The organism is Rhodobacteraceae bacterium S2214 (genome assembly GCA_025141675.1).
Lineage (GTDB): Bacteria > Pseudomonadota > Alphaproteobacteria > Rhodobacterales > Rhodobacteraceae > Yoonia.
The window spans coordinates 3,362,467-3,477,809 of sequence record CP081161.1; the positions used below are offsets into that span (position 1 = coordinate 3,362,467).

General features: G+C 54.3%; 109 protein-coding genes, 1 tRNA gene and 5 pseudogenes (2 of these 115 only partly in view). 53 read left to right on the plus strand and 62 right to left on the minus strand.

Translation table 11 applies throughout. The annotated features are described in order from the left end of the window. The 7 genes from sdhA to K3729_16660 form a co-directional block, all read right to left on the minus strand. Positions 1-401 carry the beginning of a succinate dehydrogenase flavoprotein subunit gene (sdhA, locus tag K3729_16630; GenBank protein ID UWQ99013.1) on the minus strand. It extends 1,405 nt beyond the left edge of the window, so the window shows 401 of its 1,806 coding nt (coding positions 1-401); the start codon lies at positions 399-401; its stop codon lies off the left edge, out of view. Positions 402-419: 18 nt separating this feature from the next. Continuing rightward, entirely contained in the window at positions 420-791 is a 372-nt protein-coding gene (sdhD, locus tag K3729_16635; protein ID UWQ99014.1) for a succinate dehydrogenase, hydrophobic membrane anchor protein, read from the minus strand. Between the two features lie 12 nt (positions 792-803). Continuing rightward, positions 804-1,187 (minus strand): succinate dehydrogenase, cytochrome b556 subunit, encoded by a 384-nt coding sequence (gene sdhC, locus K3729_16640; protein ID UWQ99015.1) that lies wholly within the window; start codon positions 1,185-1,187, stop codon positions 804-806. 219 nt (positions 1,188-1,406) lie between these two features. Then, on the minus strand, positions 1,407-2,435 hold the full coding sequence (locus K3729_16645; GenBank protein ID UWQ99016.1) for a MaoC family dehydratase: 1,029 nt from the start codon (positions 2,433-2,435) through the stop codon (positions 1,407-1,409). Beyond that, entirely contained in the window at positions 2,435-2,638 is a 204-nt protein-coding gene (locus K3729_16650) for a DUF1737 domain-containing protein (protein UWQ99017.1), read from the minus strand. The genes K3729_16645 and K3729_16650 overlap by 1 nt, the downstream gene beginning before the upstream one ends. A gap of 3 nt (positions 2,639-2,641) precedes the next feature. Further along, a complete protein-coding gene (locus K3729_16655; GenBank protein UWQ99018.1) occupies positions 2,642-3,187 on the minus strand; it encodes an NnrU family protein in 546 nt (181 codons plus the stop codon). After that, positions 3,184-4,026: a CoA ester lyase gene (locus K3729_16660; GenBank protein ID UWQ99019.1), complete on the minus strand. Its 843-nt coding sequence runs from the start codon at positions 4,024-4,026 to the stop codon at positions 3,184-3,186. The genes K3729_16655 and K3729_16660 overlap by 4 nt, the downstream gene beginning before the upstream one ends. 204 nt (positions 4,027-4,230) lie before the next feature. Here K3729_16660 and K3729_16665 point away from each other — a divergent pair, with 204 nt between their 5' ends. Continuing rightward, positions 4,231-4,542 carry a hypothetical protein gene (locus tag K3729_16665; GenBank protein ID UWQ99020.1) on the plus strand — a complete coding sequence of 104 codons (312 nt, stop codon included), beginning with the start codon at positions 4,231-4,233 and terminating at the stop codon, positions 4,540-4,542. On the opposite strand, the gene K3729_16670 is transcribed toward K3729_16665, so the two are convergent. Continuing rightward, entirely contained in the window at positions 4,539-5,285 is a 747-nt protein-coding gene (locus tag K3729_16670) for a sulfite exporter TauE/SafE family protein (protein UWQ99021.1), read from the minus strand. The genes K3729_16665 and K3729_16670 overlap by 4 nt on opposite strands. A gap of 99 nt (positions 5,286-5,384) precedes the next feature. Between K3729_16670 and mdh the strand changes: the two genes are divergently transcribed. The 12 genes from mdh to lpdA all read left to right on the plus strand — a co-directional run bounded on the left by mdh (position 5,385) and on the right by lpdA (position 17,150). Then, complete coding sequence (gene mdh / locus K3729_16675) at positions 5,385-6,347, plus strand: malate dehydrogenase (GenBank protein ID UWQ99022.1); 963 nt, start codon at positions 5,385-5,387, stop codon at positions 6,345-6,347. Between the two features lie 226 nt (positions 6,348-6,573). Beyond that, a complete protein-coding gene (gene sucC / locus K3729_16680) occupies positions 6,574-7,767 on the plus strand; it encodes an ADP-forming succinate--CoA ligase subunit beta (protein UWQ99023.1) in 1,194 nt (397 codons plus the stop codon). Between the two features lie 115 nt (positions 7,768-7,882). Then, positions 7,883-8,086 (plus strand): hypothetical protein, encoded by a 204-nt coding sequence (locus K3729_16685; GenBank protein ID UWQ99024.1) that lies wholly within the window; start codon positions 7,883-7,885, stop codon positions 8,084-8,086. Between the two features lie 155 nt (positions 8,087-8,241). Beyond that, positions 8,242-8,448, plus strand: coding sequence for a hypothetical protein (locus K3729_16690; protein ID UWQ99025.1), 207 nt, complete (start codon positions 8,242-8,244; stop codon positions 8,446-8,448). 434 nt (positions 8,449-8,882) lie between these two features. Then, positions 8,883-9,074 carry a hypothetical protein gene (locus K3729_16695; protein UWQ99026.1) on the plus strand — a complete coding sequence of 64 codons (192 nt, stop codon included), beginning with the start codon at positions 8,883-8,885 and terminating at the stop codon, positions 9,072-9,074. Beyond that, positions 9,071-9,571, plus strand: a complete 501-nt coding sequence (locus tag K3729_16700) for a hypothetical protein (GenBank protein ID UWQ99027.1) — start codon at positions 9,071-9,073, stop codon at positions 9,569-9,571. Before K3729_16695 ends, K3729_16700 begins: the two co-directional genes overlap by 4 nt. Positions 9,572-9,630: 59 nt before the next feature. Further along, entirely contained in the window at positions 9,631-10,515 is an 885-nt protein-coding gene (gene sucD / locus K3729_16705; GenBank protein UWQ99028.1) for a succinate--CoA ligase subunit alpha, read from the plus strand. A gap of 83 nt (positions 10,516-10,598) precedes the next feature. Next, on the plus strand, positions 10,599-13,559 hold the full coding sequence (locus K3729_16710; GenBank protein UWQ99029.1) for a 2-oxoglutarate dehydrogenase E1 component: 2,961 nt from the start codon (positions 10,599-10,601) through the stop codon (positions 13,557-13,559). Beyond that, positions 13,556-14,740 carry a 2-oxoglutarate dehydrogenase complex dihydrolipoyllysine-residue succinyltransferase gene (odhB, locus tag K3729_16715; protein UWQ99030.1) on the plus strand — a complete coding sequence of 395 codons (1,185 nt, stop codon included), beginning with the start codon at positions 13,556-13,558 and terminating at the stop codon, positions 14,738-14,740. The genes K3729_16710 and odhB overlap by 4 nt, the downstream gene beginning before the upstream one ends. Positions 14,741-14,823: 83 nt before the next feature. Further along, entirely contained in the window at positions 14,824-15,300 is a 477-nt protein-coding gene (locus tag K3729_16720) for a hypothetical protein (protein UWQ99031.1), read from the plus strand. After that, complete coding sequence (locus tag K3729_16725) at positions 15,297-15,689, plus strand: MAPEG family protein (GenBank protein UWQ99032.1); 393 nt, start codon at positions 15,297-15,299, stop codon at positions 15,687-15,689. The genes K3729_16720 and K3729_16725 overlap by 4 nt, the downstream gene beginning before the upstream one ends. Before the next feature lie 72 nt (positions 15,690-15,761). Then, complete coding sequence (gene lpdA, locus K3729_16730) at positions 15,762-17,150, plus strand: dihydrolipoyl dehydrogenase (protein ID UWQ99033.1); 1,389 nt, start codon at positions 15,762-15,764, stop codon at positions 17,148-17,150. Position 17,151: 1 nt separating this feature from the next. Here the strand turns inward: lpdA and K3729_16735 are convergent, their stop codons facing one another. Beyond that, positions 17,152-18,177: a sterol desaturase family protein gene (locus K3729_16735; protein UWQ99034.1), complete on the minus strand. Its 1,026-nt coding sequence runs from the start codon at positions 18,175-18,177 to the stop codon at positions 17,152-17,154. A gap of 180 nt (positions 18,178-18,357) precedes the next feature. On the opposite strand from K3729_16735, the gene K3729_16740 reads away from it, so the two are divergent. After that, positions 18,358-18,666 carry a hypothetical protein gene (locus K3729_16740; GenBank protein UWQ99035.1) on the plus strand — a complete coding sequence of 103 codons (309 nt, stop codon included), beginning with the start codon at positions 18,358-18,360 and terminating at the stop codon, positions 18,664-18,666. Positions 18,667-18,771: 105 nt separating this feature from the next. Next, a complete protein-coding gene (locus tag K3729_16745) occupies positions 18,772-19,368 on the plus strand; it encodes a TerB family tellurite resistance protein (GenBank protein UWQ99036.1) in 597 nt (198 codons plus the stop codon). Here K3729_16745 and K3729_16750 read toward each other — a convergent pair. Both K3729_16750 and K3729_16755 read right to left on the minus strand, forming a co-directional pair. After that, the gene (locus tag K3729_16750) at positions 19,365-20,012 is read right to left on the minus strand and encodes a GntR family transcriptional regulator (GenBank protein UWR01105.1); all 648 of its coding nucleotides are present in this window, start codon (positions 20,010-20,012) and stop codon (positions 19,365-19,367) included. The two genes, K3729_16745 and K3729_16750, sit on opposite strands and share 4 nt — an antisense overlap. Before the next feature lie 31 nt (positions 20,013-20,043). Then, positions 20,044-20,733, minus strand: a complete 690-nt coding sequence (locus K3729_16755) for a M48 family metallopeptidase (protein ID UWR01106.1) — start codon at positions 20,731-20,733, stop codon at positions 20,044-20,046. Positions 20,734-20,844: 111 nt separating this feature from the next. Between K3729_16755 and K3729_16760 the strand changes: the two genes are divergently transcribed. The 4 genes from K3729_16760 to K3729_16775 all read left to right on the plus strand — a co-directional run bounded on the left by K3729_16760 (position 20,845) and on the right by K3729_16775 (position 25,315). Further along, on the plus strand, positions 20,845-21,183 hold the full coding sequence (locus tag K3729_16760) for a TIGR02300 family protein (protein UWQ99037.1): 339 nt from the start codon (positions 20,845-20,847) through the stop codon (positions 21,181-21,183). A 118-nt stretch (positions 21,184-21,301) separates the two neighbouring features. Beyond that, a tRNA-Ala gene (locus K3729_16765) sits at positions 21,302-21,377 on the plus strand. A 100-nt stretch (positions 21,378-21,477) separates the two neighbouring features. After that, positions 21,478-23,235 (plus strand): site-specific integrase, encoded by a 1,758-nt coding sequence (locus K3729_16770; GenBank protein ID UWQ99038.1) that lies wholly within the window; start codon positions 21,478-21,480, stop codon positions 23,233-23,235. Positions 23,236-24,679: 1,444 nt separating this feature from the next. Beyond that, positions 24,680-25,315 (plus strand): recombinase family protein, encoded by a 636-nt coding sequence (locus K3729_16775; protein UWQ99039.1) that lies wholly within the window; start codon positions 24,680-24,682, stop codon positions 25,313-25,315. A 412-nt stretch (positions 25,316-25,727) separates the two neighbouring features. On the opposite strand, the gene K3729_16780 is transcribed toward K3729_16775, so the two are convergent. The 4 genes and pseudogenes from K3729_16780 to K3729_16795 all read right to left on the minus strand — a co-directional run bounded on the left by K3729_16780 (position 25,728) and on the right by K3729_16795 (position 32,297). After that, positions 25,728-25,955 (minus strand): hypothetical protein, encoded by a 228-nt coding sequence (locus K3729_16780; GenBank protein UWQ99040.1) that lies wholly within the window; start codon positions 25,953-25,955, stop codon positions 25,728-25,730. A gap of 365 nt (positions 25,956-26,320) precedes the next feature. After that, entirely contained in the window at positions 26,321-29,827 is a 3,507-nt protein-coding gene (locus K3729_16785) for a KAP family NTPase (protein ID UWQ99041.1), read from the minus strand. A gap of 883 nt (positions 29,828-30,710) precedes the next feature. After that, positions 30,711-31,813: pseudogene (locus K3729_16790) on the minus strand (glycine cleavage system protein T). 10 nt (positions 31,814-31,823) lie between these two features. Next, the gene (locus K3729_16795) at positions 31,824-32,297 is read right to left on the minus strand and encodes a MarR family transcriptional regulator (protein UWQ99042.1); all 474 of its coding nucleotides are present in this window, start codon (positions 32,295-32,297) and stop codon (positions 31,824-31,826) included. A gap of 250 nt (positions 32,298-32,547) precedes the next feature. On the opposite strand from K3729_16795, the gene panB reads away from it, so the two are divergent. Further along, on the plus strand, positions 32,548-33,258 hold the full coding sequence (gene panB, locus K3729_16800; protein UWR01107.1) for a 3-methyl-2-oxobutanoate hydroxymethyltransferase: 711 nt from the start codon (positions 32,548-32,550) through the stop codon (positions 33,256-33,258). Then, a complete protein-coding gene (locus K3729_16805; GenBank protein UWQ99043.1) occupies positions 33,255-34,343 on the plus strand; it encodes an aromatic ring-hydroxylating dioxygenase subunit alpha in 1,089 nt (362 codons plus the stop codon). Before panB ends, K3729_16805 begins: the two co-directional genes overlap by 4 nt. A 19-nt stretch (positions 34,344-34,362) precedes the next feature. On the opposite strand, the gene K3729_16810 is transcribed toward K3729_16805, so the two are convergent. Together K3729_16810 and K3729_16815 are read right to left on the minus strand one after the other, a co-directional pair. Further along, positions 34,363-34,800, minus strand: a complete 438-nt coding sequence (locus K3729_16810) for a PACE efflux transporter (GenBank protein UWQ99044.1) — start codon at positions 34,798-34,800, stop codon at positions 34,363-34,365. 131 nt (positions 34,801-34,931) lie between these two features. Beyond that, positions 34,932-35,996, minus strand: a complete 1,065-nt coding sequence (locus tag K3729_16815; protein UWQ99045.1) for a D-cysteine desulfhydrase family protein — start codon at positions 35,994-35,996, stop codon at positions 34,932-34,934. Positions 35,997-36,100: 104 nt separating this feature from the next. Here K3729_16815 and K3729_16820 point away from each other — a divergent pair, with 104 nt between their 5' ends. Then, positions 36,101-37,006, plus strand: a complete 906-nt coding sequence (locus K3729_16820; protein ID UWQ99046.1) for a LysR family transcriptional regulator — start codon at positions 36,101-36,103, stop codon at positions 37,004-37,006. A 27-nt stretch (positions 37,007-37,033) separates the two neighbouring features. Here the strand turns inward: K3729_16820 and K3729_16825 are convergent, their stop codons facing one another. Continuing rightward, on the minus strand, positions 37,034-37,402 hold the full coding sequence (locus K3729_16825; protein UWQ99047.1) for a helix-turn-helix transcriptional regulator: 369 nt from the start codon (positions 37,400-37,402) through the stop codon (positions 37,034-37,036). Positions 37,403-37,493: 91 nt separating this feature from the next. On the opposite strand from K3729_16825, the gene K3729_16830 reads away from it, so the two are divergent. After that, positions 37,494-38,264, plus strand: a complete 771-nt coding sequence (locus K3729_16830; protein UWQ99048.1) for a nuclear transport factor 2 family protein — start codon at positions 37,494-37,496, stop codon at positions 38,262-38,264. A gap of 183 nt (positions 38,265-38,447) precedes the next feature. Here K3729_16830 and rpsD read toward each other — a convergent pair whose 3' ends face one another. Then, positions 38,448-39,068: a 30S ribosomal protein S4 gene (rpsD, locus tag K3729_16835; GenBank protein ID UWQ99049.1), complete on the minus strand. Its 621-nt coding sequence runs from the start codon at positions 39,066-39,068 to the stop codon at positions 38,448-38,450. Between the two features lie 191 nt (positions 39,069-39,259). Here rpsD and K3729_16840 point away from each other — a divergent pair, with 191 nt between their 5' ends. From K3729_16840 to K3729_16860, 5 genes are read left to right on the plus strand one after another with little or no spacing between them, the layout of a single operon-like run. After that, positions 39,260-39,724, plus strand: coding sequence for a DMT family transporter (locus K3729_16840; GenBank protein UWQ99050.1), 465 nt, complete (start codon positions 39,260-39,262; stop codon positions 39,722-39,724). Beyond that, positions 39,725-40,168, plus strand: a complete 444-nt coding sequence (locus K3729_16845) for a DMT family transporter (protein UWQ99051.1) — start codon at positions 39,725-39,727, stop codon at positions 40,166-40,168. Positions 40,169-40,183: 15 nt separating this feature from the next. After that, positions 40,184-41,083 (plus strand): NAD-binding protein, encoded by a 900-nt coding sequence (locus K3729_16850; GenBank protein UWQ99052.1) that lies wholly within the window; start codon positions 40,184-40,186, stop codon positions 41,081-41,083. Between the two features lie 3 nt (positions 41,084-41,086). Then, entirely contained in the window at positions 41,087-41,734 is a 648-nt protein-coding gene (locus tag K3729_16855) for an aldolase (GenBank protein UWQ99053.1), read from the plus strand. After that, complete coding sequence (locus K3729_16860; protein ID UWQ99054.1) at positions 41,731-42,495, plus strand: TIM barrel protein; 765 nt, start codon at positions 41,731-41,733, stop codon at positions 42,493-42,495. Before K3729_16855 ends, K3729_16860 begins: the two co-directional genes overlap by 4 nt. Here the strand turns inward: K3729_16860 and K3729_16865 are convergent. From K3729_16865 to K3729_16880, 4 genes are read right to left on the minus strand one after another with little or no spacing between them, the layout of a single operon-like run. Then, entirely contained in the window at positions 42,469-43,278 is an 810-nt protein-coding gene (locus tag K3729_16865) for an alpha/beta fold hydrolase (protein ID UWQ99055.1), read from the minus strand. The two genes, K3729_16860 and K3729_16865, sit on opposite strands and share 27 nt — an antisense overlap. Then, positions 43,253-43,849, minus strand: a complete 597-nt coding sequence (locus tag K3729_16870) for an amino acid synthesis family protein (protein ID UWQ99056.1) — start codon at positions 43,847-43,849, stop codon at positions 43,253-43,255. The genes K3729_16865 and K3729_16870 overlap by 26 nt, the downstream gene beginning before the upstream one ends. Position 43,850: 1 nt before the next feature. After that, positions 43,851-44,885, minus strand: coding sequence for an LLM class flavin-dependent oxidoreductase (locus tag K3729_16875; protein ID UWQ99057.1), 1,035 nt, complete (start codon positions 44,883-44,885; stop codon positions 43,851-43,853). Positions 44,886-44,889: 4 nt separating this feature from the next. Further along, positions 44,890-46,359, minus strand: a complete 1,470-nt coding sequence (locus tag K3729_16880) for an aldehyde dehydrogenase (GenBank protein UWQ99058.1) — start codon at positions 46,357-46,359, stop codon at positions 44,890-44,892. Positions 46,360-46,460: 101 nt separating this feature from the next. Between K3729_16880 and K3729_16885 the strand changes: the two genes are divergently transcribed. Both K3729_16885 and K3729_16890 read left to right on the plus strand, forming a co-directional pair. After that, a complete protein-coding gene (locus tag K3729_16885; GenBank protein ID UWQ99059.1) occupies positions 46,461-47,300 on the plus strand; it encodes a LysR family transcriptional regulator in 840 nt (279 codons plus the stop codon). A gap of 104 nt (positions 47,301-47,404) precedes the next feature. After that, complete coding sequence (locus K3729_16890; GenBank protein ID UWQ99060.1) at positions 47,405-47,848, plus strand: hypothetical protein; 444 nt, start codon at positions 47,405-47,407, stop codon at positions 47,846-47,848. A gap of 36 nt (positions 47,849-47,884) precedes the next feature. On the opposite strand, the gene xylA is transcribed toward K3729_16890, so the two are convergent. From xylA to xylF, 5 genes are all read right to left on the minus strand, one after another. Beyond that, positions 47,885-49,186, minus strand: coding sequence for a xylose isomerase (gene xylA / locus K3729_16895; GenBank protein UWQ99061.1), 1,302 nt, complete (start codon positions 49,184-49,186; stop codon positions 47,885-47,887). A gap of 2 nt (positions 49,187-49,188) precedes the next feature. After that, positions 49,189-50,625: a xylulokinase gene (gene xylB / locus K3729_16900; protein UWQ99062.1), complete on the minus strand. Its 1,437-nt coding sequence runs from the start codon at positions 50,623-50,625 to the stop codon at positions 49,189-49,191. Beyond that, the gene (locus tag K3729_16905) at positions 50,622-51,368 is read right to left on the minus strand and encodes an ATP-binding cassette domain-containing protein (protein UWQ99063.1); all 747 of its coding nucleotides are present in this window, start codon (positions 51,366-51,368) and stop codon (positions 50,622-50,624) included. The genes xylB and K3729_16905 overlap by 4 nt, the downstream gene beginning before the upstream one ends. Beyond that, positions 51,368-52,648, minus strand: a complete 1,281-nt coding sequence (locus K3729_16910) for a sugar ABC transporter permease (protein UWQ99064.1) — start codon at positions 52,646-52,648, stop codon at positions 51,368-51,370. Before K3729_16910 ends, K3729_16905 begins: the two co-directional genes overlap by 1 nt. 127 nt (positions 52,649-52,775) lie before the next feature. Further along, positions 52,776-53,810: a D-xylose ABC transporter substrate-binding protein gene (xylF, locus tag K3729_16915; protein ID UWQ99065.1), complete on the minus strand. Its 1,035-nt coding sequence runs from the start codon at positions 53,808-53,810 to the stop codon at positions 52,776-52,778. 220 nt (positions 53,811-54,030) lie between these two features. Here xylF and K3729_16920 point away from each other — a divergent pair, with 220 nt between their 5' ends. Both K3729_16920 and K3729_16925 read left to right on the plus strand, forming a co-directional pair. Next, positions 54,031-55,311, plus strand: coding sequence for an ROK family protein (locus K3729_16920; GenBank protein UWQ99066.1), 1,281 nt, complete (start codon positions 54,031-54,033; stop codon positions 55,309-55,311). Next, on the plus strand, positions 55,308-56,783 hold the full coding sequence (locus K3729_16925) for a CRTAC1 family protein (GenBank protein UWQ99067.1): 1,476 nt from the start codon (positions 55,308-55,310) through the stop codon (positions 56,781-56,783). Before K3729_16920 ends, K3729_16925 begins: the two co-directional genes overlap by 4 nt. Here the strand turns inward: K3729_16925 and K3729_16930 are convergent. The 7 genes from K3729_16930 to K3729_16960 form a co-directional block, all read right to left on the minus strand. Further along, complete coding sequence (locus K3729_16930; GenBank protein ID UWQ99068.1) at positions 56,780-58,108, minus strand: cytochrome-c peroxidase; 1,329 nt, start codon at positions 58,106-58,108, stop codon at positions 56,780-56,782. The two genes, K3729_16925 and K3729_16930, sit on opposite strands and share 4 nt — an antisense overlap. A 62-nt stretch (positions 58,109-58,170) precedes the next feature. Continuing rightward, positions 58,171-59,004, minus strand: coding sequence for an NAD(P)-dependent oxidoreductase (locus tag K3729_16935; protein UWR01108.1), 834 nt, complete (start codon positions 59,002-59,004; stop codon positions 58,171-58,173). Between the two features lie 17 nt (positions 59,005-59,021). After that, positions 59,022-59,798: a 4-hydroxy-2-oxo-heptane-1,7-dioate aldolase gene (locus K3729_16940; GenBank protein UWQ99069.1), complete on the minus strand. Its 777-nt coding sequence runs from the start codon at positions 59,796-59,798 to the stop codon at positions 59,022-59,024. Next, positions 59,798-61,006 carry an FAD-binding oxidoreductase gene (locus K3729_16945; GenBank protein ID UWQ99070.1) on the minus strand — a complete coding sequence of 403 codons (1,209 nt, stop codon included), beginning with the start codon at positions 61,004-61,006 and terminating at the stop codon, positions 59,798-59,800. Before K3729_16945 ends, K3729_16940 begins: the two co-directional genes overlap by 1 nt. After that, on the minus strand, positions 61,006-62,712 hold the full coding sequence (locus K3729_16950) for a hydantoinase B/oxoprolinase family protein (GenBank protein UWQ99071.1): 1,707 nt from the start codon (positions 62,710-62,712) through the stop codon (positions 61,006-61,008). Before K3729_16950 ends, K3729_16945 begins: the two co-directional genes overlap by 1 nt. A 3-nt stretch (positions 62,713-62,715) precedes the next feature. Beyond that, on the minus strand, positions 62,716-64,788 hold the full coding sequence (locus tag K3729_16955; protein ID UWQ99072.1) for a hydantoinase/oxoprolinase family protein: 2,073 nt from the start codon (positions 64,786-64,788) through the stop codon (positions 62,716-62,718). 97 nt (positions 64,789-64,885) lie between these two features. Continuing rightward, positions 64,886-65,791, minus strand: coding sequence for a LysR family transcriptional regulator (locus K3729_16960; protein UWQ99073.1), 906 nt, complete (start codon positions 65,789-65,791; stop codon positions 64,886-64,888). A 323-nt stretch (positions 65,792-66,114) separates the two neighbouring features. Between K3729_16960 and K3729_16965 the strand changes: the two genes are divergently transcribed. From K3729_16965 to K3729_16975, 3 genes are read left to right on the plus strand one after another with little or no spacing between them, the layout of a single operon-like run. Continuing rightward, complete coding sequence (locus K3729_16965) at positions 66,115-67,083, plus strand: NAD(P)-dependent oxidoreductase (GenBank protein ID UWQ99074.1); 969 nt, start codon at positions 66,115-66,117, stop codon at positions 67,081-67,083. 2 nt (positions 67,084-67,085) lie between these two features. Then, entirely contained in the window at positions 67,086-67,829 is a 744-nt protein-coding gene (locus K3729_16970) for a class II aldolase and adducin N-terminal domain-containing protein (protein UWQ99075.1), read from the plus strand. Positions 67,830-67,858: 29 nt separating this feature from the next. Then, complete coding sequence (locus K3729_16975) at positions 67,859-68,968, plus strand: TauD/TfdA family dioxygenase (GenBank protein UWQ99076.1); 1,110 nt, start codon at positions 67,859-67,861, stop codon at positions 68,966-68,968. A gap of 69 nt (positions 68,969-69,037) precedes the next feature. Here the strand turns inward: K3729_16975 and K3729_16980 are convergent, their stop codons facing one another. Genes K3729_16980 through K3729_16990 form a run of 3 tightly spaced genes read right to left on the minus strand, consistent with a single transcriptional unit; the run spans position 69,038 to position 73,306 of the window. Continuing rightward, complete coding sequence (locus K3729_16980) at positions 69,038-70,468, minus strand: aldehyde dehydrogenase family protein (GenBank protein UWQ99077.1); 1,431 nt, start codon at positions 70,466-70,468, stop codon at positions 69,038-69,040. Positions 70,469-70,481: 13 nt separating this feature from the next. Next, the gene (locus K3729_16985; protein ID UWQ99078.1) at positions 70,482-71,690 is read right to left on the minus strand and encodes a mandelate racemase/muconate lactonizing enzyme family protein; all 1,209 of its coding nucleotides are present in this window, start codon (positions 71,688-71,690) and stop codon (positions 70,482-70,484) included. Next, positions 71,687-73,306 (minus strand): GMC family oxidoreductase N-terminal domain-containing protein, encoded by a 1,620-nt coding sequence (locus tag K3729_16990; protein ID UWQ99079.1) that lies wholly within the window; start codon positions 73,304-73,306, stop codon positions 71,687-71,689. Before K3729_16990 ends, K3729_16985 begins: the two co-directional genes overlap by 4 nt. Before the next feature lie 161 nt (positions 73,307-73,467). Here K3729_16990 and K3729_16995 point away from each other — a divergent pair, with 161 nt between their 5' ends. Continuing rightward, positions 73,468-74,343, plus strand: coding sequence for a LysR family transcriptional regulator (locus K3729_16995; protein UWQ99080.1), 876 nt, complete (start codon positions 73,468-73,470; stop codon positions 74,341-74,343). Positions 74,344-74,728: 385 nt separating this feature from the next. Here K3729_16995 and K3729_17000 read toward each other — a convergent pair whose 3' ends face one another. The 3 genes and pseudogenes from K3729_17000 to K3729_17010 all read right to left on the minus strand — a co-directional run bounded on the left by K3729_17000 (position 74,729) and on the right by K3729_17010 (position 76,872). Continuing rightward, positions 74,729-75,829 carry a hypothetical protein gene (locus tag K3729_17000; protein ID UWQ99081.1) on the minus strand — a complete coding sequence of 367 codons (1,101 nt, stop codon included), beginning with the start codon at positions 75,827-75,829 and terminating at the stop codon, positions 74,729-74,731. Positions 75,830-75,943: 114 nt separating this feature from the next. After that, positions 75,944-76,279 carry a TniQ family protein gene (locus tag K3729_17005; GenBank protein ID UWQ99082.1) on the minus strand — a complete coding sequence of 112 codons (336 nt, stop codon included), beginning with the start codon at positions 76,277-76,279 and terminating at the stop codon, positions 75,944-75,946. Between the two features lie 5 nt (positions 76,280-76,284). Continuing rightward, positions 76,285-76,872: pseudogene (locus K3729_17010) on the minus strand (TniB family NTP-binding protein). Here K3729_17010 and K3729_17015 point away from each other — a divergent pair. Continuing rightward, a pseudogene (locus K3729_17015) lies at positions 76,859-77,002 on the plus strand (IS3 family transposase). The pseudogenes K3729_17010 and K3729_17015 overlap by 14 nt on opposite strands. Positions 77,003-77,037: 35 nt before the next feature. Here the strand turns inward: K3729_17015 and K3729_17020 are convergent. Beyond that, positions 77,038-77,370 (minus strand): hypothetical protein, encoded by a 333-nt coding sequence (locus K3729_17020; GenBank protein UWQ99083.1) that lies wholly within the window; start codon positions 77,368-77,370, stop codon positions 77,038-77,040. Positions 77,371-78,352: 982 nt separating this feature from the next. Next, complete coding sequence (locus tag K3729_17025; GenBank protein UWQ99084.1) at positions 78,353-79,348, minus strand: hypothetical protein; 996 nt, start codon at positions 79,346-79,348, stop codon at positions 78,353-78,355. 648 nt (positions 79,349-79,996) lie between these two features. Between K3729_17025 and K3729_17030 the strand changes: the two genes are divergently transcribed. Genes K3729_17030 through K3729_17045 form a run of 4 tightly spaced genes read left to right on the plus strand, consistent with a single transcriptional unit; the run spans position 79,997 to position 83,070 of the window. Next, positions 79,997-80,782 (plus strand): N-formylglutamate amidohydrolase, encoded by a 786-nt coding sequence (locus K3729_17030; protein UWQ99085.1) that lies wholly within the window; start codon positions 79,997-79,999, stop codon positions 80,780-80,782. Continuing rightward, positions 80,775-81,845, plus strand: a complete 1,071-nt coding sequence (locus tag K3729_17035; protein UWQ99086.1) for a hypothetical protein — start codon at positions 80,775-80,777, stop codon at positions 81,843-81,845. The genes K3729_17030 and K3729_17035 overlap by 8 nt, the downstream gene beginning before the upstream one ends. Further along, on the plus strand, positions 81,842-82,642 hold the full coding sequence (locus K3729_17040; protein ID UWQ99087.1) for a 2OG-Fe(II) oxygenase: 801 nt from the start codon (positions 81,842-81,844) through the stop codon (positions 82,640-82,642). Before K3729_17035 ends, K3729_17040 begins: the two co-directional genes overlap by 4 nt. 8 nt (positions 82,643-82,650) lie before the next feature. Further along, positions 82,651-83,070 (plus strand): DUF2000 family protein, encoded by a 420-nt coding sequence (locus K3729_17045; GenBank protein UWQ99088.1) that lies wholly within the window; start codon positions 82,651-82,653, stop codon positions 83,068-83,070. A gap of 826 nt (positions 83,071-83,896) precedes the next feature. On the opposite strand, the gene K3729_17050 is transcribed toward K3729_17045, so the two are convergent. Together K3729_17050 and K3729_17055 are read right to left on the minus strand one after the other, a co-directional pair. Then, positions 83,897-85,012 (minus strand): beta-lactamase family protein, encoded by a 1,116-nt coding sequence (locus K3729_17050; protein ID UWQ99089.1) that lies wholly within the window; start codon positions 85,010-85,012, stop codon positions 83,897-83,899. A 380-nt stretch (positions 85,013-85,392) separates the two neighbouring features. After that, the gene (locus tag K3729_17055; protein ID UWQ99090.1) at positions 85,393-86,103 is read right to left on the minus strand and encodes a GntR family transcriptional regulator; all 711 of its coding nucleotides are present in this window, start codon (positions 86,101-86,103) and stop codon (positions 85,393-85,395) included. A 225-nt stretch (positions 86,104-86,328) separates the two neighbouring features. Between K3729_17055 and K3729_17060 the strand changes: the two genes are divergently transcribed. Genes K3729_17060 through K3729_17080 form a run of 5 tightly spaced genes read left to right on the plus strand, consistent with a single transcriptional unit; the run spans position 86,329 to position 91,043 of the window. After that, positions 86,329-87,321, plus strand: coding sequence for an ABC transporter ATP-binding protein (locus tag K3729_17060; GenBank protein ID UWR01109.1), 993 nt, complete (start codon positions 86,329-86,331; stop codon positions 87,319-87,321). Positions 87,322-87,373: 52 nt separating this feature from the next. Then, complete coding sequence (locus K3729_17065; protein ID UWQ99091.1) at positions 87,374-88,651, plus strand: PotD/PotF family extracellular solute-binding protein; 1,278 nt, start codon at positions 87,374-87,376, stop codon at positions 88,649-88,651. A 58-nt stretch (positions 88,652-88,709) separates the two neighbouring features. Beyond that, complete coding sequence (locus K3729_17070; GenBank protein UWQ99092.1) at positions 88,710-89,573, plus strand: ABC transporter permease; 864 nt, start codon at positions 88,710-88,712, stop codon at positions 89,571-89,573. A gap of 1 nt (position 89,574) precedes the next feature. Next, positions 89,575-90,414 carry an ABC transporter permease gene (locus K3729_17075; protein ID UWQ99093.1) on the plus strand — a complete coding sequence of 280 codons (840 nt, stop codon included), beginning with the start codon at positions 89,575-89,577 and terminating at the stop codon, positions 90,412-90,414. Beyond that, positions 90,411-91,043 (plus strand): aspartate/glutamate racemase family protein, encoded by a 633-nt coding sequence (locus K3729_17080; protein ID UWQ99094.1) that lies wholly within the window; start codon positions 90,411-90,413, stop codon positions 91,041-91,043. The genes K3729_17075 and K3729_17080 overlap by 4 nt, the downstream gene beginning before the upstream one ends. Positions 91,044-91,096: 53 nt before the next feature. On the opposite strand, the gene K3729_17085 is transcribed toward K3729_17080, so the two are convergent. From K3729_17085 to K3729_17110, 6 genes are all read right to left on the minus strand, one after another. Continuing rightward, positions 91,097-91,606, minus strand: a complete 510-nt coding sequence (locus K3729_17085) for a helix-turn-helix transcriptional regulator (GenBank protein UWQ99095.1) — start codon at positions 91,604-91,606, stop codon at positions 91,097-91,099. 33 nt (positions 91,607-91,639) lie between these two features. Next, positions 91,640-92,191, minus strand: a complete 552-nt coding sequence (locus K3729_17090; protein ID UWQ99096.1) for a hypothetical protein — start codon at positions 92,189-92,191, stop codon at positions 91,640-91,642. A gap of 110 nt (positions 92,192-92,301) precedes the next feature. Continuing rightward, entirely contained in the window at positions 92,302-92,925 is a 624-nt protein-coding gene (locus tag K3729_17095; GenBank protein UWQ99097.1) for a hypothetical protein, read from the minus strand. 83 nt (positions 92,926-93,008) lie between these two features. Continuing rightward, positions 93,009-93,320, minus strand: coding sequence for a pentapeptide repeat-containing protein (locus K3729_17100; GenBank protein ID UWQ99098.1), 312 nt, complete (start codon positions 93,318-93,320; stop codon positions 93,009-93,011). Positions 93,321-93,928: 608 nt separating this feature from the next. Then, positions 93,929-94,780: a cytochrome c gene (locus K3729_17105; protein UWQ99099.1), complete on the minus strand. Its 852-nt coding sequence runs from the start codon at positions 94,778-94,780 to the stop codon at positions 93,929-93,931. 47 nt (positions 94,781-94,827) lie between these two features. Beyond that, positions 94,828-95,307, minus strand: a complete 480-nt coding sequence (locus K3729_17110) for a cytochrome c (protein ID UWQ99100.1) — start codon at positions 95,305-95,307, stop codon at positions 94,828-94,830. Positions 95,308-95,409: 102 nt separating this feature from the next. Here K3729_17110 and K3729_17115 point away from each other — a divergent pair, with 102 nt between their 5' ends. After that, complete coding sequence (locus tag K3729_17115; protein UWQ99101.1) at positions 95,410-96,258, plus strand: LysR family transcriptional regulator; 849 nt, start codon at positions 95,410-95,412, stop codon at positions 96,256-96,258. Between the two features lie 544 nt (positions 96,259-96,802). Continuing rightward, positions 96,803-97,141 (plus strand): hypothetical protein, encoded by a 339-nt coding sequence (locus K3729_17120; GenBank protein ID UWR01110.1) that lies wholly within the window; start codon positions 96,803-96,805, stop codon positions 97,139-97,141. 150 nt (positions 97,142-97,291) lie between these two features. Here K3729_17120 and K3729_17125 read toward each other — a convergent pair. Next, positions 97,292-98,385: pseudogene (locus tag K3729_17125) on the minus strand (AAA family ATPase). A 472-nt stretch (positions 98,386-98,857) separates the two neighbouring features. Next, positions 98,858-100,241 (minus strand): annotated as a pseudogene (locus tag K3729_17130) (IS3 family transposase). Positions 100,242-100,372: 131 nt separating this feature from the next. Here K3729_17130 and K3729_17135 point away from each other — a divergent pair. Beyond that, positions 100,373-102,931 (plus strand): hypothetical protein, encoded by a 2,559-nt coding sequence (locus K3729_17135; protein ID UWQ99102.1) that lies wholly within the window; start codon positions 100,373-100,375, stop codon positions 102,929-102,931. Positions 102,932-102,967: 36 nt separating this feature from the next. Further along, a complete protein-coding gene (locus tag K3729_17140) occupies positions 102,968-103,462 on the plus strand; it encodes a hypothetical protein (GenBank protein ID UWQ99103.1) in 495 nt (164 codons plus the stop codon). 262 nt (positions 103,463-103,724) lie between these two features. On the opposite strand, the gene K3729_17145 is transcribed toward K3729_17140, so the two are convergent. Together K3729_17145 and K3729_17150 are read right to left on the minus strand one after the other, a co-directional pair. Further along, a complete protein-coding gene (locus tag K3729_17145) occupies positions 103,725-104,819 on the minus strand; it encodes an ATP-binding protein (GenBank protein ID UWR01111.1) in 1,095 nt (364 codons plus the stop codon). A 330-nt stretch (positions 104,820-105,149) separates the two neighbouring features. Next, the gene (locus K3729_17150) at positions 105,150-107,426 is read right to left on the minus strand and encodes an adenosylcobalamin-dependent ribonucleoside-diphosphate reductase (protein UWQ99104.1); all 2,277 of its coding nucleotides are present in this window, start codon (positions 107,424-107,426) and stop codon (positions 105,150-105,152) included. Between the two features lie 236 nt (positions 107,427-107,662). Here K3729_17150 and K3729_17155 point away from each other — a divergent pair, with 236 nt between their 5' ends. Further along, positions 107,663-108,094: a DUF1489 domain-containing protein gene (locus tag K3729_17155; protein ID UWQ99105.1), complete on the plus strand. Its 432-nt coding sequence runs from the start codon at positions 107,663-107,665 to the stop codon at positions 108,092-108,094. Positions 108,095-108,162: 68 nt separating this feature from the next. Here K3729_17155 and hisG read toward each other — a convergent pair whose 3' ends face one another. The 3 genes from hisG to hisS are packed head-to-tail and all read right to left on the minus strand — an operon-like array spanning position 108,163 to position 111,397. Beyond that, the gene (gene hisG, locus K3729_17160; protein ID UWQ99106.1) at positions 108,163-108,852 is read right to left on the minus strand and encodes an ATP phosphoribosyltransferase; all 690 of its coding nucleotides are present in this window, start codon (positions 108,850-108,852) and stop codon (positions 108,163-108,165) included. Continuing rightward, the gene (locus tag K3729_17165; GenBank protein UWQ99107.1) at positions 108,852-109,907 is read right to left on the minus strand and encodes an ATP phosphoribosyltransferase regulatory subunit; all 1,056 of its coding nucleotides are present in this window, start codon (positions 109,905-109,907) and stop codon (positions 108,852-108,854) included. The genes hisG and K3729_17165 overlap by 1 nt, the downstream gene beginning before the upstream one ends. 8 nt (positions 109,908-109,915) lie before the next feature. Next, the gene (hisS, locus tag K3729_17170) at positions 109,916-111,397 is read right to left on the minus strand and encodes a histidine--tRNA ligase (protein ID UWQ99108.1); all 1,482 of its coding nucleotides are present in this window, start codon (positions 111,395-111,397) and stop codon (positions 109,916-109,918) included. Between the two features lie 112 nt (positions 111,398-111,509). Between hisS and K3729_17175 the strand changes: the two genes are divergently transcribed. Both K3729_17175 and K3729_17180 read left to right on the plus strand, forming a co-directional pair. After that, on the plus strand, positions 111,510-111,713 hold the full coding sequence (locus K3729_17175; protein ID UWQ99109.1) for a SlyX family protein: 204 nt from the start codon (positions 111,510-111,512) through the stop codon (positions 111,711-111,713). A gap of 59 nt (positions 111,714-111,772) precedes the next feature. Continuing rightward, a complete protein-coding gene (locus tag K3729_17180) occupies positions 111,773-111,961 on the plus strand; it encodes a hypothetical protein (protein ID UWQ99110.1) in 189 nt (62 codons plus the stop codon). A 6-nt stretch (positions 111,962-111,967) separates the two neighbouring features. Here K3729_17180 and K3729_17185 read toward each other — a convergent pair whose 3' ends face one another. From K3729_17185 to K3729_17200, 4 genes are all read right to left on the minus strand, one after another. Beyond that, positions 111,968-113,041 carry an FAD-binding oxidoreductase gene (locus K3729_17185; GenBank protein ID UWQ99111.1) on the minus strand — a complete coding sequence of 358 codons (1,074 nt, stop codon included), beginning with the start codon at positions 113,039-113,041 and terminating at the stop codon, positions 111,968-111,970. Further along, positions 113,038-113,970, minus strand: coding sequence for an aldo/keto reductase (locus K3729_17190; protein UWQ99112.1), 933 nt, complete (start codon positions 113,968-113,970; stop codon positions 113,038-113,040). The genes K3729_17185 and K3729_17190 overlap by 4 nt, the downstream gene beginning before the upstream one ends. A 27-nt stretch (positions 113,971-113,997) precedes the next feature. Next, positions 113,998-114,843: a hypothetical protein gene (locus K3729_17195; GenBank protein UWQ99113.1), complete on the minus strand. Its 846-nt coding sequence runs from the start codon at positions 114,841-114,843 to the stop codon at positions 113,998-114,000. 122 nt (positions 114,844-114,965) lie between these two features. After that, positions 114,966-115,343 carry the 3' portion of a BMP family ABC transporter substrate-binding protein gene (locus K3729_17200; protein ID UWQ99114.1) on the minus strand. Its footprint extends 708 nt past the window's final position, so the window shows 378 of its 1,086 coding nt (coding positions 709-1,086); its start codon lies beyond the right edge, outside the window; it ends in the stop codon at positions 114,966-114,968.

Genomic DNA, 115,343 nt, shown 5'->3' on the forward strand with positions numbered 1-115,343 from the left:
GGTGGGCCTTCACCGAATTCGGTTGTGTGGCCACCAAATGGACGCTGGTAAATCTCGCCCTTTTCAGTCCGCGAGAATGGCACACCGTAGTGCTCCAGCTCGTAAACAGCCTTCGGGGCTTCACGCGCGAGATATTCCATCGCGTCCGTATCACCCAGCCAGTCAGACCCTTTCACAGTGTCATACATATGCCACTGCCAGCTATCAGGGCCCATGTTGCCCAGCGATGCGGCAATACCGCCCTGTGCCGCAACAGTGTGCGACCGCGTTGGGAAGACTTTAGAAATACAGGCCGTTTTCAGACCCTGTTCAGCAAGACCCAATGTCGCGCGCAGACCAGCACCACCGGCACCAACCACAATCGCGTCATAGTAATGGGTTTCATATTCGTAAGCAGCCATCAAAAATCTCCGGCAGAATTAAAGGGCAAGGCGCAGGATGGCGATCACGCCAAGCGCTGCGGCACCATAAGACAGACAAATCATCGCGATGATCAGCGCCTTGCGGGCGATACCATGGACGTAGTCTTCGATCAGGGTTTGGACACCTTTGCGGAAGTGGAAAAAGCTAACTACAAACGTCAGCGCTGCAATCGCGGCAGGCACGGGACGGGCGTAGTAGGCCACGACTTCCTCGTAAGACGACCCCAAGGTCGCGCCAAAGGTGAAGATAAAGAGCGGGATCAGCACCACAAGCGCCACAGAGGACACCATCATTTTCCAGTGGTGGTCTGTGCCTGTTTTGGCAGAGCCCATGCCCACGACGCGTTTACGATCAGTTACAAATGCCATGTCAGTGATCCTTTACAATACGACGGCGCAGAAGATGGTCATCAGGACAGAGCCGATGATCATCAAGATGCCCATGGTTTCGGACTTTTCGACCTCAAGGCCGTACCCCATGTCCCAGATCAGGTGACGGATGCCGCCAAATGTGTGATACCAGATCGCCCATGTGGACAGGAACAAGACCAGATCGCCAAACCAGCTGGTGACGAAACCGTTCGCGGTCGCAAAGGCCTCTGGCCCTGCTGCGGCGGCAACGAACCACCATGTGATCATCAACGCCGCAACGATGACGGCGTTGCCGGTCAAGCGGACGAAGATAGAGGTCATAGAAGTCATTTGCGGACGATAAATCGTCAAATGCGGTGACAGAGGGCGATTACCCCGGTTCACATCGGCCATGGCTGTTCCCTTTTGTGGCTAGCGCAGGCGGACTGCGCACAGGCTTTGAGGTGTTCTAGCAAGAATCTTAGCGCGGAGTCACGCAGAGGTATCCAAAGAAACTGTGAATAATTGTCCCATGCGGTGACTTTTTTCAATCTTGTGATCACAGCGACAAAAAGTGTGATCACAAAATGGGACGGTGGGTGGGGCGTCGCTGAAAGCGCGCGTCACCAAACGTCACACCGGCATCAGCGCCCAATAATCCAGATCAAGCAGGACATCAGGCAGATACTTACCATCCTCCCCCTTCAATTCTCCCGCTGCTCCCTTCGTCGCAACAAGCCGCAACCGGATCGCGCCCACGCCCGGTGCAGATGTTTCGGCAGTATCAAGCACTTCGGACCAAGCCCGCACAGTGTCGCCTGCAAAACAAGGGTTCGCATGTGCACCACCATTCAGCGCCACAATCATCTGCGCATTCGCCAGCCCGTTAAACGACAGCGCACGCGCCAACGAAATTACATGACCACCGTACATCAACCGTTGTCCATCAGGGCGGAATGTCGCGTCAAAATGGACCTTCGCGGTGTTCTGCCACAACCGCGTCGCCATCATGTGTTCGGCTTCTTCAATCGTGACGCCATCCACGTGGTCAATAATTTCGCCGACTTCATAGTCGCTTAGCTTATGTGGCTCGCCCGCCAAGGCATAGTTATACCCCGTAAAATCAAGGCCCTTGGGGATGATCAAATCCGCAGGATCAACAACTTTGGCAAGCTCCGGGATGACCGCCTCGGGCGCGTCACCTGCGCCCCGTTTGCGCACCATGACCCAACGCACATAGGACAGCAGCAGTTCGTTATGCTGATTCCACCCTTCGGTGCGCACCCAAACAACGCCGGATTTCCCGTTAGAGTTCTGCTTGATCCCGATGACCTCTGACGTTGCTGTAACAGTATCGCCGGGCCACAAGGATGTGTGCCAGCGGCCTTCGGCATAGCCCAAGTTCGCGACCGCATTCAGGGACACGTCAGGGACTGTTTTCCCAAAAACCGTATGAAACGTGATCAGATCATCAAGCGGGCTGAACGGCAGCCCGCAGTCCTGCGCGAACTTATCAGACGAATGCAGCGCATGCCGCGCAGGGTAAAGCGCGTGGTACAGCGCCCTTTCACCCATCTTGATGGTGCGTGGCACTGCGTGTGTGATCACATCACCAACGGCATAATCTTCGAAAAAGCGGCCTGCGTTCGTCTTGGGTGCCATTATTGCTGACCTAACTTCATATCTGGGCTGTAAGGCGTATCGACATCTTTGGTCACCGCCTGTCCGCAGCGCATGACACCATTGGCATGGTCGTAGGCATAGGTCGGGTCACCATACAGTTCCCATCCCTTGGATAGGGCCAGTGATACTTTGTGACAGAATTCGGAACTGTCGTCCTCGGTGAGCAGGCGGTAGATTTTCATGTCTTATCCAAACGGGTTGTAGCCAAGTAGAATATGGATGGTCGCAACAACCAAGAAGACGACCACTGTGGCGATAACGGCGGTGATTTCTTTCTTGATCGGGACTTCGTGATACGGTCCGCGCGGTCCTTCTGCACGGTTGATCACAAGCATTTCGGCAATTGCCCAAGCGGCCATGCCACCAAATAACAGGAACGACGGGCTATCGCCGTTCACGAGGATATGCGCCACAGACCAGACCAGCACGGCGGTCAATTGCGGATGCCTGATCGCTTTGGTGACGCGGGTTTTCGCGCCAGACGCTGCGAACAGGTAAAAGGCGAAAAGCATAAGCAGGTTATTGATGCCGGTCATTGCCGGACTGCGGCCCCAGTAGAAGGTGCCATCGGCAACCTTATACCCGATCACCATCAATACGATGCCCGCGACAGATCCCAAGGCGACAATGCCTTTGCCCTTATCGCCAAATTTGGCCCGCTCTTTCGGGGCGATGCGTTTCCAGAAGTGAACACCTGACCAAAGGATCAGGCCGGCAAGTATATAGATCATGAATTTTCCAACGTGGCGATTGCTGCGGCTTTCGCCAGCGTCGCCCGTGCGGTCACAACATGCAAGTTCTCGACGATCTTTCCGTCGACAACGGCGACGCCCTGCCCTTCGGCCTCTGCAGTCTCGAACGCGGCAATCTGGCGTTCGGCCAATGCAATTTCGTCCTGCGATGGCCCAAATGCCGCGTTACAGATCGCGACCTGCGCCGGATGAATCAGCGTTTTCCCGTCGAAACCCATGTCGCGCCCTTCGGCGCATTCGATCGCCAAGCCGTCGTCGTCTTTGAACGCGTTATAGACCCCATCTAGCGCAGTGATTCGATTTGCACGCGCCGCGAGCAGACAATGCTGCAGCGCCGTCATCATGGCCGGACGGGTGCGCGCATTCAGGTCCTTCGCAAGATCGTTTGTCCCCATAACAAAGCCCGCAAGGCGCGGATGTGCCGCAATGCTTTGTGCGTTCAGGATACCCAGCGGTGTTTCCATCATCGCCCAAATTGGCAGGTCCGGAATAAGCGCAGCCAGCGCATCTAGATCAGCGGGGCTATCGACCTTAGGCAACAGCACAGCATCGCAATCCATGTTTGCGACAGCGGCTGCATCGTCAGCCCCCCACTGCGTATCTAGCCCATTGATCCGAACAATCTTTTGACGCGGCCCGTACCCGCCCGCAGCCAAGGCGTTGGTTAGTGTTTCGCGCGCGTCGACCTTCGCATCAGGCGCCACCGCGTCTTCGAGATCGAAGAGAATGATATCAACAGGCAGGCCCCGCGCCTTGTCCAAGGCGCGATCCTTTGATCCGGGAATATAGAGGGCGGAACGGGCTGGGCGGGTTTCCATCGAATCTTCCTTCGCAATAATGTTGCGCAAACATGACCGCAAACCACACAATCATTCAACCCGAAATGCGCCGCAGCGCAGCAAAAACTGTTGCGCAATGCACCGTCACGGAGAATTAACCCTTTCCGGTCATAGTTATCTCAATACTTCATCATTGCCGGACGCAGGGTTTGCGTCCCTCTCCCAGCAAACAAGGTGAATACTATGAAACGTCATTTCTACCTGCTCTCATTTGGCATCGGCGCCATGATTTTAGCCACGGCGCAAGCCCATTCAGCACCCGCATGTGCGGACCACGCAGCCGTCGTATCACGGCTAGAAACCCTCTACGGCGAAGGTCGCCAAGCTATGGGGCTTGGGGCGAACAACACGGTCGTTGAGGTCTACGCATCTGCTGAAACTGGCAGTTGGACAATCACCGTGACCCAACCCGGTGGTCCGACGTGCCTTGTTGCAGCAGGTGAATCGTTTCAGCTTGAAACACCCGAACTGATTATCGACGGGAACGACGCTTAAATCCGCGTGAAGCCATCCCAGATCAACTTGATCGAAAGAAACAACAACGCCCAGATGATGATCCGGAAGAACAACTTTTCGGGCATCACCTTGACCAGTCTGAAACCGACAAACACCCCAATAATGGCAGGGATCATAAGACCGAATGCCATCTTTAGGTTATCGAGCGATAGCTGACCCAACGCATAATAAGGGATCAGTTTCACAATATTGATGTAGGCAAACGCCACGGTCACCGTGCCCGCGTATGTAATTTTATCCATCCCCAATGGCAGCGCGTAGACCTGATAAGGCGTTGATCCTGAATGGCTGACGAAACTGGTAAAACCCGTAATCGTCCCCCAAAACAAACCTGGCTTCCATCGTGGTTCCACCGGTTCTGATAAGATCGGTTTGCGCAGAATCATGTTCAACGCAAACGACGCGCCGATGAGCCCGATCAGGATTGTGACTACGCCTTCCGACACATAAGCGGATGTCGCCCAGCCGATCAAAACGCCGATTGGCATCGCAACCATCATTATTTTTAGAACACGTGAATGAAACATCCGGCGGTAGGCATAAAGCCCGCCCATATCAGCCGCGATAAAGACCGGAAGCAACAAACCCGCAGCTAGAATCGGCGACATAACAAGGGACATAAGCGGCACTGCCATGGCCGTAATGACCGGCACTCCGCCTTTTCCCAGCCCGACGCAAAAAGCGGCAAAAGTGGCCATGAACCAAAATGTTAACCCATCCATGTGACACCTGCTTTGGATTGCTGCACCGCCGCACACTTGCACCGCGCCGCGCAAAAGACTAGGCATCTCGCCAAATTCACACCTCAGAGGATACCTCTCATGGCTAGACCTAAAATTGCCCTTATCGGCGCTGGACAAATCGGCGGCACGCTTGCGCACCTCGCTGCGGTAAAAGAATTGGGCGACGTCGTCCTGTTCGACATCGCCGAAGGCGCACCACAAGGTAAAGCGCTCGACATTTCCGAATCTGGCCCTGCGGGCAAGTTCGACGGGTCTTTCAAAGGGTCCAATGACTACGCTGACATCGCGGGCGCAGACGTCTGCATCGTAACAGCCGGTGTTGCACGTAAGCCGGGCATGTCCCGTGACGACCTGCTGGGCATCAACCTGAAGGTTATGAAATCCGTTGGCGAAGGCATCGCAGCCCACGCGCCGAACGCTTTCGTTATCTGCATCACAAACCCGCTTGATGCGATGGTTTGGGCGCTGCGCGAATTTTCCGGCCTGCCACACAACATGGTTTGCGGCATGGCTGGCGTGCTTGATTCCGCACGCTTCCGTCACTTCCTTGCCGAAGAATTCAACGTATCCATGCGCGACGTAACTGCGTTCGTTCTGGGCGGCCACGGCGACACAATGGTTCCGCTGACACGTTATTCCACAGTTGCCGGTATTCCGTTGCCTGATCTGGTGGACATGGGTTGGACGACACAAGACAAACTGGACGCGATCGTTCAGCGGACACGTGACGGCGGTGCTGAAATCGTTGGCCTGTTGAAGACAGGTTCCGCGTTCTACGCGCCTGCGACTTCCGGCATCGAAATGGCCGAAGCATACCTGAAAGACCAAAAGCGTCTGTTGCCATGTGCAGCAAACGTTGACGGCGCTTACGGCCTGAACGGCATGTACGTTGGTGTGCCAACAGTGATCGGCGCTGGCGGCATCGAACGCGTCGTTGAGATCAAGATGAACAAAGAAGAGCAGGCGATGTTCGACAAATCTGTCGACGCCGTCAAAGGCTTGGTCGCTGCATGTAAAGGCATCGACGATTCGCTTGCTTAAGGGCTCGCACTAAAGAATTGATAAGGCGCCCCATCGCGGGCGCCTTTTTTTATGATCATTGCCAAAGCGAATCGCTTCACCGCATTCATACTTTGATTTGTGATCACACCCAAAAAGACTGTGATCACAAATGTCGCTTTTTTAGCGCTATCATTGTTTTGGCAGTTTTTTATTAAACAATCATGTGTTTCAGTCGGTCCAAACTCACCCCAACCGAGGGACAGACATGAACATCCACGAATACCAAGCCAAAGCCTTGCTGAAATCTTTTGGCGCACCCGTCAGCGACGGTCGTCCGGTTTTGAAAGCCGAAGATGCCAAAACAGCCGCTGGCGAACTGGATGGCCCACTTTGGGTTGTTAAGGCACAAATCCACGCAGGTGGCCGCGGCAAGGGTTCGTTTAAAGAAGCCGACGCTGGCGACAAAGGCGGTGTACGCTTGACGAAATCTGCGACGGAAGCTGCAGAAGAAGCCAAAAAGATGCTCGGCCGCACATTGGTCACGCACCAGACTGGCCCAGCTGGTAAGCAAGTGAACCGCATCTACATCGAAGACGGTTCTGGCATCGAAACAGAAATGTACCTTGCCCTGCTCGTCGATCGTCAAACATCCCGCATCGGTTTCGTTGTATCGACCGAAGGCGGCATGGATATCGAAGAAGTCGCCGAAAACACACCTGAAAAGATCCTGAACTTCACAGTTGATCCTGCAACGGGCTACCAAGCCTACCACGGCCGTCGCGTCGCGTTTGCGCTGGGTCTGACTGGTCAGCAGGTCAAACAATGTGTTGGCCTGATGGGCATCCTTTACAAAGCATTCGTCGAAAAAGACATGGAAATGCTTGAGATCAACCCGCTGATCGTCACAGACAAGGGCGACCTGAAAGTGCTGGACGCGAAGGTATCGTTCGACGGCAACGCTGTTTATCGCCACCAAGATATCGCCGCCCTGCGCGACGAAACAGAAGAAGATCCAAAAGAACTGGCCGCTTCTAAATACGACCTGAACTACATCGCGCTTGACGGTGAAATTGGTTGCATGGTGAACGGTGCGGGTCTTGCGATGGCCACCATGGACATCATCAAACTCTACGGTGCTGAACCTGCCAACTTCCTGGACGTTGGTGGCGGCGCGACAAAAGAAAAAGTAACCGAAGCGTTTAAGATCATCACATCAGATCCAAACGTCAAAGGCATCCTTGTGAACATCTTCGGTGGCATCATGCGCTGTGATGTGATCGCCGAAGGCGTTGTCGCCGCGGTGAAAGAAGTTGGCTTGAAAGTGCCACTGGTTGTCCGCCTTGAAGGGACAAACGTGGAAGAAGGCAAAGCGATCATCAACAATTCAGACGTTGATGTAATTGCGGCTGACGACCTGAAAGACGGGGCGCAAAAAATCGTGTCTGCCGTCAAAGGCTGAGGCAGGATCAGGCAAGATCCAGAGCGGTGATCAGGGTGGGGCCTGATGTGACACGACGGTGTCAAAATATGATCAGATGCGGGACCCTAAACCGCACGACTTGGGAAGTCTTACGATGAAGTACATTTGCATATTCACCATGCTTACCGCTCTTGCTGCCTGTGACGCAGGATTTGGCGCGAGCCGGATTGGCGATACAATCCTTGAAACCGGCACACTGAACTGCACAGAAGGATCACCTCAGGAGCAAGCTCTTGTGGTTGGTACGGAAGCTGATCCAGTGCGCTGCGGACCACAAACACAGCCAATCGTTCAATAAGTCTAAAAGTCTGTCTTTTAGACATTCAATCAAACTGAATAGGAGTGGATTTTAACTGAATTGAGACTGCAACATCTCGTCAACTTTTGAACCGTAGTTCTGTTTACAAGGCACAATACTGTGCCACTGGATTACGACTTCAAAGGAAGATTGTCATGTTAAAGCCAATGCTCGCACTGCTCACACTCGCCGCAACAACCGCTTGTATGGATGTCGATAGGGCGGATGTATCCCGGAACTACACAGGCAGTTTGAATGGCTGCCCGGGATTGACCGGAATCAGCGCGCAGTATTCCCAATCCGTTGCAGGCATGCCTGTACGGTGCGGTCCGCAGTCCGCTTCGCCAGTGACTTTCCGCTAAATACACAACGTTCCGGCGCGCCAATAGCGCCGGAACAACCACCAAAAAGCAGCCTAGGCAGCACGACTAAAAACGAAAGGACAAGAAAAAACCAGAATTGGGCCAAAGTTTGGCTACATCGCCCCACCATTTCAATTTTAAGACAAAATCGAAACGAATGGTGGATGTACTCATGATCAAGCAATCAATTCTTGTTCTTTCAGCTCTAACTTTGACCGCATGCGTCGGGTCAGGCACAGAAACAGCAAACTTCGACAAACCAAGCACACAAGCTGCTTGCCCAGGTTTGACCGGCGTTAGCGCACAATATTCGGTCCAAATTGCAGGCATGCCTGTACGTTGTGGTCCACAAACAGAGAGCCCGGTTACCTTTCAATAAGGTTCGGGCCCCTTTGCCGCAAACCGCGGCGAGGGACGAACCAGAAGGGTGAAACATGCGGGGCACACCGATTAAACTGTTGGCGACAGGCTTCATGGCCTGTGGCCTTTTCGCATGCTCCAGCCCCGAACTCGTCGAACTACCAGTTCGTTCATCCCCCCAAGACCAAGCTCCCTATTCCCCTGACGTCGGCGATGCACCTTTGCGTGGCACCGCTGTGGCCATCGCATTGGCACCGGGGGAATGATGATGGTGCGCACATTTTCAATCACTTTGTTGATGGGATTGTCGAGCACTGCTTTCGCGCAGGATCTCGCAAACGCACCATGGACAGCCGACGAATTGAAGACGGTGTTCCATACCGCCTGCGTCGCGTCACAACCCGCTTTACTGGAACGCCGCACTGAAGACATGGCCGCATCCCTTGGGTTTGCCACGATTGACGGCGACGCTGATCTGACTGTGACGTCGGCCGATGCTGCATTGACGATTGCCGTTGACGGCAACCCGATAGAAGCATCCTGCACGATGACCCTACCCGTCAGCGCACACACGACTGATCCCGTTCAGATGCACGGCGCCCTTGGTGCCTTGTTTGCAGAACTGAACGCGGACGAACGCCCCAACGAAGAAATGATCAGCTCTGGTTTCAATTGGAACTGGGCATCTGACGACACTTACTACGACGCAATTCTCACACAAGATCAGGATCAATTGACCGTCTCCTTGACGGTCAGCCGCTAACCAAACCTGCGCCGGAAACGGGGCAATATCGATGACGACATAACAATTCGGAGGGCCCAATGGCCATTCTCGTAGACGAAAACACCAAAGTTATCTGCCAAGGCCTGACAGGGTCTCAGGGGACATTCCACTCCGAGCAAGCAATTGCATACGGCACCAAAATGGTTGGCGGCGTGACGCCAGGCAAAGGTGGTCAGACGCATCTGGACCTGCCGATCTTCAATTCTGTGCACGAAGCCAAATCCGTGACCGAAGCAAACGCGTCCGTAATCTACGTACCGCCGCCCTTCGCTGCGGATTCCATCCTCGAAGCGATCGACGCGGAAATGGAACTGATCATCTGTATCACTGAAGGCATTCCAGTGCTGGACATGATGCGCGTGAAACGTGCTTTGGAAGGCTCTGCCTCCCGCCTGATCGGGCCAAACTGCCCGGGCATCATCACACCTGACGCCTGCAAAATCGGCATTATGCCCGGCCACATTCACAAACGCGGGAGCGTGGGTGTTGTGTCCCGGTCCGGCACGCTAACTTACGAAGCAGTGAAACAGACATCTGACAGCGGTTTGGGCCAATCGACGGCCGTAGGCATCGGTGGTGACCCGATCAAAGGGACCGAGCATATCGATGTGCTCGACATGTTCCTCGACGATGATGAAACACACTCCATGATCATGATCGGTGAAATCGGCGGTTCTGCAGAAGAAGAAGCAGCCGAATTCCTGGCCGAGCAGCGCAAGAAGGGCCGTTGGAAACCTACCGCTGGCTTCATCGCTGGCCGTACAGCGCCTCCTGGCCGCCGTATGGGTCACGCTGGTGCGATTGTTGCCGGTGGTAAAGGCGACGCAGAAAGCAAGATCGAAGCGATGAAATCCGCAGGTATCGTCGTAGCAGACAGTCCGGCCACGCTTGGCGAAGCTGTGCTGGAAGCGATTGCGAAGTAAAAAAACGCAGGCGGGGGCAACCCCGCCTCACCCCTTTTCGAAGGGAACACCATGCCCGACCTAACCCCCAATGAGGTCCCCTCATGAACGACCAATCCCCCAACGACGTTTTCCACGCCTCTTCCTTCATGCAAGGGCATAACGCGGAATATATCGAACAGCTTTATGCCCGCTATGCCGACAATCCCGGCGCTGTCGACGAAAGCTGGCAGGCTTTCTTCCGGTCGCTTGGCGACGCACCTGCGGATGCAAAGGCCGAAGCCGCTGGCCCGTCTTGGGGTCGCACCGATTGGCCGCCCGTGCCAAACGACGATCTGACAGCAGCACTTGATGGCCAATGGGCCGCCGAACCAGAGGCCGCGGGCAAAAAGATTAAAGGCAAAGCTGCCGAAAAGGGTGTTGGTCTGTCCGAAGAACAGGTGCGTTCCGCCGTTCTGGATTCCATCCGCGCGTTGATGATCATCCGCGCATACCGTATTCGCGGCCACCTCATTGCCGACCTCGACCCGCTTGGTATGCGCGACAATGACCCGCATCCCGAACTTGATCCCGCGTCCTACGGTTTCACCGCCGCTGACATGGACCGCCCGATTTTTATCGACAATGTGCTGGGCCTTGAAATCGCGACGATGAACGAAATCATCGCGATTGTCCGCCGCACCTATTGCGGCACATTTGCCCTGCAGTACATGCATATTTCGAACCCTGATGAAGCGGGCTGGCTGAAAGAACGCATCGAAGGACTGGGCAAGGAAATCAGCTTTACCCAAAACGGACGGAAAGCGATCTTGAACTCCTTGGTGGAAGCCGAAGGTTTTGAAAAGTTCCTGCACGTCAAATACATGGGCACGAAGCGTTTCGGCCTGGATGGCGGCGAAAGCCTGATCCCTGCGATGGAACAGATCATCAAACGCGGTGGTCAATTGGGTCTCGAAGACATCGTCATCGGCATGCCGCACCGCGGCCGTTTGTCGGTCCTCGCCAACGTTATGGAAAAGCCGTACCGCGCGATTTTCAACGAATTCCAAGGCGGGTCGTTCAAACCTGAGGATGTCGATGGATCGGGCGATGTGAAGTACCACCTTGGTGCGTCATCTGATCGGTCTTTTGACGACAATACGGTCCACCTGTCCCTGACTGCGAACCCGTCCCACCTAGAGGCTGTGAACCCTGTTGTTCTCGGGAAAGTCCGCGCCAAGCAGGACCAAAAGAACGACGAAGACCGCACAAAAGTCATGGCGATCTTGCTGCACGGTGATGCAGCCTTTGCTGGCCAAGGTGTTGTCGCCGAAGGTTTCGGTTTGTCTGGCCTGAAAGGTCACAAAACCGGCGGCACGATGCATATCGTTGTGAACAACCAAATCGGATTTACAACTGCTCCGCATTTCAGCCGGTCCAGCCCTTATCCGACGGACATCGCCCTGATGGTCGAAGCCCCGATTTTCCACGTGAACGGGGACGATCCAGAGGCGGTTGTGCACGCGGCCCGCGTTGCGACCGAATTCCGTCAGAAGTTCCACAAAGACGTCGTTCTCGACATCATTTGCTACCGCCGCTTTGGTCACAACGAAGGCGATGAGCCGATGTTCACCAACCCGGTAATGTACAAGAAGATCAAAAAGCAGAAGACCACGCTGACTTTGTATACCGAACGTTTGGTCAAGGACGGCCTGATCCCGGAAGGCGAAATTGAAGACATGAAGGCCGCGTTCCAAGCGCACCTGAATGCCGAATTTGAAGCGGGCAAGGAATACAAACCGAACAAGGCCGATTGGCTCGACGGGAAATGGTCGCATCTAGATCGTCACAAAGACGACTATCAGCGCGGCGTGACCGCGATTGATGAGGCGACCTTTAAGGCTGTTGGTAAGGCTCTATCGACCGCACCGGAAAACTTCCCGCTGCACAAGACGGTTGCCCGTCTGCTGGATTCAAAAGCGAAAATGTTTGAAACCGGCGAAAATATCGACTGGGCCACCGGCGAAGCCTTGGCTTTCGGGTCGCTCCAGACAGAAGGCTACCCTGTCCGCCTGTCCGGTCAGGATTGTACGCGCGGCACTTTTAGCCACCGTCATTCCGGCCTGATCAATCAGGACAACGAAGATCGGTACTACCCGCTGAACAACATCCGCAAGGGTCAAGCCCAGTATGAAGTCATCGATTCCATGCTGTCGGAATACGCGGTGCTTGGGTTCGAATACGGCTATTCACTGGCCGAACCAAATGCGCTGACATTGTGGGAAGCCCAGTTTGGCGATTTCGCCAACGGCGCCCAAATCATGTTTGACCAGTTCATCAGTTCTGGTGAAAGCAAATGGTTGCGGATGTCCGGTCTCGTTTGTCTGTTGCCACATGGGTACGAAGGCCAAGGGCCCGAACATTCAAGCGCCCGTCTGGAACGTTTCCTGACGATGTGTGGAGGTGACAACTGGATCGTTGCGAACTGTACGACGCCTGCGAACTACTTCCACCTGCTGCGCCGCCAGCTGCACCGGACGTTCCGTAAACCGTTGATCTTGATGACACCAAAATCCTTGCTGCGTCACAAGTTGGCGGTTTCCAAAGCCGAAGAATTCACGACAGGATCATCGTTCCACCGTGTTCTTTGGGATGATGCCCAGCAGGGCAATTCGGACACGGAACTGGTTGCGGACGACAAGATCAAGAAGGTCGTGATGTGTTCCGGTAAGGTCTACTATGACCTGCTGGAAGAACGCGACGCGCGCGGCATCAAGGACGTCTATATCCTCCGGTTCGAACAGTTCTATCCGTTCCCTGCGCAGTCCGCAGTGAACGAACTTGAACGGTTCAAGAATGCCGAAATGGTTTGGTGTCAGGAAGAACCCAAGAACCAAGGTGCTTGGTCCTTTATGGAACCAAACATTGAATGGGTTCTGACCCGTATCAAAGCGAAAAACACGCGTCCGGCCTACGCCGGTCGTGCCGCCGCCGCATCCCCTGCGACCGGTTTGGCCAGCCAACACAAAGCACAGCAAACAGCCCTCGTTGACGATGCGCTGACGATTAAAGGATCAAAGAAATGAGCACCGAAGTTCGCGTCCCAACACTGGGTGAATCCGTGACAGAAGCCACGGTCGCCACATGGTTCAAACAACCCGGCGACACTGTCGCGGTTGATGAAATGCTGTGTGAATTGGAAACAGACAAGGTGACCGTTGAGGTGCCATCGCCCATCGCCGGCACGTTGTCTGAAATCGTCGCTGCAGAAGGCGAAACAGTAGGCGTCGACGCCCTGCTGGCACAAATCAGCGAAGGCGACGCTGCACCAGCGCCCGCTGCCAAGAAAGAAGAACCAAAGGCAGAAGCCGCACCAGCCCCGGCTGCTGCAACGAAGGACGTTGAAGACGCGCCATCCGCGAAAAAACTGATGGCCGAAAACAACCTGACAGATGTGCAGGGCACTGGCAAAGACGGCCGTGTGATGAAAGGCGACGTGCTGAACGCGCTGGCCACGCCTGCCCCTGCCGCCGCCGCCCCACGTGCGCCGGTCGCTGCTGATCAGGCTGCGCGCGAAGAACGTGTGAAGATGACACGCCTGCGCCAGACCATCGCAAAACGTCTAAAAGACAGCCAAAACACCGCCGCGATGCTGACCACCTACAACGAGGTCGACATGACCGAGGTGATGGCGCTGCGCAACGAATACAAAGACCTGTTCTTGAAGAAACACGGTGTGAAGCTTGGCTTCATGTCCTTCTTCACGAAGGCCTGCATTCACGCGCTGAACGAAGTGCCAGAAGTGAACGCTGAGATCGACGGCACCGACGTGGTCTACAAAAACTACGTCAACATGGGCATCGCCGCAGGTACGCCAACGGGTCTTGTCGTCCCAGTGATCAACGATGCCGATCAGATGTCCTTTGCGGGTATCGAAAAGGCAATCGGTGCGATGGGCGCAAAAGCCCGTGACGGCAAACTGTCCATGGCGGAAATGCAAGGCGGGACCTTCACGATCTCGAACGGCGGTGTCTACGGTTCCCTCATGTCGTCCCCAATCCTGAACCCCCCGCAGTCCGGCATCTTGGGCATGCACAAAATCCAAGACCGCCCGATGGCGATCAACGGTCAGGTCGTGATCCGTCCGATGATGTATCTGGCGCTGTCCTACGACCACCGGATCGTCGACGGCAAAGGTGCGGTGACGTTCCTTGTACGGGTGAAAGAGGCGCTCGAAGATCCACGTCGGTTGTTGATGGATTTGTAAAGAACGGTAAACGCATTTGTAGTGCTTGAAAGACTGAAAAAGTCTCTCAAGCACTTAGTTCTGCAAGCGTATCGGATGAACCTATGAGGCGATCTATCTCCACAATAATCGCGGGCGCACTATTCGGCTTATTCATTGGTTCGTCAATGGGACTGGCGTTTGGTGGTTCCGCATACAATGCCGCTTGGTTTTTTACTCCACTTGGCGCTTTCATTGGCTGGCTAGTTCACAAATCGAGTGCTTCAGAAGGTGTGGATCTGGAACAAACAAGAGATTTCGATGCGCTCGATTCCAGTGCGGAGAAGGTAGGGAAGGCTTCGGCAAATATCTTTACCTCTCTATTAAAGATCTTGGCCTCTCTCTGGAATTTTCAAATTGATCTTTTGGACACGCTTGGGCTTCTTCAGACTTTCGTCAAACAACCACTTTTGTTTGCAGGGTTATGTGTGGTCATTTCAGTGTTTTTTCCTCCATTTTTGGTGATCTATTTTTTATCATGGTTGGGGGCGAGCCATTTTGGCGCAACAGAGAATACCAAGTATAGAGCAAAAAACGCATGACACCTGAACTCACAGTTCTAGCCCTAGCTGCCGTTCTCCAAGCGGTTCAGTTCATGCTCTATTCCGTCTTCGCGAACCTACAGGTCGGCCCGAAAAAGGCGATGGGTCCGCGTGATACGCATATTACGCTGACAGGCACCGCTGGTCGTTTGCAGCGCGCCATGAACAACCATTTCGAAGGGTTGATCTTTTTCACCATCGCCGTCGTGGTAGTCGTGCTTGGCGACAAGGCGACCGCATTCTCCGCAATTTGCGCGTGGACCTATCTGGGTGCCCGCGTCCTCTATGTCCCTGCTTACACATTTGGATGGACCCCTTGGCGGTCGCTCATTTGGTTCGTAGGGTTCACCGCAACCATGCTGATGATCCTGTCAGCGCTTTTGTTCTAACATCGCGGTGCACGCGTTGTGCACGTATTGTGCACGCGAGTCACAGCCCAATTTCGCCCTAGGAGATCCCCCATGGCTAACTACGACGTCATCATCATCGGTTCAGGTCCCGGCGGCTATGTATCCGCAATCCGCTGCGCCCAGCTTGGTCTGAAAACGGCCATTGTTGAGGGTCGCGAAACGCTTGGCGGGACCTGCCTAAACATCGGCTGTATCCCATCCAAAGCATTGCTGCACGCCACCCATATGCTGCACGAAGCCGAACATAATTTCGGCGAAATGGGCCTAAAGGGCAAAGCGCCGTCTGTGGATTGGAAGCAGATGCAAACCTACAAAGCCAACGTCATCGGTCAGAATACCGGCGGTGTTGAATTCTTGATGAAGAAGAACAAAATCGACTGGCTGAAAGGCTGGGGATCAATCCCTGAAGCGGGCAAGGTCAAGGTCGGCGACGACGTCCACGAGGCGAAGAACATCATCGTCGCCACAGGGTCCGAACCATCCGCCCTGCCGGGCATTGAAGTCGATGAAAAGACTGTCGTGACATCAACCGGCGCGCTTGAGCTTGGCAAAATTCCAAAGAAATTGGTCGTGATCGGCGCGGGTGTCATCGGGTTGGAGCTTGGGTCTGTTTATGCCCGTCTTGGTGCCGAAGTGACTGTAATTGAATTCCTCGATGCAATCACACCAGGTATGGATGCCGAGGTTGCGAAGACATTCCAGAAACTGCTGATGAAACAGGGTCTGAAATTCACGCTGGGCGCTGCTGTTCAAGGCGTTGAGACCAAGAACAACAAGGCCAAAGTGACGTATAAACTACGCAAAGACGATTCCGAGCACACAGTTGACGCGGACACCGTGCTGGTTGCCACTGGCCGTAAACCCTACACAACGGGTTTGGGTCTGGATGCGCTTGGCGTTGCGATGTCCGACCGTGGCCAGATCAAAACCGACGCGAAATATGCGACCAATGTCGCTGGTATCTATGCGATTGGCGATGCGATCGACGGCCCAATGTTGGCCCACAAAGCTGAAGACGAAGGCATGGCTGTCGCGGAAGGCATCGCAGGCCAGCAGCCCCATGTGAACTACGACGTGATCCCGGGCGTGATCTACACGCACCCAGAGGTTGGCAGCGTCGGCAAAACTGAAGAACAGCTGAAGGAAGAAGGCCGCGCCTACAAAGTCGGCAAATTCCCGTTCTTGGGCAACGGCCGCGCCAAGGCGAACTTTGCCGGCGACGGGTTTGTAAAGATGTTGGTAGATGCGTCATCCGACCGGATTTTGGGCGCGCATATCATCGGCCCAATGGCGGGCGATTTGATCCATGAAATCTGTGTCGCGATGGAATTTGGCGCGGCTGCCGAAGATATCGCACGCACATGCCACGCGCACCCGACCTATTCCGAAGCGGTGCGTGAAGCCGCCCTCGCCTGTGGCGACGGCGCGATCCACATGTAAATCAATCTTTGCTGGCCTCTTTCGCGGGGCCAGCAACGCCCACATGCTTGCGCCACAAATCGCGAAACGGCAGCGTGTAAATCTTCCAAACGGATGTATATTCCGTTTCTTCCACACCATAGAGCCCGAATTTCACGTCCCGATCATCGTCGGGCATGTGGTAGGTTTTGAACAATACATCCCAAACCGGAAACATGAACGCGAAGTTCTTGTCGAGGTGATCAGGATGGCAGCTGTGGTGCACGTGATGGTGCGCGGGCGACGGGAACACCTTTGACCAGTTCCCTTTCCACCGTAGCCAGACATGCGAATGACGCAGGTGGTAGCCGCCGACGTTGAAAAGAAAGAAGAACAGCGGCACGCCCAGCACCTCTGGCGGGCGCGGCACGTATCCAAAGACAAGGGCGACGACGCCCATCAAAACGCCGTACCCTGCCCCGATCCCGATGCCGTAGGCGATGTTATCAACCGGATGTTCGCGGAAATTCGACAGCGGATGCATGACCTCTGGGCTGTGGTGTACCTTGTGAAAATTCCACAAAAACGGGATCTTATGCTGCAGGTAATGGATAAAAAACCCGATGAAGTCCCCGACCGCGATCGCGATGATCAGGTAGATCAACGAAATCGACATGCCTTTGATCGTCAGCACTTCGTTCCAGTTGAAAGCGACCAGTTCGTTTGATCCGGTGATCAGCTGAAACGTGAACGCCAATGTGCCGGCTAGCAGTCCGATGTGGATCAATTTCATCGTCAGTTCGTTGATCACGAAGAAACGAAGATCAAGCCACGCCGATGCGTTGCTCCAGACCTTTTTCGGAAACAGAAACGCAAGGAACGACGGTGTATTGTCGCCATTGCGAGGCCATGTCTTGCGGTAGACGAACAGCGCAAACAAAGCGCTGGTCATCAAGTAAACCCAAAACAGACGGTGATCCGAGCTTGTTGGGTACGCGATCACAGCCCAGAAGCGATCCGACAACGTCGTCGAAATCCGCTCGAACAATGCGAGTAATGTGTCTGTCATGCCCTATGACCTGCTTTTGATATTTCTTCTTTTGTCATTAAAATCTTAAAAAATGGGCTCAAATACAACGAAAATGGGTCGATACCGCGCCAGCCCATAGATATGCGACCCATCAGACACGCACTGGCGCGATCGCATTGCATTTCATATCTATGATATGTCCAACGAAGGAACCCTGATGTGTCCCCCGAAGTTACCATTCTGATCATCAACGCGGCTTTGTTGGCCTTTGCATATCTGTGGGCTTACCCGAGTTTGCCGCACAAGAGCTGGAATGCCATCATGTGGCGCGATGTTGTGATTTCAGTCGCGGCCTTGGTTCTGGCTGGCGCATTATTTTTAGGGCGCGATCTGGCTTTTGATATGATCCTATTTAGCACGAATTGGTTCATATTTTCTTTTGTGACCATGAGCTTAATGGAAATACCGTTGTTTATCTGGTTTGCCCGCAAGCATGGTCTGCGTTTTGATGAATCGGATGAATCCTAACAGACGAGCAGGTTGAATTTGTCATACTCATGTCCGACTGCAACCACACGTTAACCACATTACCGCGCTAACCTTGCTCAACTTAAACCTTTGTTGGACAGGCAAATGCAGCGTTTATTGATGGCTCTCCCGATCCTTATGCTCGTGGCAACACCTGCGTCTGCGGCAACTTTGACGACGCTTTGGGTGGTGACGAAATACGGCGGAATCGTTTTAGGGATCGTTCTGATTTTGTTTGTTGCGATGCGCAAACGCCCCCGTAAAGAGACAAAGATCGAAGTTCCATCATTGCCGGAAACGCCAATGTTCTCGGAAACATTGCTTACGATGATGTTCCACACCGCACGGCTGAGCGGCGACATCAGCCAGAACACGCTTCAGGTGTTGTTGCGGTCGTACAAACATTTGACCGGCAATACTGTCAGTCAAAAGATGATCACTGCGAAATATGCACAGACAACAGAAGCTGACGAACTGCTTGGAATTGTCGCGCCATTTTCCCGGATTGAGCGTGATACGATCATGAGAGCCTGCGTTGACGTGGCCGCCGCCGATGGTGCCTTGACCAGCGCCGAGCACGATTTTTTGATGGCGCTTAGCACGGCCTTGGGCCATGACGCTGCCGTCTTCCGTGATCAAATTCGCATGGCTTTGCATACCGATAGACCACGGACCATCGTCCCGACTGCGATGCCTGCTTAGGCTTTCAACATCCGCAGCCCTTGTGTTGCGTCTGTCCGGACTGACAATCGCAAACCGGGTTCATCCCCTGCCTTCAACGCCGCGAGGATCAGTTTGTGGTGATAAGGCGGTTCCGTCCGATTGAGCCGCCCGTAAAGCGCACGCATCGTCGGTCCAAGTTGCAACCAAACCGTTTCCATCACCGCCAACATCGCGGGCGCTTGGGCCCGCAGGTAAAGCGTGCGGTGGAATTCAAGGTTCATACGGATGTAGCCGGATGCGTCGTGCCGCGCGACCATCTGACTGACACCTTGGTTGATCGCCTCAAGCCGTTCGATCAGCGCAAAATGCGCCCGCGGCAAGGCACGACTGGCCAATTCCGGTTCGATCATCGCGCGCAAGGTCGCGAGTTCTTCGATCCGGTCGTTGGACAGTTCTGGCGTCGTTACACGTCCCGATGACGAAAGCGACAAAGCCCCTTCCGCCACCAAACGCCGCACGGCTTCGCGCGCGGGCGTCATGGAGACATCAAAATCCTTACCGATCCCCCGCAACGTCAGCGCCGCCCCAGGATCAATTTCACCATGCATAATTTGGGTACGCAAAGCGCGATACACACGTTCGTGGGCAGCAGCGGTTGGATCTAGGGGACGTGGCGCAATCATGCGATCTTTGTGATCACAAAACCGGATCAGGTCAATCGCCGAACTGTACCCGATGCAATTGATCACCGTTTTCACGTAACCAGCGACGTGCCGGCATGTGATCCCCATACAGCCGTTCCACGACGGCCCAAAACGCAGGGGAATGGTTCATCTCGGCCAAATGCGCGACTTCGTGGGCGGCGACGTAATCCAGCACCTCTGGCGGGGCCATAATCAGCCGCCATGAATACATCAACGTCCCTTTGGATGAACATGACCCCCACCGCGACCGCGTATCACGCAGCGACAGACGGGCGTAGGTTTTACCAATCTGCGCCGCATAGCGATCAGATGCGGAGGCCAGCACATCACGCGCCTGCGCTTTTAACAGCGCTTGGGCTTTCTGGCCCGCAGTCTGTTCATTTGGGACATGCAATGCATCTTCGGTCAGCATCGCCCGCTTGCTGCGCCCTGCCACAACGGGGATCAACCGACCGGCAAAAGGGACCGTGCCGCCTGCTTCAACCACGTGTAATTCGCGGACCTGGGACAGATGCCCGCGCAGCCACGATTCGCGTTCTTCGAGGAATGCGACCGCCTCTGGCACCCGCGCGCGCTTAGGAATCGTCAGTGTGACGCGCCCATCCAGCCGCGACACCCGTAAAGACAGGCGTTTGGCGGTAGATGACCGGCGTAAAGCGACCTCAATCGGGGGGTTGCCATGCAGGGTATGGTGGCCCATATCCATAGTTCCGTTGTTGACCTGTGCCAAAGGCTTTGACACCACTGTTTGCTTATGGCAGTTGGCAGCGATCCGCTGCAAGAGCACGACCAGATTTATAAGGAATAGCCAATGCCTAAGGAAGAGTGGGGCACGAAGCGCCTCTGCCCCGAGACCGGCAAACGCTTCTACGATTTGAACGCCACGCCGGTGATCAGCCCGTACACAGGGAAAGAAGTCCCTGTTGAGACTGGCAAGACACGGACGATGGTTGCTGATGCCGAAGATGCGCAGACCAAGAAAATGAACGCCAAAGACGCGGATCAAGACGATGATCTGGTGTTGGACGACGAAGACGCGGACGACGATGATGATGTCGATCTGGGCGACGACGTTCTGGAAGATGATGACGATGATACCGTTTCATTGGAAGAATTGGCTGATGTAGCCACTGGCGACGACGACGATTAATTCGTCTCAGAAGATTTTCGTGATGGGCGAGATTTTTGATCTTGATCTCGCCCGCCACGCTGCATAGACAGCAGCACGCGACGCAAGTCGTTCCCATGTGGAAATATCCACATCTGATGGGGCCTTAGCTCAGCTGGGAGAGCGCCTGCATGGCATGCAGGAGGTCAGCGGTTCGATCCCGCTAGGCTCCACCATCACCTCTCAAACCCCTTATTTTACTGTAAAGCCTTTGATTTACAGGTGATTGATGTCCAAGTGTAACGGGAAAGTGCTACAGTGACGAGGTTAGTCAAAGTGGCTGGACACACCCGATTGTACCGCAGAGGTGCGGTCTATTATCATCGTGCTGCAATCCCAAACGATATCAAAGAGACCTACCCAAAGGCCGAAGAAGTTTTCTCATTGAAGACGAAAGACCACGCTGAAGCGCTCCAAAAGGTGCGCGTGGCCGCTGTCGAAGTTGACCAGCGCTTCGCCAATCATCGTCGCGAGTTAGCACGTGAGCAAGCTGATGTGCTGGACGCTCTTACACCAGACCAAATCAACTCGGTTCGTGATGCGTACTACCGCCACCTGCTGGAGGAAGATGAGGAGGTTCGGCTAGATGGCTTCGTTGAACTCGGTGATGATGGCAACGTGATAGGGGCGCTCCCTGACGAGCCGCTAACCAGCTTTGCAGAGCATGGCGAACAGATTGACAACTTCGACAAGGATGCGCGTCATCTATCAGCACAGGGCAAGTCCGACCCATTCTGGGATGGTGAAGTTGATGAGGTGCTCAGCTGGAGTGATATCAATCTCAAGCTTGCACCCGCTTCACCTGATCGAAAACGTCTAGCTCAGGCCTTGCAACAAGCTGTTGTACTGGCGTCCAAAGACACGAAGGCCCGCCAGCAAGGGGATGTCGTCTTGACCCCTCCAGCCCCTGCCCCAATCGAGCGGAAGGCCAGCCTTATGTCCTCCAAGGTCTCAGAATGGGTCGAAGAAAAGTCGAGGTCAGATTGGGGTATCAAGTCACAGGACGACCATCGTCACTGGCTTGCTGTCTTCATCGAAATCGTAGGAGAACGGCCCTACACGGACTACGGCAAAGCCGATGGGCTGCGGTTCAAATCAGTTCTTTCCAAGCTTCCCGCCAACATCAAGAAGCTCAGAGAGACGCGGGACCTACCGCTACTGCAGGCCGTCGACAAGGCTCAAGAATTGGGTTTGGAACCGATATCGATTTCCACCTACAACAAAGCCATGGTACGCGTCGGGTCATTCTTCGGTTGGCTAGCGATCAACACCATCGAGGAAATCTCGAACCCCGTGGACAAGCTGCGCCTCAGAGACAAAGTCAGCGCCAAGGACAAACGTGCACCTATCTCACAGGCCGACCTGACGACCCTCTTTAGCAGCCCAGTATGGCGCACTTGTCATTCCGCACGACTTTGCGCGAGAAGCGGCAATTTTGAGATGACTAGCCATTGGAAGTTCTGGCTGCCTATGATCGCAGTCTGGACCGGAGCAAGGTCGAACGAAATCGGTCAGCTACTGATTTCAGACATAAAGACCGAGGATGGCGTCGACTATCTACACATCGTAGATGAGATGGAGTTCCAGCGGACCAAAAGCAACGCATCACGCAGGAAGGTCCCAATACACAGTCAACTAAAGCAGTTAGGCCTGTTAGAGTTAGTTTCTGAACGCGCAAGCGCTGCTGATCCGAAAGCAAGGCTTTTCCCTGATCTGAAGGTAGGCGCAAAAGGCTACTTCTCAGAGAACGTCACGAAGTTCTTCTCACCGTACATGGAGAAGATCGACATCAAGACGAGCAAGACTTCATTCCACAGCCTTCGGCACAGCTTTCAGGACGCTTGTCGAAGAGCGAAGGTCTATCAAGGGCACGGGGAGGCCATAGCTGGCCGTGAAGAGGGCGGGACTGGTGGCGCATATGGTGGTGAAGGCTACGACGTCAGCGAACTCAATGCCTCGTTACAGCTTATCAGCTACCCTTCCGTCGATTGGACATCCATACCGGCCTATCGCTCAGGTCACTATAAATCCTAGAGGACCGCTAAAGCGCCGCTCGGACATGTGTGGAACTAGTAATCCTAAGGCGTTCCAGAGGCAGGAATTACCCCCTCCCTTCACAAGGAACCCACACAGGATTAACCCAATGACGACCCAATGCCCCGTCTGCGGCTTTGCTTTTGCCCGTAGACGAAAGGACCAAGCTTACTGTAGTCCGAACTGCCGTAAGGCTAAGTATCAGCGCCAGAAACGCGTACAGACGCCAGCTAACAGCTCACATAGCCACAGTAAACGACAAGACAACGAACTGCTGTTTGATCGTTCAAAACGGCTGGCTGAGATGTACTACACGACCGCCCCTGCATCACGACTAGGCGTACTGAAAGACTTCATAGACCAAGCCCGTTCGGGTCACTCAGGTCTCCGCCAAATCTTGACGAATAAAATGCTACTGAAACCGCCAAGACAAAAGAAGCAGCTTTTCTACTGCAACAGCCCCAAAAGCTACAAAACGATCAGTCAACTTGCCAATCGCTACTGTTGGCGGTTCTGGAAACACAGTGTGAAATGCGTCGTCTACGGCAAAGCGCCCGAACCTAAAACTGGTGAAGTGATCTGTTCATCACATGGCCATCTAATCACCGCATAACTTGTTCTGACCATCATGTTTCAATCGTGGTGGTCAGAAGGCGTCGTCACCATATTATGAAAGGGGTGAAGGCTAACGTGATGCGGCACTAGGCTACGATGATTTTTCCGACAAAAATGTCTTGGGTCATCTAATATATAAGAGCATTGCGATACCCCCCCCCTACCCCCATGAACTAACGTCACGGACAACGACCAACGTGAAGCAAAGAAGCACGAACCTATGTGCTTGGATCAATCACCACGGAATGGGTGCTAGCTAGCTCCTCTGGTCTGAGCTGGACGGGCGTTTAATTACCCCCACTATGTAGAGAAACAATTGCCCCCACTATCTGCCGTGCAGGCAGCCCATAAGAGAAGACCAAGAACCAAGAACCAAGAACCAAGAACCAAGAACCAAGAACCAAGAACCAAGAACCAAGAACCAAGAACCAAGAACCAAGAACCAAGAATGGATGAGAGGATCATCATCATAGAACAAGAATAAAGATGACCATGATGACCATGATGACCATGATGACCATGATGACCATGATGACCATGATGACCATGATGACCATGATGACCATGATGACCATGATGACCATGATGACCATGATGACCATCGAACTGCCTTAGGAATTGGTCAAGCAAGTAATGGGCCAATCGGCTGCAATTCATGACCTTCATTTAGGGGTAACGAAGTAGGTGGTCATAGGCCACATGATGTACGTTAGGGTATACCTTTGTGGTCATACTGAATGGACAGCCATTAGGTGTACGTAAGACTTGACATACATCAACGGACACCACTATCAACGGACATCAACCTAACGTACACCCAAAGGCCACCATGTCTCAAACCGTTCTCTATGCCCGCGTATCCACCAAAGACCAGAACATCACCCACCAGAAAGACCAAGCAGAGGCTGCTGGGTTCACCATCGACAAGGTAGTGAGTGACCACGGCGTCTCAGGCATCCACACACGCCTTTCTGAGCGGTCTGAGGGCAAGAGGCTGTTCGACATACTCCGGTCTGGAGATGTCCTCGTGGTGCGCTGGGTGGACCGCTTAGGCCGCAACTATGAGGACGTCACCGACACCATCCGAGACTTCATGCGGAGGGGGGTCATTATCAAGACTGTAATCAACAAGATGACCTTCAATGGGGCAACTAGAGACCCCATGCAAGCGGCTGTGAGGGACGCTCTCATTGCCTTCATGGCCGCTACGGCGCAAGCACAATCAGAAGCCACCAAAGAGGCTCAGAGGGCCGGAATCGAGGCCGCTAAGGATGACCAGCAACGGTATCGCGGCAAGAAGCCAAGCTATGATCGCAAGACCTATCAAGCTGTGATAGACCAGCTTGCATTGGGCGAAGGGGCCTCAAGCATCTCCAAGGCTACCGGACTGACCAGACAGACCATCTTGCGCATCAGGGACAAGCCTGAGACCGCTGAAGCTGCGCTAAGCAAGTGGGGCATGTGAGTTCGATGGGGGATTTTGTTTTTTGATTTCTTAAAGGTCACTGCAAAGCTGTTAGTAAGCCTAAAAATACGCCTTGTAGTGAGTTAAAAGAACAATCATTTTCTGCTTGGATAGGTTCTGACATCTCACAGCCCAGACCGGACCTTATCGAAGAACGACGGCCTTGAAACGGACCATGCTTTTACCCGATTTAATGTTAGATCGGGACGACTGACTGTCATGTTCATTCACTCTTCCCCACCCTTGTGGTAAATTTTGTGAGCTAGTCCACAGGCATCCAAATGGAGCTTGTTGTTCTCGTCTCTGGGATTGGTACACGTGATGGTGTCACCAAAAACCTGATCTACAAACAGTATGATTTCTTCAGGGTCGTTTTTGCGCACAACTTGATCGTTCGGTTTGAAGTCATGCATCATTTTGCACCCTTCTTGGAAGCTCTTTTGTCGCGCCATTCTTCGATCTTTTGCGCGGCATCTGGTCCAGCGCTAAGGCCCCACCCCGCACCAATCACCGTGAAGACCGAGGCCCCTGCCATGGCCCCGAATAGGCCGCCAACGATGCCTGTCCCAGCTCCAATAGTAGCTCCAGTCGTAGCTCCTGCAATCATACCTGCGATTCGAGAATTTTTGATGAATTTCATTGTTCTATACTCTTTTTTAAGTGCCTGAATTCAGATCACCCGACTCACCGCTTGATTGCAATAGGCGGTTACTCGATAGCCCCAGAGGCGAGCCCTCAAGTGACGGAAATACGTCAAACCAATGATAGCGATGCTTGCCAGAGTGAAGTCGAAATCTAACAATCCCTTTTCGGAGCAAGATTCGCACAAAAATAATCGGCCAGAAGCACCTACTGCGGCAAAAGGGGCCATAGCTGCCGTTCGTCCACCCTCGGCAATGCTGCAATGCGGTCGTTCATTGCCGACATTCGTTGAAAGCGCAAAGTTCGCCTACGTCAAAAGCTTCACCTTCAAACGCTCGGCTTTAAATTCAGTATTCACTTTGCTTACTCTGCAGGATCATCATCTTCGACACTTACGCTTTCGTAGCTTGGGAAAAGTCCATTCCAAACAATACGTGTTCGCTTCGCACCTATAACTACATCACTTACTTTGCGGCTAAATTCGCGATCTTCTTCCTGCTTGGCAAAATTCTCCATGGAGCCAGTTAGAAGATCTCTAGTGGCATCCTCCGAATGCTTAATGAAGTCCGCAACCCGCTTTCGCCCTAACTTAACAAACGCTGACAAAAGTTGACGGTCTTTGGCATCAAGCGCAGTACACAGAAAATGCCTTACAATACTCTCTTTCTCGCTAGCCATCACCCTATCGCCATCTGTAACAATTCCGACGACGACATTTGGCATCATACGCATTGCGTTTTGCAGACCGTTAGCGGTCACCGAGCGAACACTCTCCCGACACTTACGGAACAGGTCAGAATGGAAACTCTTTGGTATAGTTTGAAAAACGACGTCGAAACTAACTGTCGAAGAGGAAATATCGGTTGTTTCATCTAGGACGTCCGAAACGAAACTTTGGAAAGAAGCCCTAAATTCGGCATCTGGCATAGAAATTTCTGCGATATTTGAATATTCGACAAGTAGAGCAACCTCATGAGAGCTAGCTGCCAGACAAGAAGTCCATTCGTCACCGCCTATCGATTGAAGCTCTTTTTCGACCAGATCGAAGAGATCGCGATAGCCTTCATCGGTTACACTCCTAATTTTTGTCAGTGCACCCAATGGCACATCTTTCAATTTGGTCTTACTATGGTCCTCGGTTTTGTATCTATGTTGGAGTCCCACAATCACTTCGCCAAAATCGTTATCCAACACTCTATCGAGAAAATCAAAGTAACCTAGTAGCGTAGAAAATCCGATAAAGGGTAAGGGAAGAGTTTCAAATGCTTTGCGAACGACACCATCAATTAAGGCGTGTGAAGTATATTGGTCACCATCGATAATCCACTTTGTTACAGCGCTTCGATCTTTAGCATTAGCTGCTACTACGCTGAGTTGCTCGTCAGATAGCTCTAGTTCGCCGTCATAGATTTGCTTGAATCTCTCGTAACCAGCTTTTGCAGTCGCAGTGGGCGGAGCCCCGGCGATGCCTTTTAAAGCAGGCAGTTGCTCGCCGTTCAGCTTTGTACGCGCGAGGAAAAGTGCATGGGCAACGCCCTCGTCACCGTCATTCTCCGTGAATACCTTTCCAAAACCATCGAAAAATACTGAACTTCCAATGATGGGTTCAATATCTAACGAATTACGCACACTTTCGGGAGCCTTGTTCGTCAAGAGAACCAACATCTTTAACAAACTTGAGAATTGCCGAACTTCATGCGTTTCTGCGACTTGCAAGTTCGCAATGATCTTTTGTCCTACTAACAACCATTGGGGGTTTTTCACCGCATTTGCTTCTAGAAGCTCCGAAAACACTTCAAACGCTAAATCGGAGTTCTCGTCTGCAAAATCAACTAAAGGATTCTCGTCTGAATCGCTCTTGGGGACTGGCATTGAGATTGTGCCATGAGTTTTCAATGGAATAGCGTGCTCATGGCAACCATAAGCGCAGCCAAGCAAGAAATCGGGAATGGACGGAAGGGAAACCGTCGCTAGTGCACTTGCAACCATTGGCAGACCTTCATCCGGTGCAAACATTTCCCTAATGTCTCTTAGAAAACTGACCCAATTGCGCCCTATTTCGAAGTCGGCTGGCCCCTCAGTTGTAATGCTATTCAGGGCCTTCACAAGGATAGTGCGAAGGACGCTTGAAACCTTTTCTTCACCACAGTAATTCACCAAAGTGAGGTAGTCAGCGTACTGTTCTTGGACTAAGGCAATCTCTTTGACCCCACGTAACGATAGGCAAAGCCCCTCAATGATTTGGCTTCTCGCGTCCCCGTCGTATTCCTCAAAAAGCATTGCAAAATTACGAATAACTTGACCTAGCTCACCAGAGCTTGCCCATGATCTCTGGCTGTCGGCTATTACTTCACCAACTCTTAGTTCAAAGCCCTTTGATCTCGAAAGAGTTACCAACTCTTCTGCAGAGCTATCCTCAGCGGCATTTAAGATTCTGCTGTCCAAGAGCAGTTCGAGTGCAAGATTACTATCCACATTGTACAGTAGCGCCGCTAGGTTTTCTTCAAGCTGGGCGTCTGGAGCCAAGCGCCGGATTTTCTCATCCAAGAAATCAGAACTTGTAAGCACGTATGGGTCGTCTTCGATTGCCTCACGAAAGCAAATGAACACAGCGACAGTTGTTAGATCATATGTTCCAACGTGCATTCCGAACAAGCCAGTCAACTCGTTAATGAATGCAATGATCTGGCGCGGAGTAAACTGTTTGCTTCGAGCTCCAAAGTGAGAATTAAATATCAAGTAGCAACGGAACAGTTCATCCGCATCATTGTAGTTGGGCAAAGCTTCGGCAATCTTGCTTTCAAAGAATGCGCGCGAGTTTGACATAACTGGTGCAGCAACATGCAATATCTCATCAAACGTCTTTGACAGTAGTTCCCTTCGGACGAATATTCCCTCGTTGTCTAGATTTCCGTCATCATCAAAGGCATTTTTTGGCAATATGTGAGCGCGATCATATGGTACGATTGCTGTAATTTCAGAGTTTTTCTTAACGTTAGAAGAAGTGCTGCTCTTAGTGAAGATCGAGCGCACAGCAGACCAGTAGTCATCTAAGTCCTCTTTTGGAATTCGATCTATGTTATCTAGAACCAGAACGATCTTGTTTTTTGGACCTTGAATTGTCGCCAATATCTCAGTCAACGTTTCTTGGAACTCAAAGTCGTTTGGATCGACTTCACGAATGTGTTGGGTAACCTCTTGGCTTTCGTACTGTTTAGCGCTGATCAAGAGTGTTCGCGACAGCGAGGACCTGAAAGATGGGTCTTTGTCATCGCCAAATGCATACTTGTGGATAGCTCTGAGTAATGTAGCTCCGAGGAATAGATACAAACACCACATGGGGTTGGATTTCAGGAACCCTTCTTCAGTTTCATCAAAGACCTTCTTAGCCCAGAAATAAAATATCGGCAAAAACGGTAAGACTACCAAAACTGCAACACCGTACCAGTCGAGCATTGGATTGTTGTCTGTGGTAAGGTGTTTTGTCTTTCCCTTCACCTTCTTCTCGATCAACTCGAGGTTGGCTCTTTTCTTCGGGAACTCGCGAAGTGACCACGATACAAGGTGTTCGAGAAATGTCCTTCGAAACGCTGTACCTTGAGATTTCCAAATATCAAATGTGAAGAAACTAAAACGGGCTGAAGATCCTTTGTTGCGTTTGTCGAGCAATGACTCCGCCATCTCAACGACACTGGACTTGCCGCTACCCCACGCTCCTTCAAGTCCAATTGCTCGGTCCTCAAATTCGAACTCGGAGATGGCATCGGCTAAAGCCAAAGCAGTTTTGTGATGCCCCTTACCATCAAAAAGGTCTTTCTTGATTGGCGCGTCTATCAAAATCTTACGTTTAAATACTTGCTTATCGCCCAACGCCTTCACCTCGAAATCAAGAATGTAATCTACCTGCCACGAGTAAACCTTTAAGTTGTGTCTCACAATGCTGATCAACTCAATATATTGGGTCTGCCTCCGCATATTATCCTTGATTTCAGCAACACGCCCATCGTTTCGATATGCGCCAGTGAGCAATTTTCAGTGCGGCAGTTGTCCGAAGAATTCTTACCTACCTACACATTTGCTATCCAGCCTCGGAAAGAAGAGGTTGAATCCTACCCTCACCAAAGCGGGTCGCGAGATAATAGCGAAAGCCGTTTGGGTAGGTCCATACCACTCAGTGAGGCAACCGCACATGATGTCTATGTTGAAGGTCCGCTTTTTCTTTGGCCAATCTGAAACTTCATACCTGCAGCGAAAGTCTCCTTCCAGCCAACAGGTTTAGAAAGCACTACACAATCACTACACAACGATCTAAATAGCGCCTTACAGAAACCAATGAAATAAGCGTTTTGCGATGGGTTCGAGTCCTCTTCTGAGCACCTTCTTGTTCGCGATAAGGCTTTTTACGCCCGTGTCTAACAAACACCGCACCAGTCGTTTCAGCAATCAAGTGTAGAAGAGGCATTTCCTCAATGGTGATGCCCTCTTAGATTTCGTCTGACGTCATCCGAAAAGTGCTACAGAGATCCGCTACATTGACACCGACCAGAAGCTCGTATAGCCCTTACAAATAAGGAATTTATGAAACCAGATAGCGCCCCCGCTAGGCTCCACCAACATCCTCAAGACATGCGCGAACTTTGGTTGCCTTCGGTCGGAATAGCTTTGCCTTTTGCCGGACTGGCTCAAGTTGGCAGCCGATGGCCGCCATTTGCAGGCCGCCGATTGGTTCGCGGGACGAATCCCGTTTAAGACTCTAAAAAAACGGTAATTCGCAGAGCCTCGCGCGATCGACGTACCCGCCACGCACGACGTCAACCTCATCACCGACGGTAAGGTCCGTATGGACCAATCCAAATCCGATCATCGCCCCCGCACGTGGCGACCATGCCCCGCAGGTCATGTGCCCAACACCCCTATCGCCCTGCTGAACCGCGTACCAAATCGCATGGCCGGGTCGGCGTTCGGGGTTATCGAAGACGATGCCTACCTGCTGGCGTTTAGCACCTTCAGCCTTAATTTGCCGCAGCGCCTGTATGCCGACCACCTCGTCATCAAGATCCAGATCAACATATTTGCCAAGGCGGACCTCGAACGGGTTGGTCTGGTCATCGGTGTCGCCACCGTAGGACAACAGCCCACTCTCGATCCGTTCGATAGGGCTCGGGTTTCCGGGGCCGATCCCCCATGGTTCACCAGCTTCCTTGGTAATGTTCCACAGATCGGTCCCGCGCGTGCCGTCGCGCAAATAGATTTCAAACCCGCCCTGTTTGGAATAGCCCGAACGCTGGATGATCAGCGGGATGCCGTTGATTTCTGCCGGGGCGAACCAGAAATATTTCAGCGCGCGCACCCATTCACCAAAGACGGACGCGACCACATCTTCGGCTTTGGGGCCCTGCACCGCCATCGGAGAGACATCAGGTTCGCAAATGTCGACGTTTAACCCGCGTTCGGCTGCAATGGCCCGCGCCCACATGAGGATGTTGTTGTCCCCAATAGACAGCCAGAACCGGCCGTCTTCATGTTTAAGCACAACGGGATCGTTAATCAGCACGCCGCGATGGTCGCACATTGGCACATATTTGCCCTTCCCACTTCGATCTTGGACAGGTCCCGTACTGACAAAAGTTGGACCAATCGGGCAGCATCTGGCCCTATGATTTCCACCTGCCGTTCGACGCTGACATCCCATTGCGACACCCCGTTCATTAGACGGTCATATTCGGCATCTGCGTCGCCGTAGGACACCGGCATGAGCATGTTGTTGTAGGGGGAAAAGGCAGTCACGCCTTCCCCAATCGTCGCTTCGTAGAACGGTGACACGCGTAGACGGGTGTTTGGTCCGATTTCAGCCATTGAGGGTGCCTCAGTCGTCAAGTTTTGCGGAATTAAGGGCCGCTTTTTTCAGGAGCGCCCCAAGGGTTGCGCGTTCGTCGGCGCTAAGCGCCGCCAAAACGTCATCTTGCCGGCGGCTCAAATAGCCGCTGATCTTGTCATGCAAAGCCCGACCGTTTGGGGTGATCTTAAGCTTTGTTTGCCGCCCGTCCGACGGGTCAGGGGCGCGGTCCAAATATCCATCGCGCAACATGCGATGCACTGCACGGCTGATCGTGTTGCGCGGGCGGCGTGATATGCGGGCCACGTCTTGTGCCGTGAGAACGTCAAAGTGCGATAGGCAAGCCAGCAGGATGTATTCAGCACGCACGAGGCCAAAGTCCCGTTTGATCTCGGCGTAGGCCGGGAACACGATGGCATTCGCGAGATAGGTGATGCGGTACGCCTCGGGATATTCGATCGTGTCGAATATCCGCGTCAGGTCTGCGTCGTTTGATCTATCCATGATCGGTTGCCCATTGCCAGTTACGCCTGTCCTAGCGCATATTGTTCCAAATGGAACAAAAAATGCAACGATTCCATAGTCGCAATAGGTTGCAATGACGCAAGACCGCAAAAAACTGACCTTACCGCAACTGGCCGAGAAGAAGGCTGCAGGCGGACGGCTGGTTATGGTCGCAGTTGGAGAGGTGTTGACGGCCACGTGAGCCGAACGTGCCGGCGTTGATATTGTTGGTGTCGGCGACAGTCTGGGCATGACTTTGCATGGCCATGAAAATACGCTGGCGATGACCATTGATCAGATGATCATGCACACGCAAGCCGTGCGGCGGGGTGCGCCAAACACCCTGTGTCTCGTGTCGATGCCCTATGGGTCCTACGCGACGCCTGACCTCGCCGTGACGAATGCCGTACGGATGATGAAGGAAAGCGGCGCGGACGCGTTGAAGCTGCAGTTGGGCCGTGAAGGCGCACCCATTATCCGCGCGGTCGCCGATGCAGGCGTTCCGGTGATGAGCCATGTTGGACTGCTGCCCCACAAAGTGCATCAGATGGGCGGCTTTAAGATGCAAGGCCGGACAGCTGAGGCGGCGATGGACATTGTTGCGGATGCCCGCGCGATTGAGGCTGCCGGTGCGATAGGGCTTGAGATTGAGGCGATGCCTTATGAGGTCGGCAAGGCTGTGGATGACGCCGTGGACATCTTCACCTTTTCGATTGGTGCGGGCGTTGCTGGCACATGCCAGTTGCTGAACGGCTACGATCTGCTGGGTGCGTTCGATACGTTTAAGCCCAAGTTCGCCAAGCGCTATGCCAACCTTGCCCAAGACGCCACCGATGCCTTCGCGGCATATGCCGACGACGTGCGTGCGGGACGCTTTCCAGATGCCGAACACAGCTACCAAATGAAACCCGACGAAATCGCGCGTTTTGAGACGCTTTTGAATAGCGAGGATGCGACATGAAAGACGATGCCAACCGGACCAACGGCCAAACGATTCCCAACGGGATGCTTGAGGACAACTATCCCCGCAACATGTGGTGGGTGGCGGCGCACCGCGATGAGGTGACGACGAAACCGCTGGCGCGATGGCTGCTGGAAACACCTGTGGTGCTTTACCGGCTAGAGGATGGCACGCCCGCCGCACTTTATGATCGCTGCCCGCATCGTTGGGCACCGCTGTCTGAAGGACATGTTCGTGACGACAAGATCATCTGCCCCTACCACGGGATGGAGTTCAATACCGCGGGGCGCTGTACCAAAGCACCGACCCAGCACATGAAACCCAAAACCGCCGAAATTCCGTCTTTTGCAGTGCGCGATGCCGGGGCTTATGTCTGGATTTGGATGGGCGATCAGGATGCCATTGATTGTGACCCGCCAGAAGTCGGCTATCAGACAGACCCCGACTGGACGCCAGTGCATGGGTATTACGAGGTCGCAGCCAACTGGATGCTGATCCGCGAGAATGTTTTGGACCTGACGCACATCGCCTTTCTGCATAAGAACACCTTCAAGCAGGACGATTGGATCACGGCGCCCGACACCTACATGGACGGCGAGACAATTTGCTACGAACAGGAATTCGACCTTGCGCCGCTGTCACCGCTGTTCTGCGCAGGCATGGGGCTGCCCGAAGACAAGCCGATCAAGCGGGTGCAAAAGGGACGAATGCCGTCACTGGCCATTTCGTTTTCGGACTGGAATGTGCATGATCCTAACCCAGATGCGGGCAAACGGTCCGATTTCATCGTGCGTGGCTGCCATATCGTGACACCTGCGCAGCGCGGTAAAACGCACTATTTCTGGATGGCCGCGTTTGACGTACCTTCGCTGACAGATGAGGTTGCCGAAAAGACACGCGCGAGCGTGACTGCCGCGTTTGACGAAGACAAACACCTGCTTGAAAAACTGCAAGCCAGCGTTGCCGCCGATCCACGCGGGCTCGACTTCTTAGAAGTGACGCTGGGGGCTGATGGCGCGGGGATCAAGGTTCGGCAAATCCTGAACAAAAAGCTTAAGGCCGAAGGGCGGTCGCTTTCGCGTTGATTGGGTGCGTAGCGCGCATTTAACGGGATCCAACCGGGAACTTCCGATCATAGACCAGCGAAAAGACATAGGTGTACCCAACGACGAAGGTTGTGACGACGATGTCCGTCGATATCGCCTGCAACATGCTGAAATCGAACCACCACATGTAGATCGGAATCGAAGTGATCAGCAGCGACATTTCGAAACCGACGGCATGCAGGATTCGGCCCATGGTCGAACGGTCGGACGCAACGCGGCCCGATTTGGCGTCAAACCTGTCAAAGACCCAATTATAAATCAGCCCCATCACCATTGCCTTTAGCACAAGAATGACCCCGAGCACGCCAACTTCGGCGATGCTTTTATCCAAGAGCAAGGCACCGGCGGGCACGAGAATTGCCATGAGGATAACTTCAAAGGCCACCGTGTATTGAACGCGTTCGCGCCCGCTGCGCAAAGCCGTGTTGTTAGCCATTTGCCAAGCTCCTGTTTTGTATTGCCGCCCGCAATATGTCAGGCACGGCGCGCTGGTAGTTCAGTTGATCGCCGTTTGCGATCAAAGCGTCTTTGTCCGATGTGATTTGTGTCGTTGGGCGGTCGTTGTCGTTATTTTGTGTTGAATGGCGTCAGGGCGATGTCGCCGAATTGGCCCGCATAGGCATGAACCGCAGGCGAACCGCCAAGATGCATCAGCAGGATTTTCGCGTCCGACGCGAACCGGTTCTGTGCGGCCAGATCCAGAAGACCGCGGATCGCGCGGCCTTCGTAAACCGGATCGGCGATAAGCCCTTCTGTGGTGGCCATCAGGCGAATACCCTCTTTGATCGCATCATCGGCATAGCCGTAGTCAGCATCGTTTGAGGCAATCACCGTGACATCATTTTCCTCAACCAGCTCGGGCAATTCTAAGACCGCGAGGGCTTCGTTCGCTAACTCGCGGACCCGCCGCGTTTTGATTGCTGTCTCGCCGTCATCGGCGATCCCGATAATCTTGGTTGGGACGCCGAGCGCCTTGAAGCCAGCAACCAGACCCGCCTGCGTGCTGCTCGATCCCGTCGTATGAACCAAGTGGTCGAAGAACACGCCAGTCTGCTGCATTTGCATCGCTAGTTCGATGGCGCAGTTCATGTACCCCATACTGCCAAGGGGGTGTTCCGATGCACCCCCAGGTATCAGGTAGGGTCGATGACCCTGCGCGCGTAAATGAGCCATGAATTCTTCCAGCGGTCCCTGATCTTCGATCGGGCGTTCTGTTTCGTCGATATACAGCTCTGCCCCCAACATATGGCTCAGCAGTATGTTGCCCACATGACGGTAATTCGGGCCTGCGTCCTTGGTCCAAGCGCAATGCAGCAACGCGCATTTCATGCCCGCTTTGGCGGCTGCCGCTGCAGTCTGGCGGGTGTGGTTGGACTGGATTGCACCAACAGTCACCAGCATATCGCACCCTTTGCCCAGCGCGTCCCCTGTCAGAAATTCGAGTTTACGTGTCTTATTTCCGCCCCCTTCAAGTCCGGACAGATCATCGCGTTTCATCCACAATTCAGGACCGTTCAGCAGTTGGCCAAAATTGCGCAGTGGGTGCAACGGCGTTGGCAGTTGCGCCAACGCGAACCTTGGTAGTCTGGACAGGCGTGTAGTTAGATCAAGGATAAGGGATTCATCGAACATATCGAAACCTTTGGCCAGCATGGAGGGTGGTGCATTCCAAATTTTACTATCTGTTTTTTGCTGCGATCCAGTTAGTATCTGTCTGAAAATCAGACAGGTTAGACATGCCGAATACAGAAATCCTGCGTGCTTTTGTCTATGCGGCTGACCTTGGATCGTTCTCCGCAGCGGCGCGGCGTCTGGGCAGAGCCCATTCAGCAGTTTCGACCGCGATTGCGAATCTTGAAATTGATTGTGGCGTTCCGCTTTTTGATCGCAGCGGGCGCAGCCCCATCCTGACCCCTCAAGGGCAAGCTCTGCTACCGCATGCACGCGGCGTTCTTCTGGGTACGACCGAGTTCATGGCGATGGCAAATTCCATGGCCGAAGGGATCGAGACCCACGTGTCCCTTTCGGTCGAAAAAGGCATTAGTACAGAACCGCTTATGCCCTTGCTTCGCGCGTTCACACAGCGGTTCAGTTCGGTTTCACTGGAAGTCACGACGCCCAGCTCCAACGATTCAGCCGACATGCTACGCAACGGCAGAACAGATATCGGCCTTATGGCGGAACAAGAGGGTTACCCGACTGGCCTGCAATTTCGCGGACTTGGCTATTCTAAACTGATCCCGGTCTGCGCACCTGACCATGCGTTGGCGCAGAACGATGACGCCTCTTATCGTGACCTACGGCGCCATAGACAAATCCTGCGCCACAAAGATCCGGTCAAAGGAACATCACAGCAAAACGAAAAGAAGAGCGCCGCAGTTTGGCACGCGGAAGATCCCGATTTGATCATCGACTTTGTCCGTGCCGGATTTGGTTGGGCCGAATTGCCACTATCGCTCGTCAAGCAACCGATTGAACGCAAAGAACTCGTTCGGCTCAATTATGCGTTTCAGCAAAACGACCTACTGGAAGGCATTGATCTGGTTTGGACCGAACGACGGGCATTGGGGGTCGCCGGGCAATGGCTGCGGGATGAAATGCTAAAGTTTCCTCAAACGACTTGGTTGGAAGAACCGTTCTAAGGCCGATGCTTTTACCCGCCTCAGCTATTATCTCGCGTCGAAGATCTCGCGCGAGGCTTGAACATCTGCATGGCGATGTGCCGCCCATTCGGTCAGGCCGCGCAGCAATGGCAATAATTCTTCTCCGAGGGCGGTCAACGTGTAACGCACCGCAACAGGTGGTCCCGGATCGACATCACGACGCAGGTAGCCGTCGCGTTCCAGACTGCGCAGGTTCTCGGTCAGGACGCGCTGTGTGACGTCGCCAATCGTGCGTTTCAACTCACCGAAACGGAGCGTCCCGTCTTCCAAGGCTAGGACAATCAGCACCTGCCATTTACCCGTGACTTTCGACAGCACCTGCCGGACCGGACAATTCGCAGCATCATCTTTGGTCAGCGCGGTTACGTTAAGCATACTTGGTTCCTAAATAGTGCGTAATTGATACTAGGTGCGAATTTGATACCAATATTTGCATAACGAATCAATTGTCATAAAGGAACAGAAAATGACACCTACAGACCTAGTTCTGGCTGCAGTCGCAGCTATCTTCGTCGACACAGATGTTGATGCCGCCCGCGCGCTTGTTGCCCCCGATTATATTCAACACAACGTCGCCGTGCCGACAGGGGCGGATCCGATCCTTGGCTTCATTCCCGCATTGGAAGAAAGCGGGATCGCACTGACGACCCACCGCGTGATCACCGAGGGTGACATGGTTGTTTTGCACAACACTTACGATAACGCTCAGGCGCTTGGGGCTGAAACTCTGGTGGCGTTTGATGTCTTCCGCGTGGATGACGGCCAAGTGGTTGAACACTGGGACAATCTTCAGGTGCCCCCCGCCGCAACGGTTTCAGGACGTTCGATGACCGATGGCCCGACCGACGTCGTTGACCTTGAACAGACAGCTGCGAACAAGGCGCTAGTCGAAGGGTTTGTGAAGGATGTGCTGCAAGGTGGCGCGCCGGAACGCATTACGGACTATGTTTCGACCGAAACCTATTTGCAGCATAACCCAATGGTTGGTGACGGACTTGATGGTCTTGGTGCGGCCCTAGCGGCGATGGCAGAGGCCGGACAGGCAATGGCCTATGCGGAAACGCATATCGTGGTGGCGGAAGGCAACTTTGTCTTCGCGGCATCAGAAGGCACGATCGGCGAAACACCGACCGCGTTCTTTGATCTGTTCCGCGTCGAGAATGGCCTAATCGTGGAACATTGGGACACGGTTTCCGAAATTCCAGCAGATATGCCCCACGACAACGGCAAGTTCTGAACCACGACGGATGCGGCTTCGGATTTCCGGGGCCGCATCTGCCAAAGAAGATAAGTCATTGAACAGTCGACCTGCCTGATTTCGAAATAGACGACTCGAAGCAAAGGCACGCTTGGTCAGCCCCCCAAACAAAAAAGGCCGTAGCGGATGCTACGGCCTTTCCAGTAATCATATGAAGAACGATTAGTTCTTCGCGTAGAATTCGACCACGAGGTTTGGTTCCATCGCGACTGGGTAAGGAACGTCGCCCAGTGTTGGTGTGCGTGTGAATTCACAAGTCATTTTGTTGTGGTCAACAGCCATGTAGTCAGGCACGTCGCGCTCTGGCAATTGGGATGCCACGAGAACGATTTCCAACTGACGGGACTTGTCGCGCACTGCGATCACGTCGCCTTCGGACACACGGTAAGACGCGATGTTCACTTTCTTGCCGTTCACTGTCACGTGGCCGTGGTTCACGAACTGACGTGCTGCGAAGATTGTTGGAACAAACTTGGCGCGGTACACAACAGCGTCCAAACGACGCTCAAGCAAACCGATCAAGTTTTCACCAGTGTCGCCTTTTACACGCTCAGCTTCGGCGTAGATGCGGCGGAATTGCTTCTCTGTCAGGTCGCCGTAGTAACCCTTCAGTTTTTGCTTCGCACGCAGCTGGATACCGAAGTCGGACAATTTGCCCTTGCGGCGCTGACCGTGCTGGCCGGGGCCGTATTCGCGACGGTTCACTGGGGACTTAGGACGGCCCCAGATGTTTTCGCCCATACGGCGGTCAATTTTGTACTTGGCAGCGGTACGTTTAGTCATACGCTGATCTCCTTCGTTATATGCGCCCCGAAAGGCATGAAGGGCGTTGTCCTTTTTGCGGATTTTGCCGCAATGACAGGGTTCCTCTTGCGAGGTCCACCAACACCAATGAATGGGCGGCTTATAGAGGTGCGCCAGACAGAGTCAACGGCTACTTGCGCCCATATGAAATTAGCGTCAAGTGTGGCGTCATGACTGACCAGAACACCCCCCGATTACTAGATTTTATTGGTGCATTTGCCACAGGCGGCCTGCTGACCTTGATGGTCTGGTTCAACGGCACATTGGCGGTCACCGGATCGCTGCTGTTTGCGTCTTGGGTCCCGCATGTGACCGGATCGCTTTTGGCCATTATTGTATTGCTAGCGATGCGTCCGAAGAAGGCCAAACCAACGGTCAAAGTTCCATGGTGGGCTTATCTTGGTGGCATATCGGGTGCTGTCACTGTCATGCTGACATCGGCCACGATGAATTCGGCACTGGCGATTTCGGGCACGATTGCGTTGGGTTTGGCTGGGCAAATGGTCTTTAGTCTTGTGGCTGACAAATGGGGGATGATGGGACTGCCGCAGCGCAATCCGACCGCCCGCGACATGCTGGCGCTGGGGTTGATCATGGCTGGATCGGTCATTCTTATCTTCTTCGGGGGCGTATAGATGCTTGGTTTCGCAGCACTCGCCGTCTTGGGTGGCGCATTGGTATCGTTGAGCCGTCAGATCAACGGCAGCTTGTCGATGTACACATCCGCCCTGCATTCATCCTATTGGAACCACGTGGTTGGTTTTGCCTTTATCACTGCAGTTGGGATCGCCTTTGGCGGTTTGTTCACGGGTGATCCGTGGGGTGCGCCATGGTGGGCCTATCTTGGCGGTCCGATCGGTTTTGTGTTTATCGCCGCTTCCAGTTGGGCTGTGCTGAAGATTGGTGCCGCGCAAACGGCGATGCTGATTATCGCAGGTCAGATGATTTCGGGCGTCGCTGTCGATATCGCATTGGGCACTGCGGGTAACACGACCACGCGGATTGTTGGGGTCGCATTCATTCTTGCGGGTATGCTTGTCGCCCGATCTGGTGCTAAACCTAAAACTAATGGGACATAACGACGGAATACAACGATGATAGACGCTACGGTTGCCGTGATTGGATTGGGGTCGATGGGATACGGCATCGCATCATCCGCCCGTAAAGCTGGGCTTCAAGTACACGGCTTTGACGTCAACGAAGCCCAAGTCACACGGTTCCAATCTGAAGGCGGCGCGCCAGGCACGCTTGCCGAAGTGGCCCCGACCCTATCCGCTGCTGTGATTGTCGTCCTGAATGCCGCCCAAACCGAAACCGTCTTGTTCGGCGACGACGGCATCGTGCCTAAGATGCAAGCGGGCAGCGTTGTGATCGGATGCGCGACTGTTCCTCCTGCCTTTGCCCGCGACATGGCCAAACGGTGTGCCGGACACGGTGTCCATTATCTGGACGCCCCGATTTCCGGTGGCTCTGTCAAAGCCGCGAACGGGGCGCTAAGCGTGATGGCCTCTGGCACGCCTGACGCTTTCCTGAGCGCAGCCCCCATTCTTGATGCGACTGCTGAAAAGGTCTTTCGTCTTGGTGATACCGCTGGTGCCGGATCTGCAATGAAAGCGGTGAACCAGCTTCTGGCTGGCGTTCATATTGCCGCGATGGCCGAAGCCATGACGTTCGGGATAAGCCAAGGGGTCAGCGCTGAGGATTTCATGGAAGTGATCCCCGAATGTGCAGGTACGTCATGGATGCTAGAAAATCGTGGACCGCATATTGTCGACGGCGATTACACGCCCCATTCCAGCGTGAACATTTGGCCAAAAGATCTGGGCATCGTGCTGGATATTGCGAAGGAAACGAGCTTTGACGCCCCAATTACCACTGCGGCACTGAAACAGTTCGCCGCGGCAGCCGAAGCAGGGCTAGGTGGTGAAGACGACGCCGCAGTCGCCAAAGTTTATGCAGCCCAAGCCGGCCTTGATCTGCCGAAGGGCGGTTAAGCGATGTCGGACACCCAGCTTCGCGAACAGATGTGCCTGCTCGCCAAATCGCTATTTGACCGTGGTCTCACCGGCGGCAGTACGGGCAACATTTCGGCCCGCACCGACGACGGCGGACTTTTGGTATCCCCGACGGGCACCAGTTTTGGCAGGCTTGATCCGGGTCGGTTGTCACGTTTCGACGCTAAGGGCGTCCTGATTGCGGGCGATCAACCGACCAAAGAAATGTCGCTGCACAGTGCGTTCTACGATACCCGCAGCAGCGCTGGTGCCGTTGTTCATCTGCACGCCTGCCATTCGGTTGCGTGGTCGATGATGCCTGATGCGGACCCCGATAATTTCCTGCCGCCACTGACCCCTTACGCGATCATGAAATTGGGGAAAGTAAAACTACTTCCGTTCTTTATGCCCGGTGATCCGGCGATGGGTGATGCGGTACGCGGACTGGCAGGCAAACGATCTGCGGTCATGCTGGCCAACCACGGCCCCGTTGTGGCTGGCAAAGACGTTGAGGCGGCGTGCAACGCGATTGAGGAACTCGAAGATACGGCAAGGCTGGCGATGATGATGCGCGGCATATCTGCGCGCGCGTTGACGGATGCCCAAGTCCAAGACCTTGTCACCAAGTTTGATGTGGAGTGGGACGATTGACGCAGTTTTCAGCGAACCTTGGCTTTCTCTGGACGGACTTGGCGCTTCCCGATGCTATTCACGCAGCGAAATCTGCGGGGTTTGAAGCCGTTGAATGCCATTGGCCTTATGCGGTTGATCCTGCGGATGTGAAAGCAGCGCTAGATGCCACGGGTCTGCGGATGCTGGGTCTAAATACAGATCGCGGTGATGTGGCAGGTGGAGACAATGGTTTATCCGCCCTGCCCGACCGCATCGATGAAGCTCGCGCCGCGATTGATCAGGCTATTGCTTACGCCGTACAAATTGGATGCGGTGCCGTGCATGTCATGGCCGGATTTGCGGCCGGGAGCGCGGCACACGATTGCTTTGTGGCGAACCTGAAATACGCGGCGACTCAGGCGGCAGCCCATGACATCACGATCCTGATTGAGCCGCTTAATCGCTACGATGCACCCGGCTATTTCCTGACCACCACGACGCAGGCAATAGCGATTATTGACGCTGTGAACGCACCTAATCTCAAGCTGATGTTCGACTGCTATCATGTTCAGTTGATGGAAGGTGATTTGACGCATCGACTGGCGTCCCTGTTGCCCAAGATCGGGCATATCCAATTTGCGGGCGTGCCCGCACGTGGCAGACCAGATGAAGGTGAAGTCGCCTATAAACACGTGTTCAAGGCCATCGCGGACCTGGGATACACCGCGCCGTTGGGGGCAGAATACAAACCCGGTGGCGATACCGATCAAACCTTAGGTTGGATGGATACGCTGCGCTAAAAATGCGCAAAGCGGGGCCATAAATGCGGCTGGATCTTCCATCAAACCAAGGTGCTGAAGGCGCGGCACAATAATTGTCTGCGCGCCCGCAATTTCCGCCGCAATGTCGCGCGCCATCTGCGGGGTACTGCCGCTATCGTTTTCGCAGGTCATCACCAAAGCAGGCGCCGTGATCGGCGGCTTTGGGGCAATCAGTTCACGAACACCATTGGCCAGTACCCAAGCAGTTTGCGCATAGCATTCGGCGTCCACCTGTTCGCGCCAGTCACGCACATGTCGGGGTCCTTCCCCTGTCATCAGATAATCGGGCGTGAACCACCGCTTCAGAGCAGCGTCAAAAGTTGCAAACGCCCCTTGTTCACGCACGGCTTTGGCGCGCGCTTCTACCGCATCCTGCGCCGCTGCACCGCGATTATGGGGGGAATTCATGATCACGACCGACGCAATTTTGTCGGGAAAATCCAGCGCAAAGCGTCGATTGATCATGCCACCAATTGAAAACCCTACAATGTGCGCTTGGACCATCCCGACATGATCCATCAGATCCGCCAGTTGTTGCGCAAACACCCGCAATGAAAGCGGTTCTTTCGCAGATCTGCTTTCACCGTGACCGTAAAGATCGTAGCGCAAGACGCGACAGCCTGTCAGGGCGGGCAAGTGACTGTCCCACAGCCGCCGCGACAGACCAAGACCGTGGATCAACACGACTGTAGGCCCTTCGCCGCTTAGATCGAAAGCAGTTCCATCTGGCGCGACCTCAGACACCCGCCGGGTTCTCCACATCGCCACCCATTTCCGCGATATCTTGATAGCGATTGCCGATCCTGTGGTTCGGGTGTCCCCCAATCGACGCGCCGAGCGCCATGATGATTTCATCTTCTGAGGGCGCGTCCTGCACTGACACATGGATCGTTTGGTAATGCGACCGCTGCCCCCCATCATCCTTGTGCATCAGTGGAATCATCAACGACGTCCCAGCCGCCCCTCGCGTGTTCGAAAAGACCAGATATGACTGCGCATTGACCGCGCGCCGATAGGCATTCCCGAACCAAAGCGTGTGCGTTAACGCTTGGGCGTGTTCCAGTTCACCGCCCATACCAACGACGGACGCCTTCCCGTACCCTTCGACTTTGTCGCCTGCCACGTCCAGAATCATGTCCGTCAAAAGTTGCCCCAGTTCCGGACCGACATCACGAATGACGGGGCGCAAATCTTCGACATGACCCTGCCCGAACCACGGGTTCTTGATGATCGCCATGGCGGTGATCAATTTTGTTGGAACAGGCGGCGCCTTCCAGCCTTCAATGAATGTAGTCTGGATATTCGTGATGGTACGGCGAATTTCAGCGGGCATGTTATGCGAACTCCGGCATGACGTGATTGATAAACAGGTCCATGGATCGTTTCTGACGGTCCATATCGAGCCCCATGGAGGCGTAATAGATGAAGGAATCGACGCCTAGCGCTTCGTAAGCTTTCAGCTTGGCGATGACCTGTTCGGGCGTTCCCAACATCAGGTTCTCTTCGAGCATATCAGGATCAACACGTACGTTGCCTTCCAATGCGGACAGCGGGACCGCTTCGGGGAAGCCGTTCACAACCTCGCCTTTTTGCATCATCAGGTTGCCGAACCGCCCCAAGACACGGCGCACTGCGTCCAAGGTGACCTGACGGTCGACGTCGTTATCGTAAAGCGCGGTATGGCGCATCAATGCAAAGGTTCCGGACCAACCACCGCCCGCCGCGGCGATGCTTTCATCAAGCTGCTGTTTGTATTTCTCGGCCTCCGCCATGGGCAAGGTGAATGGCCAGCACATCACATTGCAATCGTTCGCAACTGCATAGTCGAACGTTCCCGGGGACCGCGCGGCAACCCACATCGGAACGGTATCTTGCAAAGGCTTCGGACACGACGTTGCCGCCGGAAATTGCCAATGCGCGCCATTGTGGGTGACATCGCCTTTCCATAATTCCCGAACAAGCGGCAGCATTTCTTGTAGATATTTGTGCCCGTCCTTTTGGCTGACACCCGGTTTCATTCGGTCAAATTCACGCTGATAGGCACCGGACCCAAGGCCCAATTCCAGCCGACCACCTGACAGCAGGTCAACCATTGCCGCTTCTCCGGCCAGATTGATCGGATGCCAATAGGTCGCGTTCGCCACACCACATCCCAGCCGGATGTTTTCAGTGTGATCCGCCCACCATGTCATGATCTGGAACGGGTTAGGTGCAATGGTCATTTCAAGCGCGTGGTGTTCGGCGGCCCATGCAACCTCGAACCCAGCCTGATCAGCCATTTTCACCATTTCAAGCGTATGATCCCGCACTTTCGTGATCGGTGTGTCTTCGGACATGCGTTCGAGGTTGATTGCTAAATGAAACTTCATGGGGTCACCTCATTTTGAAAGGATTGGCAATGGGATCGTCGGACAGGTTCATCCAGACCGTTTTGGGGCGGGTGTAGGCGTAGACGGCTTGCATGCCTGCCTCACGCCCGTAACCGCTTGATTTCACGCCACCAAAAGCCGCAATCGGACTAATCGCGCGATAGGTATTCACCCAAACGATCCCCGCCTTCACACGCTTGGACATGCGAATGGAACGGGCGCTGTCGCGCGTGAAAATACCCGCAGCAAGACCGTGCACCGTGTCGTTGGCCATCGCGACGACCTGATCTTCGGATTTGAAGCGCTGCACGGTGAGAACCGGACCAAACAGTTCCGTATCGAGAATGGTCATCTCGGGGCTTGAACACGCGATGATCGTGGATTCAAAATACAGCCCTGCCAAATCTGCAGGCTTGCCGCCCGTCAGAACCTGTCCGCCTTGTTCAATCGCCAAAGCAATCTGGCGCTGGATGTGATCCATCTGGCCTTGGGTACAAAGCGGGCCCATTTCGGTGGCATCATCTTGCGGGTCACCGATGCAGATATTCTGCGCGATATGCACCAGTTTTTCGAGGAACTCGTCCGCGATATCATCATGTACAAACAGCCGTGATCCCGCGACGCAAGACTGCCCTGTCGCGCCGAAAATGCCGGCCACGCAGCCATTTACAGCACTTTCGATATTCGCGTCGTCAAATACGATGAACGGCGATTTACCACCTAGTTCTAGCGACACCTCCGCGAAATTCTCAGCCGAGTTACGCACGACATGACGGGCTGCATTTGGCCCACCTGTAAAAGCGATTTTCGCGACTTGTGGATGCGATGTCAGCGCTTTGCCGCAGGTCGCACCACCGGTCACGATGTTTACGACGCCATTGGGGATGCCGGCCTGCGCGACTAATTTGCCGAACTCCAACAAAGGCGCAGAGGCATGTTCGGACGCCTTAAGCACAATCGTATTTCCCGCCGCCAATGCGGGACCGATCTTGACCGCGCTGAGAAACATCTGACTGTTCCAAGGCACTACAGCAGCAATTACACCGATGGGTTCGCGTTCGGTGAAAACAAACATGTCTGGCTTATCAATAGGCAGCGTTTCGCCGTGAATTTTGTCCGTAGCGCCTGCGTAGAAATGCAAATATTCAGCGATATAGGTTGCTTGCCATGCTGTTTCTTTGAACATCTTGCCGGTATCGGTTGTTTCGACCCGTCCTATAGATTCAGAATTTTCGGCCAATAGATCGCCCAACCGCCGCAGGCATTTCCCCCGTTCGGTCGCGGTCATTTGCCCCCAAGGACCGTCCAATGCGGCGTCTGCGGCTTGTACTGCACGGTCAACGTCCTGCGCCGTCGCTTCGGGTACGCTTGACCACACGTCGCCAGTCGCAGGATTTACGCTGTCGAACCGCGCGCCGTCAGCCGCATCACACCACGCGCCGTCAATTAGCATCTGATAAGTCGATATCGCCATCGCACAGTCCTTTTTTGAATTGGGCAAAGGCTATCCGAAGAAATGAAACCAAGATAACGAATAAATATGGACATTAAGTTCGAAAAATTCGAACTTAAGTGATGAACTTACAAGAACTACGCACCTTCCTGACCATCGTCGAAACCGGCAGCCTTGTCCGCGCATCAGAGGTGCTGAACGTCACGCAATCCACCGTGACCGCTCGTCTCAAGACGCTGGAAGATGCATTGGGACAAACCCTTTTGATCCGCAGTAAATCAGGGGCAACGCTGACGGCGGCTGGCCAACGGCTTTTTCGCTATGCCGACACGATCACCGAACTTTGGCAGCAGGCCCGACAAGAGGTGTCGTTACCCGCAGGGATGGCTGGCGTTTGCAATCTGGTGTGCGATCACGACCTTTGGCCACATCTCGGGGATACGCTCTTTCGGCAGATTAAAGACACTGTGCCTGATTTTGCGTTGACCGTTTGGCTGGGTAGTCAGACGGATATCGCGGCATGGTTGGACAGTGGGAAGGCCGATTTGGCGTTGACCTACGGATCAGCCACATCAGCGCGGCAGGACCAAATGGCCTTATCGCCGGACCAGATCAAGCTTTTTGAAACACCACACGGCATCGCATCGGATTACGTATTTGTTGAGGCAGGCACGGTATTTGGACGCGATCACGCCGCAGCCTTTCCCGGTGACATCGGCACAAGGATCAGCTTCGGCAATGCAAAGACAGGGCTTGATTATATCTTGCGTGAAGGCGGCAGCGCTTATTTGCCTGAGAGATTGGCAATGCCGTTTGTCGCGTCAGACGCGCTGATCCTGTCAGCCGATGCACCGATCTTCCAACGCGATATCTACCTGTCTTTCAACAAAGCCGCGCGTTGCAAATGGGACTGGTTTGATCGCGTCACCGCATCGTTCCCACAAAAGAACCGGATCGAATAGAACATGAAATTTCTCGGACGGCCCACGCGTTAGGTGCCACGATAATCCTTCGTTAACGCCAATCACATAGAATTACCCAAACGATCATAGACTGGGTTCAACACATGCAAGTGCGCCGTAAATCGAAGAAAGTCAGTCCACAGTACGAAGATGCCGGTCTTTTCCAGAACACCGTTTGTCATGTGGACGTCGAACTGATCCCTGTCATGCGTAAGAATAATCGTGACGATGTGATCATTACGGGACTTGTGAAAGGTGATCTTGAAATTGCGGTGACGTTCGCCGGACGAAGGGCTACGGAAGCCGCTGCAATTATCGCGCGGCTGGAAGCCTTACGCGACGGACAGAAACACATGGCCGACGTCAGGAAAAGTCGGTTGCCGATGAAGATCGAAGGCGCGTGGCGGCCGCAGTTTGTGGCCGATGACAGTGGTTTTGAAACGCGTACGTTCCATTTAATTGCCGCAAAATGGATGGTCCAGGGGGACAAAGGAAAACCCGTCGAATATGGCCAGCCGCCCGCACATGCGCGGCCCCCAACGTTTTGACGCGCCCCACCCGATCGGGATGAGGCGCGCAATTTATCAGGTGTAGCGGTTTACGAGGTTTTCCAACCGCTCTTGACGGCCTGACCGCGGCGCAGGGTTGATCCCTTCGGACACCACACGGGATGTGATGCTATCTAGATCAGAACTGAGCAGTGCTTTCCCGTCATCTGTTTCCCATCCCGCGTAACGTGCGTCACGAGCTGCTTCCAATTTCCCGTCGTCCAGCATTGCGGCAGCCGCTTTGAAACCTGCTGCACAGGCGTCCATGCCGCCGACATGCGCGAGGATCAGATCCTCTGGATCAATTGACTGACGGCGCAGCTTCGCATCGAAGTTGGTCCCACCCGTTTTGAAACCACCGGCCCGCAGCACTTCGTAATAGGCCAACGTCATTTCAGGAACATTATTCGGGAACTGGTCGGTGTCCCAACCGGATTGGTAATCGTTGCGGTTCATGTCGATGGACCCGAAGATGCCAAGCTCGCGCGCCAAAGCCAGTTCATGTTCGAACGAATGCCCTGCCAAAATCGCGTGGCCTTGTTCGATATTAACCTGCACTTCGCCCTCCAAACCAAAGTCTTTCAGGAAGCCGTAAACAGTCGCAACGTCGAAATCATACTGGTGTTTTGTCGGCTCTTGCGGCTTGGGTTCGATCAGGATCGCACCCTTGAACCCCGTCTTGTGTTTGTAATCGACCACCATCTGCAACATGCGCCCAGCTTGCTGACGTTCGCGGCCCATGTCGGTATTCAGAAGCGTTTCGTACCCTTCGCGACCGCCCCAAAGTACGTAGTTTTCACCACCCAGTTTGATCGTCGCGTCCATGCAGGTTTTGATCGTCGCAGCCGAAAATGCAAATACGTCCGGATCCGGGTTCGTCGCCGCCCCGCCCATGAAACGACGGTGAGAGAACAGGTTCGCCGTACCCCACAGCAGTTTCATGCCGGATGCGTCCTGCTTTTCCGCGAAATAATCGACGATTGCTTCCAGATTGCGGGTGTTTTCCGCGAAATCAGCGCCTTCGGGCCGCACGTCCGCATCGTGAAAACAGTAGTAAGGCACGCCGAGAATATCAAACATTTCGAACGCCACATCGGCCTTCAGTTTTGCCAGTTCAAGCGTGTCACCAAACCAAGGACGCTCAAACGTTTCGCCGCCGAACGGATCACCACCGGGCCATGCAAATGAATGCCAATAGGCGGCACCAAAACGCAGGTGATCTTCCATGCGTTTACCCAAGACAATTTCGTCGGGGTTGTAATGGCGGAAGGCAAAATCGTTGTCCGTGTTTGGACCTTCGTATTTGATTTTAGAGATGCCGTTGAAGAAATCAGTCATGATTACAGGTCCTTAAGTACGGAATATGCTTTGCGATAGCGTGCGTGACCCGCTTTGAGGTCGTCGTGCAACGCAGGTGTTGGATCAATTGTGGTGGCGATGGGCGGCAGCGTGGCGATCTCTGGCCCCGCATCGGTTGACGCCATCATGCCAAGGCGTGCGGCCCCCAATGCAGCGCCAAAGTCGCCTGCTTCGGGTAATTGCAGTTGAATGTTCAGGGTCGTGGCAATCAGATCGAGCCAGTAGCGCGACCGCGTACCGCCGCCCATCGCCAGTGCTGCCGTGATCGTGGTGCCGGTTGCGGCCAGCGCGTCTTGGCAATCTGCAAAGGCGTATGTGACGCCTTCCAGAACGGCACGCGCGGCCGCTTGCGCGTCGGTCGCTTGATCGAGATGCAGAAACTGACCGCGGATGTTTGCGTCATTATGCGGCGTGCGTTCGCCACCAAGGTAAGGAAGGAACAATGTGCGCGAGGGGGCCTGTAAAGGCCCAAGGTCCCCCGTCAGTTGCGCCGCTGTTTGCCCTGTTAGACGCGATAACCATTCGAGCGCATCAGTCGCCGCTAAGATCACACCCATTTGGTGCCAAGTATCTGGTACAGCGTGACAAAACGTGTGTACAGCCGTCGCCGGATCAGGCCGGTAGCCGTTGTTCGCCGCAAACAAAACGCCGGATGTGCCGAGCGATACAAACGCGGTTCTGTCTAGTACCACGCCTGCGCCGATTGCGGCGGCGGCGTTATCCCCTGCCCCACCTGCGACGATGACCTGTGGCAGGCCAGTTTGCGCGGCGATCTCAGCACGCAATTTGCCCGATGCGGCCGATCCTTCGACAAGACGCGGCATCTGATCGCGGGTCAAACGGCAGGCCGAAAGCAGGTCGTCAGACCAGTCCCGTTTGCCCGTGTCCAGCCATGATGTACCCGCAGCATCGGACATTTCCGACACGTGTTCACCTGTCAGAAACAGGCGCAGGTAATCCTTTGGCAACAAGACCTTGGCAATCCGCGCAAAAGTATGCGGTTCGTTTTCGCGAACCCAGTCAACCTTTGGTGCCGTAAAGCCCGGAAAGACGATGTTGCCTGTCAGGTCACGGAACGCGGGGGCGTTGTCCATTGCAGCTGCTTGCGCGTGGCTGCGTGTATCGTTCCACAACATGCAGGGACGCACGACTTCGTCGTCTTTGCCAATCAACGTCGCGCCGTGCATGTGTCCTGCCAGCCCGATCCCCGTTACATCGCTGCAATCATGCGCCGCCGACAGTGCGGACAGGGCCGTGATCGCCGCGTCGCACCAGCTTTGCGGGTCTTGTTCGGACCAGCCTGACTGAGGGCGCGTGACCGTCAAAGGCACCGCATGTTCGCCCAAGATACGTTGATCTTCGTCGACCAGAATGGCCTTCAAAGACGACGTTCCAAGGTCGAGACCGATGAACTTCATGCTGCGGCCTTCGGATTCTTACCAAGGATGATCATCGAAAGAATGTCGTCTTCGGTGACGTCTTCGACCCGTTCTGCCCCGACCATCTGCCCGTTCTTCATCACGGCCACTCGGTCGCAGAGCTCCATCATTTCGCGCGTGTCATGCGAAATCAGGAAGATGCCCAGGCCCTGCTTTTTCAGTTCTTGGATCAGCTCCGCCACCATGGCCGTTTCGTGTACGCCCAGCGCAGCAGTCGGTTCATCCATGATCAGGATTTTCGCGTTGAAATAGACCGCGCGCGCAATCGCCACCGATTGGCGTTGACCGCCTGACAGCGCCGATACCGGTTCTTTCAACTTTTTGAAATTCGGGTTCAGGCGCGCCATGATTTTGCGGGTTTCCGCTTCCATCCGGTCGTCGTCCACAAACCCGATAGCGTTAGTCAGTTCCCGTCCCAAGAACAAATTTGACGCCGCATCTAGGTTATCGGCCAAAGCCAATGTCTGGTAAATCGTCTCGATAGAATTGTCGCGGGCATCGCGGGGCGAATTGATCTGTACCTGCTTGCCGTTGATCCAGATCTCGCCGCTGTCCATCTTGTAGGCGCCGGAAAGCATCTTGATCAGCGTTGATTTACCCGCGCCGTTGTGCCCCAACAGCCCAACAACTTCACCGGGGTTCAACGTGATAGAGACATTGTCGACCGCCTGCACACCGCCAAAAGCAATCGAGACGTTTTTCATTTCAACCAAAGGTGCCATTATTTCGCCCCCACGCGTTTACGATATTGGATGTCGATAAAGACGGCGAAGACCAGAACCGCGCCGACAACAATGTTTTGCAAAGGCGCGTCGACCCCCACCATGGCCATGCCGGATTGCAGTGATTGCATGATCAGTGCCCCCAAGATGGCCCCGTAAATCGTGCCGATCCCGCCAGACAACGCCGTGCCCCCGATAACCGCTGCCGCGATCACACGCAGTTCGTCCAGCGTACCAAGGTCGTTGGAATGGTTCGCCAAACGCGCCGAAGCGACAACAGCAGCGATGGCACAAAGCGCACCCATCAAGGCGAAGATTTTGACCGTCAGCAAACGTGTGTTGATGCCGGACAGCTCTGCTGCGTCAGGATTGCCGCCAGTCGCGAAGATGTACCGCCCAAAGCGAGTGCGCCGCGCGATGACAGTCATGATGGCCGCGATGCCGATCAACAAAAGGACTGAGATTGGCAGGCCGTAAACAGCGTTACAGCCTTCCGCGACCTCACAGCCATAGCGGGATGGATCACGTGCAACGACGCGTTCCGGCACGGTGTAATTCGTCAGGATCGCGATGAACCCAGCGATGGCCGCGACACAGATACCTGCGATTGTCAGTTCCGCCCACATTGGTTTCACCGGAAAGCCATGCGTTGATTTCGTGTGACGCGACTTGAAAATTGCGAAGACCGTAAAGATGATCGCGGCAATCCCCAGCGCCCAGCTGAGAGGACCACCAAGCGTCCCATTGATCCCACCAAATGTCATGAAGGTTTTATCAAGCGGGCCAATCGTTTGGCCGCTGGTTTGGTACCAGCCGACGTTCCGCCAGATCAGGAACCCACCAAGCGTGACGATAAATGCGGGGATGCCTTGATATCCAACGAGCCAACCGTTGAATGCACCGATCAGCGCACCCAGAGCAATGCCAACGGCGATTGCGATCCAAGGAATGGCCCAATGCCCAATTTCCAGAATTTCAGGCAGCCAGCGTACTTGCGTCATCGCCATCAGCGCCGAACACGCGGCCAGGATCGCACCAACGGATAGGTCAATGTGGCGTGTGACGATCACGAAAACCATACCCGTTGCCATGATACCAACACTGGCCGTTTGGATCGTCAGGTTGAAAATATTGCGCGGTGTCAGGAAACGCCCGCCAGTCAGGATATTAAAGGCCACGGCGACGACGATGAACGCGCCGATCATGCCTAAAAGGCGCATGTCCAATTCTAAAGTTTGCGCAAAACTGCGCTTCTTTTGCGGTTCGGGTTGGTCTGACATAACGCTCGCTCCATCTGGGCCCACGCACAGTATAGTGGGGCCAACAGATTTCTGTAAATTTTGGTGGAAGGTGGTGAAAGCCTAGGGCCCGCGTCCAAGAACGCGGACCCCAGTCGGGAGGAACCCCTTAGTTACAAGGTGCTGGGCCGTCTGTGACGCCTTGGCACAATGCTTCTTGTGTGATCCAGCCTGCGTCAACCACAGCGGACAGGTTGTCTGCTGTTACAGGAACAGGCGCGAGGAACATTGCGTTCAAAGTCGTGCCTGCAGGTGACGTCCATTCCATGCCGCCTTCGATGGCGACCATGTCACCGTCTGCTGCGGCCAGTTCCGCCGCGATTGCGCCAGCTGCTGCACCAAGGGCGCGCGCGTCTTTCCAGACGGATACAGTTTGCGTACCCAGTGCGACGCGGTTCAGCGCAGCGTGGTCACCGTCTTGGCCGGACACAGGAATGCCTTCCATGCCTTGCGCAGTCAAAGCCGCAACAACACCACCAGCAGTACCGTCGTTCGACGCCACAACAGCATCAACGCCGTTGTCGTTTGCTGTCAGGATCTGTTCCATGTTGCGCTGTGCGTTCGCTGGCAACCAACCGTCAGTGTATGCTTCATCAACGATCGTGATGTCGCCCGCGTCGATGGCAGCTTGCAGCACTTCTTGCTGGCCACCACGCAGGAAGTCTGCGTTTGGATCGGTTGGTGACCCTTTGATCATGACGTAACGGCCTGAAGGCGCTGCTTCCAGAACGGCACGTGCCTGCATCCGACCCACTTCGACGTTGTCGAATGTCAGGTAGAACGCGCGGCTGTCTTCGATCAAGCGGTCATAGCCCACGACAGGAATGCCTTCAGCGTCCGCTGCATCAACTGCTGGCCCGATGGCAGAGCTGTCTTGTGCAAGAATGATCAACGCATCAACTCCCTGTGCGATCAGGCTTTCAACGTCTGACAACTGCTTTGCAGAAGATGATTGCGCGTCTGCGGATACGTAGTTCGCGCCAGCAGCTTCCAAAGCGCCCTTGATGGCGGCTTCGTCTGTCTTCCAGCGTTCTTCTTGGAAATTGGACCAGCTCACGCCGACAGTGATGCCGTGGCCATCAGCGAACGCGGCAGAGCCGAAGCCCGCCACTGCGATTGCGGCTGCGATAACGTGTTTATGCATGTTTACCTCCCAGATAATGCATTCCTCACCGTGATGCGGCGAAGATTCGGACCTAGCGGTCCCGATACATCAACGTCGCTTTATTTAATTTAGTTGTCAAAATAAAAATTTGATATGTTGCGTAAATTTTTCAAAATAGGTCTATGCTAATGCCATTTTTGCGGGCAAGCTCGTGCAAACAGGAACGGGAAAGCCCTCGTTTCTTTAAGGATTAAACTTTATGCGGATCGACTCAACGCTCGAATCTTACTTTGATGTCTCTACGCCGCAGGGAAACGGTTGCGGCCCAAGGTTGAAGTCAACCACGGGCGGAAAGCGGACTCTAAAACAACGCATTTTCGAATTTGTGCGGTCAAGCGGGCAGACAGCGCGCACAGACATTAGCCGCGCGCTGGACATTAGCCCCGGTTCGGCCACGACGCTGACGGCAGACTTGATCGAGGCGGGATACCTACGTGAAGTGGCCGGTCTGACGCGCGAAGCAGGGCGTGGACGCCCACCAGTGGCATTGGAAGTCGTGCAGGACGCCCATTATGTGATCGGAATTAAGTTATCCGACGAAAAAAACACTGCCGTTCTGGCTGATTTTGCCGGAAATATGGTGGCCGATTGCAGCCTGCCAAACGATCTTGGACGGCGGGACCTTGAGGCACTGCTAGACGAAATTAGTGCGTTGATGGAAACGCTGCTAGAGGAATCCGGCAACGTCATGGCCGACGTCAAAGCAGTCGGCATTGGCGTGTCAGGGATCATCGACCACGAAGCCGGGACCGTTTTGTGGTCGCCGTTGTTGCAACTGCGAGAAGTCGCACTGGGCGACGCCTTTATTGCTCGATTTGGCATTCCTGTGTCACTAGACAACGACGCCAACGTGCTCACGCTTGCGGAACTGTGGTTTGGCGCAGGCCGCGACATGGATAACTTTGCCGTTGTGACGATTGAACACGGTGTCGGCATGGGAGTTGTGGTCAACAACCAGCTGTATCGCGGCGCACAGGGCAAAGGTCTGGAATTGGGCCATACAAAGGTGCAACTGGATGGCGCTCTGTGCCGCTGTGGGCAGCGCGGCTGTCTCGAAGCGTATCTGGCCGACTATGCACTGGCCCGCGAAGCCGCAACTGCGCTTGGTCGTTCGCTGGACACCGACCAAAGCCCGCAAGAGATGTTGGAAAACCTGTTCTTAAAGGCGAAGGCAGGCGACCTTGCCGCGCAGACAATTTTCAACCGTGCTGGCCGTTATTTGTCCGCAGGTCTATCTAACGTCATCCAGCTGTTCGATCCGCCGCTGATCATCCTGTCGGGTGAACGGATGCAGTACGATTACCTTTACGGCCAAGAAGTCATCGCAGAAATGCATTCGCTGACGTTATCCGAAGGCCGCACGCCATGTATGGTCGAAACCCATGCGTGGGGGGATTTGATTTGGGCGCGTGGCGCATCTGCGTTGGCGTTGTCTGCGATGACCGACCGGTTGTTCTCAAAAGAAACACAACCCGCATGATCCGGGCGACGATTGCGCTTTGCCTAACCGCTGGCATTGTCGGCGCCGACCCCTTGTTCGAGGATCGTTCATCTGCGCTGCCCGACCACGTCTATGACGGCGGCTGGGATCATTTTGTGGGCGGCGGCGTTGCTGTGTTTGACTGTAATAATGACGACTTGCCTGACATTTTCGTTGCAGGCGGGACCAACCCCGCGAAACTAATCCGCAATGATAATGACTTTACCTTCACAGACATGCCCCTGCCCCAATTGACGGGCGTCACCGGTGCCTATCCGCTTGATTTGGATAGCGACGGGATGATGGATCTATTTGTGCTGCGTGTCGGGGCAAATGTTGCTTTAAAAGGCGGGCCCGATTGCACCTTTACCGACGCAACAGCGGCCTTTGGCATTCCACACACCGACCAATGGAGCACAGCGTTTTCCGCATGGTGGGACGGCCCGCGTCCGACGCTCGCGATTGGGAATTACGTCGATCAAACTGACCCTGACGGCCCGTTTGAGGCCTGCGACACGAACACTATCCTGCGCCCTACTGGTGGCGGATACCGACGCGAAGTCCTATCGCCCGGCTTTTGTCCGCTGTCGATGCTGGCTGCACGGGATGCCCGCGGCAGGCCGACGTTGCGTATTTCGAACGACCGCCATTACTACGTCAAAGACGGTTTTGAACAAATGTGGGACATCGGCGAACAACGCTATTTGGGCGCTGAGGATGGTTGGGAAAATGTGTCGCTTTGGGGCATGGGTGTCGCGTCGCGCGACCTGAATGGCGATGGCCGTGACGAAGTGATGCTGACATCTATGGGTGATCAATTGCTGCAAATCGCTCAGTCGGATGGCACATACGCCGCCGCCCCTTACAGCATTGGGACCTACGCCCAGCGCCCGCATATTGGCGATGACGGCAGGCCATCGACGGGCTGGCATGCTGAATTTAGCGACGTGGATAACGATGGGTTTCCCGATCTGTTTATCGCCAAGGGCAACGTTGATCAGATGCCGGGGATGGCCACGCGTGATCCAAACAACCTGCTGATGCAAAACGCTGATGGGACTTTTGTTGAAAAAGCTGTTGGTGCGGGGATTGCCACCACGGATCGGTCACGCGGTGCGGCATTTGCTGATTTTGATAAGGACGGGCGGCTTGACCTGATTGTGACGAACAGGCGCGCGCCGCTGGAACTTTACCGGAATGTAACGCCGGGCACGGGCCATTGGTTGCGGCTGCGCCTAATTCAGGACGGCCCCAACCCCGATGCGATTGGTGCAACGGTCCGATTTGAAACGGGCGTCAGCGTACAATCGCAGCAAAAAGTCGTGGGCGGAGGTCATGCCGGTGGCCAAGCGCTTCCCCTGCATTTTGGACTGGGTGATGCGGACGCCGTTACGGTCAATGTCACATGGCCCGACGGCGAAGAAACGTTTCTTCAGACTGACGTTGATAGAACCGTAACGATCCGTCGTTAATTTGGGGTCGGAACTGGTAACCCGCTTGGCACGTCTGACGGACTACCAAGCCTTCCCGTCGTGGCAACCGGATCAGTCAAAGTGTCCAAGAAAGCAACCAAAGCGATGATGTCTGCATCGGTCAGCTTGATGGATGGGGTCACGACAGCCTTCGCAATCTCGGTTACCTGATCGGGATCATTCATGACGGTAAAATCGTCCACATCAAACGCAGGTAAAACCGCTTGCGCAGCGTCGTAGTTTTCGAGCCCCGCGACCGGATTTGCATGGGCTGCGATAAACGCGTGCAGATCTTTGTGCCCCCCTGCGTGCCCGTAAGGTCCCGTCAAAGCGACATTGCGCAACGAAGGTGTACGAAACGCGTAGAAATCGGCAGGATCGCCAGTGACGCGAAAACGTCCTTCGTCGCGATGATGATCCTCGAATGTCGCAGATTTTCCGGGGCCGATTTGTGCCGCGCCCATTGCGTGGAAATCGTGATCCGTCAGGAACGGTCCGCTATGACATGACGCGCATCCAGCATCGCCATAGAACAAATCCATCCCGCGCGCAGCGGCGCCTATCAGTTCGCGTTCACCACGCAGAACCGCGTCAAAAGGCGCTGTATCAGATCGCCATTCGTGCGCCATAAAGACGGCGATTGCGTTCGAAATATCTGTGAAAGCAATATCTTTTGGCCCATCAATGTGTGGATAGACCTGTGCCATCCGCTCTGCGTAATCAGGGATGTCCGCGACCCGCCGCGCAATCATATCCCATGCGCCACCCTCACCCGCGATCAGGCCCTGCCGCACGGCGCGACCAATGTCATTTTCGCGATGCGATCCGGCCATTTCATCGCGACTAAGTACAGGAAACATCGTCTGCGCGGACAGGACTGAAGCAAAGCCCACGACCATATCCGTATCCATTGGCGTCCGAATACCACCCGGTTTGGTCGGGTCCGCCTCAAGCCTGCCATCATGAAACATGACCGTAAATTCATGTGCACCAAGGTTGAACAGCGCAGGGGCGTTACGGGGGATGCGTTCCTCGGGGATGTTATCGGGATCAAACTGCCGATCTGCGCCAAGTCCAATCCCGCCGTCACCGAATGACAAGGAAACGCCATCTGCAGTGCCCAAGGCCGGATGGTGACAAGTCGCGCAAGCGACGGATTTATTCCCCGACAGGATCGGATCGTAGAATAGCAATTGCCCCAATTTCGCTTCGGCCAAATCAATCGGCGCATAGTCATCATTCGTGACGGGGGCAGGCAAATTTTGTGCTGTTGACGCAGTCGCCAGCGCCACAAAACAGACCGATAATTTCAACGCAAAATTCATGCGTGATCATCGCATTTTTTGCCTCTTCCGCCCAGTAAAATCCGGGCGAAAGGGGTAATAATTCAGGTCTTTTTCGTATCGTCTATGACGTTCATGCCAGCCAATCCGGAATTGCCTAGATCGACGCTGGCGAAGGGCCCGCCGTGACACATATGACCGACGTCATGCGGGTCGAGCGGTTCCGCCTCGGCAAGCACTTGTTCCGCGAATTGTTCGGCGTTGTCTTTCGGGCGGTACCCCAAAAACGCGGCTTTTGCGTTATCGACTGGTGCGCGGTCGTTGTTGGAAACACCGTAAATGATCGCGAAACCTGTGAGAGGCGTGTCGATGCAGCGTGTCACCAGTTGGATCAGATCATCGTAGGACAACCACGAGCCCAATGCGCGCGGATTATTGACCTGCGCGGCGGACAGGATGCGCATATGCACGCTTTCAAGACCCCGTTTTTCCCAAAACATGCGCCCCAAATCTTCGGTAAAACATTTCGCCAAACCGTAGAATGTATCAGGCCGATGCGGCACTTCGGTATCGATGAATTCGTTCTTTGGATACATGCCAACCGCGTGGATCGAACTGCCGTAGATCACGCGCCGCACACCATGTTTGTGCGCCGCTTCCCACACGTTGTAGGACCCAACAAAATTTGGACCAAGAAGCTGTTCGAACGGGCCTTCATCGACAAAAGCGCCCATGTGGACGACCATGTCCGCGCCTTCGATCACGCCCATCATATCATCAAAGCTGGCAAGGTCAGCCTTGATAAAGGTTTCTCCGTCATAAAGCTTTCCAACATCATTGATGTCTGTCGAGACAAGTTCGTCGCACAACTTTGATAGCGGTTCGCGCAGGTACGACCCAAGGCGGCCAGCAGCCCCTGTAAGGACAAGTTTCTTCAGTTTCATTCTGGGCCTTTCTATGTGTTTATTTGCGCTTTTACCGCTGCAAGCGCCGCATCTGTCGCTTTTGCTAGCAACGACGTATCCTGACCACACGCAACGAATGTAAAGCCGTCTTTCAGCAGATTTGCCGCGAAATCCGGGTCCATAACAAGCGTTCCGACAGGGACGCCTTTGTCCATCAGTTTACGGGCAGCGGGCATCACCAAATCCCAAACGGCTGGGTCAAGCGGTTTGCCAAGTTTTCCAATATCAGCGGCAATATCACCGGGGCCAAAGAAGATGCCATCAACGCCATCCACGGCGGCAATGTCTTCGGCCAAACTAATCGCATGGGCGGTTTCAAGCTGAATGATAACGGTCAATTCGTCATTGATCCGATCGGTATAATCCGTGATCCGGCCGAACCCTGTTGCGCGCGTTGATCCTGAAATGCCACGGGTGCCGTGCGGCGGATAGCGTGTTGATGCGACTGCTTTTTCAGCCTCTTCAACGGACTGAACCATCGGAAACAGAAGTCCCCGCGCACCCATATCAAGCAGGCGCTTCACGACGACGGGATCATTCCATTCAGGCCGAACGATTGCGGTGGTTTGCGTGGCAGCAAACGCCTGCATCTGGCCTGTAACCGTGAAATAGTCGCTTGGCGTATGTTCCATATCCAGCAACGCCCAATCAAACCCGGCTGGCGCCACAACCTCGGCTGCAAATGCGCTAGACAGGCTTACCCAAATGCCGACTTGTTTTTGCTTCGCGGCGATGGCGTGGGTGAATGGGTTGGTGGGATAGCGCATCAAATCACTGCCTTTTCAACAAATTTACGGCCTTCAAGTACCCGTTCAAACCCAAACGGTGCCATATCGAGGCTACGGTATTCCCCGTAAGCGAGCCATTCAGCGATGGCACGTCCCATCGCAGGGGATTGCTGCAAACCGTGCCCCGAAAATCCGTTCAAGAACACAAAATTCGTAATCTCTGGATGCGGACCAAGGACGGCATTCTGGTCGAGGGTGTTATAGGCATAGTGGCCTGCCCATTCTGTCACGACTTTGATCGCTTCAAATTGCGGTATCCGTGTCGCAATAATCGGCCACACGTGGTTTTCCCAACGCCCGTGATCCATTGTGAAATCATCCGGATCAACAGCGATGTCGTCTTCATCGTCGGGCGGCCCACCGGCCAAGTAGGTTGTCGGTCCGTCCTGTCGCATGTGCACGCCGGACGGATCAATCGTCAAAGGAAGATCACGATCCAATGGCTTTTCAGCGCTAAATATCCATGTGAAACGCTTGCGAGGCTCTACAGGAAGTGAAATTCCCGCCATTTTCGCCGTCAATGCAGCGCGTGGTCCAGAGGTGTTTAGCACCTGTCCGCAGCCAATCACCTCACCTGTTTCGAGCGTCACGGACTGAACGCGGCCACCAGACACGTCCATGCCAACGACACGGTTGCTGATGTATTCAACCCCGTTATCGGCTGCACCGCGCCGCCACCAATCAAATACGGAACCACCGTCCCAATACCCTTCGTCTTTCAGGTTGATAGACCCAAGTTGAATATCGTCCAACTGATAGAAAGGGTACCTCGCCTGAATTTCATCAGTTCCCAGCAGTTCAGTCTCGGCACCTGCGGCGATCTGGACTTTTTGGTTCTCGCGTAAGGTCGCGGTCAATTCATCATTGTCCGACAGATACATGTACCCGTAGTTCTGGATCGTCAGTTCCGGCACACGGGGATCATCCCCCATGTAACTGCGCATATTTTTAACAAAATCAGCCGCAAACTGAGATATTTTGACGTTTAATTCATTCGAGAACTGCTGCCGCATGCAACTGTTCGTATGGGCCGTTGACGAATTTGCATAGGTGCGATCCATCTCGACGACCAAGACTTTGCCTTGAAACCCCGACATATTGCTTAAAAACCACGCCGTCGATGATCCCATCATAGCGCCGCCAATGATGACAACGTCATAGTTTTTGTGCTGCGGTAGTTGCGCCATTACAAGTCCTCTCCTCGTTGGACGGCCGCCTGAACGGACGCGATATCTGCCGCGCTTAGTCCATAGTCATCTGCCGCCGATGCCGCAGAAATATACCCGCGTGCCAAGTCCTTTTTGACCGCATCAACGGATCGGTCCTTGGCTTGACCGTAGCCAGCACCACCCGGAAACGCCATCATCACTTTACGCCCGTGTGGGACGAATTGTTTCCCCTTCCCGCGCATCGGCGTGCCGTCATCCTGCGCGATCGTGGTCGGCCCACCTGATGCGCCACCTCTGCGTCCACGCGCGGGATGATCGACACGATCAAACATAGCTTGGATGTCAAATTCGTGTCCCTCGCGGGCTCCAACTTCCATCATCTGCCCAAGACCACCACGTTGCTGTCCGGCACCACCGGAATCAGGCCGCAATTCTTTGCGCCAAATGATCACCGGTCCCGCATGTTCAGTCGCCTCAATTGGCATGGTCATCACACCAGATGGAAAGGCCGTCGCGTTAAGCCCGTCAAAGGCAGGACGCGCACCAGAACCACCTGAATTGAATGTCAAAACTTCACGCCGCACAGCATCATTCGGCGCAGGCGCGTCCGTACGCGGTCGCAAAGAGACCTGGAAATTGCACAAGCATCCAGCCCCTTCAGCTGGCACCACACCCGGCAGAATTTTATCGAGCGCGTCGTAAACCGTATCAGGCACAAAGTGACCGACGATATGGCGCAAGGCGACCGGCGCGGGATGCACTGCATTCACGATAGAATTGACCGGTGCGGCAATTTCAAACGGGGCTAAGGACGCAGCATTGTTGGGTATTTCCGGCGCGATGGCACATTTCAGCGCGTAACAGGCATAGGCCTTAGCGTAGACAAGCGGACAATTGATGCCCTTTTTATCAAGTCCCGACGTCCCTTCGAAATCCGACAAAATACGATCTTTCGAAATCGTCAGTTTTACCTTCAACGTGATGGGTGCGGCAAAGCCGTCCACGGTCAATTCGCCTGTTGCCGACGTCTGGGGCAATGCGGCGATCCGCTCAATTGTTGCACGGCGCGAATTGTCCAGAATGAAGGTTGCGATCCCTGTCAGATCGGCAAGGTCAAATTCATCCATCATGTCGATCAATCGGCGATGCCCAATTTCGTTGCACGTGGCCAGCGCATACATGTCTCCGATCAGCTGGTCCGGCTCGCGGACGTTCCCGCGCACGATGCGAACAAGCGTTTCATCCACCACACCGCGATCAGCAAACTTCATGATCGGGATATACAAACCTTCTTCGTAGACGCTGGCGGCATCGGCCCCAAAACCACGCCCGCCGATGTCAACGATATGTGCGGTACACGCGAAAAAGCCGACCAAATCGCCACGATGAAAGGACGGCGTCACCATCGTGATGTCGTGCAAGTGGCCAGTGCCTTCCCACGGATCGTTTGTGATATAGACGTCACCGTCATGAATGTTGTCGCGACCAATCCGGCGGATGAAATGCGCAACGGCATCAGCCATTGCATTCACGTGTCCGGGCGTGCCCGTCACCGCTTGCGCCAGCATCTGGCCTTGCAGGTCATACACGCCCGCAGACAAATCACCCGCTTCGCGCACGGATGTGGAAAATGCCGTACGGACAAGTGCTTGTGCCTGTTCTTCCACGACCGAAATTAAACGGTTCCACATGACTTGATAGGCGACGTTGGATGGGGTGCTCATGGTCTATCCTTTCACGCGTAGGTCGATGCAGCCGTCGGGTTGGCGGGTTGCAACACGCGATGACGGCACGATGATCGTGGTTTCGGCTTCGACAACCACGGCAGGGCCTGCGGACTGCTGTCCTGTCGTCATATCGCCCCGCGAAAACATGTCGGCGACGACGAAGTCGGCGACCGCGGGATCAAACATCTGCCGTTGACCCGCGACCTTTGCGGGTGTCGTCGCTTTTGCTTCGTCGACACGTCCGACGGGTTCAGGTGGTGTCGTTGCATTCACGGACCAGACCGTGATTTCGATATCCATACCAGCGACGGCCCGTCCGAATAACTTGGTGTAATCCGCAATAAAGCGCGCCTCGAATGTGGCGACGTCAGGGTTCATCGCCTGATCTTCCGTCAAGCTGATCGGGATTTCCCAACCCTGGCCGGAATAGCGCATGTAGACTTTGAATTCCGAAATGATCGGGCTTTGCGCATCGCAGTTTCGGACGAAACCTGTGGCTTCGGTTTTCAGATCATTCAGCAGCGTTGTGATTTTCGCGGGGTCGAAGTCCGTCAACCGCATGTAGACAGACCTGTTCGCCTCGAACGAAAACGGTGCGCGCAGGAACCCGATCGCCGATCCCACACCAGCCCCCGGCGGCACCAGCAACCGATCAACGCCAAGCTTTTCGCACAGCCGCCCCGCGTGCAACGGGGCCGCCCCGCCAAAAGCGATCATCGTGTAGTCTGACAGGTCTTCGCCGTTTTCAACCGCGTGGACCCTTGCCGCGTTTGCCATGTTTTCATCGACGACCTCGGCCACGCCGAAGGCCGCTTGCGCCGCGTCCATGTCCAACGTTTCGCCAATTTCCGTAACAAGGGCTGCAGCCGACGCATCGCTGTGCAACTGAATAGATCCGCCTGCAAAGTTATCTGGATCCAGCTTACCCAAGACCAAATCCGCATCTGTCACCGCCGGTCTGGCCCCACCGCGACCATAGCATGCTGGCCCCGGTTCGGATCCTGCGCTTTCTGGGCCGACGCGGATCTGCCGCATCGCGTCCACATGCGCGAGCGACCCGCCCCCTGCCCCGATTTCCACCATATCGATCACGGGGATCGAAATCGGCATCCCTGATCCTTTTTTGAACCGATAGGTCCGTGCGACTTCGAACACGCGGGATGTCTTTGGCGTTTGATTTTTGATCAGGCAAATCTTGGCCGTCGTCCCGCCCATATCGAAGGATAGCACCTTGTCCAAACCGTATCGCGCCGCGATGTGTGCCGCGAAAACAGCCCCGCCTGCCGGTCCTGATTCAACCAATCGGACAGGAAAATCGGCAGCGTTTTCTAACGATATGATCCCGCCGCCTGAATGCATCAGGAAGATATTGCAGCCGACACCTTCATCCGCCAAACGCCCTTTCAAACGCCCCAAATAGGACTTCATCAACGGTTTGATGTAGGCGTTTGCAACAACTGTGTTGAACCGCTCGTATTCGCGCATTTGCGGCGACACCTCGGACGACAGCGATATCATGACGTCCGGCAACCGCTCGGCCAGCACGTCGCGCACCAGCTTTTCATGGCTGTCGTTCAGGTAAGAATGGATCAACCCGATGGCGACGCTTTCATACCCCGCCAGCGCAATCGCATCGACAACGGGTTCGATATCGGCGCGCGTCAACGGCTTTAGCTCGGCCCCTGTTGCATCAATCCGTCCAGGCACCGTGTACCGCATCTGACGCGGCAAAAGGGGGTCCGGCAGCACGAGGTTCAAGTCGAATTGTTCAAACCGGCTTTCCGTCCGCATCTCGATCACATCGCGAAAGCCTTCGGTCGTGATCAGCGCAGTTTTTGCCCCGCGCCGTTCGATCAAAGCATTGGTAGCGAGCGTCGTCCCATGAATGATTTGAGTCACGTCCGCGGGCGTCACGCCCGCCTTGCTGCAGACCTGATGCATCCCGTCGATAATCGCATTTTCAGGCGCAGCATAGGTCGTCAGAACCTTCGTGGAATAGCTTTCGCCGTTGGCTTCCAGCACAACATCCGTGAACGTCCCGCCGATATCTACGCCCAATCTGACAGATGACATGCTGTTCGCCTTTTTGCTGTGATGTCGTCATCCTAGCGGCGCACGCAAGATATGTTCCAATTATTTCTATGAATATCTATGATCAAAATTTGTGATCTTAGGTGCGATACGTCTCCGCAATCTGCAACGCGATTTGGGCGGCTTGGGCGACGTAACCTGCGACCTTGTCGGCATGAAACCGTGCTGCGACCTGTAGCGGCTTTGCCATCCAGTCAGCATTGATCACGACCAACCGACCGGCCGCAATGTCGCGCTCGGCCATGGCAAGTGGGACAAGTGCGACCCCCATCCCTTCGACCGCCATTTGCAGGCAGGACGACAAACTGCTGGACGGCACAAACCGCGCCTTCGCGATGCCCGTTGTGTCAGCATGTTCTGTCAGTTCGACAAATGACTGTGTATGCCGCGCGTGGGTCAATACATTGAACGCAGTCAGGTTGGCGACTGTTACCTTGCCGGGCAATGCGGCGGCAATCGTGGGGTCGGCCACCCAGCCGTAGGGATAATCACCAAGCGCGATGGCGCCAGGCACAGGCGATGCAAACGGAGCCGTTTGAATAGTTAAATCAAGCGTATGGCTGCTAAGCGCCCGATCCAGATTGCGCGACAAATCAACGGTCAATTCAACCGATATCCCGGGGTATGTTTCCTTGAGTTTGCGCAGATAGGGATGCAACCACGTCCCTGCAATCAGTTCGGTCACGCCGAGCCTTAGGCGATCTTGCATCAAATCAGGACGTTCGGCGATGGTAATCAAATCTTCGGATTGGCGCAGCACGCGGCGGGCGGCTTGCACGATTTCTTCACCTTTTTCGGTCAGCCGCACGGACCCCGCATCCCGCTGCATCAAAATCGTACCTAGCGTCGTCTCTAGCCCAGCGATGCGCGCTGAAATGTTCGGCTGGGTCGTATTCAGGTGCGCAGCCGCTTTGCGAAAACTGCCAAGGTCGGCGACCCAAACGAGCGCTTCAAGCTGCTTCAAAGTAAAGATGTGTCCAATCATACGTCTATGCATTGCCGATCAACGCCCAGTCGTAAAACGAAAACAGCGGCGTCACAGAAAAAACATTACCCTATTGTCGACGTTCTCAGCGCGCCAGCACGCAGCATCGCCGTCGGGAATCTTCGATGGATTTTTTGGTTTTAGGCGCTTAGTACATTTTGGAAAAGTGCGCGCATAACAGCGCAAAATTGGGTTGTCCTTTTGGGCGGTAGATACGCTTAAGTAAAACGGGCCCAAAGCCATTGAATCCGTTGCTTTATATTCACCCACCCGTCACCGAAAACTGGAGGCTTATGAAGCAGCGGCTCAGGGATTGAAACGATATGAGGATGGGATTTGTAGGGCTTGGGAATGTTGGTAGCAAACTTGCGGGCAGTTTACTGCGCAATGGGTTTGATCTGACGGTTTGTGATCTCAACCCCGAACTGGTGGCCGGATTTGTCGCCAAAGGCGCAAAAGCGGCAGAAAGCCCCGCAGAGCTGATGCAATCGTGCGATGCTGTCATCACTTGTTTGCCATCCCCACAGGCCTGCGCGGCGGTGGTCGAAGCGATGTTGCCACATGTTGATGACACAAAAATCTGGATGGAAATGTCCACCACAGAAGTGTCAGAGGTGAAACGCCTTGCCGCGCTGGTGACGGAGAAAGGCGGCTCTGCCATCGAATGCCCTGTCTCAGGCGGGTGCCATCGCGCTGATACTGGCAATATCTCGATCTTTGCAGGCTGTGATCGCGCGACGTTTGAGCGGATGTTACCAACGCTGACCACACTGGGGCGCCGTGTGCTGCATACCGGTGAGATCGGGTCGGCATCGACGCTGAAGGTGATGACCAACTACCTTGCTACCGCAAATTTGCTGACGTGCTGCGAAGCACTTGTGACGATGAAGGCTGCAGGCATCGATATGAACACGACCTATGAGGCGATGAAAATCAGCTCTGGGACATCCTTTGTGCATGAAACCGAAAGCCAGTTGATCCTGAATGGATCGCGCGACGTGTCCTTTACGATGGACCTTGTGAAAAAGGACATCGGCCTGTTTCAATCTCTGGCTGAGGCCGCAAATGTGCCGCTGGAAATCAGCCCCCTGTTGGTTGAGATTTTTGATGACGGGATTGCAAAATACGGCGAACGGGAACTGTCGCCGAATATCATTCGCCGCCTCGAAGATGCCACCGGTCTGAAGATCACAGCACCCGGTTTCCCGACAGAACTGGTCGATGACGAACCCGAGGAGGCCGGTTACGAGGTCATCCCTACTGGCCTGTCGAAACCTGTGTTGGCGCGCTGACCATGGGGGGCGCAAACATGGAACACTGGGCCGAACGGACCGACCTTGCAGCGACCTTTCAATGGGCCGCCCGTCTGGATATGCACGAAGGGGTCGCCAATCATTTCAGTCTCGCGGTGAATGAGGACGGCACGCAGTTCTTGATCAATCCCAATCAGGTGCATTTCTCGAACATCCGCGCGTCCGACTTGCTGATGCTCGATGCCAATGACCCTGACGTGTTGACGGGCCCCAATGCCCCTGATCCCACGGCGTGGGGGCTACATGCGTCGATCCACCGACAGTGCCCGCATGCGCGATGTGTCATGCACACGCATTCGATCTGGGCGACTGTTTTGGCCTGTCTGGACGACAGCACTCTCCTGCCGATCGATCAAAATACGGCGACCTTCTACAATCGTTATGTTGTCGATGATGCCTTTGGCGGTCTTGCGTTCGAGGACGAAGGCATTCGTTGTGCGCAGATGCTATCTGATCCGGCCAAGAAAGTCATGGTGATGGGCAATCATGGTGTTCTCGTGGTTGGGGCGTCGGTCGCAGACACGTTCAACCGCCTCTATTATTTCGAACGCGCTGCCGAGACCTTTATTCGTGCACTACAGACAGGCCAAAAACTGCGAGTTCTGTCCGATGAAATTGCGGAGAAAACGGCCCGTGAACTTGATGATTACCCCGGTCAGGCCGAAGCGCATCTGCGCGAAATCCGACGACGTTTGGATGCAGAAAACAACATCTACGCCAAGTAACTAACGACCTCAAAAACGAGATAGAGATTATGACTCAGACACAGTTTGATCTTCAAGAAACCGGAGTGGTGATCCCGCTTTCTAACGGTCCCAAATACTTCAATTATTACTGGCTGCGCGACGCGAGCACGTCGAGCATTGACCCGCAAACCCGTGAAAGGGTTTTTGATGTGTCGCAGCTCGCAAGTGCGCCAAAGGCAAAAGCACTGGCCTTTCGCGAGGACGCATTGGTGATCGATTGGGAAACAGAAGACACCCCAAGCGAAGTGCCCCTGCATCTTTTGGAAGACATTGCCACTACAGGCCGTCCTTCCGACGTGGCTGCTTTACCGCGACGCGTTTGGTACAATGACCACCTGCCTAAGATCAAACGTGTCGCGCAGGCAGAGGTCATCGGTACTGCGGCAGGCCGCGTAGCCCTGACGCGTGCTCTTATCGAAGACGGGATCGCCATCGTCACGGACATGGAATCGAGCGAGAAAAGCCTGCCTAATCTGGTCGAGGCTATCGGCCCTGTGACGCCGTCCGGCGAAGGCTTATTCTTTAACGTGCGCGTTGAAATCAATCCAACCAATCTGGCGTTCACCGCCGGTCCGTTGGAAATGCACACCGACCTCCCCGGAGAGGAAGCCGCCCCTGGCGTTCAGTTCCTACACTGCATCGAGAATACGGTGGACGGCGGGGCATCCCTTTTCCTTGATGGCATCGCCGTTGCGTTGGCCCTGAAAGAAGAAGACCCGGAGGCATATGACCTGCTTGCGACCCACAAAATTCCGTTCTTCTATCGCCATGACAAGATTGATTACCAATCCCATCAAAAGGTCATTGAAACGGATCAGAACGGCGACGTGACAGGGGTGACGATTTCCCAGCACTTGCAAGACAACATGGACCTGCCGCAGGAGCTGTTGGATGTTTACTATCCCGCCTTCATCAAGTTCATCCGCATGATGCAAGACGACCGTTTCGTGATGAAATTCCGGTCCGAGGCGGGCAATTGCATTGTCTTTGACAATCACCGCATCGTGCATGGCCGCGAAGGCTATGTTGCCGAAAGCGGAAGCCGCCATTTGCGGGGCTGTTATACAGACCGCGCTGCAATGCGCAGCACCTATCGGATCGCGTCCAAAGCGCTGTAAGTTCCGTTATCACCAATAGAAAACGGCGCGGATATCTCCGCGCCGTTTTTGTTTGTCAGGGGCTTGGCCTTATAGCGCGAAGGGTGGACGTACCTTCACTTCGAGGTAATCCTCAAGGCCAAACACGCCGCCTTCGCGCCCGTTGCCAGACTGTTTATAGCCCCCGAACGGAGAGCCATAATCCGGCCCGCGCCCGTTGATCTGGATCGTCCCCGCACGCAGACGACGCACGACGCGTGATACGCGCGCCTCATCGCCGGATTGCACATAGGCGGCCAGACCGTAATCGGTGTCGTTGGCCATTGCGATTGCGTCTTTTTCGCTGTCGAAAGGGGTGATCACAAGGACAGGACCAAAGATTTCTTCGCGCGAGATGCGCATATTGTGGTCAACATCATAAAAGATCGTAGGCTTCACGTACCAGCCGTCTTCAAGACCTTCAGGCTTGCCCAGACCGCCGACAAGCAGCTTGGCCCCCTCATCGATCCCAACTTGGATCATGGCCTGCACGCGATCGTATTGGATCTTGTCAAACAATGGGCCGATATGATCGCCGGGCTGAGCAGGATCGCCGACCTTTTGTGCCTCCCCTGCCGTTTTTGCGAGACTCAGAACCTCGTCGTAACAGCTGCGCTCTACAAGAAGGCGAGTGGGCGCATTGCAAGACTGGCCCGTGTTGTAAAAGCAGCCTTCGACGCTTTCGGTAACACGTTTGGGCAGGTCAGCATCGGCGAACACAAGGTTGGGTGATTTACCGCCAAGCTCAAGCGTGACACGTTTGATATCGCTGGCGGCGTCGCGCGAAACGGCAGTGCCCGCGCGGGTTGATCCGGTGAAGGACATCATGTCGATATCAGGGTGCTGTGACATGGCGGAACCGACAGTTGGGCCATCCCCCTGCACAAGGTTGAACACACCGGCGGGGTATCCGGCGGCTTCGACAATTTCGGCGTAGATTTGCGCGGAAATCGGTGTGTGCTCTGACGGTTTCAGTACACAGGTCGCGCCCGTCGCAAGCGCTGGTATGACCTTAAGCGCGATCTGGTTGATCGGCCAGTTCCAAGGTGTGATCAAGCCGCAAACGCCGATCGGTTCACGGGTGATGATGTCGCCGTTTGGCAAGATCTCTTCGTCTTCCATCGCCTCAAGCGCCTTGATGAAATCATCAAGGTGGCCAAGTCCGGAATCGGCCTGCACCTCAAGCGACATCGTCGCAGGTGCGCCCATTTCAGCAGTCATCGCGGTGGCGAGGTCGCCTAGTCGGGCCTCGGTTTCAACACGCAGCCTGTGCAGAAGCGCGAGCCGCTCTTCTTTGGACGTCATTGAAAACGTCTCAAACGCGCGTTTGGCGGCGGCCACGGCGCGGTCAATATCGGTGCTGTTGCCCATGCTCACCGTGCCGATTTGCGCAGCGGTGGCGGGGTTCATGATCGGCATTGTGGCATCAGACGCCGGATCAACCCAAGCGCCATCAATGTAGAATTTATCAAGTGTCAGCATAAGGTTTCCTGTCTCATGGTGTGATAGGTGTTTGCGCCATTTCAAGGTGAAGCTCTGTCCCCTCGAATGGCATTGTTGCGATGGCAGCATCGTCAAGTTCCAACCCCAAACCGGGGGTGGTTGGCGGAATAATATAGCCGTTGTCCCATGTGATCCCGCCTGTCACGGCAGACATATAGGGCCCATCAAAAGTTCCAATGCTTTCAAGGATCAGAAAATTCGGGGTGCAGGTGGCGATTTGAATGTTGGCCGCCGCGACAATGGGTCCACAATAAAGGTGCGGCGCTATCTGGGCCGAACGCGTTTCCGCCATCGACGCGATCTTCTTGGCCTCCAAAAGGCCGCCGACGCGTCCCAGATTAATTTGCAGGATCGATGCAGCGCTTACCTCGAGCATACGGGCAAATTCGTGCTTGGTGCACAATCGTTCGCCTGCCGCGACAGGGATGGATGTATAGGCCGCGACCTGAGCCATATCTGCGGGGTTTTCTGGCGGAATAGGTTCCTCGAACCATAGCGGATCAAACGGCTCAATCGCGCGTGCCATGCGTTTCGCACCCGACACGGTGAATTGACCATGGGTGCCGAACAACAGGTCCGCGCGCGTCCCAACAGCTGCACGAATTTCACGGCAGAACGCTGCGCTAAGCGCGATATCATCCAGTCCGGGTTGACGACCATCATAAATCGAAAACGGTCCAGCAGGGTCAAATTTCAGGGCGGTAAAACCTTGTTCCACCATCCCATGCGCCACTTCGGCGGCGATGGCGGGATCATTATAGGCATTAGGCGTGTCAGGGTCTGGATACACATCGCCGCTGGCGGGGTAGATGTAGGAATAGCTGCGCAAACGATCATTCACGCGCCCGCCAAGCAGCTCATAAACCGGTTTGTCTGCGGCTTTTCCAACGATATCCCAACATGCCATTTCCAAGCCGCTGAACACGCCCATCACGCTGACATCTGGCCGTTGGGTGAACCCCGCACCGTAGGATTTGCGAAACAACGCCTCGATGTGGTGGGGGTCTGCGCCGTCAAAATGACGGTCGAACATATCGCGGGCCATGGCGCAGCAAATATCTGGTCCAAACGTGGCGTTGTAGATTTCACCAACGCCTGTGATACCGCATGCAGTCGTAATGCGGACAAAGATAAAATACCGACCACCATGGCGCGGCGGTGGGTTGCCAACCACAAAGGTTACAAGGTTCGCAAGCTTCACGAGGCATCCTCCAGGATCAGATCGGCTGCACGCATGGCCAGCATCATTGTTGGTGCGTTGGTATTTCCAGACGTAATATTTGGGAAAGCCGAGGCATCCACGACACGTACACCCCCTACCCCATGCACCCGCAAACGGGCATCCAGAACCGACGTCTGATCATCGCGCCCCATCCGGCAAGTGCAGGTGGGGTGATAGACGGTCGACGCACGTTGTTTGAAATCAGCGAGCAAGCCGTCGTCGTCCAGCGCCATCAGATCGGGGGCCTTGGCCCGCAATGTGACGGCCTTCAGGCTGTCGGCCGCTGCAAACTGCTGCAAGACCTTACCTGCTTGAATGGCCGCGTGTTTGTCCGCGTCAGTCGAAAGGGAATTGGGCTGGATGCCGGGGGCAACATATGGATCGGGCGACACGATCTCGATGCGGCCTCTGCTCGTCGGGCGACAGGGTTGTGCAGAGATTTGAAACCCGGGGGTACGATCCAGCACCGCTTTGCCCGAGGACGTCATCGCATAGGAGGCTGGATTGAAATACATCTGCATGTCCGGGAAGCGATTGTCAGGGGAAGAACGGACAAACCCGCCAACCTGATTGACCGGTACGGACAGTGGGCCTGATCGCGTCAGCAGATATTTCGCTCCCATCATCAGCTTGCCCAGCATCCCGCCCAACTGCGTGTTGAGCGTCGGTTCAGTTGCAGCGAATTGATAGGAAACAGCCAAATGGTCCTGCAACCCTCGCCCGACTTCTGGCAGGTCGCGCACCACCGGAATACCGTGTGATTTCAGCAGTGCGACCGGACCAAGACCGGACAGTTGCAATAGCTTGGGTGAATTGATCGCACCAGCACACAGAATAACCTCCTTGCGGGCCGTGATCTGGCTGGTCTTTCCCGCGCGCACAAATGCAGCCCCAGTGACCTTGCCGCTCGCAACCGTCAGGCGGGTGACATCGGCATCGCGGATGATCGCCAAATTCTGGCGCCGTTTCGCAGATCGCAAAAACGCATCCGCCGCAGACCACCGAAAACCGCCGCGCACAGTGCTGCGATAATAGCCTATGCCCTCGGCCCCCTCCACGTTCAGGTCGTCGACCACTTTGTAACCGACATCACGGCCTGCGTTCAAAAAGGTATCCGAAAAAGGCATCATTCGGTCTGATAGGTCCGACACCCAGACCGGCCCCGTACCACGGGTGCTGCGGCCCGTCGGTGTAAGTTCGCTGTGGGTTTCCATGCGGTCAAAGACTGCACGCACGTTATCCCAGTGCCAGCCCGTGGCGCCCGCCTGCGACCAATCATCGAAATCCTGCGGCAGACCTCTTATGTAGGTCATCGCGTTTATCGAACTCGACCCGCCGATGACCCGCCCTCTGGGCCAACTGATCGAACGGGCGTTCAGTCCTTCGTCCGCCTCGGTGCGATATCCCCAATTCAATTTCGGGTTTGCGACGTTAATGGCATAGCCCAACGGAACCTTAACCCAGAACCGCGCATCGCTCCCCCCGCTTTCGAGCAGTGCAACCGTGAACTTACCGTCCTCGGACAGCCGGTTCGCCAACACGCAACCGGCAGATCCCGCGCCCACAATGACGTAATCAAATTCACAGGTATCCAAGGTCTACGCCCGCCTTTCTAAGAGCCGCCAAAAAAGCGGACCAGAGACGCCTGCGCAAACAAACAAACTTGCGGCTTAGGCCTAAATTTGATTGTGCATGCAGGGTTGATTGGCAATACAAATGCAGGCAACTGTGGCAGAAGAACGATTGGGATATCGCCATGAGACGTCTTCCGCATGTGACTTGGCTGAGCACCTTTGAAGCTGCGGCGCGCCATGGATCTTTTGCCGCCGCTGCGGATGAGTTAAATCTCACGCCCGCAGCAGTCAGTCAGCATATCAAGCTGCTCGAAGAAACGCTCGAGATGAAGTTGTTCAAAAGGCTGCCAAAAGGCGTCGAGTTGACCGACATCGGGCAGGCCTACGCCCAGCCTGTACGTCAATCATTCGTCGACCTGCAGACCGCGACAGATGGGCTGTTCCAAACCAAGAAACAAACGACGCTGCATGTCCGTGCGTCGATCTCGTTCGGTGTGATTGTACTGGCCCCCAGATTGCACGAATTCCGTGCCCTGCACCCCGAGATTAACGTCGTGGTCTCGACCACCGTATGGTCGGACAGGCTGAACGACGCAACGATTGATGTGGATATTCGCTATGGCAATGGCGATTGGCCAGAACGGGATATTTGGCAGCTCAGACGCGGTCAGGCGTCTCTAATCTGCAGCCCTCAGGTTGCCGATGCGCTACAAAGGGATCCGGCCCAACTTAAGGCCGCAGACATTGTTAGTATTGTCGGTTCCGAAAACGACTGGCCGCGTATGTTTGGCGAATTGGGGATGAAAAGTGTGGTGCCTTCGACTTGGCTGTCAGTTGAATCCTCGCTGCTTGCGCTCGAAAGTGTCACAGCAGGGCGCGGCATCGCAATTGTCGATACTTTGTTCACAAAGAACTACGTCAATCGAGGCGATTTAGTTTTTCCCTTCGAAGAAGCCGTCCCCACCAGCCAGAACTTCTATCTGGTCGCCTCCCCAGACCGCAAAATCCGGTCTGCAGTCGCATGCTTTCACGATTGGATTGATTCTATTGTAAGGTAATTTGGTTAGAAGCCATCTTATTGTTATTTTGATCAGCTGATTTACGATCGCAACGAGACTCAGTTTGCCGCCCCTGATCATTGAAGTAGAATTGGCACATCGGCTAAATTCGGTTCTCAGAACGAATTTAGCCGATGGCAAATTTATGAGTACAGATTGGCACCCGCTAGGGCCAAATTGCAATATTCATGGGCATGTCCTGTCGGACACACCATAACTTGGCCATCCAGTGAGAATTATCCCCTTATTTCATTGAACTTTGACATGCGCTTGGCGGCCAAAGTGGCCACTTACCGACATCAAATGGCCATCGAAAGTTTAAAAAAAATGCCACCCGAAGGCAGCATTTTGAAAGCTAGATGTGGACCGATCAGCTTGATAGCAATCAGCCCATCCAAAACCGCACCGCATCAGAGGCATCTTCAGGCGGATCTTCAATACACTTCATGATCGCGTCTGGCGAAACCAACACCGCGTCAAATCCATGTTGCCCCTTCAGCCGATAAACCCTCCCTAGATGTAGACCGAATAAAAGCTCCAGAATTGCCAGTAACGTCACTTTGGTTTTCTCGGCAGCTTTTGCCAAATGCACATATCCAAAGGGTGCATTTTCAACGACTTCTAATTGCGTCTGAATAAATTTTTGAACTTCAGCGATTGATCGCCCGTCGATCGCTTTCCCAACCTTACTTTTGAGCTCATCGTGATCCTGTATTCTGCGCAGCTGGCCCAATTCAATCAAAGAAGCAACCAATGGCCGAGATGCGGACAACATGTCTGGGACCTGGGTGACTGGCGTTGCGTGCTTCGCGCGTTCAATGAGAGGTTTCGCCTTAGCGTAATCCGCAACAACATTCGGCGCGCCTTTCAACGGCTCCGTTTCATCAATAACACCAGCCAGCTCCAGAATTTTCGTCAGCGTCTTTGAATGAAGGTGCTCAGCCTTCGCAATAGAGGCAATACTGGCAAAACGAGGTTTCGTGATCTGCTCGCCCAAAAGCATCTGGCCCGGCACCAATGGCACATTGTCGATGATGACGTCGCGCACGATGTCGCGAATGGGACCAGGATCTTTTGACAATCTACTAGCGAACAGCCAGGCATAGAGCATACCAAACGCGTTCCTCGGACTTGGGTGGCCGTTCTTTTTGATCGCGCTCAAAAGCTGTGTAGTGATGAGCTCACGGATTGCGCCTTCACCATCACAAACCACGGGCCAAGCGGCGCGACCCGCTTCGTCCCACATATCTCCCGTCATTTCAGCCGCCTTTCGAGCTGAACCATATGCCATCAGGCCACCAAGCATGTGCGCAGCGCGGCAGCCTTGGTCAATATCCTGCCCGTCTAGCCACGCAGGTCCCGCCTGCCCCTCAAGACGTCCTTCGACGTACTCTTGCAGCGATGATGGAACCCGCGAAGGAAACGTCTGTGCCGAACTGCAATCTGCTGCCAAAGTGCCGTGCATTGCTTGAACCTCATGGAGCATGTCAGTCCACTTGCCTAAGCGTGCATTTCTCAACGAGATATTATGCTTTCGGCAGGTCCGCACGGGTGACAGTCGCCAGAGTAAACGATGCTTCATTGCTGCGTTTGGCCAAGCCTACCCACCGCGATCTTCGACAAGGCAAAGCGGGCAATACCGCGTCACAACACCAGTGGTGAACTCGGCAGAAAACTCGGCTCCACGAAGGCTGTATCGGCGTTCGCCCATAGCTGTAATCGTGTTTGCCAAAACAGGTTCCGGGTCCTGGCCGGTGATCTGGCACAATCGCTCGACAGCTTCAGGTTTACCCGCTGCAAGATCTGCAGCTGAGATACTCATGGTATTTAGAAACGGCAGAACGCGGCCTCCCGTATGGAAGGCCGCTAGTCGTGCTGCCCATGACATGGGCGTTTCGTCAGGCTGAAACGGAAGATCTGGGAATAAAGCTGCCATAGCGTTCATCCTTTCCGTTTCCGGCGCGATCGCGGCATTGGCGTGTCATCACCTGCATCGGGATTCAAGACATGATAGTTGTCTGCATAGAAGACATTTTCCGACGCCGGACAGGCCTCATTCATCGCATATGCGGATGCGAAGTGATCGATGGTCAGATACTCATCATCCTGCTCAATCGCGAATTCCATAGCCAACAACAACAGCTCGACAGCACGCCCAAAGCGGTATCGTGCGCCATGGAAGACGCGACCAATCAAGTCCGCCTCAACTGGCGGCTCCAATCCAACCCGACCGCAATAATCTGCCATGACGGTGCGATACATGTCGCCATCGATGGACTCGACCAACTCAGGCAGTACCATTGACCTAAAACGACGCTTCACCTGCGCGTCAGAACGGATGACCTCCGCCAATTCTTCAGTGCCAGACAAAACGACAGCAATAGCATTGTCTCCCTGCATAAGCGACTTAAGCGCGCGCAAGATAAGCTTCCGATCAGCACAAAAGAGATCCTGAGCCTCATCAATCCAGACGACAGCGGTGCCAAGCACACTGACCCTATGCCAGAACATCTGCCAGAGGGACCACGAGAGCATCAACAACGTCACACCCGCCGATGTCTACTTCGGCCGCGACAAAGCCATTCTAAAACAAAGGGAAAGGATCAAACGAAAGACGCTCGAAACGCGGCGCTTGCATCACCGCCAGCGTGCCGCATAATCAAACAAACCAGATGAGCCAAACTCTCTCTTAGATTAGGCCGCCATTGGTTCCAAAAACTCTGACGACGGACAAGGTAAAGAGAGCTTTGCGTAGTCGGTATGAATGAATGAAAACTGCACATTGGGCGCAGCAGTATCCTTTGCTGCTACAATTTCTTTAACGCCAGTTTCGTCTTCAAAAAAGCGTTTGGCACGTCGATCCATGTCAACATAAGTGACATTTGGAAAGATAAAGGACGGTGCGACATCTACGTAGCTACCGGCATAGAGCACGGCTTTCGGCGCAACCACCTTTCCGACAGCGCGAAAGAGCCGAAATCTGTCGTCGGGATGTTGGTTTTGCTTATCCCAAAGCTTCTGGGTCATTTCCTGCAAAATACGCTCCGTTCCGTGATGGTTGGGCTTGAAGCATGACACAGGGTCAACAGGCGATCCAGATCACCTTGGCGCAGTTTCATATAGAAACTTAGGGGGCACTCCCGGGATTAGACCCATTGCAGCATGTTCAAACCACAGGCGCACGGCAATCCGCAAGGGCGGCCCAAACCCGCCATTCAGACGCTTTGAGTTTTGCTGTTGCGTATTCTGAAAGCAGTCTCTTGTTTCGTTGGGTCTTTACGGCTTGTTGAGTAAGTTCAGTCAAAGGTTAGGCATGATATTTAGATTTCGCGTCTGCCCCAATAACGACGCCGCAGATACTGCTCAAGGATGGGTAGTCGCAGCGTCCGAAAACGACGCTCGTTCGTTCATCGGCAGTTCCTCGTTTGTGCAACGAATGTCCTCCGATAGTGACTTAGGACTTTTGAATGGCATGATTTTTTTATCTGAAGGAAGCCTAGCGAGCTAGCGGCCCATTGCTGCCGTTCACTCTCGTGTCGATTTACTGCGGCGCGGTCTGTCGAACCGGCCATTCGCTGCAAATGCGAAATCTTTAGGTCCGCGAATGGGAAGTGTGCGGGACAAACCGGACTTGTGCACCTGCGGCTATTGCTGACGCAGCATCGCTTTGCGGGTGCGGCACGCTCGCCGTCGCGTTACAGCAAAAACCACCAGAGCGGCCGCTCAATGCCTCGCTTAGCAACGAAATTCAGACCGTTTTTTCGGCACACGCGGCTCCAACGATTCAGTCCCAGACGAAGCCTCCGTTCGATTTCCAGGCACCAAGGTCTGGTTTGCACGGCGTGCGAGAGCGGCGAATAGCACTACGGGCGGGAGGCTTTCGTGTGCTTCGTTTGCGAACATTCCGCCGTGGCCGTTGAAAGCGCATATTCGTTCAACAGATTTGCAACCACTAGGGCCCTGCCATCTCCATTAACGATCTACTATCTCACCATCGGTGCTGAAGTGATCAGTAAATCTGTCTTGCGTAGTGCAATGTATCCGTAGGCTCGGAAATCTCGTTTGAGAGAGCATGCCGCAGGAACGCAAAATCTAACTGCGTCCGAAACTTCAACTCCAGCACGGCGTCGTCGAAAGTCATAGACGCTTTCTCTTCACGCTTGATAGCAACTTCCGCCTTCTTTCGAATGGCACCCGTTTCTAGATCCACGTCTATTTGCTGCAGCTCTTTTTCATGATCCGAACGGATGATGACGAGCTTACTGCTGCAGGGCTCGGTGTAATCGCCGGACATAGTGTGCAGACCAGAAGCAAAATGCAGTTCGTTTTCGTTGATCTTGTGTTCATCCATTTTTGCAATTGATGACATCATCAAACCATCCAGACGTTTGCCGTCGGGGTCATATAAGGCACCCACAAGCGTGAAGCACTTTTCCAGCTCCAATACTCGACCACGGGCAAACCTGTAGGTATAAGGGTGGTCAAGACGGCCGAAGTGGAACCGCATTGCTGAGTTCGATGGTTGTGCCGTGATGGACAGCAGACTCTTAACAACCGCAGTAGTCTCCGAAATCTGTCTGTAGACGATGTATTCTCCGATCAACTCGGGAGCAAAATGGATCTTCGCGTTGTTGGTGTGAAACAGAGTGGTGATTGTGTCATTGAAAGAGTCGTCCTTAAGCGCTGCAAACGCCATAATCTCCGATTGCAGGGCGGCAAGCTCGGGGTAGCCATCGGTCTTGAACGCACAGATGGCGTTCTCAAGTGTTACCCAGATACTCTTTTCAGGTTTAGGGCTAACAACCTTCTTTGATCTGATGTTTTTGACAACGTTGGCCGTTAAGCCGCCCTTGTCTTCCTCACCAAGTGCGGCCTGAAGTGCCGCGCAGATCTTGGTGTTGTTCGTCAGCTGGTCATCTACATTCTCCGCCTGCCGGGTTGCTTCCGGCAGCTTGTCGAGGAACTCGCATGTTAGACGAATGATATTTTCGCGGTTTCTCGGCAACGTGTTCTCTACTCATAGACGTTAAATGCTCTTCCATTACCGACACCAGAGTGAGTGCGCAACGTTTTCCTCTTCGTTTGCTGCAAAAAGAGGAAAACAACTTCTATTTCGTCTTCAGTGGAGAGATTATTGCGTCAATTGGCCGAATTAAACGACCGCAATGTGGATAAAGTCTCTGAGATGCTGTCCCAGCACACAAAAATTAAAAATGGGTGAATCATTGCCACCGCAGAGGAGGAATTGTCGTCTCATCACAAGGAGGCGGTGATGCAGCAAATGCGAAAACTCATCATTGATGAGTCCGCGATGCTGTTTTTCCCACCTCGCACAGGGTGCGCCGCCAATTATTATAGCGCTATCAGTATTTGTCGGGACTCCAGACCCGCGATAGCTTGTACAATAAGAGAAGTCCCCCTGGAGGTAAGAGGGACATGAGCAGTGAGTGGAGGCCTGCCGACCCAGATATTCCAAATTAAAAAGGCCACCCGCTCCGCTAGGCGACAAGTGGCCGACCAAACCTGAAATCATCAAAAAGCCAGATGGCAAGCTGAGTCATAAGTTTAGCTGGGGTTCTCCTATTCAAAACGGGAGCACATTGCAAATACTTGTGACCGTCACTCGCCGTCTGCCCCAACGGGAGAGTGACCTATGTGCAAGAATGGCACACATGCAGACGTGACCCAACAATCCACATGCGTGGGTGGGTGCGACAACTGCAAGACGTTCAAACCAAAAGACGCAATATCGACAATCATTATCGCGCCGCATGCATCTCAGGCGCTCGGCGATCCTGACCTGCAGGCAGAATATGCCGCCCTGAATGGCACCCACTTTGCGGTGGATATCGGCACCGCCGAACTGGCCGCTGATCTCGCGGCCGACGTGGGCGCGACCCTGTTCACTGGCACCGTAGGACGTCTTGGGATTGATCTTAATCGGTCCCCTGATCAGGCCTTCGATGCCGATCGGCCAGACGGTTATCAATCCGTCCGGGACCTGGTGAAACAAGAATCCCTTCGGGGTGCATATACAGGCTTCCACGCGCGCATTGCAGAGCATCTGAAAAACACTGCGGCCTCCGCATCGGGCGTTTTTCTGGTCGATCTGCACAGCTTTAACCGCATGTGGCGCGGGCAGCGGCGCGAGGTCGATGTTGGGGTCTGCGATCATCAGCTGGATAGCTCGGCCGACTTCTTGCTGACCCAACTGCAGGCCGAATTTGCTGCAAGCCATGCAGTGCGCATGGATGAGCCCTACCCGGGTACGCACCCCGGAGCGTTCATCGCACGTCACTATCACGCGATGGGCGCAAGAACCGTGACCATTGAAATCTGCAACGACCTGATTGCGACGCCGGAGGGCCGGGCGAAACTTCTGCCGGGGATGTCGCGCGCGATCACACGCCTGAAAACGGAGGGCCTAAACCATGTCTAAAGAATATGACCTGCCAGATCTCGCAACGATGGGGATCGAGGAGGAGCATTTCGTCGTGTCTAAACTGACCGGTGATCTGGTCAGCCTGACGGAACCGCAGTTCAAGCATCTGGCTGAAAATCTGGGCGACAAGTTTTCGCGCGAATATAAGGCCTGTCAGATCGAGCTGTTGACCGAGCCAGCCATTATAGCTGACATGTTGTACGCGGATATCACAACCTCACGCCAAACCGCTAGTTTGGTTTTGGCAGAATACGGTCTGACGCTGTTTACCGGCAGCACACATCCGTATGGACGCTGGTTGGACCAGCCGGCACGTGAAGACGCCCGTTACAGCGAAATTGAAGCGCGACTGGGTCAAGCTGTCAAACAGCTTCTGGTGTCCGGGCTTCACATTCATATCGGCACGTTTGACGACAGTGACACACCTATTCACCGCATGGCACAATATTGGCCCGTCACCCCTATCTTGATTGCGGCAAATGCGTCGTCGCCAATGTGGGAGGGACAAGATACCGGGTGTGCCTCCTATCGGCGCAATATTCTGTTCGGTTTGGGGTCACAATGCCCGCCACCGGCAACAAGTCGCGCCCAATATGATGCCTTTATCGATCAGCAAGTTGCGGTGGATGCAGCCAAGGGTGAAAGTGACCTTTGGCTGGATATCCGCCCGGGTCGCGCGGGGCTGAATACCGTCGAGATGCGTGCAGCTGACATCGCAGAAGACGCGACATCCAACGTGGCGCTGGCAACTTTCATGCAGGGCCTGGAATTTGTCGCACGCGTCAAACCACGCAACCTCGCTCCATTCTTTGACGCCTCGACACGTCATTGGCTGGAACAAAACTGCCGCCTGGCCGCCAAACATGGCCTCGCTGCAGAGATTTATGATCCCTATTCCCAGCGTCCGTGCAGCCTTCGGGACTTCGCAGCCGACATGCTCGACATCGCGCGTCCGGGCATTTCGGCCAGCGGCAACGCCAATTGGTTCCACATCATCGAAAATCTCATCTGCCCCCCTGATGAGGCCCTTTCAACTATCCAGAAACCCATCGCAATTTGAGGAGAAATCTGATGGAAAGTACTACTGTAAAAAATGGTTTCGCAACCGCGATCACCTCGCAATCCCTGACTGACTTGATTACGAACAAGATCAGCGCGATCCGCATTGAGAACTTCATGATGGAAACGGAGCGCGATATCGCGTTGCGCAACATTCGCTACCACACCCAGAACACCACCTATCTTTGGGCCAGCGACTTTTCCGTTATCGGGACATCCGTGGGTGAAGCGCATGAAAGTGAGGAGAAGGAACGTAGTTACTTTGCGCAGGCAGCAGACACAAATCGCCTTCTTCAAAACAGCGTTTTCCCCTTCGGTTCGCCGATGAGCCGCGTTGGTAAAATGGTCCTCGATGCATGGGCACCTGGCCTGAAGATTGCGCACCGGGATGATCAAACGTTCCTGCCAGAGATCGTGCGCCATTGGCGCACGGGTGGTGGCGCACATCCACACATCGACCAGACCGTGACGCCGCTTTTGTCACATCTGGGCCTGCAGAAACGACTTGGGTGCAACGTGTACATGGATATGCCCAGTGAGGGTGGGTCCATCGAATTTTGGAACCGCCAGTTCAGTGATGAAGAGTATGAGGCGGCAAAGCGCGCCGATTATGGCCTTGATCGCGATATTCTGGGCAAGCCAAGTTTAACGATACGCCCGAATGCGCCGGAGATGGTGCTGTTTGATGCCTCGCAGCCGCATGCAGTTGAACCTGCACGTGGACACGGCGACCGCATTGTGAACGCTGCATTCTTTGCCTTCGGTGGCTATGATAAACCCCTTGTTCAATTCGCGTGAGGTGACATATGACACATAAATCAGTAATCGTTATCAGCAAGAAATGGAGGGGCGATACGCCCCTCATCCTCAATGCAACCGGTCATGTCGCACAGTCATTGGCGCAGCAGGCATCTGGGGCAGGGTTGGGCATTTTTGTCGACTACCAAACGGAGGATGATGTCCGCTTTTATGGCATCTCGACCTATCCGTTTGTTCTGCTCACGGGGACACCTGCAAAAATGTGGTCGTTCAAGTCGGATTGTGAACAACAACAGATCATCACATCCGCCTTCGTTGAAACGATGTTCCATGGCGGCACTGAAATTCAATTGCAGACAACCGCCGAAAAGGCCTCTGATGAGCATGATCTGATCTGTGTTGGCGTTTTTGGTGAGACCGATGTGATTAATGCGCTGACCAAGAAGTTTTCGCTGTTCCGCGTTTAGCCAATGGTCTCGGGGCTGATAAGTCCCGAGGCCTAAAACCACCCAAGCCCCAGATAAAAATGGTTCTCTGCTTTTAAGGTTTCGCGGAAGATGCTCAATTTCTCAGTATTTCAACACTTTGCAAAGAACACCTCGATCAAATGAAGACTGGGAGGCTAGGGCAGACACTCTTCTTTCTATGAAGAGCGGCTTTGAACGACCGATCAGGGGCAGAAATGTCCGCGACTGGTAAGTTCGCCGCTTGATCCATGCTGCCGGCTGCACCAATGACGGTTTACCTCGCTGCGCGACGGCATGACGGTTTTCGCTTACGCGGCATTCTTCTCGCTGCGAGCGCACGCAGCACAAAGTTCAAATTCACAGATTGGGCTCTTCGATGCCATTCGCTGCTATATAAACGAACGACGGCTCTCAGATTGTCTGTCTTGAGAGGCAAAGTTATGAGTCGCAAAAGGTAAGGCTCGTGCGTTGATAGAAATTCGGCCTTCGTAAAATCAATGACTTAGCCCATCGAAAAAGGTAAAACTATGTGTCGCCCCACACACTTTGTGATTTTTCACGGTATTCTTCCTTTCCTGTCACAAAACTTCCTTTTTCCAGCAATTAGCCATGTTCTTTTGTGATCGGGTAGCTCTGCTGTCTAAAAGGCCGGCGTGTACAGACAGTGCTTCGTCACGTCGTTGGTTATCCGCGTCGCCACAATTTTGTTAAGCGGTCTGAATTTTACCGACATGAACGGCCCGAACCGGACCTTCACCATCGGATCAATATGCTGCACCGCAGCCTACCGAAGGAGACATTCGTGGACCTACAGCATTTTCGCCGATCAGGTCGGTGGCGCCAATTCATATAGCGTTGAATGCAACAGCTGAAGGCGTTCGCCGAATCGGACAACCAACATGTCGCTGTCCGGTAGTAGATATAGCATCTGCCCGCCGTGGCCCATAAAATAGGCAAATGGCCCAGCCAATGTTTCCCCTTTCCGATCCAGAACGTCATGCCTCAAATGCCATCCGTAGGTACCCTGTTGCCGCACTGAGGCGGCAAGGTCGGGTCGAATGAAATCCCGCCACAGATCGTCGGGCAAGAATGGTGCCTCAGGCGTTCCGTTGTCCAACAGATAACGCCCGACGTGGAGCCAGTCTGTTGGCCGCGCATATAGGCAGCAATAGGCAGAGACGCTATCGTTCCTTGCGTGAACCAGCCAATCTGCATCAGTTGCACCCGCAGGTTTCCAGATCAAAACCGAAAGAAGTTGCGCAAGGGGTTGATCGTAAGCAACTTCTAGGACGGCACCCAAAAGCGCGGTATTCACGCTTTGATAAGCAAAGTCTCCGCGGGCGACGGGGTCAATAGTAAGGTCCGGCAAAACGGCCTTAGTCCCGAAGACATGCAGCCGCGCCAGTGGGCCAAATGGCGAAAAGCCCGCGTCATCCACCGACTTGGGCGACTCACCATCATAGAGTAACCCGGACGTCATGGTCAGCGCGTCCAATATAGAAATATTTGGGGCATCCGGCCCTAAGTAAAGCGCTAGCGGATCATCCAGCGATGCGATGCGCCCATCTGCCAAGGCGCGAATGACAAGAGCCCCAACAAGGCTTTTGACCAAAGAAAATGAGTTCAATCGAACGGTTGGCTCAAATCCTTGACCATAACTTTCGAAAATCAGTTTGCCGCCTTGGTCGACAAGCATCGCGCGACCACCCGTGTCTTCAAAACGGGATTGTGCGGCCGCAGGAAGCGCGCGGCCACGTTCTGCATTCTCGCGCTGCACACCATCGACACGGGCATAGCGCCCTGTGCCATCCCAGACCTCGGACGGAAATCCTTCGCGCACGAGGATGGGGACCTGCGGTGCAAAGACCAAGATACCAACGACCAAAGCGCTGAATGTTAGGAGAAGAATTGTTAAGATACGCATCAGCTTTTGCATACTCACGAGTGTGTCACAGGATTTGTTCGAATGGCCATGGGGTATCCTCAACCATACGTTATTTTAGGCTAATTTTTCCTCAAAGCCGCCCTAGAATTCGGCACCCCAACTACCAAAATCTGGCTACGTCAGCGCTATGGACGGCCCCAACCGGACCTTGGCCAACTCAACGCTATGCTGCGGTGCGGTGCGGTCGGTCAAACCGGACATTCGCTACAAGTACAGAATTCGTTGTTGAGCAAATTCACTCTGTGCGGACATGTTGCCGTTCGCGGCAATAACATCAATGTCCGCTTAGTCGTCGTTTGCTTATATTGAAAGTTACGTCAAAAAGGTCCCCAGTCTCGTAATTCGCACAATTGTAAGTCGCACCACAAAGGTCGTGCTCAGCGTTGTGTGCCCCCTAACAACATAGCATGCAGGTTTTGCTCAATCTGAGGTAACTCTTTGAGATTAAGCGCAGAGTGCAAATCAACCAGATGGCTTTGCATTAATTCTTCCGCACGCGCGCCGTCATTTCTACCGATAGCCGTGATCAATGCGTGGTGCGCTTGGCTTTCGCATAATGCACTTTCACGGCGCCAATATAGTGCAATGATCAGTGATGAACGCCCAATCAAGACATCGATCATATCCGCGATTGTCTGTTGGTTTGCGATCCGTGCAATTTCGAGATGAAATTTCCCGGAGAGGTACAACGCCCGCCCCCGATCTCCGGCATCCAACGCCGCATGTTCCTGCGTGATATGATCCGTGAGCAGCGCAATATCGTCGGGTGTGGCGTTAAGCGCGGCACTGCGGGCTGTTCGTGGCTCTAGCAATTCACGGGCCTCAAAGACTTCGTGGGCCTCGGTCAGGCTGGGCTGTGCTACAAACGCACCCCGATTGCGTTTGATTTCAATGATTTGTTGATGCGAAAGCGTTTGGAGCGCGGCCCGTACTGTTGTACGCGACACACCATATATGTCAGACAGATCATCTTCGCCTAACTTTGTACCCGGCGCCAAACGGTGTTCATGTACGGCCAATGACAAAGCTCTAGAAATGGACTCTGCGGTCGCGTTGGCCTTTCCAGTTTTTTGCGTAGTCAGTGTCATAGCAATCTCCCTCTGATCGAAATGACAGAGCAAGATTCGAGACACAACTCAATTCGCCAGCCATACAAATCGAATGCATATTGTATACAATATTGTGTGCAAAAATCTAGCATTGCAGCTTTGGATCGCCCAAAAAACGGGCCACAGCAGTGATTCAGCACCTCGTGCATTCCAAAATGATTGCGTCATTTCATACCCTCACCGCTCGTAGAGACATCAACGCGTCTGGGGGCCTTTGTGAGCAAACAAGACTTAGAACTAGTATCGGTAACGAAACGTTACGGCACAACGATCGCCGTTGACGCGATTAATTATCGCTTCAAAGCTGATAGCTACACTTGCCTGTTGGGGCCTTCTGGCTGCGGAAAGTCATCCACTCTGCGGATGATCGCAGGCCATGAAAGCGTCAGCGATGGATCGATTGTATTGGATGGTCGCGATATTTCGCATTTGCCGCCCGCACAGCGCGGCACGGCGATGATGTTTCAGAACTACGCTTTGTTTCCGCACCTGAGTGTCTTGGACAACGTGGCCTTTAGCCTCAAGATGCAGGGGGTCGATACAGCCAAACGGCACACACAAGCCCGCGACATGCTGGATTTGGTTGACCTGACAAGCCTTGCGGATCGGTTGCCCGACCAACTGTCTGGCGGTCAACAACAACGCGTCGCGCTTGCGCGTGCATTGATCACCCGACCGCAGGTTCTGCTGCTCGATGAGCCGCTGTCAGCGCTTGATCCGTTCTTGCGTGTGCGGATGCGCGCAGAGCTGCGCAAGCTGCAAAAGGAACTGGGGATCAGCTTCATTCACGTCACCCATGGCCAAGACGAAGCGCTGGCTTTGGCGGACGATATCATCGTGATGAATGACGCGGTAATCGAACAGGCCGGGCCGGCGCGTGAGGTCTTCAACGCCCCCCAAACCCAATTTGTGGCGCAATTTATGGGCGGTCATAATGTCGTGGCCCTGCCAGACGGGCACTTTGCGATCCGCACGGATGCGGTTTCAGTCACGGCCCCCACAGCGGGCGCTGTCGAAGGAAACGTCACAGCTGTCGAATATCAGGGCACGCATGTGTCGGTATCAGCACGGATCACCGGTGAACAAGAGGTTCTGGCGCTGATCCCCGACAGCACATTTTTTGCCAATCCACACCAGCCCGGCGACCGGATCGGTTTGCACTGGGACGCCGTCAATCAACACAAACTGATCGCATGAACTGCGGCGCAAATAATTTGAACTAAAAACGAACCGACAAGGAAACTGAACAATGACAAGATTCACACAACGAAATGGCCTGAGCCGACGGACGCTATTGAAAGGCGCCACTGCGGCAGTTGCAGGCTCTACCCTCGGCGCACCAATGCTTTGGGCGCAAAACATCAAGGACGTAACACTCCGCCAGTTCGGCACAGGTGTATCAAACCTCAATGACGTTGCCACAAAAGTCAAAGAAGACCTTGGCTTCACATTGGAAATGACCGCACTGGATACCGACAGCGTGACACAACGTGCGGCAACCCAGCCGAACAGCTTTGACATTGCCGATATCGAATACTTCATCTGTAAGAAGGTTTGGGCTGCAGGTAACCTGCAAGCCATGGATACATCCAAAATCGCTAATTACGACAAGATTGCCGGCACATTCCGCAGTGGCCTACTGACGCCGGAAAGCACCATCGCACAGGGTACAGCGCCGCACACGGTTGGCTTTACATCTGGTCCAAACGGCACCGATTTCGTTCAGGAAGAATCCGGTTGGATGACCCTGATCCCAACAATCTACAACGCCGATACGCTGGGCATCCGTCCCGACCTGATCGGCCGTCCGATCACCAATTGGTCCGAACTGTTGAACCCTGAATTCAAGGGCAAAGCATCCATCCTTGATATCTCGTCGATCGGGATCATGGATATGGCGATGGTCGTGGAATCCATGGGTGAATACACCTACCCAGACAAAGGCAACATGACCAAAGAAGAAATCGATCTGACCATCGGCATCTTCACCGAAGCCAAGAAAAACGGTCAATTCCGCGCTTTCTGGAAGTCGTTTGATGAAAGCGTCAACTTGATGGCATCGGGCGAAGTTGTGATCCAGTCCATGTGGTCGCCTGCGATCACAGCCGTCAAATCGCAAGGCATCCCATGCGTCTATCAACCACTTGAAGAAGGTTACCGGTCATGGGGCGGCGGTCTTGGTATTTCGGCAGCGCTGTCCGGCATCGAACTGGAAGCAGCTTATGAATACATCAACTGGTATCTGTCTGGTTGGGTTGGTGGTTACCTGATGCGTCAGGGCTATTACTCTGCCGTGCCTGAAACGTCCAAGGCGTTCATGTCCGACGACGAATGGGGCTTCTGGTACGAAGGCAAAGCGGCCGAGGGCGATATCCTATCCCCAACAGGCGATAAGCTGGCCGGTGCAGGCGAAGTGCGCGACGGTGGGTCCTTCCTTGATCGGATGGGGTCTGTGGTTTGCTGGAATTCTGTCATGGACGAGAACCAATACATGGTCCGCAAGTGGAACGAATTTATCGCCGCTTAAGCCAAATATTGGGTGCGCCGCGATGTGGCGTACCCATTCCCCAATTTAAGAATACCTAATGAAAAAATTGCGCGCCAATCCTGCTTTATCCAGTTTACTCATGGTGTCGCCATTGGCTGCCGTGTTGCTTGTTTTTCTGGTGTTGCCGATTGTTCTGATCGTGATCGTCAGTTTCTGGCGCGCCACTGAATTTTCGATCATCCCCGCGTTTGAATTTGACAACTACGCGTTCCTGTTTGGGTCGCCCGTGACTTACACGGTCTTTTTCAACACCTTCAAATACGCCTTGATCACGTGGACCTGTACCTTGGTGCTCGGCTTCACCGTCGCCTATTATTTGGCTTTCCATATTCGCAGCCTGACATGGCAGATCGCTTTGTTCCTCCTATGCACGATCCCGTTTTGGACCAGCAACATCATCCGTATGATCTCTTGGATTCCGTTTTTAGGGCGCAATGGGATCGCCAATTCGACACTGATGTCGTGGGGCGTGATTGATGAGCCAATTGAGTGGCTACTGTTCTCGGATTTCGCGGTCATCCTTGCCTTTGTTCATCTTTACACGCTGTTCATGGTCGTCCCGATCTTCAACACGATGATGCGGATCGACAAATCGCTGATCGAAGCCGCGCGGGACGCAGGCGCAAGTGGCGCGCAAATCCTGTGGAATGTGATCATCCCGCTCACCAAACCGGGGATCATGATCGGGACGATCTTTGTGGTCACGCTAGTGATGGGTGATTTCATCACCGTGCGGTTCATGTCCGGGTCACAATCGGCCAACGTAGGGCGCTTGATCTCGAACGATATCGCGCTGCTGCAATACCCCAGTGCCTCTGCCACGGCGATAGTGCTGCTGCTGACGGTGCTGATCACGATCGGCATCCTGCTGCGTTTTGTCGACATCCGGAAGGAACTGTAAAATGGAGCCGCGCCCTCGGTCCTTCTATATCCTCAGCGCCTTTTTCGCATTGTTCATCCTATTCCTTTACGGCCCCACGATCACCATTGGCATCCTATCATTCCAAGGCGAAGGCGGCGGGCTGACCTTTCCGATGCGCGGCGTGTCGCTTTATTGGTTCTATGATCTGTTCGAACAGCAGGCGGTCGGCGACATCTGGGGCAGCTTCAGACGTAGCTTTGTGCTGGGCCTCATGGTGATGGTGGTCACCGTTGTGGTGTCGGTGATGGGCGGCTTGGCGTTTCGACGCAAATTCCCCGGCTCCAACATCCTATTCTACCTGATCATCACGTCGTTGGTGATCCCGTCGATCCTGATTTCACTGGGGGTCGGCCTGCTGTTTTCTCAATCAGGTTTGAACGTGCATTGGTCCACCTCCGGCTTTGGGTCACAACTGACATGGACGTTGCCCTTTGGTCTGCTGATCATGTTCGCGGTCTTCAACCGCTTCGACAAAAGCTATGAAGAAGCAGCCCGCGATTTGGGTGCGACCCCATGGCAAACATTGCGCCATGTTGTTCTGCCGATCATCGCGCCATCGCTGATCGGGGTGGCCTTGTTTGGCTTCACGCTCAGCTACGATGAATTTGCCCGCACCTTGCTGACGGCGGGCAGCTACAACACGCTGCCGCTTGAAATCTATGGCATGACGACAAACGTTACCTCGCCGGTGCTTTACGCGTTGGGCACGCTGACGACAGTCTTCTCGCTCTTTATCATCGGGGCGTTCCTTTGTGTCGCTTTGATCGCAAACAAACGCCGCGCCCGCCAAGGCTCAGACGCGGGCAAGGGCCACCTATGATCGTCATCATCAACCCCAACAGCACGCAGTCCATGACCGACGCGATGGTCGCAACAGCCCGCCGCACAGCACCGGACGCCGAAGTTGTCGGTTGGACGTCAACGGATGGCCCGCCCGCAATCCAGGGCGAGCAGGACGGGGATGCGGCCGTTCCACCGCTTTTAGAACTGGTAAAAAAAGCGGACGCCGCCAATGCCAAAGCGGTCATTATCGGGTGCTTTGATGATACCGGCCTTAGCGCCGCTCGCGCGCTCGCAAACTGTCCGGTCATCGGTATCGGGCAAGCAGCCTATCATCTGGCGTCACTGTATGGCGCGCGGTTTTCGGTTGTCACAACGTTAGATGTTTCTGTGCCGGTTCTCAGCACAAACGTCAGCCAATATGGGCTGGACAGAAACCTAGGGCGCATTCGGGCGAGCGGCGTGCCGGTCCTTGACCTTGAACGCGATCGTGCGAACGCAACAGAGCGAGTGAGGGCCGAGATCAAAGCTGCGGTAAAACACGACGACATCAACAGCGTTGTGCTCGGCTGCGCAGGAATGGTGCACATCGTAGAAGAAAGTGACGACATTTCGATCAAGCTGATCGATGGCGTTCATGCCGCAGTGCGTTTTGCGACGATGCTCTAAATTGACAGGCGTACCTTCTTCAATTTCGCGAAGAGACCCAAATCGCTAAGCCGTTATGCGACGGGCGATGTCGACTGAACTAACGGCACGTCGCCGATCAAGTCATCGATAAATACGCTCAACAGCTGGGGCCGTCCGGTCACCCCGGCTTTCCGGTAAATCGCGTTTGTTTGTGCTTTGATGGTACCTTCGCTGACGCCTCGCAAAGCAGCCATTTCTGCCGTGGACATCCCCTTGATCGCAAAGAGCGCTACATCGCGCTCTGCAGGGGTGAGCCGCCATGAGGCGAAGTGCTCTTCGAGGACGTCCATGAAAGCGCCTGAGGCAACGCGTAATTGCCCTTCCATCCGATCGTGTTGCCGCATCGTTGCGCGCAACATTACGGCACCAAGTCCGGCGCCGACGATCAGGCCGAGACCAGCGGCAATCTCGATCAACTCATAGAACGCCCAATTGATCCTAAATATCCCCGTGACCGTGGACAAAAAGCCGACCAAAAAAAGAATCGCGCAAAGGACCTGAAAGACAAGCAGCGCCAGATACAATGCACGACGCGATTTCACGAATGAGGCTCCCGTAAGGCGATCTGTGCTGGATCAATTCTCATCATCATCGTCGTCGTCATCATCGTCTTCATCATCATCGTCGTCGTCATCATCGTCTTCATCATCGTCGTCTTGGTCATCCTCCTCATCTTCTTCATCATCGTCGTTTTTGTCGTCATCATCCTGATCATCTTCGTCATCTTGACTGCCACTGTTCCCGGAGCCGCTGTTCAGGCTCCCGGACCCCGCGTTTGTGCCGCCGTCTTCGTCATCATCGCGCCGACTGCCACCACCGGAGTTGGAGGCCGAAGGATTACGCAAGCCTGGTGTGCTTTCGTCATCGCGGTCGTCCAGCGGTTCCCAATAGTCACGCAGAATTTCGCCTGTTCCCGGGTTGAAGATCAATTCGCGTTCAAGGGTTGAGCTGGTCGCGTCGATCCGGACCCGACCCAAAAGTGTCCGCTGCACTTCGATCCGGTTGAAGCCCTGGGCCTGCAATTGACGTATAATCTGTTCTTCCACGGTTTCTGCTGCGGCAAGGTTCGGCAGAGCCAGTGCAAGGCCCGCCGTGACAGACAGTATTTTGATGGACTTCATAGACATCAGTTACCTCGCGAAAGTCCGAAAAGGTACGGACATCTTTGCCCGCAGCACAGCGCCCGTTTTCAACATAACACGCCCCGCAACATTCCAAAAGTTGGGCTTGCACGGCTTCATTTGCGCGCCGTTTTGTAGGTCGCGTTGAACGCGATACTGACACGTTCGCCGTCCGTTTCATTGGGATAGACCCAATGGACGAGATACGATGGAAACAGAATGATCTCGCCGGGTTCTGGACGCATTTTCTTTTTCAGACGATAGGGGGCCGCCTTGAGAATGCGCCAGTTTGGTAAATCTGTGCGGGCATCGACAAATTCGATCATTCCTGAATTGCCTTCGTCCACATCTGGCTGGGCGACATAATAGACCCCAGACCAATGGGCACCTGGATGGGTATGGGGCGCATTAAAAGCACCTTTTGGATTTGCGTTCATCCATCCAAATAACTTGAGCCGCAGATCGTCTGACTTTGCCTTGGCGCCGATGGCCTTGTTTGCATCCTCTAACGCACTTTCGACCGCAGATCGCAGCGCACTGATCGCCGCTGCCCCCTGATCAAACAGGTTGCCTTCGGAATGCCACCCGCCGCGGTTGGACTTTGACAGGCCCTCTGTCGCTGCGCGCATTGTCGCTGCTTCCGCAAGTAAAGCGGTGTTGAGTTGGTCTGGATTGGCGACGCGATACCGCAAGAGAGGTGTGTAAAAGAGTTTGTCAAAACGTTCCCGGTCAATTTTCATGGATCATCCGCTGTGTTGTTCATTTGAACACTGGCCTCACCGCATCACAATGAGGCCAGTTTGGTCAAGAATGCGACGAGGCGTCAATCAGTCTTCATCGTCGTTTTCATCATCATCTTCATCGTCGTCTTCATCGTCGTCTTCATCATCTTCATCGTCATCGTCTTCATCATCGTCGCGTTCGTCATCGTCGCGTTCGTCATCGTCGCGTTCGTCATCGTCGCGTTCGTCATCGTCGCGTTCGTCATCGTCGCGTTCGTCATCGTCGCGTTCGTCGTCATCTCGCTCGTCATCATCGCGTTCGTCATCGTCGCTGCGAGAGCCCCCGCGCCCGTCCACAAAATCGCGATCTTCCGTCCGTGTCTGGACGCCGCTCCGACTGCGGTCTTCTGCATCGGATGTCCCGGCTTCCTGCTTGAGAAGCTCACCCGTGTTCAGGTCATAGACATATTCGACCTCCTGTGTGCCACGCACAGCTTCGATCTTGACTTGGTTAGGGCCATTCTTGATTTCGAAATAGTTGAAGCCTTCTGCCTCCAACTGGCTGACAACCTGATCAGCGATGGATTGGGCCTGCGCCGTAGAAGCAATACCAAGCGCCAAGAGCGCTGAAAAAAGTGAATGTTTCATCTGGATCGTCCTTTGTTAAATGTCTGCACACCAGACACCCTTTGTCTGGCCGTCACTGATCATCAGCTCAAAATCCGACCTAAGTCTCTTGGCCATCGGTTGATTTCACCGTGCTATATCGCTGGGCATAAAGCCATAAACCTTAGTTTAGCTAGACCGACTGGAAGAATTGTGGTGGTTAATCACACGTCGCTCAAACTTGGCCTACACCTCCTGTAACAAGTTGGATTGTAGCTATAATTTCAATTCCTTTGCCCTTGCGCAGCTTGCGATACCAGTCATCCGCATGAAGGGATCATCGAAGAATTGACCGTTCTTCAGATGTGCAACAAATGACTGTAACGTCATCAAAAGCAGATAAGGCTTACGTAGCCTAGTCCACTCCGGGTACGATCAACAGATAAGCAGCGATCGCTTCTAGGTCTGCGTCGGGCAGCTGGCTCGTATTGGCGATCACATCAACCATTTCGCCACCAGCTGAATCATAGTCCGGTGTGAGCCCAGTTTTCAGATAAGCCACGATATCGCCCTGTGACCACTCAAGGTTTTCTGGACGGAGATCTGGCGTTCGTCCCTGTTCGCCAGGGATCGGCGCGCCTGCGAGCCAAGCGGTGCGGTCCATGCCACCCAAAATGTTGCGCGGTGTGTGGCACTCGCCGCAGTGGCCCATGGCCTCAACCAGCATGCGTCCACGTTCTTGTTCAGGTGTAAGGTCCTCTTCAATGACCCAACCTCGTTCGGTGAAAAACCACTTCCACCCTCCCAAAGTTGCACGTATGTTGAACGGGAACCCGACGTCGTGCGCCCGACTTGGTGTTTGATCTGCCGGCAGGCTTCGCAGATGCGCTATCAGGTCGGCCACATCAGAAGCCGCGACCTGTTCGTAGGATGCATAAGGAAAGGCGGGGTAATAGTGCGAGTTGTCAGGCGCAGTACCTTTCAAAACCGCCGTCGCAATTTCTCTATCCGACCAAGCGCCAATTCCCATCTGCCTATCGGATGAAATGTTGGGCGCATAAAACGTCCCAAAATCGCTTGGAAAGGCGCGGCCACCAGACAGGATGGCTTGATCTTCCGATCCTGGTGCCATGTGACAGGATGCACAGCCCATCGCCGCGAAGATCAATCGCCCACGCTCCGCATCATGACGTGCACTTGCAAGAAAATCATTCGGCACCGTTTGAGGCCGCGTCATCCATAGACCCGCTGCCCCAAGACCGGTCATGATCACAACCGACCGTATCAGAAAACGTTTCAAAGTCTCTTGATCGCTCAGTTTCTGGGCGCGCGGTAAGGTTTGTGACAACCACCACAGGATTCGCCTAGCCCGCCCATCCCTGCCTTCAGCGCAGCCAAATCGGTCCGGGCAGCTGCCTGCATTGCCAAAGCGGCAGCCGCAAAATCAGCGCCTTTTTGTCCAATGTCGCTGCCAGCTTCCCAAATAGCAGGTAAAGCACGGCTCCCTTCGACACTCGCGCTATCGCTTCCGGGCAACCAGTAACCCGCCTGCGAGACCTGAGACAGCGCGACGAGGTTGTCCGCCGCAGCTGAGGCCGCTTCTGCATCATAGGGTATTTCCTCTTTCGCCATCCCGCCCAACGTGGCCAGATTGAAGGAATACAGCTGCATATGCGCTTTGCGCGCTTTTACCGCGGCCTCGATCTGTTCATCGCTGATGTGGCCGTCAGATATGGCCACCCCGCCGATCGACACAATAACAGCCGTAATACAGGCAATGGTGCTCTTATTCATAATGATGCTCCTAAATGTAAAAGTAAGATTCATCTTGCCCTAAGGGTAACTGTTCGAAAATATAGAAACAGTACGAAATTTTGCGTCTAGGGCTACGAAAAAATGCACAGCGAAAATTGGGATGATCTCCGCTATGTTCTGTGTGTTGTGGAAACCGGCTCCGTTTTGCAGGCGGCCAAACATCTTGGCGTCAATCATGCCACGGTCCTGCGTCACGTGGCGGCGTTTGAAGAGCGGCACAACGTGACCATTTTTGAGCGGACCTCACAAGGGTACCGACTGCGATCCGAAAGCACCCATATCATCCAAGCGGCACAAGCCGCCGAAACGGCGATCCGAGAGGTGGCGCGGCTGGCGGGCGGTGGTCTTCTTCCACGATCGGAAACGATACGCATTACCTCCACTGACACGCTTTGTGCTTATGCCTTGCCGCAATTCATATCGGCCGCACAGGGACGTGGCCAAAACCGAAAATTCGTTCTATTGAGCAGCAACGCTCATATCGACGTGCTACGTGAACAGGCACACATTGTGGTACGCGCGTCTGTGTCCCTTACCGAAGATCTCGTGGGAACTTCCGCCGGCACCCTCGCATTTAAAGCTTATGCAGCTGAAACAGGCGTTAAAAAATGGCTGAGCCTGTCTGGTCCACTTTCAAGGTCGGTCGCAGGCACTTGGATGGCAAAAAATATAACTGCGGACATGGTTTGTGCAACGGCTGATAGCTTTTTGACATTGGCAAGTCTTGCCCAACGCGGCCAAGGCATTTCTATCCTTCCAACCTTTGTTGGCGACGCAACGCCGGGCTTGCAAGAAATAACTGACGCGATCCCAGCGCTCACCGTCCCCGTATGGGTGGCGCACCATGTCGAAGCAAAAATGACGCACGAACTGAATGAGGTTCGATCAAATTTGACGGCGTTTCTAGAAGAATACTTGAAGAGAGCCTGAGAACACTGGCTTCGGAATATTGCGGCGTTGGGCCATATAGACCTGCTCAAATTGGAATGTCGGCTATACCAGCAAAAACGAGGTCACTTTCATCTGCAGCGAAAGTCTGCTTCCCGCCAATACTGTTGAAAAAATCCGTTTTTGGCAAAATCGGTGAAATCTTTGTCCGTACAGCGCTACCAACGTTTCGAGCCGAGGGGTTCGGCCAAATTGGTCTTCTGCCGCGCATGTGGCAGCTCATAGCGCCGCATGGCAGATCTCACCTGACTTTTCCGTATCACGAGTTCTTTCCGAAAAAACACGACATCCGAAATTCGGATTTTTTCAACACAATGCGCCGTTCTACCCTTAGTGCTAGCTCAGTTTGAATTTTTGGCAGTACATTTGTGCGAAGAACCTAGAACCGTTATTTTTTGGATATATTTCATGCAGTTATATAAATTTGCACCTCCAGACAAATATGTGAACCCTCCTACCCAAACGTGTCGAAAGTCACGAGAATTCGGTCCAATTGATGCCGACCAAAGCAATGGGGTATTCTAGGATGAACTTGATAGATTTCGCAAAACAGATGCCAAAAGACCAATCCGAACAGGAGTTTGTCGATAGTCTGAAGCAGTTGGTTGATCTTGGCGAAATTGAAAACCTGTCGAAAGCAGACCGTGACGCCTTGTTTGATACAGTTCAGTATCTGACAGATTTCACCCTATTCGTTCGAGAAGCTAAAGGTGAGTTGGGGTCTCACGGGAATGCTCCATACGTTGAGTACAGCGGACCATTTATACCGAACGCCCTTACTCGACCTGGCGATGCTCCTCTGGATCTTTCGATCCTGCAAAACTTTGGCGTTGGCGCCGCCGACAAGTATCTGGGATCGGATTAAAGCCTGTACCGGCAGCCCCGCCAAACCAACGGATCATCCGCAGCAGCCTTTGGCGGTCCGAAATGGTTCTTCCGCTAATAAGCTTCCCTCCTGTAAGACGACGATCTCGCCGCCAAGATATGGAATAGCTTGATAATCCATGGCGCAATCTCAATTCAACAGCGGCTTGTAGGCCAGCGTTTGTGCGCGATCAAGCATGCGGCTCACCGTGCGAAGACTCAGCCCAGCGTTTATGATTGCGCCACAATCAAAGACATCCATTAAGGCGGCCATCGCGGGAGCTGGTAAGTCGCGGCGCGCGCCTTCGGTTTCCGCAAATTGCCGCAGCTGATCAGTCGTAAGATCTGGAAGGTCCAGGACCATACAGCGGCTTTGCAGCGGCTCAGGCAAGCCTTGGCGGCTGTTTGCTGTCATCACCCAGTTCACCCAAGACATATCACATTTGATTTGGAAAAATGGACACTCCCATGTTGCGGCTGTCATACGTTCAAGCAGCGGCAGCAAGGCGTCGGTCAACGAATGGCGTGTACCTTTGCTGAAATGGATATCACCTGACTTCTCGACCTCATCAACGATGACAAGCGGTCCGCCGTGGCGCTCCCGCAGGATTGTCTGCAGCAGCTTACCCGGTGTCGCGTTGGACCAGCCGCGCTGGGACCCGACGATGGCAAACGTAGCGGGTTCGCCCGTCGCGTCGATCATGGTCGTTGGCACGGCAAGGTGATGCGCAAGACGGCGAGCCCAATGGCTCTTGCCGATCCCAGGGGAACCGACCAAAACGAGCGGAGTGAACCGCAGCCCCCCGCGCGCCGATGCGCGTAGTCCGTGCCACACAGCTTCAGTTGCCGGTGCCATCCACGGCATCTCGGCGTGCAACGCCGCCGCGATCTCGTCAGCCTCGTGCTCGGTGGCGACGCGGGCCACTGGCAACCCGCCTCTGAGGGATGTAAGCCTGACACGGTTCTCATCGCTGAGGTGATGCATGCCGGTTGAAAGCTGCTTGCGTTCGAGGAACCATATATAGCGCGACGCCTGATGCGCCCCATGTCCGCATCACCGACCAGGTCGTACGGATACACCCGGTCCTCCTCTGCCATGCGGCCCGTCTCAATCTCAATCCGCTGCGCCCTTTTGCGGGTCGACTCTAGGAACGTCTTTAACCGAGCCTCCACATCGCGCATTTTGGGCAGGTCGTCGTAGAACGTCAGATTATGAAACGGGATCTTGGATTGAGATTGGGTCATGTCGGTTGCCTTTCAAAACGCGGGGAATACTCAGCGCAGCTGCCCGACCGTCAATGACTGTCGAGGCAATGGGATATGAAAGGTTCCGGAACCTGTGAGAACATTTAGGAAACAAAGTGGCGGGTATGACAAGCCCGAGATCGTTCGGGCTATTTGGGATATCGCATCCTGACAACCAAACGCCCAATATCTTATAAGATACTGAAATTAAATAAAAACCACCGACCTTACAAAGGTCGATGGACATTTGATCTGTGCGGAGTGGTCAAAAAACACCCCATAATGGCCAAGTTATGGGGTGTCCCGCATGTCCACAAGCTGTCGGACACCCCATAACTTGGCCACTCTGTGAAATCTGCCCCCTTATTTCATTGAGTTTCCACGCACATTCGGCGGCCTGTCCGTCGTCAGAGTTTTTGGAACCAATGGCGGCCTAATCTAAGAGAGAGTTTGGCTCATCTGGTTTGTTTGATTATGCGGCATGCTGGCGGTGATGCAAGCGCCGCGTTTCGAGCGTCTTTCGTTTGATCCTTTCCCTTTGTTTTAGAATGGCTTTGTCACGGCCAAAGTAGACGTCGGCAGGTGTGACGTTGTTGATGCTCTCGTGATAGCGCTGGTGATTGTAGTGTTCGACGAAGGCTTCGATTTGGCGTTCGAGATCGCCGGGCAAGAAGTAGTTTTCCAGCAAGATGCGGTTCTTGAGGGTTTGGTGCCAGCGTTCGATTTTGCCTTGGGTTTGCGGATGATACGGCGCACCGCGCGAGTGCTTCATGCCCTTGTCCTGCAGCCATTCAGCCAGATCACCTGAGACATAACTTGAGCCATTGTCACTCAGTAGCCGTGGCTTGTGAACGACGTGAACCTGATCGCAGCCGGATGCCTGCAATGCGAGGTCCAGTGTATCCGTCACGTCTTCAGCCCGCATGTTCGTGCAAAGCTTCCATCCCTCTCGGGACATTGCTGCGCAATACCCTGCCGGGCAGTGGAGACGATGTAGCGGCTGTAATCGTCGAGGACCGTGCTGAGGTAGAACCAGCCCCAGCCCAATACCTTGATGTAGGTGAAGTCTGTTTGCCAAAGCTGGTTGATCGCAGTTGTTTTGTCTTTGAACTCGCTGGCTGCCTTGAGCACGATAAATGCAGGGCTGGTGATCAGATCATGGGCTTTCAGCACGCGATACACCGTGGATTCCGAGACAAAATACCTTTCTTGATCCGTAAGCGACACCGCCAACTCGCGTGGTGACAGCTCCGTCTCCTTCAGGGCGAAGTCGACAACCTTGCGCTTCACTTCATCGGGCACGCGGTTCCAGACGTGTTGTGGCTTGGGAGATCGATCCTGCAGCCCAGCTTCGCCACGCTGCAGATACCGGTCGTACCAGCGATAGAATGTGGTCCGGGGGATACCCAGCTTGGCCAATGTCCTGCGGGCCGACAGATGGCTTTCCTCGACCAAACGGATGATCTCCAACTTCTCTGATGCAGCATACCTCATTCGCGGTCGTCCCCATCCCCGAACATGCTTTTTTTGAGCAAGCGGAGTTCGAGCGTTTGCTCCGCAACCACCTCTTTGAGGTCCTTTGCCTCGCGACGCAGTTCCTTCACCTCGTCAGTATTTGCCGCACGCGCCGTGTCCCCAGCCAGCCGCTTCTTACCGGCCTCCATGAAGTCCTTCGACCACTTGTAATAGATGCCCTGCGATATCCCTTCGCGACGGCACAGCTCAGCAATGCTGTCCTCGCCGCGCAGGCCATCCAGCACGATCCTGATCTTCTCTTCGGATGAATAATGCTTGCGCGTGGCGCGTTTGATGTCTTTGACGATCTTCTCGCCGAGTGTCTTCGTTGTCTTTCTCATCGTCCACTCCTCAGTAGTTACGATGAGCAACAAACCCTCTCTTAGCAAACCACCCTATTTGACCCCATAAGAGCTGACGTCAGACAAAAGGACCGCTAATCGTAACGGGTATGCGCGGGTGCGGCAAAACCATGCTGCTTCGCTCTCTGCAGTTTCATGCTCATGCTCGGAAAGGCGCAAAGGAAACTGATCAAGCTGTTTTGAAGCGGCTCGAAGAGGATGGCTTTGTAGGTTTTTTTGTTTCAGCCCAAGTCTTAGTGGACAGTGTTAGTGGTGAACCCGTGGCCAACGAACAGCTTTTCGCTCGGTTGACGGTGGCATATGCACTTGAAGCGGCAAGAGCACTGGCCCACTTGAAGGATATTGACGAGGAGCTGGTCACGCAGCGAAGTCCCGCAATACTTGGTGAGGTTCTCGAGCAGCTCCTAACCAACTTTGAAATTGAGGCGCAAACCACCTCGATTGAACGTTTTGAGCACACTCTTATTCGCAAGTTTTTGGAAGTCAGCAGGGCCGACAGCCAATGTACGCTTGAGATACATCCATCTAAGGCCTTTCCTGCGCTGGCTAAGGCTATCGTAGACTGCTCCAAGCTGTGGAGGTCTTCACGCATATTGTTTCTTTTGGACGATGTTTCAACGCGATACCTTGAACCGAACAAAATTGAAGAAATTCTGTCAGCTATTATTTTCCAAACCACGGATCAAACAGTTGATTGTTCCTTCAAGCTAACCTCAGAAACCCAGACCATATTTCTTTCCCTGAAATCTTTAGGGGGAGTTGAGCAAGCCGCTCATTGGCGTGATTTTGAGACGTTTGATTTGGGGGCAGAAGTTTATAAGCGATTGAAAGGTGGAGGTGGAAAAGACTTTATTGGCAAGATTCTTGCTCAACGGTCCGACTACTTCACGGGACACCCGGAAGAACCACCTGCCGCCATCTTGGGCGATAAGACCCTAAAGAGTATCGCTGAAACAATTTGCCAATCCTCGCCAACATCTGCGAGCCGAAAATCTGTTTATTCAGGAATCTCTGCTCTCAAGGCAGTTTGCGTTGGAGACATTGGAAGCGTGATCCAAATTTACGAGAGCATCCTTCAGAAAGGTGAAACCAAGTTCCCGGTTTCTGCCCGAGCGCAGTCTGAGGTTTTTCAAGATCACTGCACACAGCATCTTTATGTCTTGGACAGGCGCGGGAGTGAGCTGAAGAATGCAGCTAAGTCCTTTGCTTCCGCATCCAACCGTGCAATGCGAGATTCCTATAAGAAGGGCGAAACAAGGGGTCTACGCCAGTACACTTCCATTTATGTGCGTGTCTCAGCAGAGGATGAAAGGGCCCAAAGCGATCATCTCAGAGAGCTTGTCGACGCGGGTGTGTTCGTATTCCATGGTGGCACGCCAAGAAGCAAAACCCACGATTCTGATCCCGTGCAGCAGTTTCAACTTGTTTTTAGAAAGATCTATGGCCTCGCCGATTTTATGCCGTTGGCAGATAGAGATCGCTTTGAGCTATCGGGACAAGCGCTGACAGAATGGCTTACAAAACCGGAAGATGGTGCGGATTTGCTATGCCGAAATCTGGGGAAGATTTCCGATGAGGAGATAGAGCATGATGAAGTTATTGATGTTGATCCAGGAGCAGAAAATGGCGAAGCAGCAGCTCAAACTTCCTTCCAGTTCCATGACCCTAAAATATCTGCCAATGACCATTTCCTAGAAAAAAGCTTACCACTTCCGAGCATCAAAGAGCTTTCCAAGGACGACATCTCCAAAATACTAAATGTATCGTACACTACCGCGCTTGGTTTTGAAGATTGTTGTGAAATATCCGTAGCGCGCTGCATGAAATTGCTAGATCCACAGCAAGTTCGATGTATTAGATACACTGTGCCTGGGCGGAGTGAGCAGATTTTGGGCTCACTAAAGGGGCGCGGGAAAGACATCCGTGTCTATGAAGAGACTGACAGCCATTTCTTTCAAGATCTGGATACGCACGAGAACATAGTCGTCGATATTTCCGGGCTTTCCAAATCTCTTATTTTCAGGACTGTTTCTGAAGCCTTGCGGACGCGAGGCAAAGTATTGGTTTGCTATACCGAACCGGATGCTACTGGCCCAAACGACCAATCATTACAGAATGTTCTCAAGGCCCAAGAAATGCTTGAACAGGTTTCGGTAGTTGAGGAGTTGAGGAAGATCGTGGGCAGTGAGTTTCCGCCCTACAGCAATCAATCGGTTGAAAGCATTGAATCAGATGCCACTAGAGCGAAAACCATGCTGGCTTTCTCGTCACCATCACACGAACGGATCGTGCATCTGGTGACCGATCAAAACTATAATCACGTCGACGTTATTACAAATTCTGGTTCCGATGCACGATCTAGGATTGCTGCGATGGTCGCTCATGTTGCTGTACGAGAAGCGGAAACTCACGAAGTCATCGAACGTGATATTTTTGACCTATCAGTAATACTTGAAGCAATTGAGAATTCGTACCGTCGCAAGTACTTTCAAGGGGGTATGAATTTCGAAATCGGCCTGACAGGCGGAAAGCTTTCGACCCTCGCCAGTGCTGAATTTTGCTCAATGTATCGCGCCAACAATGTTTGGTACGTCCGACCCAACGGGTTTGACACGGACAAGTTTTCCACCGGGGCAAAAGAAACTCGGTTCTTCGAGATCTCAGTTTAGCGCAAGTAACTACATACATGGAAAAGGCAGGAGTGAATGAAGCAGTCACCATATCTTAAAGATGATGCCCGGTTAGCAGATGTGATAGCGGCCATTCAGGCGATGAGTATCTACAAATTTTACAAACTTGATTTTGCGGGATGGGCAGACAGAATTTCTGGCGACCCAAGTCAAGGAGAGCATTGGCGCCAGGTATTTGTAGAACATCCCGAGTTTTTCCGGCTTGACACTGCACGGAAAAAGGCTTCGCTTGTGGCACGCCGACAGCACCCGAAAAACTACGATGTAGACACTCGTAGATATATCCAGAAAGTCGACTTCCCTGCCTTGAGTATTGAGCAAAAACAGCGAATTTCCAGAAGCCCTCTTGGGCAAGACGAGATTGCATCTCTGATACACACTGCCGTCGAGCTTCACTCCAGGGCTTTGGAGCAATCAAAAGATCAACGATGGTGGATACCAGTTCTTACAGCGCTGATAGGTGCAATATCTGGTATAGCAGGCACTCTTATTGGTGTAATTGTCACCTAAATTCGATCACAACGGTGTTCCCACTCGAATGTGAAAATATGTTTTGACCGAATTTAATTTCAGCAACCACACAATCTAACAAGCGGAACAATTGGCATATCGACTACCCAAGTGAGAGCGGCATGGCTTGGGCATTTTTTTGGGTGGGGGCCTCTACTGGGGACTACAGAATGAGTGCTGTTTTGAAATATGTGGACAACATCCGCATCGCCAAAGGTAACTGTCGCCGATGCGAGGTGCAGCAACTGTCCGTGTTCTGGCCTCACTGAAGGACTGGCCTAGAAATCATCGCCTCAGCCCGATCCAGCATTCTGGATACTGTGCGAAGGCTTAGGGTGTGCTCAGCCCAAACTTCATGATCAAGCACTGCGTCTAACGCCGAAAGGCTGGGCTCCAAGAGGCCGCGCCTTTGACCTTCTGTTAGAGCAAAGTCACGCAACTGAGACCGCGTCAGGTCTGGAAGGTCAAGAACCACGCAACGGCTTTGCAACGGCTCCGGCAAACCCTTGCGGCTGTTCGCGGTCAGCACCCAGTTGGCCCAGGACATAACAAAGCGGATCTGAAAAAAGGGACACTCCCAACCCTCCGCAGTCATGCGCTCCAACAACGGAAGCAGAGCATCAGTTAGTGTATGACGCGACCCGTTGACTGCGTTGACGTCTCCAGTCTTTTCGACTTCGTCCACGATCACCAGAGGGCCGGCGTGGCGTTCCCGCAGCACGGTCTGCATGAGTTTGCCTGGTGCGGCGCTGCCCCATCCGCGCTGAGCTCCAACCAGTGAAAACGTCGCCGGTTCACCGGTCGCCTCGATTTTGGTTGTCGGCACCGCAAGGTGATGCGCTAACCGCCGTGCCCAGAAGCTTTTGCCGATGCCGGGTGACCCAACCAAGACCAACGGATTGAAACGTAAACCAGGTAGCCCCTCACGCGCGGATCGCCTGAGACCATGCCAGACTTCTTCGGTCGCGGGCGCCATCCAAGGCATTTCTTCATGCAAGGCCGCTGCGATCTCGTCAGCTTTGTGTTCGGTGTGGATGTTGGTCACTGAGATACCATCCCGCAACGCATTCAATTGGGTTTTCGCCGCGTCTGGCAAATGGCTCATGCCGGACAGGCTTTGCATTCGCTCTAAAAATCGGATCGCACGGCGCTTGGTCATTGTACGATCATTGTCGTTGATCAATTGATGCCATAGAACCGGATCATTGCCGTGATCAACGCTTCCCGCAGCCATCAACTTCCGGTTCCTTAACTCACGTAGAGTTTCCTTGAGGCGATCATCCACCTCTCTCATGCGAGGCAGCTCATCGATAAATTTAAGCGAGCAGAATGGGATCGGTGTTTTCGTGAGGGTCATTGGCGGCATCCTTTCACAGCGCGACCCCATGCGGGTTGCGCCAAAGGCCTGAACCGTTTGGTTCGGCGATTGAATATGAAAAGGCTCCGGAGCCGATGGGAACACTTAGGGAACAAAGTGAATTAGGGGTCAATAGGCGAAACCAGTTATGCTCATCCGCAAACTCATCTGGAGGGCAGCTCCCGCAAAACACCCTAAGCCACTGATAAATAAATTAAAACCACCGGCAGGAAAACTGCCAGTGGTCATTTGATCTGTGCGGAGTGGTCAAAAAACACCCCATAGTGGTCAAGTTATGCGGTGTCTAACAACAACCCTCGATACCCTAGCCTAACCGCATTTCGAATAGCCGCATGATCCACACGTCATGCAGCCTTCGACCATGCGCAACTCGTAGCCGCCGCAGGATGAACAGGCCTTACCTTTTGGCGCGTTGTTCAGCGCTACGACGTCTGCTTGTGGGTCTGATTTCAGGCCCATCCCCTCACCTGCCAAAAAGCCCGTTGCGATCATGTGCTTTTCGATTACGCCACCGATGGCTGCCAAGATGGACGGCACGTATTTGCCCTGCATCCATGCGCCGCCGCGCGGATCGAACACCGCTTTCAGCTCTTCGACCACGAACGACACGTCACCCCCACGCCGGAACACCGCCGAGATCATGCGTGTTAGCGCCACTGTCCACGCGAAGTGTTCCATGTTCTTCGAGTTGATGAAGACCTCGAACGGGCGACGGTGCCCTGCAACGATCAAATCGTTCACAGTAATGTAGATCGCGTGTTCGGAGTCAGGCCATTTGAGCTTGTAAGTCGCACCATCGAGTTCTTGCGGGCGGTCCAACGGTTCCGCAAGATACACAACCTCAGCCTTTTCGCCGTCAGTGCTGACCTGAACGGGCGCTTCTTTACTGTCCTCGGACACAGACAGAACAGAGCCCGTCACATCGTTTGGACGGTATGTTGTGCAGCCCTTACAGCCTTGATCCCATGCCGCCATGTAGACCTCTTTGAAATCATCAAAGCTGATATCTTCTGGGCAGTTGATCGTCTTGGAAATCGACGAGTCGATCCATTTCTGAGCTGCTGCCTGCATACGCACGTGATCCAATGGGGCGAGCGTTTGGGCATTGACGAAATAGTCGGGCAGTTCGGCGTCGCCTTTCAATTCGCGCCACAATTGCACGGCGTAATCAACGACTTCTTCTTCCGTGCGGCTGCCATCTTTTTGCAAAACCTTGCGCGTATATGCGTAAGCGAAGACAGGTTCGATGCCCGATGACACGTTACCCGCGTACAGTGAAATTGTACCAGTTGGCGCAATCGACGTTAGCAAAGCGTTGCGGATACCGTGTTCGCGGATCGCGTCACGCACGTCGTCGTCCATGTCCTGCATCGCACCGGACGCAAGGAATTTGTCCGCATCGAACAGCGGGAACGCGCCTTTTTCTTTCGCCAAATCGACCGAGGCCAGATAAGCTGCGCGTGCAATCGCGTGCATCCATTTGTCGGTCTGGGCTGCTGCCTCTTCCGATCCATAGCGCAGGCCAACCATCAACAGCGCGTCAGCCAAACCTGTGACACCAAGACCGATGCGGCGCTTTGCTGCGGCTTCTTGTGCTTGTTGTTGCAGCGGGAATTTCGACGCATCAACGACGTTGTCCATCATGCGCACGGCTGTCGCGACGAGGTCGATCATCAACGCTTCGTCCATTTCAGGCGCGTCACCAAACGGGTCTTTGACCAGACGGGCCATGTTGATGGACCCGAGCAAACACGCGCCATACGGCGGCAAAGGTTGTTCACCGCATGGGTTCGTCGCTGCGATAGTTTCGCAGTAGGACAGGTTGTTGGCCTTGTTGATCCGGTCGATAAAGATGACGCCCGGTTCAGCGTAATCGTAGGTGGATTGCATAATCGCATCCCACAATTCACGCGCCTGAACAGTTTTGTAGGTCTTGCCGTTAAAGACCAAATCCCACGGTTTGTCGGCCTTCACTGCATCCATGAACGGATCAGTGATCAGAACGGACATGTTGAACATCCGCAAACGGGCAGCGTCGGATTTTGCAGTGATGAAATCCTCAACATCCGGGTGGTCGCAGCGCATCGTGGCCATCATCGCACCACGACGGGACCCGGCAGACATGATCGTCCGGCACATCGCGTCCCAGACATCCATGAAAGACAGTGGGCCAGAGGCGTCCGCTGCCACACCTTCAACCAACGCGCCTTTCGGACGAATCGTCGAAAAGTCGTAGCCGATGCCACCGCCCTGCTGCATAGTCAGCGCTGCTTCTTTCAGCATATCGAAAATGCCGCCCATGCTGTCTGGGACCGTGCCCATGACAAAGCAGTTGAACAACGTCACAGAACGGGCAGTGCCGGCACCTGCAGTGATCCGGCCAGCGGGAAGGTACTTAAAGTCTTCTAGGGCTTCGTAAAATTTCGGCTCCCACGCCTTCGGATCCTTTTCGACGCTCGCCAGCGCACCGGCGATACGGGACCATGAATCCTCGACCGTGTTATCAATCGGGGTGCCATCCGCTTGTTTAAAACGGTATTTCATGTCCCATATTTGTTCGGCGATTGGGGCGGTAAAACGGGACATGGTCAGAACCTTTCGTGACAACGGCTGGCAAAGGGAGACATCCACACTAAGTGGATTCTCACAAGATGAAAACGGGTATTACGCTGCTCAGCGCCACAAGGGACGCTTTGTTATTGCGGCAGTCATACATCAAGATATGGTGTTCGCAATCTGAAAAATTACCAAATATGGTGAATTCTTTTCTTGAAGTCACCTATATCACGCACTACGACAGGGAACGCAATTGGGGACGGCACGTGAGTAAAACTGTTAACCTTATTAAGCTATCCGTCGGCACCGAAGATGTCGCAGGTCTGGCTGCATGGCAAGCCACGCGGCGGGCGCAATCGGATGATGGCTACCCACAGCACGTTACCCGTATGTGGCCAAAACGCGAATCGGAAATCCTGAATGGCGGCTCAATTTACTGGGTCATCAAGGGTGTCATCCTTGCGCGACAGGAAATTGTCCGACTTGATGAATATAACTCCGCCGATGGCATCCGGCGCTGCGCCATTGTCTGTGATCAGCCGCTGATCCGCGTGGCTGCAACCCCGCGTCGGGCGTTTCAGGGCTGGCGGTATCTCACACCGGAAGACGCCCCAATCGACCTGCCAGAAGGGCGCGAAGACGAAGAACCGCTGCCCGCCGAACTCAGCGCGGCGCTCGCGGCGATTGGCGTGCGCTAGCCTTTCTTTTGGACTTAAATATCCCTGGGGTGTGGGGGCTGGCCCCCACCCTGCCTGCCGCCACACATTCAAATGTCGAGCAATGCCACCAGCCGTTTCAACGTCGTCCGCTGCTCATCGGACCAGTCACGCCGCGTGCCGCGGAACAACGTCGCCTGAGACGCGTGAATGAGCCCGTCGTCAAGGATCTTCAGACCGTTCGCCCGCAACGTCTCGCCCGTGGATGTGATATCCGCAATCGCCTCAGCCGTCTCGTTCTTGACCACGCCTTCGGTCGCGCCTTGGCTATCAACGAGCCTGTAATCGGCCACGCCTTTTTCGCGCAGGAATTCACGGACAAGTCGGTGATACTTCGTCGCGATCCGCAAACGCATCCCGTGATTCTGACGGAACGCAGCCGCCGCCGCGTCCAGATCATCTAAAGTATCCACATCAACCCAGCCCTGTGGGACTGCGATAATCAAATCAGCACCACCAAAGCCCATCAACGCAAGTTCAGTCACTTGGCTATCCCAAAGCGCTAATTTCTCGCGGACCAGATCAGAGCCGGTGACACCAAGGTGAATGTTCCCCGCTGCCAGTTCACGCGGAATTTCACCTGCGGACAGCAGGACAAGTTCCACGCCGTCGATCCCGTCAACCGCACCGGCATATTCACGATCCGATCCGGACTTGCGCAGCGTCACGCCGCGCGCCCCAAACCAGTCAAACGTCTTTTCCATCAGCCGCCCTTTAGACGGCACGCCCAGCTTCAACATTAGCGGACCTCCAGCAGTAGATCGGGGCGGATGACGGCACCAACGGCAGGCACGGCACGCCCGTCACCCAAAACTTGGGTCAGCGCATCGTAGCGCCCGCCTGTGGCCACGGGCCGGTTGTCTTTCACACCGTAGAACCCGAAGACAAAGCCATCGTAGTATTCCAATGACGTGCGCCCATAGCTGCCTTCAAAGGCCAATGCATCAACATCAACGCCGCGCTTGGCCATCGCATCAAGGCGCGCCTCGTAGGTCTTCACAGCCGCATCGATCGCAGGCATGTCGACCGCTATATCGTACAGCGCAGACAGGATATGAGGGGCTGTTTCGCTCAGGTTCAGAATGGATTCGATCACACTGATTTCTTCGTTCGAAATCGGTGCCGCCGCTGCATCAGCACGCAAGGCGTCGATCCGCTGCTGGACTTCGCCCCGCGACCGCACGCCGACCTCGGGGCCCGCATCCGCAAACGGGTCACTCGCACCAAGCAGCGCCACACGTTTGGCGGGGGCCGCAATACGTCCGCCAAACCGATCAAGCAGCGATTTGAACCGCTTGGGTCGCCAAATATGACGCATCAATGCCGCTTTACGCGCTTCTGTCGTTTGCAACCCTGCGACTGCTGCTTTGAGCAACCCGATATCGCCCGTCGCTGCCCGCACTGGCGCATCGGCAAGTGCGGCTTTCACCGTCGCAAACACCTCTGCATCAGCGGCGGCCGGATTTTGGCCGTCGAAGACTTCGAACCCGACCTGCGTATATTCACGCGCACGGCGGGGGTCTTCGTCCTGCTTCCGGAACACGGGGCCAGCATATGTGTACCGCGCAGGGTCCGCGTGGCTTTGCATATGCATCTGCACGACGGGCACGGTGAAATCAGGCCGCAGCATCATTTCGCCCTGCACCGGATCGTTCGTCACATAGGCGCGACCACGGATGTCTTCGCCGTAAAGGTCCAGCAAAACATCAGCAGGTTGCAGGATCGCGGCCTCGACGGGTTCTGCCCCCGCAGCCTGAAACACCGCCGAAATACGGGCGGCCTCGTCTTTGATCATGGCTGTGGTCACTTTGCTTGCCCCGCCAGAATTTCGCGCACTTTTGCAACCAGATCACCACGTGCGACCTCGTACTGCGAAGGACGGTCTTTCCATTCTTCAAGTGTCGCGTTCTTCGCGATCTCAGCACCAAGGATCAGGTCCTTTATCTGCACGACACCGCTGTCGAATTCGTCGCCACCCGCAATCACCGCAATCGGCGACTGGCGTGCATCTGCGTATTTCAACTGGTTGCCAAAGTTCTTGGGGTTGCCAAGATAGACCTCGGCCCGAATGCCGTTATTGCGCAGTTCCGCGACCATCGCCTGATAATCGGCCATGCGGGATTTATCCATGACGGTCACGACGACAGGGCCGACCGACGCCTTGGACAAACGCCCTTTTGCATCAAGTGCGGCGAGCAGGCGATCTACGCCGATGGAGACACCTGTTGCAGGGACTTCTTGCCCTGTGAAACGCTTTACCAGATCGTCGTAGCGACCACCGCCGGACACAGAACCGAAGTTGCGCGGGCGGCCTTTTTCATCGGTGACTTCAAACGTCAGTTCCGCCTCGTAGACAGGACCAGTGTAGTAGCCAAGGCCACGCACAACGCTTGGATCAATCTCGATCCGGTTTGCGCCGTAGCCTTGGGCGTCCAGCAGTTCAGCGATGGTTTCCAATTCATTGACACCATCAGCGCCGATCTTGGATCCGATCACCAATTCATTCAAACGCGCCACTGTGGCGGCACCTGTATCGCGTTTCGCGGACATGAAGCCCATCACGATTTCGGCCTGTTCAGCGCCAAGGCCAGCACCTTTGGTAAAGTCGCCGCTTTCGTCCTTGCGGCCTTCGCCAAGTAGGGCACGCACGCCGTCATCACCAAGTCGGTCAAGCTTATCAATCGCGCGCAGCACGATGCCGCGTTCCGCTTCTTTGTCATCGCCGGACAAGCCAGCAACTTCCATCACGCCATTCAAAACTTTACGGTTATTAACCCGCACGATGTAGTCGCCGCGGTCGATGCCCACGGTTTCCAAAGTATCAGACAGCATCGCGCAAATCTCTGCATCAGCCGCCACGCTTGGCGCACCAACGGTATCCGCATCGCATTGATAAAACTGACGAAAACGACCCGGTCCCGGCTTTTCGTTCCGCCACACTGGCCCCATCGCGTAACGGCGATACGGCGTCGGCAGGTCATTGCGGAATTGTGCGTAAACACGCGCCAACGGGGCGGTCATATCGTAACGCAGCGCCAGCCAATCGCCGTCTTCTTCCCACGCGAACACACCTTCGTTCGGACGGTCCACGTCAGGTAGGAATTTCCCCAAAGCTTCGACCGTTTCAACGGCAGATGTTTCCAGCGCATCAAACCCGTAATGATGGTAGACGCCAGCGATCTGATTAAGCATTTCAGTGCGCTTGGTCACCTCAGCGCCAAAATAGTCGCGGAACCCTTTCGGGGTTTGCGCCTTTGGCTTGGGTGCTTTTTTCATCTTGGCCATTTCGGGTCCTATGGGTTTTTCGCTTAATTGCGCCTGCCGTTTAGCGCGGACTGCCAGTTGGGGCAATGCGCATTGGCTTTGCAGCGCTCTGCGGGCGTGATAGGCGACGAATATGACAGACGTGACACACCTAGAAGAACAGATCGCCCACCTCACCAAGACGGTCGAAGACCTGTCGGATGTCGTGGCGCGTCAGGAAAACGAACTTGCTTTGGCGACCCGCCGTTTGGCTATGCTGATGGAACGCGAAGCAGGCCGCGAAATGGACGCTGGCAGTAGCGTACCATTGGCCGATCAACGCCCGCCGCACTGGTAAACCACGGAACCAATCTGCTGCTGCAAAGTTGTCCTGCTATTCCAAGCATGGAGACAACAGTGGCACATACAGACCGCGACACGTCCGATAGAATCGTCCAACCCATTGATGCGGTCAGCGCAATCGTTCTGACGGTTTTGACCGCAATTGTTGCAATCGGAATTTATGCATACACGACTGATATGTTCATTAATGATCAGCTCAACACAGGCGAAGACATGATCGTCGATCTGCCCGGTCTGGAATGATTGCGTTTAAGTAAAGCGCGCTGGACTAAGCGCCGCGACGATGTCCGACCCAAGCTCTGACGGCTTACCTGCGACCAAATCCGACACTAACCGGCTGGCTGCCGGTGCGGTCGCAAAACCGTAGCCACCCTGCCCAGCGCACCAGATAAAACTGCTGTCCTGCGCCGACGCCCCCAATACCAATGCTCGATCCGGCGCAAAAGTCCGCAATCCGGCCCAAGACGCCAAAAGGCGTGTCACAGGTTCGGTCACGTGTTGGCTATAGCGGTCCAACCCTTCCGCCAGTACCAAATCATCGGCCCATGCATCATGCGGTTCAGCCGGTTCTTCGTCTGCCGGTGACACGATCAATGCGCCTGCGTCCGGCTTCGCGTACCATGCTTCGTTCACGCCAAAGACCATCGGCCAATCCGACACATCATGCCCGCCCGGCGCAGGTATGCGGGCCATGGATCGCTTGTACGGTTGGAAACCTAACGGAGAAATACCCGCCAAAACCGCAATCTGGTCCACCCACGCACCAGCCGCGTTAATGATCACTTTGGCATCATACACCTCGCCCGCGTAAACCTGCCAGCCATGGTCCGAGCGCGATATGCTTGTGACAGCAGCATTTGTGACGATGGTCCCGCTGTGCACGCGCAGATCGCGCGCGAAGTTCTGCATCAGCAGGTCGGTATCAATATCCAATGCGCCCGCGTCATATGCAGCATGCGTCAGGACGTTTGTATCAAGAATCGGGATCATCCCTGCGGCATCTGTCACGCTGATCTCAGTCAGATGCATGTTTTGAACGTCGGCCTCGAACGCCGCCTCTTCGCCAGCCCGCCCCACAAGCATCAAGCCGCGGGGCGACAGCACACCGCCATGAGCCGTCTTGTGGTACGCAGCGCTGGCCTTGTTCAGCGCCTTCACTGCCGCATTGCCGTAGTTTTCTTCGAACAACGCCGCCGACCGGCCAGAGGCATGATGGCCGACGGATTTCTCTGCCTCCAGAACCGTGACTTTTCCGTGGACGGAAAGCCGTGCAGCCACGGACAGACCCGCGATCCCGCCGCCGATCACTAGAAAATCGATCATGCCTCTTCAAGCCGATCCGTTGCCGGTGCAGGGCTAATCGATAGCGCCGTGATCCGGTCGTACAGCGTTGCATCCATCGCAAAGCCTTCAGCCGCCAATGATGGCGCCAACTGCTCTGTTGATCGCGCGGAAATGATCGGCGACGGGTTTGCCGCATGTTTCGCCGCCCATGCCACGGCAAGGGTCGCGGGATGCGTGCCCAGCTCAGCTGCGATGTCCGAAAGCGCCTTTGCACATTCGTGCATCCAATCCACGCTGTAGCGTTTTTTGTACATAGCGTCATCGGTCAGACGCCCCGTTTCGCCAGCGGCATATTTGCCCGTCAGTAACCCGCCACCTAGCGGCGAATACGGGACAATCTTGATCCCCTGATCAACGGACATCGGGAAAATCTCGACCTCGGACTGGCGTTTGACGAGTGAATACATCGGTTGGATGACGTCAATCTTGGTGCCCAGCGTCGCACAGACCGCCTGTGCTTTCATCACTTGCCAAGCTGCGTAATTCGACACGCCGATATGGCGGATTTTGCCCGCCTGTTGAAGTTCGGCCATCGTCGCGAACGTTTCTTCCAGCGGCGTATCATCATCAAACCGATGCAGGTACAACAGATCGACCGTGTCCAACTGCAACTGACGTTGGCAGGTTGCGAAATGGTCGAGGATATTGGCGCGGCCAGCACCGCCCTTATACGCCACCTTGGTCGCAAGATAGATGTCGTCCCGTTTTTCCGTGACCATCGGGCCAAGCAGCGTTTCAGACTGCCCGCCCGTGTAACCAACAGCCGTGTCAAAATGGTTGATGCCCGCGCCAAACGCCGCATCGAACATCGCACGCGATGCCGTTGCATCAGCGTTCCCGCCAAACTGCATGGTTCCAAATGTCAGGCGGGAAAGCGGGGTGCCGTTGGCAGTATCAAGCTGGGTCATCTCACAATCGTAGCGCGTCTTTGACCTTTATGACACCATATTTGACAGGATCATCGACAACGACGCCCCATCATCACGGTCAAAACCGTAGGCTACAAAATCCTGATGAGCACCGCGTGAAACCGACGACCAGATTTCCGCAAAATGGGTTTCGCGCGTGTTGATTACCTTCTTCGCGTTGCCGTTTTGGCGCAGCTCTGTCGGTGCTACGGTTTCGCCCCATGTCGCAACATAGATGAGGGTCGCCTCGGCAACCGCAAAGTTTTCCTGCTGGGTCTGGCTATCCGCATATGCTGTCATCTTGCCGGACACATAGCTTTTATAGCGCGCAAAGGCCGAAGGGCTGATCGCGGCGGCCCCATTGGCCATATTCTTCAGCATTTCACGACACAGCACGCCGTGGGCCGTATCGACCACGCGGTCAGGTCCAATATTGATCCGCTGCGGCATAAATCGGGTCGCGGCACTGATCATTGTCAGCGTTTCGTAGATGGCTACGGCACGCGGATCACCCGAACGCGCGCATAACGTTGCAAGCGACGGCGCAAGGCCAAGATTGCAAAAGTGGGCGGCATCAATCCTGCGAAACGAGCTGGCTGAATGATCGAGGATGCCGACGTCATCCTTTTGGAAACTCAGGTCCCAATCGCTATCGCGGCGGGCGCCTGTGTTAAACTGATGGGTCGCCTTAATGCTCACATATTGCGGCCATTGATCACTTGGGATCTGCAAGACATGCATCAGCATCCGGTAGCTATACATGTACAAAAAGAAAAACCGCATCCGCGCTTTACTGTGCGCGACCAACGCATCACGCAAAATCCCGGACTGCGCTAATGCCGTTGGACTTGGGTCTGTGTGAATACGGCCCATGATCATTACCCCTTAAGCTACAATTTACGGTTGCAACGCTAACGATCACACACGCAATGTCACGCAAAAAGGGCCCCTGCATTCCTGCAGAGGCCCCAGAATTATGTCGCGGTGCAACTGTTTTACTGTGGAACGTCGCCCACGATGCCTTCAACGTAGAAGTTCATGCCAGCAAGACCATCGTCACCGTAGTCGGACGCGACTTCGCCTTCAGCCAACCAAGCAGACCCGTCTTGCTTGTTGATCGGGCCTGTGAACGGGTGGTAGTCGCCCGCGCGCATTGCTTCGACCATGGCTTCCGCAGATGCCTTCACGTCCGCAGGAACTGCGTCAGTGATTTCACCGATACCAACCATGCCTGGTGCGATACCGTCCCATGTGCTGGTGCTTTCCCATGTGCCATCCATGACCGCCTGTGTGCGGGCGATGTAGTATGGTGACCAGTTGTCGATGATGGATGATACGCGTGGGAATGGGCCAAATTCGGCCATGTCGGATGC

Excerpts from the sequence above, each read along its gene's own strand:
- K3729_16815 (UWQ99045.1), bottom strand. The coding sequence starts at position 35,996 with ATGTTCGATGAATCCCTTATCCTTGATCTAACTACACGCCTGTCCAGA.
- K3729_16840 (UWQ99050.1), top strand. The coding sequence starts at position 39,260 with ATGACTGACCAGAACACCCCCCGATTACTAGATTTTATTGGTGCATTT.
- K3729_17095 (UWQ99097.1), bottom strand. The coding sequence starts at position 92,925 with ATGAAAATTGACCGGGAACGTTTTGACAAACTCTTTTACACACCTCTC.
- K3729_16825 (UWQ99047.1), bottom strand. The coding sequence starts at position 37,402 with ATGCTTAACGTAACCGCGCTGACCAAAGATGATGCTGCGAATTGTCCG.
- K3729_16755 (UWR01106.1), bottom strand. The coding sequence starts at position 20,733 with ATGGGCCACCATACCCTGCATGGCAACCCCCCGATTGAGGTCGCTTTA.
- K3729_16795 (UWQ99042.1), bottom strand. The coding sequence starts at position 32,297 with ATGGATAGATCAAACGACGCAGACCTGACGCGGATATTCGACACGATC.
- K3729_17070 (UWQ99092.1), top strand. The coding sequence starts at position 88,710 with ATGAAAAAATTGCGCGCCAATCCTGCTTTATCCAGTTTACTCATGGTG.
- K3729_17185 (UWQ99111.1), bottom strand. The coding sequence starts at position 113,041 with ATGATCGATTTTCTAGTGATCGGCGGCGGGATCGCGGGTCTGTCCGTG.
- K3729_16875 (UWQ99057.1), bottom strand. The coding sequence starts at position 44,885 with ATGAAGTTTCATTTAGCAATCAACCTCGAACGCATGTCCGAAGACACA.
- K3729_16955 (UWQ99072.1), bottom strand. The coding sequence starts at position 64,788 with ATGTCATCTGTCAGATTGGGCGTAGATATCGGCGGGACGTTCACGGAT.
- K3729_16945 (UWQ99070.1), bottom strand. The coding sequence starts at position 61,006 with ATGGCGCAACTACCGCAGCACAAAAACTATGACGTTGTCATCATTGGC.
- K3729_17175 (UWQ99109.1), top strand. The coding sequence starts at position 111,510 with ATGACAGACGTGACACACCTAGAAGAACAGATCGCCCACCTCACCAAG.
- K3729_16810 (UWQ99044.1), bottom strand. The coding sequence starts at position 34,800 with ATGGCTAACAACACGGCTTTGCGCAGCGGGCGCGAACGCGTTCAATAC.
- rpsD (UWQ99049.1), bottom strand. The coding sequence starts at position 39,068 with ATGACTAAACGTACCGCTGCCAAGTACAAAATTGACCGCCGTATGGGC.
- K3729_16685 (UWQ99024.1), top strand. The coding sequence starts at position 7,883 with ATGAAGTACATTTGCATATTCACCATGCTTACCGCTCTTGCTGCCTGT.
- K3729_16890 (UWQ99060.1), top strand. The coding sequence starts at position 47,405 with ATGCAAGTGCGCCGTAAATCGAAGAAAGTCAGTCCACAGTACGAAGAT.
- K3729_17045 (UWQ99088.1), top strand. The coding sequence starts at position 82,651 with ATGACACATAAATCAGTAATCGTTATCAGCAAGAAATGGAGGGGCGAT.
- odhB (UWQ99030.1), top strand. The coding sequence starts at position 13,556 with ATGAGCACCGAAGTTCGCGTCCCAACACTGGGTGAATCCGTGACAGAA.
- K3729_17195 (UWQ99113.1), bottom strand. The coding sequence starts at position 114,843 with ATGGGCCGTATTCACACAGACCCAAGTCCAACGGCATTAGCGCAGTCC.
- K3729_16845 (UWQ99051.1), top strand. The coding sequence starts at position 39,725 with ATGCTTGGTTTCGCAGCACTCGCCGTCTTGGGTGGCGCATTGGTATCG.
- K3729_17110 (UWQ99100.1), bottom strand. The coding sequence starts at position 95,307 with ATGAATAAGAGCACCATTGCCTGTATTACGGCTGTTATTGTGTCGATC.
- K3729_16720 (UWQ99031.1), top strand. The coding sequence starts at position 14,824 with ATGAGGCGATCTATCTCCACAATAATCGCGGGCGCACTATTCGGCTTA.
- K3729_16670 (UWQ99021.1), bottom strand. The coding sequence starts at position 5,285 with ATGGATGGGTTAACATTTTGGTTCATGGCCACTTTTGCCGCTTTTTGC.
- K3729_16750 (UWR01105.1), bottom strand. The coding sequence starts at position 20,012 with ATGATTGCGCCACGTCCCCTAGATCCAACCGCTGCTGCCCACGAACGT.
- K3729_16735 (UWQ99034.1), bottom strand. The coding sequence starts at position 18,177 with ATGACAGACACATTACTCGCATTGTTCGAGCGGATTTCGACGACGTTG.
- xylA (UWQ99061.1), bottom strand. The coding sequence starts at position 49,186 with ATGACTGATTTCTTCAACGGCATCTCTAAAATCAAATACGAAGGTCCA.
- K3729_17115 (UWQ99101.1), top strand. The coding sequence starts at position 95,410 with ATGCACAGCGAAAATTGGGATGATCTCCGCTATGTTCTGTGTGTTGTG.
- K3729_16905 (UWQ99063.1), bottom strand. The coding sequence starts at position 51,368 with ATGGCACCTTTGGTTGAAATGAAAAACGTCTCGATTGCTTTTGGCGGT.
- K3729_17005 (UWQ99082.1), bottom strand. The coding sequence starts at position 76,279 with ATGGCAGCTTTATTCCCAGATCTTCCGTTTCAGCCTGACGAAACGCCC.
- K3729_16880 (UWQ99058.1), bottom strand. The coding sequence starts at position 46,359 with ATGGCGATATCGACTTATCAGATGCTAATTGACGGCGCGTGGTGTGAT.
- mdh (UWQ99022.1), top strand. The coding sequence starts at position 5,385 with ATGGCTAGACCTAAAATTGCCCTTATCGGCGCTGGACAAATCGGCGGC.
- panB (UWR01107.1), top strand. The coding sequence starts at position 32,548 with ATGACTTTGCATGGCCATGAAAATACGCTGGCGATGACCATTGATCAG.
- K3729_17020 (UWQ99083.1), bottom strand. The coding sequence starts at position 77,370 with ATGACCCAGAAGCTTTGGGATAAGCAAAACCAACATCCCGACGACAGA.
- K3729_16925 (UWQ99067.1), top strand. The coding sequence starts at position 55,308 with ATGATCCGGGCGACGATTGCGCTTTGCCTAACCGCTGGCATTGTCGGC.
- K3729_17090 (UWQ99096.1), bottom strand. The coding sequence starts at position 92,191 with ATGTCTATGAAGTCCATCAAAATACTGTCTGTCACGGCGGGCCTTGCA.
- K3729_17000 (UWQ99081.1), bottom strand. The coding sequence starts at position 75,829 with ATGCTCCATGAGGTTCAAGCAATGCACGGCACTTTGGCAGCAGATTGC.
- K3729_16805 (UWQ99043.1), top strand. The coding sequence starts at position 33,255 with ATGAAAGACGATGCCAACCGGACCAACGGCCAAACGATTCCCAACGGG.
- K3729_16995 (UWQ99080.1), top strand. The coding sequence starts at position 73,468 with ATGAGACGTCTTCCGCATGTGACTTGGCTGAGCACCTTTGAAGCTGCG.
- K3729_16710 (UWQ99029.1), top strand. The coding sequence starts at position 10,599 with ATGAACGACCAATCCCCCAACGACGTTTTCCACGCCTCTTCCTTCATG.
- K3729_17055 (UWQ99090.1), bottom strand. The coding sequence starts at position 86,103 with ATGACACTGACTACGCAAAAAACTGGAAAGGCCAACGCGACCGCAGAG.
- K3729_16950 (UWQ99071.1), bottom strand. The coding sequence starts at position 62,712 with ATGAGCACCCCATCCAACGTCGCCTATCAAGTCATGTGGAACCGTTTA.
- lpdA (UWQ99033.1), top strand. The coding sequence starts at position 15,762 with ATGGCTAACTACGACGTCATCATCATCGGTTCAGGTCCCGGCGGCTAT.
- K3729_16930 (UWQ99068.1), bottom strand. The coding sequence starts at position 58,108 with ATGAATTTTGCGTTGAAATTATCGGTCTGTTTTGTGGCGCTGGCGACT.
- K3729_16975 (UWQ99076.1), top strand. The coding sequence starts at position 67,859 with ATGACTCAGACACAGTTTGATCTTCAAGAAACCGGAGTGGTGATCCCG.
- K3729_16850 (UWQ99052.1), top strand. The coding sequence starts at position 40,184 with ATGATAGACGCTACGGTTGCCGTGATTGGATTGGGGTCGATGGGATAC.
- hisS (UWQ99108.1), bottom strand. The coding sequence starts at position 111,397 with ATGGCCAAGATGAAAAAAGCACCCAAGCCAAAGGCGCAAACCCCGAAA.
- K3729_16780 (UWQ99040.1), bottom strand. The coding sequence starts at position 25,955 with ATGAAATTCATCAAAAATTCTCGAATCGCAGGTATGATTGCAGGAGCT.
- K3729_16870 (UWQ99056.1), bottom strand. The coding sequence starts at position 43,849 with ATGCCCGCTGAAATTCGCCGTACCATCACGAATATCCAGACTACATTC.
- K3729_17065 (UWQ99091.1), top strand. The coding sequence starts at position 87,374 with ATGACAAGATTCACACAACGAAATGGCCTGAGCCGACGGACGCTATTG.
- sdhD (UWQ99014.1), bottom strand. The coding sequence starts at position 791 with ATGGCATTTGTAACTGATCGTAAACGCGTCGTGGGCATGGGCTCTGCC.
- K3729_17035 (UWQ99086.1), top strand. The coding sequence starts at position 80,775 with ATGTCTAAAGAATATGACCTGCCAGATCTCGCAACGATGGGGATCGAG.
- K3729_16965 (UWQ99074.1), top strand. The coding sequence starts at position 66,115 with ATGAGGATGGGATTTGTAGGGCTTGGGAATGTTGGTAGCAAACTTGCG.
- K3729_16760 (UWQ99037.1), top strand. The coding sequence starts at position 20,845 with ATGCCTAAGGAAGAGTGGGGCACGAAGCGCCTCTGCCCCGAGACCGGC.
- hisG (UWQ99106.1), bottom strand. The coding sequence starts at position 108,852 with ATGTTGAAGCTGGGCGTGCCGTCTAAAGGGCGGCTGATGGAAAAGACG.
- K3729_16970 (UWQ99075.1), top strand. The coding sequence starts at position 67,086 with ATGGGGGGCGCAAACATGGAACACTGGGCCGAACGGACCGACCTTGCA.
- K3729_17100 (UWQ99098.1), bottom strand. The coding sequence starts at position 93,320 with ATGCAGAAGACCGCAGTCGGAGCGGCGTCCAGACACGGACGGAAGATC.
- sucC (UWQ99023.1), top strand. The coding sequence starts at position 6,574 with ATGAACATCCACGAATACCAAGCCAAAGCCTTGCTGAAATCTTTTGGC.
- K3729_16690 (UWQ99025.1), top strand. The coding sequence starts at position 8,242 with ATGTTAAAGCCAATGCTCGCACTGCTCACACTCGCCGCAACAACCGCT.
- K3729_17190 (UWQ99112.1), bottom strand. The coding sequence starts at position 113,970 with ATGACCCAGCTTGATACTGCCAACGGCACCCCGCTTTCCCGCCTGACA.
- K3729_17075 (UWQ99093.1), top strand. The coding sequence starts at position 89,575 with ATGGAGCCGCGCCCTCGGTCCTTCTATATCCTCAGCGCCTTTTTCGCA.
- K3729_16960 (UWQ99073.1), bottom strand. The coding sequence starts at position 65,791 with ATGATTGGACACATCTTTACTTTGAAGCAGCTTGAAGCGCTCGTTTGG.
- K3729_17165 (UWQ99107.1), bottom strand. The coding sequence starts at position 109,907 with ATGATCAAAGACGAGGCCGCCCGTATTTCGGCGGTGTTTCAGGCTGCG.
- K3729_16865 (UWQ99055.1), bottom strand. The coding sequence starts at position 43,278 with ATGTGGAGAACCCGGCGGGTGTCTGAGGTCGCGCCAGATGGAACTGCT.
- K3729_17135 (UWQ99102.1), top strand. The coding sequence starts at position 100,373 with ATGCTGCTTCGCTCTCTGCAGTTTCATGCTCATGCTCGGAAAGGCGCA.
- K3729_16650 (UWQ99017.1), bottom strand. The coding sequence starts at position 2,638 with ATGAAAATCTACCGCCTGCTCACCGAGGACGACAGTTCCGAATTCTGT.
- K3729_16745 (UWQ99036.1), top strand. The coding sequence starts at position 18,772 with ATGCAGCGTTTATTGATGGCTCTCCCGATCCTTATGCTCGTGGCAACA.
- xylB (UWQ99062.1), bottom strand. The coding sequence starts at position 50,625 with ATGAAGTTCATCGGTCTCGACCTTGGAACGTCGTCTTTGAAGGCCATT.
- K3729_17140 (UWQ99103.1), top strand. The coding sequence starts at position 102,968 with ATGAAGCAGTCACCATATCTTAAAGATGATGCCCGGTTAGCAGATGTG.
- K3729_17145 (UWR01111.1), bottom strand. The coding sequence starts at position 104,819 with ATGACCCTCACGAAAACACCGATCCCATTCTGCTCGCTTAAATTTATC.
- K3729_16885 (UWQ99059.1), top strand. The coding sequence starts at position 46,461 with ATGAACTTACAAGAACTACGCACCTTCCTGACCATCGTCGAAACCGGC.
- K3729_16920 (UWQ99066.1), top strand. The coding sequence starts at position 54,031 with ATGCGGATCGACTCAACGCTCGAATCTTACTTTGATGTCTCTACGCCG.
- K3729_16855 (UWQ99053.1), top strand. The coding sequence starts at position 41,087 with ATGTCGGACACCCAGCTTCGCGAACAGATGTGCCTGCTCGCCAAATCG.
- K3729_16910 (UWQ99064.1), bottom strand. The coding sequence starts at position 52,648 with ATGTCAGACCAACCCGAACCGCAAAAGAAGCGCAGTTTTGCGCAAACT.
- K3729_16830 (UWQ99048.1), top strand. The coding sequence starts at position 37,494 with ATGACACCTACAGACCTAGTTCTGGCTGCAGTCGCAGCTATCTTCGTC.
- K3729_17120 (UWR01110.1), top strand. The coding sequence starts at position 96,803 with ATGAACTTGATAGATTTCGCAAAACAGATGCCAAAAGACCAATCCGAA.
- K3729_16695 (UWQ99026.1), top strand. The coding sequence starts at position 8,883 with ATGCGGGGCACACCGATTAAACTGTTGGCGACAGGCTTCATGGCCTGT.
- xylF (UWQ99065.1), bottom strand. The coding sequence starts at position 53,810 with ATGCATAAACACGTTATCGCAGCCGCAATCGCAGTGGCGGGCTTCGGC.
- K3729_16940 (UWQ99069.1), bottom strand. The coding sequence starts at position 59,798 with ATGCGCTATCCCACCAACCCATTCACCCACGCCATCGCCGCGAAGCAA.
- K3729_16655 (UWQ99018.1), bottom strand. The coding sequence starts at position 3,187 with ATGATCTATATACTTGCCGGCCTGATCCTTTGGTCAGGTGTTCACTTC.
- K3729_16725 (UWQ99032.1), top strand. The coding sequence starts at position 15,297 with ATGACACCTGAACTCACAGTTCTAGCCCTAGCTGCCGTTCTCCAAGCG.
- K3729_16980 (UWQ99077.1), bottom strand. The coding sequence starts at position 70,468 with ATGCTGACACTTGATAAATTCTACATTGATGGCGCTTGGGTTGATCCG.
- K3729_16660 (UWQ99019.1), bottom strand. The coding sequence starts at position 4,026 with ATGGAAACCCGCCCAGCCCGTTCCGCCCTCTATATTCCCGGATCAAAG.
- K3729_17080 (UWQ99094.1), top strand. The coding sequence starts at position 90,411 with ATGATCGTCATCATCAACCCCAACAGCACGCAGTCCATGACCGACGCG.
- K3729_17030 (UWQ99085.1), top strand. The coding sequence starts at position 79,997 with ATGTGCAAGAATGGCACACATGCAGACGTGACCCAACAATCCACATGC.
- K3729_16665 (UWQ99020.1), top strand. The coding sequence starts at position 4,231 with ATGAAACGTCATTTCTACCTGCTCTCATTTGGCATCGGCGCCATGATT.
- K3729_16775 (UWQ99039.1), top strand. The coding sequence starts at position 24,680 with ATGTCTCAAACCGTTCTCTATGCCCGCGTATCCACCAAAGACCAGAAC.
- sucD (UWQ99028.1), top strand. The coding sequence starts at position 9,631 with ATGGCCATTCTCGTAGACGAAAACACCAAAGTTATCTGCCAAGGCCTG.
- K3729_17105 (UWQ99099.1), bottom strand. The coding sequence starts at position 94,780 with ATGACCGGTCTTGGGGCAGCGGGTCTATGGATGACGCGGCCTCAAACG.
- K3729_16820 (UWQ99046.1), top strand. The coding sequence starts at position 36,101 with ATGCCGAATACAGAAATCCTGCGTGCTTTTGTCTATGCGGCTGACCTT.
- K3729_16700 (UWQ99027.1), top strand. The coding sequence starts at position 9,071 with ATGATGATGGTGCGCACATTTTCAATCACTTTGTTGATGGGATTGTCG.
- sdhC (UWQ99015.1), bottom strand. The coding sequence starts at position 1,187 with ATGGCCGATGTGAACCGGGGTAATCGCCCTCTGTCACCGCATTTGACG.
- K3729_17150 (UWQ99104.1), bottom strand. The coding sequence starts at position 107,426 with ATGTCCCGTTTTACCGCCCCAATCGCCGAACAAATATGGGACATGAAA.
- K3729_16645 (UWQ99016.1), bottom strand. The coding sequence starts at position 2,435 with ATGGCACCCAAGACGAACGCAGGCCGCTTTTTCGAAGATTATGCCGTT.